At 58.2% G+C, this 83,918-nt stretch carries 77 protein-coding genes; 56 read left to right on the top strand and 21 right to left on the bottom strand.

The features are described from left to right. The 12 genes from Q0Z71_RS07820 to Q0Z71_RS07875 form a co-directional block, all read left to right on the top strand. The coding region (locus Q0Z71_RS07820) for a recombinase family protein (protein ID WP_298020505.1) at positions 1-1,284 on the top strand (1,284 nt) is incomplete at its 5' end. 524 nt (positions 1,285-1,808) lie between these two features. Continuing rightward, complete coding sequence (locus Q0Z71_RS07825; protein WP_298020508.1) at positions 1,809-3,221, top strand: S1C family serine protease; 1,413 nt, start codon at positions 1,809-1,811, stop codon at positions 3,219-3,221. A 530-nt stretch (positions 3,222-3,751) separates the two neighbouring features. After that, complete coding sequence (locus tag Q0Z71_RS07830) at positions 3,752-4,180, top strand: helix-turn-helix domain-containing protein (RefSeq protein WP_298020511.1); 429 nt, start codon at positions 3,752-3,754, stop codon at positions 4,178-4,180. 20 nt (positions 4,181-4,200) lie between these two features. Continuing rightward, a complete protein-coding gene (locus tag Q0Z71_RS07835; protein ID WP_298020514.1) occupies positions 4,201-4,608 on the top strand; it encodes a hypothetical protein in 408 nt (135 codons plus the stop codon). Between the two features lie 36 nt (positions 4,609-4,644). After that, entirely contained in the window at positions 4,645-5,490 is an 846-nt protein-coding gene (locus Q0Z71_RS07840; RefSeq protein WP_298020517.1) for a zinc dependent phospholipase C family protein, read from the top strand. A 718-nt stretch (positions 5,491-6,208) separates the two neighbouring features. Continuing rightward, positions 6,209-6,682: a helix-turn-helix domain-containing protein gene (locus tag Q0Z71_RS07845; protein ID WP_298020520.1), complete on the top strand. Its 474-nt coding sequence runs from the start codon at positions 6,209-6,211 to the stop codon at positions 6,680-6,682. 5 nt (positions 6,683-6,687) lie between these two features. Then, the gene (locus Q0Z71_RS07850; RefSeq protein WP_298020522.1) at positions 6,688-7,107 is read left to right on the top strand and encodes a hypothetical protein; all 420 of its coding nucleotides are present in this window, start codon (positions 6,688-6,690) and stop codon (positions 7,105-7,107) included. A 164-nt stretch (positions 7,108-7,271) separates the two neighbouring features. Next, positions 7,272-7,715, top strand: coding sequence for a hypothetical protein (locus tag Q0Z71_RS07855; RefSeq protein ID WP_298020525.1), 444 nt, complete (start codon positions 7,272-7,274; stop codon positions 7,713-7,715). A gap of 287 nt (positions 7,716-8,002) precedes the next feature. After that, on the top strand, positions 8,003-8,530 hold the full coding sequence (locus Q0Z71_RS07860) for a hypothetical protein (RefSeq protein ID WP_298020528.1): 528 nt from the start codon (positions 8,003-8,005) through the stop codon (positions 8,528-8,530). Between the two features lie 30 nt (positions 8,531-8,560). After that, positions 8,561-9,298: a hypothetical protein gene (locus tag Q0Z71_RS07865; RefSeq protein ID WP_298020530.1), complete on the top strand. Its 738-nt coding sequence runs from the start codon at positions 8,561-8,563 to the stop codon at positions 9,296-9,298. 328 nt (positions 9,299-9,626) lie between these two features. Continuing rightward, positions 9,627-10,736 (top strand): redox-regulated ATPase YchF, encoded by a 1,110-nt coding sequence (gene ychF / locus Q0Z71_RS07870; RefSeq protein WP_298020533.1) that lies wholly within the window; start codon positions 9,627-9,629, stop codon positions 10,734-10,736. 1 nt (position 10,737) lies between these two features. After that, positions 10,738-10,941 (top strand): hypothetical protein, encoded by a 204-nt coding sequence (locus Q0Z71_RS07875; RefSeq protein ID WP_298020536.1) that lies wholly within the window; start codon positions 10,738-10,740, stop codon positions 10,939-10,941. A gap of 32 nt (positions 10,942-10,973) precedes the next feature. Here the strand turns inward: Q0Z71_RS07875 and Q0Z71_RS07880 are convergent, their stop codons facing one another. Then, the gene (locus Q0Z71_RS07880; RefSeq protein WP_298020539.1) at positions 10,974-11,261 is read right to left on the bottom strand and encodes a DUF6809 family protein; all 288 of its coding nucleotides are present in this window, start codon (positions 11,259-11,261) and stop codon (positions 10,974-10,976) included. Between the two features lie 322 nt (positions 11,262-11,583). Beyond that, entirely contained in the window at positions 11,584-11,883 is a 300-nt protein-coding gene (locus Q0Z71_RS07885) for a hypothetical protein (RefSeq protein WP_298020542.1), read from the bottom strand. 1,056 nt (positions 11,884-12,939) lie between these two features. Here Q0Z71_RS07885 and Q0Z71_RS07890 point away from each other — a divergent pair. The 6 genes from Q0Z71_RS07890 to Q0Z71_RS07915 all read left to right on the top strand — a co-directional run bounded on the left by Q0Z71_RS07890 (position 12,940) and on the right by Q0Z71_RS07915 (position 17,013). Further along, on the top strand, positions 12,940-13,314 hold the full coding sequence (locus Q0Z71_RS07890; protein ID WP_298020545.1) for a BlaI/MecI/CopY family transcriptional regulator: 375 nt from the start codon (positions 12,940-12,942) through the stop codon (positions 13,312-13,314). Further along, complete coding sequence (locus Q0Z71_RS07895) at positions 13,311-15,365, top strand: M23/M56 family metallopeptidase (RefSeq protein WP_298020548.1); 2,055 nt, start codon at positions 13,311-13,313, stop codon at positions 15,363-15,365. The genes Q0Z71_RS07890 and Q0Z71_RS07895 overlap by 4 nt, the downstream gene beginning before the upstream one ends. Positions 15,366-15,482: 117 nt before the next feature. Next, on the top strand, positions 15,483-15,776 hold the full coding sequence (locus Q0Z71_RS07900; RefSeq protein ID WP_298020551.1) for a DUF2089 family protein: 294 nt from the start codon (positions 15,483-15,485) through the stop codon (positions 15,774-15,776). Position 15,777: 1 nt separating this feature from the next. Beyond that, on the top strand, positions 15,778-16,158 hold the full coding sequence (locus Q0Z71_RS07905; RefSeq protein ID WP_298020554.1) for a hypothetical protein: 381 nt from the start codon (positions 15,778-15,780) through the stop codon (positions 16,156-16,158). 24 nt (positions 16,159-16,182) lie between these two features. After that, positions 16,183-16,578, top strand: coding sequence for a hypothetical protein (locus tag Q0Z71_RS07910; protein WP_298020558.1), 396 nt, complete (start codon positions 16,183-16,185; stop codon positions 16,576-16,578). A gap of 105 nt (positions 16,579-16,683) precedes the next feature. After that, entirely contained in the window at positions 16,684-17,013 is a 330-nt protein-coding gene (locus Q0Z71_RS07915) for a hypothetical protein (RefSeq protein WP_298020560.1), read from the top strand. Positions 17,014-17,100: 87 nt separating this feature from the next. On the opposite strand, the gene Q0Z71_RS07920 is transcribed toward Q0Z71_RS07915, so the two are convergent. Both Q0Z71_RS07920 and Q0Z71_RS07925 read right to left on the bottom strand, forming a co-directional pair. After that, the gene (locus tag Q0Z71_RS07920) at positions 17,101-17,730 is read right to left on the bottom strand and encodes a trimeric intracellular cation channel family protein (RefSeq protein ID WP_298020564.1); all 630 of its coding nucleotides are present in this window, start codon (positions 17,728-17,730) and stop codon (positions 17,101-17,103) included. Between the two features lie 33 nt (positions 17,731-17,763). After that, on the bottom strand, positions 17,764-18,657 hold the full coding sequence (locus Q0Z71_RS07925) for a LysR family transcriptional regulator (RefSeq protein WP_298020567.1): 894 nt from the start codon (positions 18,655-18,657) through the stop codon (positions 17,764-17,766). A 435-nt stretch (positions 18,658-19,092) separates the two neighbouring features. Here Q0Z71_RS07925 and Q0Z71_RS07930 point away from each other — a divergent pair, with 435 nt between their 5' ends. From Q0Z71_RS07930 to Q0Z71_RS07940, 3 genes are all read left to right on the top strand, one after another. Next, positions 19,093-19,866, top strand: coding sequence for a TIGR00282 family metallophosphoesterase (locus Q0Z71_RS07930; protein ID WP_298020571.1), 774 nt, complete (start codon positions 19,093-19,095; stop codon positions 19,864-19,866). Between the two features lie 36 nt (positions 19,867-19,902). Then, positions 19,903-20,379, top strand: coding sequence for a YbaK/EbsC family protein (locus Q0Z71_RS07935; RefSeq protein ID WP_298020574.1), 477 nt, complete (start codon positions 19,903-19,905; stop codon positions 20,377-20,379). Positions 20,380-20,480: 101 nt separating this feature from the next. Then, positions 20,481-21,578 carry a metallophosphoesterase gene (locus Q0Z71_RS07940; RefSeq protein ID WP_298020578.1) on the top strand — a complete coding sequence of 366 codons (1,098 nt, stop codon included), beginning with the start codon at positions 20,481-20,483 and terminating at the stop codon, positions 21,576-21,578. Positions 21,579-21,616: 38 nt separating this feature from the next. Here Q0Z71_RS07940 and Q0Z71_RS07945 read toward each other — a convergent pair whose 3' ends face one another. Then, on the bottom strand, positions 21,617-21,940 hold the full coding sequence (locus Q0Z71_RS07945) for a helix-turn-helix domain-containing protein (RefSeq protein ID WP_298020581.1): 324 nt from the start codon (positions 21,938-21,940) through the stop codon (positions 21,617-21,619). A gap of 148 nt (positions 21,941-22,088) precedes the next feature. Here Q0Z71_RS07945 and Q0Z71_RS07950 point away from each other — a divergent pair, with 148 nt between their 5' ends. The 10 genes from Q0Z71_RS07950 to Q0Z71_RS07995 all read left to right on the top strand — a co-directional run bounded on the left by Q0Z71_RS07950 (position 22,089) and on the right by Q0Z71_RS07995 (position 39,326). Beyond that, a complete protein-coding gene (locus tag Q0Z71_RS07950; RefSeq protein WP_298020584.1) occupies positions 22,089-22,238 on the top strand; it encodes a hypothetical protein in 150 nt (49 codons plus the stop codon). Further along, entirely contained in the window at positions 22,235-22,702 is a 468-nt protein-coding gene (locus Q0Z71_RS07955; protein WP_298020587.1) for a hypothetical protein, read from the top strand. Before Q0Z71_RS07950 ends, Q0Z71_RS07955 begins: the two co-directional genes overlap by 4 nt. Positions 22,703-24,315: 1,613 nt before the next feature. Next, the gene (gene thrS / locus Q0Z71_RS07960) at positions 24,316-26,073 is read left to right on the top strand and encodes a threonine--tRNA ligase (protein ID WP_298020590.1); all 1,758 of its coding nucleotides are present in this window, start codon (positions 24,316-24,318) and stop codon (positions 26,071-26,073) included. A gap of 258 nt (positions 26,074-26,331) precedes the next feature. Continuing rightward, complete coding sequence (locus Q0Z71_RS07965; RefSeq protein WP_298020593.1) at positions 26,332-29,748, top strand: pyruvate carboxylase; 3,417 nt, start codon at positions 26,332-26,334, stop codon at positions 29,746-29,748. A 293-nt stretch (positions 29,749-30,041) separates the two neighbouring features. Further along, positions 30,042-31,067: a TAXI family TRAP transporter solute-binding subunit gene (locus Q0Z71_RS07970; RefSeq protein WP_298020596.1), complete on the top strand. Its 1,026-nt coding sequence runs from the start codon at positions 30,042-30,044 to the stop codon at positions 31,065-31,067. Between the two features lie 183 nt (positions 31,068-31,250). Next, complete coding sequence (locus tag Q0Z71_RS07975; protein WP_298020599.1) at positions 31,251-33,302, top strand: TRAP transporter permease; 2,052 nt, start codon at positions 31,251-31,253, stop codon at positions 33,300-33,302. A 207-nt stretch (positions 33,303-33,509) separates the two neighbouring features. Further along, positions 33,510-35,201 (top strand): HlyD family efflux transporter periplasmic adaptor subunit, encoded by a 1,692-nt coding sequence (locus Q0Z71_RS07980; protein ID WP_298020602.1) that lies wholly within the window; start codon positions 33,510-33,512, stop codon positions 35,199-35,201. Between the two features lie 4 nt (positions 35,202-35,205). After that, positions 35,206-35,907 (top strand): ABC transporter ATP-binding protein, encoded by a 702-nt coding sequence (locus Q0Z71_RS07985; RefSeq protein ID WP_298020605.1) that lies wholly within the window; start codon positions 35,206-35,208, stop codon positions 35,905-35,907. Further along, the gene (locus tag Q0Z71_RS07990; RefSeq protein ID WP_298020607.1) at positions 35,904-37,157 is read left to right on the top strand and encodes an ABC transporter permease; all 1,254 of its coding nucleotides are present in this window, start codon (positions 35,904-35,906) and stop codon (positions 37,155-37,157) included. Before Q0Z71_RS07985 ends, Q0Z71_RS07990 begins: the two co-directional genes overlap by 4 nt. 165 nt (positions 37,158-37,322) lie before the next feature. Next, positions 37,323-39,326, top strand: coding sequence for an S-layer homology domain-containing protein (locus tag Q0Z71_RS07995; RefSeq protein WP_298020609.1), 2,004 nt, complete (start codon positions 37,323-37,325; stop codon positions 39,324-39,326). A 127-nt stretch (positions 39,327-39,453) separates the two neighbouring features. Here Q0Z71_RS07995 and Q0Z71_RS08000 read toward each other — a convergent pair whose 3' ends face one another. Then, entirely contained in the window at positions 39,454-40,683 is a 1,230-nt protein-coding gene (locus tag Q0Z71_RS08000) for a class I SAM-dependent rRNA methyltransferase (RefSeq protein WP_298020727.1), read from the bottom strand. Positions 40,684-40,776: 93 nt separating this feature from the next. On the opposite strand from Q0Z71_RS08000, the gene Q0Z71_RS08005 reads away from it, so the two are divergent. Together Q0Z71_RS08005 and rny are read left to right on the top strand one after the other, a co-directional pair. Further along, entirely contained in the window at positions 40,777-41,517 is a 741-nt protein-coding gene (locus tag Q0Z71_RS08005; RefSeq protein ID WP_298020613.1) for an N-acetylmuramoyl-L-alanine amidase, read from the top strand. A gap of 737 nt (positions 41,518-42,254) precedes the next feature. Further along, a complete protein-coding gene (gene rny, locus Q0Z71_RS08010) occupies positions 42,255-43,802 on the top strand; it encodes a ribonuclease Y (protein WP_298020616.1) in 1,548 nt (515 codons plus the stop codon). A 175-nt stretch (positions 43,803-43,977) separates the two neighbouring features. On the opposite strand, the gene Q0Z71_RS08015 is transcribed toward rny, so the two are convergent. Both Q0Z71_RS08015 and Q0Z71_RS08020 read right to left on the bottom strand, forming a co-directional pair. Then, positions 43,978-44,904, bottom strand: a complete 927-nt coding sequence (locus tag Q0Z71_RS08015) for a SufD family Fe-S cluster assembly protein (RefSeq protein WP_363316693.1) — start codon at positions 44,902-44,904, stop codon at positions 43,978-43,980. After that, a complete protein-coding gene (locus Q0Z71_RS08020; protein WP_298020619.1) occupies positions 44,901-45,641 on the bottom strand; it encodes an ABC transporter ATP-binding protein in 741 nt (246 codons plus the stop codon). The genes Q0Z71_RS08015 and Q0Z71_RS08020 overlap by 4 nt, the downstream gene beginning before the upstream one ends. A 195-nt stretch (positions 45,642-45,836) precedes the next feature. On the opposite strand from Q0Z71_RS08020, the gene Q0Z71_RS08025 reads away from it, so the two are divergent. The 4 genes from Q0Z71_RS08025 (at position 45,837) to Q0Z71_RS08040 (ending at position 48,666) form a co-directional block, all read left to right on the top strand. After that, positions 45,837-46,484 (top strand): ferritin-like domain-containing protein, encoded by a 648-nt coding sequence (locus Q0Z71_RS08025; protein WP_298020622.1) that lies wholly within the window; start codon positions 45,837-45,839, stop codon positions 46,482-46,484. A 93-nt stretch (positions 46,485-46,577) separates the two neighbouring features. Beyond that, on the top strand, positions 46,578-47,189 hold the full coding sequence (locus tag Q0Z71_RS08030) for an AAA family ATPase (RefSeq protein WP_298020624.1): 612 nt from the start codon (positions 46,578-46,580) through the stop codon (positions 47,187-47,189). Between the two features lie 132 nt (positions 47,190-47,321). After that, entirely contained in the window at positions 47,322-48,011 is a 690-nt protein-coding gene (locus Q0Z71_RS08035; protein ID WP_298020627.1) for a DUF2461 domain-containing protein, read from the top strand. Positions 48,012-48,081: 70 nt separating this feature from the next. Further along, a complete protein-coding gene (locus Q0Z71_RS08040) occupies positions 48,082-48,666 on the top strand; it encodes a hydrolase (RefSeq protein ID WP_298020630.1) in 585 nt (194 codons plus the stop codon). Between the two features lie 38 nt (positions 48,667-48,704). Here Q0Z71_RS08040 and Q0Z71_RS08045 read toward each other — a convergent pair whose 3' ends face one another. From Q0Z71_RS08045 to Q0Z71_RS08060, 4 genes are all read right to left on the bottom strand, one after another. Further along, the gene (locus Q0Z71_RS08045; RefSeq protein ID WP_298020633.1) at positions 48,705-49,151 is read right to left on the bottom strand and encodes a hypothetical protein; all 447 of its coding nucleotides are present in this window, start codon (positions 49,149-49,151) and stop codon (positions 48,705-48,707) included. Between the two features lie 19 nt (positions 49,152-49,170). Then, entirely contained in the window at positions 49,171-49,608 is a 438-nt protein-coding gene (locus Q0Z71_RS08050; RefSeq protein WP_298020636.1) for a LytTR family DNA-binding domain-containing protein, read from the bottom strand. 147 nt (positions 49,609-49,755) lie between these two features. Further along, positions 49,756-51,450 (bottom strand): DAK2 domain-containing protein, encoded by a 1,695-nt coding sequence (locus tag Q0Z71_RS08055; protein WP_298020639.1) that lies wholly within the window; start codon positions 51,448-51,450, stop codon positions 49,756-49,758. A 16-nt stretch (positions 51,451-51,466) separates the two neighbouring features. Further along, a complete protein-coding gene (locus tag Q0Z71_RS08060; protein WP_298020642.1) occupies positions 51,467-51,817 on the bottom strand; it encodes an Asp23/Gls24 family envelope stress response protein in 351 nt (116 codons plus the stop codon). Between the two features lie 208 nt (positions 51,818-52,025). Here Q0Z71_RS08060 and rarD point away from each other — a divergent pair, with 208 nt between their 5' ends. From rarD to Q0Z71_RS08145, 17 genes are all read left to right on the top strand, one after another. After that, complete coding sequence (gene rarD / locus Q0Z71_RS08065) at positions 52,026-52,922, top strand: EamA family transporter RarD (RefSeq protein WP_298020645.1); 897 nt, start codon at positions 52,026-52,028, stop codon at positions 52,920-52,922. Next, positions 52,913-53,485, top strand: a complete 573-nt coding sequence (gene rsmD / locus Q0Z71_RS08070) for a 16S rRNA (guanine(966)-N(2))-methyltransferase RsmD (RefSeq protein ID WP_298020648.1) — start codon at positions 52,913-52,915, stop codon at positions 53,483-53,485. The genes rarD and rsmD overlap by 10 nt, the downstream gene beginning before the upstream one ends. Continuing rightward, the gene (gene coaD / locus Q0Z71_RS08075; protein ID WP_298020651.1) at positions 53,482-53,973 is read left to right on the top strand and encodes a pantetheine-phosphate adenylyltransferase; all 492 of its coding nucleotides are present in this window, start codon (positions 53,482-53,484) and stop codon (positions 53,971-53,973) included. Before rsmD ends, coaD begins: the two co-directional genes overlap by 4 nt. A 5-nt stretch (positions 53,974-53,978) precedes the next feature. Then, positions 53,979-54,506 carry a hypothetical protein gene (locus tag Q0Z71_RS08080; RefSeq protein ID WP_298020654.1) on the top strand — a complete coding sequence of 176 codons (528 nt, stop codon included), beginning with the start codon at positions 53,979-53,981 and terminating at the stop codon, positions 54,504-54,506. Between the two features lie 380 nt (positions 54,507-54,886). Further along, complete coding sequence (gene mraZ, locus Q0Z71_RS08085) at positions 54,887-55,330, top strand: division/cell wall cluster transcriptional repressor MraZ (protein ID WP_298020657.1); 444 nt, start codon at positions 54,887-54,889, stop codon at positions 55,328-55,330. 5 nt (positions 55,331-55,335) lie between these two features. After that, the gene (gene rsmH / locus Q0Z71_RS08090; RefSeq protein ID WP_298020661.1) at positions 55,336-56,283 is read left to right on the top strand and encodes a 16S rRNA (cytosine(1402)-N(4))-methyltransferase RsmH; all 948 of its coding nucleotides are present in this window, start codon (positions 55,336-55,338) and stop codon (positions 56,281-56,283) included. A 59-nt stretch (positions 56,284-56,342) separates the two neighbouring features. Next, positions 56,343-56,903, top strand: a complete 561-nt coding sequence (locus Q0Z71_RS08095) for a hypothetical protein (protein WP_298020664.1) — start codon at positions 56,343-56,345, stop codon at positions 56,901-56,903. A gap of 304 nt (positions 56,904-57,207) precedes the next feature. Next, positions 57,208-59,673, top strand: coding sequence for a penicillin-binding transpeptidase domain-containing protein (locus Q0Z71_RS08100; RefSeq protein ID WP_298020667.1), 2,466 nt, complete (start codon positions 57,208-57,210; stop codon positions 59,671-59,673). A 115-nt stretch (positions 59,674-59,788) separates the two neighbouring features. Then, positions 59,789-61,240, top strand: a complete 1,452-nt coding sequence (locus Q0Z71_RS08105; protein WP_298020670.1) for a UDP-N-acetylmuramoyl-L-alanyl-D-glutamate--2,6-diaminopimelate ligase — start codon at positions 59,789-59,791, stop codon at positions 61,238-61,240. Between the two features lie 237 nt (positions 61,241-61,477). After that, positions 61,478-62,461, top strand: coding sequence for a phospho-N-acetylmuramoyl-pentapeptide-transferase (gene mraY, locus Q0Z71_RS08110; RefSeq protein WP_298020673.1), 984 nt, complete (start codon positions 61,478-61,480; stop codon positions 62,459-62,461). Positions 62,462-62,547: 86 nt separating this feature from the next. Continuing rightward, complete coding sequence (gene ftsW / locus Q0Z71_RS08115) at positions 62,548-63,780, top strand: putative lipid II flippase FtsW (protein WP_298020676.1); 1,233 nt, start codon at positions 62,548-62,550, stop codon at positions 63,778-63,780. 111 nt (positions 63,781-63,891) lie between these two features. Continuing rightward, positions 63,892-65,028 (top strand): undecaprenyldiphospho-muramoylpentapeptide beta-N-acetylglucosaminyltransferase, encoded by a 1,137-nt coding sequence (murG, locus tag Q0Z71_RS08120; RefSeq protein WP_298020679.1) that lies wholly within the window; start codon positions 63,892-63,894, stop codon positions 65,026-65,028. A gap of 64 nt (positions 65,029-65,092) precedes the next feature. Further along, positions 65,093-66,355 (top strand): UDP-N-acetylglucosamine 1-carboxyvinyltransferase, encoded by a 1,263-nt coding sequence (gene murA, locus Q0Z71_RS08125; protein WP_298020682.1) that lies wholly within the window; start codon positions 65,093-65,095, stop codon positions 66,353-66,355. A gap of 12 nt (positions 66,356-66,367) precedes the next feature. Next, positions 66,368-67,135: a cell division protein FtsQ/DivIB gene (locus Q0Z71_RS08130; protein WP_298020687.1), complete on the top strand. Its 768-nt coding sequence runs from the start codon at positions 66,368-66,370 to the stop codon at positions 67,133-67,135. A 182-nt stretch (positions 67,136-67,317) separates the two neighbouring features. After that, on the top strand, positions 67,318-68,424 hold the full coding sequence (gene ftsZ / locus Q0Z71_RS08135) for a cell division protein FtsZ (RefSeq protein ID WP_298020690.1): 1,107 nt from the start codon (positions 67,318-67,320) through the stop codon (positions 68,422-68,424). A 195-nt stretch (positions 68,425-68,619) separates the two neighbouring features. After that, positions 68,620-69,663: a SpoIVB peptidase gene (gene spoIVB / locus Q0Z71_RS08140; protein ID WP_298020693.1), complete on the top strand. Its 1,044-nt coding sequence runs from the start codon at positions 68,620-68,622 to the stop codon at positions 69,661-69,663. Positions 69,664-70,184: 521 nt separating this feature from the next. Next, entirely contained in the window at positions 70,185-71,480 is a 1,296-nt protein-coding gene (locus tag Q0Z71_RS08145) for a cation:proton antiporter (RefSeq protein ID WP_298020696.1), read from the top strand. A 38-nt stretch (positions 71,481-71,518) separates the two neighbouring features. Here Q0Z71_RS08145 and Q0Z71_RS08150 read toward each other — a convergent pair whose 3' ends face one another. Continuing rightward, positions 71,519-72,079: an NUDIX hydrolase gene (locus tag Q0Z71_RS08150; RefSeq protein ID WP_298020698.1), complete on the bottom strand. Its 561-nt coding sequence runs from the start codon at positions 72,077-72,079 to the stop codon at positions 71,519-71,521. Positions 72,080-72,325: 246 nt separating this feature from the next. Between Q0Z71_RS08150 and spo0A the strand changes: the two genes are divergently transcribed. Then, a complete protein-coding gene (gene spo0A / locus Q0Z71_RS08155) occupies positions 72,326-73,093 on the top strand; it encodes a sporulation transcription factor Spo0A (RefSeq protein WP_298020701.1) in 768 nt (255 codons plus the stop codon). Positions 73,094-73,304: 211 nt separating this feature from the next. Here spo0A and Q0Z71_RS08160 read toward each other — a convergent pair whose 3' ends face one another. The 7 genes from Q0Z71_RS08160 to Q0Z71_RS08190 form a co-directional block, all read right to left on the bottom strand. Next, positions 73,305-74,504 (bottom strand): iron-containing alcohol dehydrogenase, encoded by a 1,200-nt coding sequence (locus Q0Z71_RS08160; RefSeq protein WP_298020703.1) that lies wholly within the window; start codon positions 74,502-74,504, stop codon positions 73,305-73,307. 53 nt (positions 74,505-74,557) lie between these two features. Next, the gene (locus Q0Z71_RS08165) at positions 74,558-74,743 is read right to left on the bottom strand and encodes a tautomerase family protein (RefSeq protein ID WP_298020706.1); all 186 of its coding nucleotides are present in this window, start codon (positions 74,741-74,743) and stop codon (positions 74,558-74,560) included. Positions 74,744-74,814: 71 nt separating this feature from the next. Next, on the bottom strand, positions 74,815-75,807 hold the full coding sequence (locus tag Q0Z71_RS08170; protein ID WP_363316694.1) for a TRAP transporter substrate-binding protein: 993 nt from the start codon (positions 75,805-75,807) through the stop codon (positions 74,815-74,817). Positions 75,808-75,884: 77 nt separating this feature from the next. After that, positions 75,885-76,814 carry a glycyl-radical enzyme activating protein gene (locus Q0Z71_RS08175; RefSeq protein ID WP_298020709.1) on the bottom strand — a complete coding sequence of 310 codons (930 nt, stop codon included), beginning with the start codon at positions 76,812-76,814 and terminating at the stop codon, positions 75,885-75,887. Positions 76,815-76,817: 3 nt separating this feature from the next. After that, positions 76,818-79,196 (bottom strand): glycyl radical protein, encoded by a 2,379-nt coding sequence (locus Q0Z71_RS08180; RefSeq protein ID WP_298020712.1) that lies wholly within the window; start codon positions 79,194-79,196, stop codon positions 76,818-76,820. Positions 79,197-79,244: 48 nt separating this feature from the next. Continuing rightward, positions 79,245-80,519 (bottom strand): TRAP transporter large permease, encoded by a 1,275-nt coding sequence (locus Q0Z71_RS08185; protein ID WP_298020715.1) that lies wholly within the window; start codon positions 80,517-80,519, stop codon positions 79,245-79,247. A 29-nt stretch (positions 80,520-80,548) separates the two neighbouring features. Next, positions 80,549-81,070 carry a TRAP transporter small permease gene (locus Q0Z71_RS08190; RefSeq protein ID WP_298020718.1) on the bottom strand — a complete coding sequence of 174 codons (522 nt, stop codon included), beginning with the start codon at positions 81,068-81,070 and terminating at the stop codon, positions 80,549-80,551. 775 nt (positions 81,071-81,845) lie between these two features. Between Q0Z71_RS08190 and Q0Z71_RS08195 the strand changes: the two genes are divergently transcribed. Further along, complete coding sequence (locus tag Q0Z71_RS08195; protein ID WP_298020721.1) at positions 81,846-82,892, top strand: LacI family DNA-binding transcriptional regulator; 1,047 nt, start codon at positions 81,846-81,848, stop codon at positions 82,890-82,892. Positions 82,893-83,150: 258 nt separating this feature from the next. Here Q0Z71_RS08195 and Q0Z71_RS08200 read toward each other — a convergent pair whose 3' ends face one another. Further along, complete coding sequence (locus Q0Z71_RS08200; protein WP_298020724.1) at positions 83,151-83,462, bottom strand: transposase; 312 nt, start codon at positions 83,460-83,462, stop codon at positions 83,151-83,153. Between the last annotated feature and the right edge of the window lie 456 nt (positions 83,463-83,918).

An 83,918-nucleotide genomic window follows, 5' to 3' on the forward strand; every position in this document is an offset into this window, starting at 1 on the left:
GTTCGGTACATCGCCGTCAACGACGGAGTGGACAGCGCACAGGGCGACAACGATCTGACTCCGCTGCGTAATTTATTCAACGAATGGATGGTGAGAGACACGAGCAAGAAGATCAAGGCGGTCTTCAAATCCAAGGGCATGAGCGGCAAGCCCATCACAAGTCAGCCGGTCTACGGCTATCTGAAGGGCGAGGATGGAGGCTTCATCGTGGACCCGGAAACCGCTCCGGTGGTCAAGCAGATATACAGTCTGTGCCTGGCTGGGAACGGTCCCACCAAGATAGCCCGGATGCTGACCGAGCAGAACATCCCCACGCCGGGCACGATGGAATACCGGAGGACGGGCAGCACCCGGCGCTACTACCCTGACTACGCCTGCCGGTGGTCCGCCAATACGGTGGGGCACATCCTGGAGCGCCGCGAATACTTGGGACATACGGTGAACTTCAAGACCGAAAAGGTGTCCTACAAGGTCAAGGCCAGCGTTATCAACCCGGAGGACAAGCTGGTGATCTTCGAGAACACCCATGAGCCGATCATCGACGAGGTGACTTGGGAGCGCGTCCAGGAACTTCGGAAACAGCGTAAGCGCCCCAACCGCTATGACGAGGTGGGCCTGTTCTCCGGCCTGCTGTTCTGCGCCGACTGCGGCAGCGTCATGTATCAGCAGAGATACCAGACGGACAAGCGGAAACAGGACTGCTATATCTGCGGCAGCTACAAGAAGCGCACCGCCGACTGTACGGCTCACTTCATCCGCACAGACCTGCTGACCGCCGGCGTGACCGCCAATCTGCGGAAGGTCACCGACTACGCCGCCAGACATGAGGCCCGGTTTATGAAGCTGCTGGTCGCGCAGAACGAGGACGGCGGCAAGCGAAAGAACGCCGCCAAGCGCCGGGAGCTGGACGCCGCCAGAAAGCGGATCACGGAGCTGTCCGCCATCTTCAAGCGGCTGTATGAGGACAGCGTGGCCGGACGCATCAGCGATGAACGCTTCATGGAGCTGTCGGCAGAGTACGAACGGGAGCAGGCCGGGCTGAAAGAGCGCGCCGGTCAGTTGGAGGCGGAGTTAGCCAAGGCGCGGGATGCTACGGTGAATGTGGAGCGGTTTATGAACGTGGTCCGCAAGTACACCAGCTTCGAGGAGCTGACCCCCACCCTGTTACGGGAGTTCATCGAGAAGATCGTGGTGCATGAGCCCTACAAGGACGAGAAGGGTATCCGCCGCCAGGATATTGAGATCTATTACAGCTTCGTGGGCAAGGTGGACCTGCCCGATTGACGCCAGACCCCTCCGGCGAACGCAGCCGCCGGGCGGGCTGGTGCCAGAGCCTAAAAAGGAAACCGTTTCCGTTTTAGTTTATCCTCGGAAAGAGCCTCGACGTGACCGAACTTGGTTCGCTCACGTTGCCGCCGATGGCACGGTTCTAAAACGGACACCGTGTCGCTTTTAGGACCGCGCACGAAAAGCCGCAATCTGCGGTTTTTTGGCGCACATATTTTTTTACACACAGTTTACTTCTTTATCAGTAATGAGCAGACAGGCCGGATTTGAAGCGGACTGGCCTGAAAATTGAGAAGCCATGCCCCGCCGGACCTTTTGCGTCCGGCGGGGCATTGTTCAAAATTTCTTCAAAACCCTTTCAGGCATTTTTAAGATACCGGGGCTATACTACGGGCAAAGGCTCGGGAAGGACCACAGAATTCAAAAAAGATGCAAACATTCTTCACACTTTCGACACAATCCCCCGGTATCATTTGTTCTAACAGATGAGAAAACGGGATACATAATAGGAGGAAACGATTATGTATAACGATGAGCAGAACCTGTACCACTACACCTACCGCAAGGACGGCAGCGAGCCCGGGGCGCGCTATGACGCCCAGCAGGCCGCCTCCGGCGCCCGTCCCACTGTGGACGAACAGCTCCACAGCTATCAGTCCGGGCAGGACCGGCGTCCGCCCGTGCAGGAGATGAAGCCCGTGAAAAAGAACCGGATCGGTCTGAAGATCACCGCGCTGGCCCTGTGCTGCGCCCTGGTGGGCGGCGCTGTGGGCGGCGGAACGGTGTGGGCCGTCAGCCGCGGCAGCGGAAATTCCACCAGCGTCAACGTGTCCAACCGCCCCGCCACCCAGGTGAGCATCAACACCGTGGACGGCAAGACGCCCATGACTGACGCGGAGGTCTACGCCGCCAACGTCAACAGCGTGGTATCCATCAACGTCACCGGCACCAGCGGCACCAACTTCTTCGGCCAGTCGGTGCAGACGGCCTCTGCCGGCAGCGGATTTGTCCTGACCAAGGACGGCTACATCGTCACCAACTACCATGTGGTGAAGGACGCCGACACCGTGAAGGTTACCATGTACAACGGCGATGCCTATGAGGCCAAATATATCGGCGGCGACGAGGACTATGATATCGCCGTCATCAAGGTGGAGGCCGCGGACCTCCCGGCCGTCACCCTGGGGGACAGTACGACACTGAATGTGGGCGACCACGTGCTGGCCATCGGCAACCCCCTGGGCGAGCTGACCTTCTCCATGAGCGGCGGCATGGTCTCCAGTGTGAACCGGGCCATCAATGTGGACGGCACCCCCTTCAACATGATCCAGACCGACACCTCCATCAACCCCGGCAACTCCGGCGGCCCCCTGCTGAACAGCTGCGGCGAGGTGGTGGGCATCGTCTCCGCCAAGTATTCCAGCTATTCCAATGAGGCCGTGGAGGGACTGGGCTTTGCCATCCCCATCAACGATGTGATCGCCATGATCCAGGACATCATGACCAACGGCTACGTGAGCAACAAGCCCTTCCTGGGTATCACCCCCATGTCCATGACGGAGCAGATGGCGGCCCAGTACCGCTATGACGTGACCACCGGCGTGTTCGTCTGCTCCACGGAGGACGGCAGCGCCGCCGAGAAGGCGGGACTGCAGATGGGCGACGTCATCACCAAGGTGGACGACACCGACATCAGGACCGTGGAGGACCTGAACGCTGCCAAGAAGAAGTACTCCGCCGGAGATACGGCCACGCTGACTGTCTACCGGGGCGGGGAGACCATCCAGGTGGAGATCACCTGGGGCTCCGTGCCTGTTGACCGGCAGGCGGAGGAGAGCCAACAGCAGACCCAGGACAACAGCCAGAATGGGAACAGCTATTACGGCAATCCCTACGACCTGTTCGACTATTTCTTCGGCAGCCGCTACCGTTGATGTTCCTCTCCGTGCCCGACGGCGGCTTCGCGGCAATCGCTGCGGCAAGGCAAAAGACCGCCATTGCGACGGGAGCGGGAGGCTCATATATGCATAAAAAGCGCACCGTGCCATGCACGGTGCGCTTTTCTGACATCCAGGGGAACCGGGCGACCATATAGCGGAGTTGTCCGCATATGGGAAGACAAAAATTGGAAAATATGACGAATAAATCAGATATTTACTCGCCATATTTTGTTAAAATTGTAGAAAACAGGAAGCGGTGATGGTATCATTTCATTACCAAGGATTTTAGAATTTGGCAAACTTAAGAGGGATGAGCAAAACACGGGCCAAATGAAATCGTGCAGAGCAGAGACGGGGGGAGGCCGGAAGGGCGTTGGCGAAAAGCGTACAAAAACCAAACGCAGCAGAGAGCTGAGCGATAAAAGCGCAGCCCAAAAATGCGGAAGGCAAGTAATACTTGCCTAAATGTAAACTGTGTGCGGTTTACATTTGACCGGATATTTCTTAAATTTGGAGGTGAAAGAATGGAGCTGTCTCAGAAACTAAAAGAATTGAGAAAGAAACAAGGACTGACGCAGATAGAACTGGCCGAAAAACTATTTGTGTCCAGGCAGGCTGTAACCGGATGGGAAGCGGGAACATCGAGGCCGTCGACAGGAAATTTGCAGAGCCTGGGCAAGTTCTTTAATGTACCACTGGACTATCTATTTAACGAAGGTGAAGACGAACCGCCGACTCCAATGGCCCCGGATGTGGAAAGGGGGGAGGTACAGAAAAAAGGAAGGCAGAGGATCAGGTGGCTTTTGATCGGCGCGGTAGTTTTTGTGCTGCTGGTATGTTTTCTTTCCTGGCATAGAAATAACCAGAAGAATGATATGGATGATTTACATACGCTCCAAAGAGAAGATACTACTTTGGGTGAAGTTCCGAAATTTGATTTGAATTGGGATTAAAAGGAAGGGAGGTGAAACCAGTGAGAATGAAAAAATATCTTTGTTTAATGTTCGCCTGTCTTGCAATAGTCAGTTGTTTTTCTGTTCCTGCGGCTGCAGCTGATATTGGAGAACGGGTAACAGAAATTACAGGACCAAAAGCAACAGGTAAATTTGATTTTGAGATTCCTGCAAAGACCCTGGCGGAAGCAAGTAGCAGCTTTCCGATGGATTATGGAGAAACCATTACCATCACGGCATCCTACGCTCCTGCCTCTGCGAGTATGGACTTCGGGCTGATTGACTCAGACGGGGTATTTTACTCCGTACCAGGAAGTAATGGGAGCATTAACAGGACGATCAGGATCAATCTCAGAGGGACCTATACATTTGCGGTAAAAAACAACTCCAACTACGAAGTGAGTGTGTCTGGATTTGTAAATTATTAACAAGTAGTCACTCATCGGGAAAGAAAGGAGAATTACATGAGAAAGACAAGAAAGATTCTGGCGGCGTTGGTTCTAGCTCTGGCAATGACCCTGAGTAACACTGCATTTGCACTAGATGGAGTAGTAATTGAACCGATTGAACCGGATTACAAAGAAATTGTTGAGGAGGTCTTTCCGGGATACTGGGATGTAGAAATATCTCCGCAGTGGTCAAGCGGAGACAAGGACGTTGCAAATCCCGGGACACATGGTTATATCACTCAGGTTGCATATGATCTCCTCCGTGATGAAAAAAATGCTGCGTATTCATTTTATAGTGGGCAACGGACGAATCTTATTAGGGGATCAGTTTTACCTGATAAAGATGAAACACAAGGAATTTTGTTTCTATGGCATTTCTATGGACCAGATGGAAAGAGCTGGGATGGAAGCAGCGTTACAGCATACACAAAATGTATTGAGCATTATAATGATGCGGTAGACCTATATTATGCTGGTTCTAAGGCCAGCGCTATGGAAGAACTTGGACGAGCACTTCATTATCTTCAGGACGTGAATGTTCCGCATCATGCAATGAATGTAACAGCCATACACATAGGAAATAACCATTCATCTTTTGAGAGCGAAGTTGAGGAAGATAAGGAGTCTTATGCGGTCACGGGATTTAATCAATCTGTTTATACTGATGCAGATTATTCTCTTGGAACGATTATTGATGACCGTGCGGAAATTGCGAGAGATTGGTATGATGATGCTTCTTCCAGCAACAGAAGTGACCGTAATAGAGCTGCAGGAGCTTGTGTACGAAACTCCCAAAGAGCTACTGCGACAGTCCTTTATAAATTTATGTATGATGTGGGCTATATTGTGGATGTGCGATAAATGCGTATACTGACGATATGATACAACTTTTCCTTTACAGTGGTGAAGAAGTCATACACTATGGGTTGCAGAATTTAGTTGTACGCATAATTCTAGCTGTGGAAGTTATTACAATTTTACTCGGAATTATGATTGGCCTGTTCATTCACATCAATGGGAAGCGTTATATTTTGTTGGTGCTTCCTGGTTTTGTTGGTTGCTTGCTATTCGTTTTTATAAATACTTTGGGGGGGCTAGTGTTAAGCAATGCGGATATATGGCCTCCATTATTGGCGGAGGATTTGCTGGTTTTTTCTGTAATTTCCTGTATGGTCTCGTATTTTAAGAAACGATGTAAATCGAGAGGTGTATGAAAAAAGTGAGTGGGACGGGTGTTGCAGAGGAGGCACCTGTTCCACTCACTGTATAACGGTTTACCCGTTCATGCCATTACAGAGCTTGAACGGGTAAACTGTTATACGGTTAGATTCCTGAATATGTTGCCCCCCTCCGTGCAGTATGGCAGGCAGCTTCATCAGCAGCTGGGCCGGCTGTCATCAAGGGGTGACGATGATTTTGCTGGTAATTCCTTTTTGAAAAGGACACGCAAATGCGCTCAGAAAGTATGAAACCATAAAAAAATAGCCGAAAAATGCGGAAGGCAAGTAATACTTGCCTAAATGTAAACCGCGTGCGGTTTACATTTGACTGGATATTTCTTAAATTTGGAGGTGAAAGAATGGAACTGTCTCAGAAACTAAAAGAATTAAGAAAGAAACAAGGGCTGACACAGATAGAACTGGCCGAAAAACTATTTGTGTCCAGGCAGGCTATAACTGGATGGGAAGCGGGAACATCGAGGCCGTCGACAGGAAATTTGCAGAGCCTGGGCAAGTTATTTAATGTCCCACTGGAAATGCTTCTGGATGACACGGCAGAGGTGGAGCATGCGCCGGAGAAGATTTCTGTTGTGGAACGGTTGGAGGAAGAGAACAGGGAGCAGGAAACAGAACAGGCTGGAAGACACAAAATCGTTATTCTTGTGATTGCATTCTTGCTGGTTTTGCTCACCGTAGCTGTACTGACGCATAGGGGAACAAATCAAGAAGATTCAGAAGATCTGGATTTCAGCATGATGAAAGACGAAGTCTGGGATACTGCTGAGGATGATATAGAATATGGAACACTTGGAAGATTTGATGAAGGGAGGTGAAGGAAATGCGCAGGTTTTCGTGTATGGTATTGACCGGGATGGCGATGATCGGATGCTTGTGTACCAGCGCCGGAGCAGTTGAAGGCTCAGATGCGATTTCAGGGGAATATGAACAGTCGGAAACGGCCATTGCACGGGCAACAGGCCCCCTCGACTGGACCATAAAGGCGAATAGCAGGAAAGTAATGGATACGGCTTTTTCCATGGCGGCAGGGGAAAGTGTACGAATTCGCGCAATCTACTCGCCGGAAGACGCCAGCCTGGACTTCGGATTGCTCGATTCGGACGGAGTATACCACTATATCAATGTGACAACAGGCAGCATTGACAAGACGATTGAGGTTCCGGAAAACGGAAGTTATACGCTGGCGATCAGGAACAATTCGAGCAACTCGGTCAAGGTGACTGGGATCGTGAGATATTGAGCTGAATTATGGTATCTAAAATTGGTTTTATAGGAACACTAATCTATATTTTTAGATTTGTGATCTTAATGACAATTGGTATGATTTTTGTCAAGTTAATAAAAAATAAGTCCCTTATCCGTGTAAGTGTTGTTGGCTAAATCAGTGAATAATCAGTTAATTTTGTGTATAAACATAGGAAGTGGTTTGATATAAAACAACTGATAACAATGCTTCTGTTGCTGACATTTGTGTTGGCAATGGCAGGGTGTGGCAGTGGCAATCAGAAGGGTGATCCTTGGGTATGGGTACAAGCATTGAAAGCGGATGATATAAGTTCAGTTGCCATATGGTACGACAATGAAGAACAAGTAGCGCTTTCGCCAGATGAAATTGCTAAACTAATCACTCTGCTTAACGACCTGAAACAAAGCGACTTTACCGAAAACGAAGAGTTGACTGGCGGGACACCTGCTTATGGTGTTCAGATTACAACCGCAGATGACACATACTACATCAATGAAGCTATTGCTCCATCTGGCACGTTGGAAATTAAATATGGCGAAAAAATGTGGTGGATTGATAACGAGGCATTGAGTAGTTTCATTAAAGGAAAAAATGAAGAATAACCATCGGCAGTCTTTCCGCTGAAACAACTATCCATTGAGGATATCTGCCCATTTTGTTAAGCGCTGCATAAATATGCATCATTTTAGATGGAAAGGCAGTATTATTTCCGAATTTAAAATTCGGAAATAATACAATTTGATTTCAGTCGTTTTGCGGTTGCCGCCGCTCTGCGGCGGCAACCGCAAAACATGACACCTATTACTTCCGACCTTTAAGTTCGGAAGTAATAGCAGCACAAGATTAATAAGGGATAAAAATAAACGGTGAAAAAGAAAGGAAAAACACTATGAAGAGGTTTAGACAATTTGCATCTATGTTGCTAGCACTGTCCCTGGCACTCTCTATTGTGGCGCTTCCTGCTGCGGCCGTGGAACCCGAGACGTCGGAGGATATGCTTGAAGCGGCAATTATGGAGTACGGAAACTATAACACATATGAGTTGAGCGATGGTACGACTGTGATTGTAGGAGTGCTGCCGATTGCTAGTACTTATGGTGGGTATGATATTGAAAAAGGGGTTGCGCGTCCTACGGCTTCTCACAATTACCAATGTACGGCTGCAGAAGGAAATTACTGTAGGAGTGCTGCGTACAATATCGATGAGAACGACACCAGTTTGACTGCAACACTTACGTACGATGCATCGGTTGATGCGGTGAGCGAAACAAAAAAGTTAGCACCCGGTGAGCGACTTGTTATGGTGGCAAAATCGACTACGAGCGGGGGCTTGACGGGAAAAATGTCTGCGGTGCTTACTGCGGTAAGGGCGGATTCTGTGACGTACAGTTATACGGTCGATCAATATTGGGCATAAGACCGATTACAATTATATGGGAAAAATTATATGGGAAAAAATAAAATGAAGCCGTTCCTTTGTGGGATGGTCGTTATGTCCTTGCTGATGGTTTTGTGCGGTGCTGCAATGGAGCCATCTGGAAACGTGTGCTTTAATACAGCAAGTTTATCTATTAATGGCAACCGAATTATACAAGAGGGAACGAATTTGAAAACGGCTTCTGGGGCGGATATCCCATCCATTATCCAATATACAGATTCGCAGGGGGCTATTACAAATTACATTCCGATACGATTTTTATTGGAATCAATGGGCATGGAGGTAACCTGGCAAGGATTCCGCAACAACATCGATGTGGAAGTAGAGGGCGATGCAGCATTGTATACCATGGAACTGGACAGCGCAGGAACAATTTATAATGGTGGCCAGTTCGAAGAGGTAAAACCGATAAGTCCAACCAAAGGGAAAGAAATATTGACAACGGAATACCTGGCGAAAGATGCTTTTGAGAAAACACTGGATTTGCACGAAGAAGATGGAGACTTTGTAAGTGTCACTGTAACCAACAATGGCAAGTATCCCTTACAATTCGGCCTGGGGCAAAGTATGGCGTCTGCCATAGTGACGAATCCGACAGGAGCACCTGCAGGACAGAGTGTGACCCGAACAATCAAAATAAATGATTGGGATTCCATGAAGAGTGGTATTTGCGTAAGTATCGGAAATGCTGATTATATTTCGCGGTATTTGAATATTACTGTTGATGTGATCCAGTTTGCGCAGTGATCAATTTTATGTAGGATAAGGGAGGGATGTGGAATATCTGCGTCCCTCCCTTATTAACGGTTTACCCGTTCATGCCCTTACAGGGCATGAACGGGTAAACCGTTATACGGTTAGATTCCTGAATATGTTGACCCCCTCCGTGCAGTATGGCAGGCAGCTTCATCAGCAGCTGGGCCGGCTGTCATCAAGAAGCCACAATACCCGATTTTCATGGGAACCTACCACGGGAGAAATTTTGTTTCGGCATTTGCGGGACGACAGCTTGCACTTTTCCGCCGGGGATGGTACAATACTATGTCGAAAAAATCAGCAAAGGAGATTTGCTTTTATGAAACTGGGCATCGTCGGACTTCCAAATGTTGGAAAATCAACCCTATTCAACGCCATCACCAACGCCGGCGCGGAGAGCGCCAACTACCCCTTCTGCACCATTGACCCCAACGTGGGCATGGTGGCCGTTCCCGACGAGCGGCTGGACAGGCTGGCGGAGATGTATGAGCCGGACAAAAAGACTCCGGCGGTCATCGAGTTCGTGGATATCGCGGGTCTGGTGAAGGGCGCCAGCCAGGGCGCGGGCCTGGGCAACAAGTTCCTGGCCAACATCCGGGAGACCGACGCCATCGTCCATGTGGTCCGCTGCTTTGACGATGAGAACATCATGCATGTGGTGGCCGACGCGGGCACCAATGTGCCGGTGGACCCCCTGGGGGATATTGAGACCATTGACCTGGAGCTGATTATGGCGGACCTGGAAATGGTGAACCGCCGCATCGAAAAGGCCGCCAAGGCCGCCAAGGGCGACAAGAAGTTCCTCCACGAGGTGGAGGTGTTCAAGGGCCTGGCGGAGCATCTGAACGCCGGCAAGTCCGCCCGCACCTACGATTGCAGTGAGGACGATATGGCCCTCATCGCCACCAGCGACCTTCTGAGCCTGAAACCCATCATCTACGCCGCCAACACCGACGAGGACGGCTTTACCAACCTGGCGGGCAACCAGTATTACCGGCAGGTGAAGGAGCTGGCGGAGCGGGAGGGCGCTCAGGTGCTGCCCATCTGCGCCAAGCTGGAGCAGGATATCGCCGAGCTGGAGGGCGAGGAGAAGCAGCTGTTCCTGGAGGAGCTGGGCGTGGAGGAGTCCGGCCTGGACCGCCTCATCAAGTGCTCCTACACGCTGCTGGGCCTGATCTCCTTCCTGACCTACGGCAAGGACGAGTGCCGCGCCTGGACCATCAAGAAGGGCACCAAAGCCCCCAAGGCCGCGGGCAAGATCCACACCGACATCGAGCGGGGCTTCATCCGGGCGGAGGTCATCGCCTACGAGGATATGATGAAGTGCGGCAGTGTCAACGCCGCCAAGGAAAAAGGCCTGCTCCGCAGCGAGGGCAAGGAGTATGTCGTCCAGGACGGCGACATGATCTACTTCCGGTTCAATGTGTGAGATGACGGAATTAGAGCGCCTGACGGCCTATGACCGGATGTATGAAGACCTGCTGAAAGAGCGGGACAAGGTGGCCGCCGATATGGACAGGCTCCGTGCCGCCGGAAAGAACCGGGGCGCCACCTACCAGCAGCTGCTGGCGCAGAAGCTGACGGTGCAGAATCTCATTGGAAGATTTGAGATCTACGGCATCAAAGAGAAATAAAGAGAGGCGGACGCAGATGCGTCCGCCTCTTTTCAATGGGAGAGAAGTGCGTCCCGGCCCTGGAGAATCTCCAAAGTCAGAGCGGCGCCAAGATGAAAGCCGTAGACGAATTTGCGGTAGCTGAAGTCATCTTCGGCATCGTCGGACAAGTCGTCATAGGCGTCCAGCAGGGCGGTCTGTTCCGGCGTCAGCATGGACCGCAGACTGTCCATCAGCTGGACACGGGCTTTTACATGTTCCAAGGCGGGAGAATCCGGCGCGCAGGGGCGGGCATTGTAGGCGATGGGGGCGTCGCACAGCCATTCCAGGATGCTTTCCATAAAAAGATTCCTTTCTGTTTTGTTTGACGCTTCCCTTGCAAAGTCTCGCCGCGCATGGTAACATATTTACGCGGGTCCGGCTCTGCCGGAAGCGTGGATCGGGAAGCGGTGCTGTCTGTGGAAGGGGAGCGCCGCTTCCTCTATTTTTGGGGATCGATCAGTTCGGCATAGATGCGGTCAATGCCTTCCCGAATGATCCGAGACCGGGACATTCCGGTTTTTTCACAGCAAAAGTCGAGCTTTTCCAGCTCTTGAACGGTCATCTTTGTTTCAACACGCATTTGCCGTGGATTATCAGAATGCGGTCTGCCTGTTCTCGGACTCAAATCATCACCTCACTTTTTATCCGTACTTTAATAATATATTTATACGGATAAAAAGTCAATAGAAATATTGCAATCTTGGGAAGAGAATTTGCCGATGGAATAGACGGGGAGCGTCCGGCCACAAGGCGGGGAGGTAGATTTCGCGCCGCGGGCGCGGGACGGGGTTTTTCCGCCTGCGGGCGGGGACGAGGGATGTGCCGCTTTGCGGCACGGGAATGAACCCCCATTTTCTTTTCGGTTGCGCCGAAAAGAAAACGGCCGTTCACGGTCAAAAGAAAAGGCGCTTTGGTGTCCACAGTCGGCCCCTAGGGCCAACTGTGGACAAGACGTGGGGTCCCAGAAAGAGACCGTTGGTGGTCGAGGCTGGATTTTGCGTTGGGCGCGGGCACGGCTTTGCTGAATCTTTTGGCTTTTAGCCACGCGAATGGGAATTGCGGGAACGGGCAAAGACTGAAAGGACCAGCGGTTCCTTTCGCTGCCGCTCTTTGATTCCTTGCGGAAGCGTCTGCGTGTGGGCCTTATACGGGACCATGCAGTGGCAGCGGGGCCAGCGGTGAAAACCTTTCGATGGACCCCCCGAATCTGCACCCAAGCCGCCAACCTGCGGGGGGCGAAATCCTACCTTCGTACCCAGTCCGGCGTCCCCGCCAGAGGCTAATGTAAGCGCCCAGGTAGTGTGTAGCGAAGCGGAACACACGGGGCCAGTGGTAAAAGTCTTTCATCGACCACCCCAAATCTACATCCAAACTTCCAAATGCGGCTTAGTATCCCTACCCTCGTACCCGGTATAGCGCACCCGGCAGAGGCCAATCTAACCGCCCAGGTAGTGTGTAGCGGAGCGGAACACACGGGGCTTGTTGCCGAAAGCCTTTCAATGAGCACCCCGGATTTGCGCCCAAGCCCCCAACTTGCGGCGGCGCAGCTCTAAATTCGTACCCAGTATAGCGCACCCGGCAGGATGCTTCCGGGCTTGGTGGCACATCTAACCACCAACTCCCGTCCGTCCACAGTTGGCCCGATGGGCCAATTGTGGACACAAAAGCGCCTTTTCTTTTGACCGTGAACGGCCGTTTTCTTTTCGGCGCAATCGAAAAGAAAATGGGGGTTCATTCCCGTGCCGCAAAGCGGCACACTCCCCCGTCCCCGCCCCGTGGGCGGAAAAACCTCCCGCACCCATGGCGCGCCCCCCCCGTCCCCGCCCGCAGGCGCCCCTGCGCCCAGATTCAAATTCCGATCCCTATAACAGGACATCCATAAAAAACACATGAAACTATCACAGTAGTATTGACAATCACAAACTACTGTGATAGTATAACACCGTAAACTATTGCAATAGTTTGGAGGATCAAACCATGTCTGTGAAGCTGTTCTACTCGGAATTGAAAGTGATGGACGTCCTCTGGAAGCTGGGGGACAGGACCGCCAAGCAGATCTCCGATATTTTGAAGGAGGAGATCGGCTGGAACATGAACACGACCTATACGGTCATCAAAAAGTGCATCGCAAAGGGAGCCATTCGGCGCAGTGAGCCAAACTTTTTGTGCCATGCCCTGCTCTCCAAGGGAGAGGTGCAGGCGGCGGAGACCGAGGAGCTGATCGGCAAGCTGTTCGACGGCTCTCCCGACCTGCTGTTCGCGTCCCTGCTGAACAGTCAGAAGCTCTCCGGAGAGCAGTTGGAACGGCTCCGGCAGATCATCGCCGACGCGGAGCAGGGAGCGCAGTCATGAGCCTGCTGGAACGGAGCCTGGCGGGAGCACTGCTGATCCTGGCGGCGGCAGCCCTTCGGATGCTGGTCCGGGACCGCCTGCCCAAGCGGACCTTTGTGGTTTTGTGGTGGGTGGCGGCGGCCCGGCTGCTGGTACCGGCGGAGCTGCCCTCCCGGTTCAGCGTGTACGCGCTGCTGGCCGCCCGTCGGCAGGCACCGGCACCCATTCCCAGGGGGACGGGCGCTCTGGTGCAGGTCATTCCGAGGGCTGGACTGCCGGAGACCGTCCCCGCCGTGCCGGAGACCATTCCCGCCGTGCCCGCCGCGTCCGTCTGGACCGCGCTGTGGCTTGCGGGGATGCTGTCCCTGGCGGCGTGGTTCGCCGTCTCCTACATCCGCTGCCAGCGGAGATTCCGCATGTCCCTGCCTGTGGAGACGGGGTATGCGGCGGCGTGGGCACGGAGGCACCCCCGCATCGCGGTCCGGGAATCGGACCAGATCGCCGCGCCTCTGACCTATGGATTTCTGCACCCGGTCATCCTCCTGCCAAAGGGCATGGACCGGGAGGATGAAACGGCCCTGAACCACATCCTCACCCATGAGCAGGTCCATATCCGGCGGCTGGACGGCGTGACCAAGCTGGTGCTGGCGGCAGCCCTGTGCGTCCACTGGTTCAATCCGGCGGTGTGGCTGCTGTATGTGCTGGCAAACCGGGATTTGGAGCTGGCCTGCGACGAGGCGGTGGTGCGCCGGCTGGGACAGCCGGCGGCCTATGCCAGAACGCTGCTGAAGATGGAGGAGCGGAAGGCGGAATGCCGCCCGCTGTACAGCCACTTCAGCCGAACTGCCATTGAAGAAAGGATCAAAGCCATTATGAAATTAAAGAAAACAACGGCGCTGGCGCTGGTGTGCGCCCTGCTGCTGGTGGCGGGCGTGACCACGGCCTTTGCCACCTCCGCGCCTGACGCCCCGCCGGAGGGCACGCCGCTGGAGCGGCTGGAGGACAGCATCGTCTGCGGGGACGGCGCAGTCTCCTTCACCATTCCCGAGGCGGACGTCTCCTGGTCTATCTGGATCGGCGGGCGGCTGGAGACACCGGATGGCGGCATGAGCGTCCACTATCTGGAGGAGGAGAGCGCCGCCGGAAGCTGGGAGCAGGGCAGGACCTACCGCTTTGAGTTGGCGGACGGCCCCTATGACAGCCTGACCCTGACCGCCGCCGCGGACGGCGCGGAAAAGGACATCGACCTGACGGCCTATCTGCCGGAAGAGAATGCCGGGATCTCGGAGAAGGTAGCGGCAGAATGGGAGGAGATATTGGCGGACTATGTCCCCTTCGGCCTGACTTACCGGTTCGACGACCCGGACCACGACGGAAACGGCCTGTCCATGTCCTATCAGGGCCGGGAGGTCCGGGGCATCCTGGACGGGGAGACCTGGATCACGGAGCACACGGGGAACGGCGCCTATGGCGAGGACGCGGTGGAGCTGTATGCCGTCTATGAAAACGGCAGATTGACCGGCCTGCGTGTTGCCGATGAGGAAGAACAGGCCCAGTGGGACCGGCAGCGGGAGGAAGCGGCGTCCGCCCAGAGCATGGTCTGGCCCACGGAGGGCGATTCGGTGCGGCTCACCGCCTCTTTTGGCGGAGAGCGGATGGTGCCGGACCTCAGCGGGGTGCAGGGGGATGTGGAGGACTCCGCCGAGCTGCCGCACCGCCTCTATACCCATACCGGCATCGATTTTGGAGGCATAGAGCGGGGGACCGCGATTCTGGCGGTCCTGGACGGGACCGTGGAGAAAGCGGACTTTGACGCGGAATATGGCAAGTACGTGCTGCTGGACCACGGCAATGGCCTGGAGACCCTCTACGCCCACTGCCAGAGCCTGTCCGTGGAAGCGGGGGACACTGTGGAGCAGGGAGACGTGATCGCCGCCGTGGGCAGCACGGGCAATTCCACCGGCCCCCACCTGCACTTCGAGGTCCGGCAGGACGGCGAACCCCAGGACCCGCTGGGCTATTACGCCGATGAGACCCTGGGGCGGATGGAGCCGCCCGCATCCCAAAAGTGACGATCCAAATAAAACCTCCGGGAGACCGGGGGTTTTATTTTGTTGATGATAAAAATTAATCTTGACTTTCATAAAATTAAAGTTTATATTTAATTTTATGAAAGGGGGGACGCGCATATGGAGACGATCCCAAGCTGGATGGCGGGCCTGGAGGACGAGGATATGGCCTTCATCAAAAAATTCGTGCTCTCCTCCGGTTCGCTGAAGGAGGTGGCGTCGCTGTACGGCGTCAGCTATCCCACGGTGCGGCTGCGGCTGGACCGGCTCATTCAAAAGATCCAGATCGCCGAGACAGCGGAGGCGGACCCCTATGTGTCCCTGGTCAAGCGGCTGGCGGTGGATGACAAGCTGGACTTTGACACCGCCAAGATCCTCATCAGCGAATACCGCCGGACAAAGGGGGAGAGCTGACGTGAAAAAGGGCTCTTACAGCATGGCCACAAAAATTCGGATCTTTATCGATTTTGACCGGCGGGAGTGGGTCCTGCCCATTGGGGCCGCTGTTCTGGCAGAGCTTTGGCTGGCCAGCCGGGAGAAGCGGTGGCCCGGCCTGCTCCTGCCGGGGGCGGCGTTTCTGTGGGGAACAGGAAAGACCATCCTGTTTTTCGCGGGGGCATGGGGCCGTTTTATGACGAGAGGAGTCCTGCTGGGGACCGCGATACAATATTTTGGCCTGTATCAGATCCCGGCGCTGCTCCTGCTGGCGGTCTATGCCGCCTGCCGGGAGTACCGGAGGCGGAAGCAGCGGCGGATGGAGGACCAGATAGACAGGATGAACATCGACGACCTGTGAGACCGGGGCCTGAGGAGGGACGCAGTGGATTACTTCAAATATTTTGACGTGGGCGTGTCGGTGGGCCTGGTCGGCGGCGGATTCAATACGGGGGACCCGGTGTTTCTGCTGGTATTCGGCCTTCTGGCCGTCCTGCTGGAGGTGTGGCTGTCCTGCCGGAAGAGCCGGCGGCCCGGCCTGCTTCTGCCGGCGGCGTCCTTCCTGTGGGCGCTGGGGAGCTTCCTGATGTGTTACGACGCCGCACTGGCCCAGCTTTTGGAGAGACTGGGGATCACTGCCGCCATGGTGCTTCTGGTATTTCTGCGGAACAACCTGCTCACCCTGCTCCTGCTGGCGGTCTATGCCGTCTGCCGCTGGATCCGCAGGCGGAGGCGCCGCCGGACGCGGGAGCTGGACAGGACGCGGGTGGAGGACCTGTGAGCGGGACCGCCTATGCCGCCTGCCGGGAATGCCGGAGACGAAACCGGCGGCAGGACCGGAAATTGGATAAAATGCGCATCGAGGATATTGGAGGAGGTACATGAAATGGCTTTTGGACTCAGGACGCTGATTGCGCTGCTCGTGCCGCTGCTTCTGCTGGCAGGCGTCGTCTGTTTGCAGATCTTTCTCTCCAGACGGGAGAGCAAATGGCCGGGACTGGTGCTGCCGCTGCTGGCGTTTTTATATGCCCTGGTGCTGGCGCTCAACGTGACGGCCTCCGGCGGCGGTTTTCCCTGGGGGCCGCTGCTGGCCGCCCTGATCCTGGGGAACGTCCCCACGGTGGTCCTGTTGGCCATTTACTGGGCCTGCCGGGAGAAACAGCGGATAAAGGCCCAGATGGACAAAATGCATCTGGACGATCTGAATGACCTGTGAGGCCCTGCGCCGCATGGGCGGAGCGCAGAGAAAAAGCAATGGGAGACCGCCAGCCGGCGGTCTCCCATATTTTCTCAACGCGGCGGGTCAGTCGTGGGCCCGGGGCAGGTTCCAGCGGAAGTGGGCGGACAGCCCCCGGATGACAAAGACCACGGCAGCGCCTGCCAGCATGGCGGGCATCTCGCCCGCGCGGCCCCACAGCAGGCCGCACACCAGAGCGCCTGCCAGAGAGGCTGAGGCGTAGACGTGCTTGACAAAGACGTAAGGCGTGTCCCCGGCCATCATGTCCCGCAGGATCCCGCCGCCCACGCCGGTGACAACGCCCACGAACACCAGCAGGAACAGCGTGGGCCGGGAGGCGCTGCCATAGGCGGCCCGGATGCCCGCCACGGTGAAGATGCCCAGGCCCAGGGTGTCCATCACCAGCATGACCAGGTCGTAGAGGGCCTGGTCCCGCATCAGCAGATGGCGCACCTGGGGCAGGAAGAGCACCAGGGAGGTGACCAGGGCCACGGCGGCATAGATGGGGTTTTGAAAGGTGGCAGGGGGTGTGCTGCCCAGGATCACATCCCGGATGACGCCCCCGCCCACGGCGGTGGTCAGGCCCAGGATGCACACGCCGAAGATATCCATGTTCTTCCGCAGCCCGGTGATGGCCCCGGAGGCGGCGAAGGCCATGGTGCCCACCAATTCGAGAATGAGAAGGAAGAGGTCCATGGGAATTCTCCTGCGACAAAAATGTAAGGTGTTTCAGGCCCCGGCGCCGCCCGCCCGCACCATCTCCATAAAGGCGGTGGCGGCGGCGGTGGGGGTCACGTCCCGCAGGGTGCACATGTCCACGCTGCGGGCGGGGATGTCGAAGTCGGTCTTCAGCAGGCGGATCTCCCCGGCGTCCAGCGCCCTCTGCACAAATTCCAGCGTCACGCCTGCCACGCCCAGGCCGATGCGGGCCAGGGAGACCAGCAGGCCCCGGGAGGACAGCTCGATCTCCGGCGTCAGCGTGACGCCGCTCTTCAAAAACTCCTGCTCCAGAAAGACGCGGCTGCTGGCCTTGCGCTCCAGCAGGATCAGGGGGAAGTCCGCGATCTCCTGCCGGGTGTACACGTGGTCGAAATCGCAGGCATAGCCGCTGCCCGCCACAAATGCGGAGTGGGTGGCAAAGCAGGGCCAGCCCTCCACGGAGCTGTCGGCGGGGGAGGAGGCGAAGGCGATGTCCACGGCGCCGGATTTCAGCATGCTCAGCACCTTGGCGCTGCGGCCGCTGACGATCTTCAGCCGGATGCCGGGGTGCTCCCGGTGGAAGGCGTCCAGGTACGGCGTCAAAAACCAGCTGGTCACGGTGTCGCTGGCGCCGATGACCAGGGAGCCCAGCAGCAGCTGCTGGGCCTGGGAGAGCTTGTCCTCTCCGGTGGCCAGAAGCCCCAGGGCGCTGCGGACATACTGGTACAGCATCTGCCCCTCGCTGGTCAGGGAAACGCCCCGGGGGCTGCGGGCGAACAGCCGGGCCTGCAGGGCCGTCTCCAGCTGCTTGATGGACTGGCTCACCGCCGACTGGGAGATGTACAGGTTTTTTGCCGCCACAGAGATGTTGCCGGTCTCGGCGACCTCCTTGAACACGCGGTATAATTCCAATTTGACTGCCATGGGGACTCCCTCCGAGTTCAGATGTTCTTATGATGACCACTGCTATTATAAGCGAAAGACGGCGGAGGACGCAATACCAAAAACCGCGCCTTTTCAACAAAATATAAAAAAAGCGCCCTGGCTCCGGCGAGCTGCGGAAAAAATTTCCGCGGGCCTTTGCAAAACCAGCCTTTTTTGGTATACTACTCAATCAGAGTGACCCGGCGATGAGACAGGAGGCTGCCCCATGTGCGGACCTTTTTGGCCCGGTTTCAGGCGGCGGGCGGACGGAACTTCATCTTCATCCACCGCGGCGGACCATCGGTCCGCCGGTTGAAAAGGAGCTTGTGCTCCGTTTCGGCTGCGTTGACGATATCAGATCCGGGACTTCACGGAGCTGGACGCCCCGGTGGGTCTGGCGGCGGAAAATTGACGAAAGACAGCGGAGGGACACACATGCTGTATCACATCCTGGCGGTGGGCGACGTGGTGGGCGAGCCGGGGCTGCGGCACCTGGAGCGCCATCTGCGCCCCCTGCAAACATTCAAACAGATCCACTTCACGGTGGTCAACGGTGAGAATGCCTCCAGCGTGGGGCTGACGCCGGACCAGGCGTGGCGCATCCGCGACGCCGGGGCCGACGCCGTGACCCTGGGCAACCACACCTTCGGCAAAATGCAGATCAAGGACTTTCTGGACGACACGCCCTGGCTCCTGCGGCCCGCCAACTACACCGGGCGGGCGCCGGGCCACGGCTGCGAGACCTTCGACCTGGGCGGCGTCCGGGTGCGGGTGATGAACCTGATCGGCCGCTGCGGCCTGGCCTGGGGCACGGAGAACCCCTTCACCACGGCGGACAGGCTGCTGGATCAGGGGGAGGCGGACTTCACCCTGGTGGACTTCCACGCGGAGGCCACCAGCGAAAAGCTGGCCCTGGGCTATCACCTGGACGGGCGGGTGTCCGCCCTGTGGGGCACCCACACCCATGTGCCCACCGCCGACGAGCGGGTGTATCCCAAGGGCACCGGCTACCTCACGGACCTGGGCATGACCGGCCCCGTCGAATCCGTGCTGGGCATCGAGCCGTGGCAGTCGGTGGAGGGCTTTTTGGGCGGCCTGCCGGGGCGGTACCGGGTGCCGGACGGCCCCTGCAAGATGCAGGGCGCCGTGTTCACCCTGGACAGCGCCACGGGACTCTGCACCGCCGTGGAGCGGGTGGATATCCGATAAGAGAGTTTTTACAAATCAAGATAGGAGAGATAAAACATGTCGATTCAAAAAGTACGGGCTTATTTCGAGGGCTTTGGCATCGCGGACCGCATCCGGGAATTTGAGGTCTCCTCAGCCACGGTGGAGCTGGCGGCTGTGGCTGTGGGCGTGGAGGGCGCCCGCATCGCCAAGAGCCTGAGCTTCAAGGTGGACGACCAGCCCATCATCATCGTGGTGGCCGGAGACGCCAAGGTGGACAACAGCGCCTACAAGCGCCAGTTCCACACCAAGGCCAAGATGCTGACCCGTGAGGAGGCCCACGAGTTCATCGGCCACGACGTGGGCGGCGTGTGCTCCTTCGCCCTGCCGGAGAACGTGAAGGTGTATCTGGACGTGTCCCTCCAGCGGTTCGAGACCGTATTCCCCGCCGCCGGCAGCGACAACAGCGCCATCGAGCTGACCTGCGAGGAATTGGAGAAGTACTCCTCCAACTTCCAGGAGTGGGTGGACGTGTGCAAGGGCTGGAGAGATTAAAGTTCAGATCCCCCGCCCCAGCGGCACTGCCGCGGCAAAAATGATTTTCTTGTTATGCGGTGACGAAAAACGACGGCTTTTCCTCTATGGGAGGTGTTGACATGTTCCAATTCATCCACGCGGCGGACTTCCATCTGGACAGTGCCTTCGGTGCGCTGACGGCCCGGCAGGCGGCGGCACGCCGCCGGGAGAGCCGGGAGACGGCCTTCCGGCTGGCAAACTATGTGAACGGACACGGCATCGGCCTGGTGCTGCTGGCGGGAGACTTGTTCGACAGCGGCAGCGCCTTCCGGGAGACCGGGGAGCAGCTGGCCCAGGCTCTGGGGCAGATGCAGGCCAAGGTGTTCATTGCCCCCGGGAACCACGACTGGATCGGCCCCGGCAGTCCCTGGCTGACGGTGAACTGGCCGGAGAACGTACAGATCTTCCGGGAGAACGCCATGACCGCCGTGGACCTGCCGGAATGGAACCTGACCATCCACGGCGCGGCCTTCACCGGCCCGGAGCAGGCGGCGGGGCTTCTGACCGGCTTTGCCGCCCCGGAGGACGGCAGGGTCCACATCGGCCTGCTCCACGGGGAGATCGACCCGGCGGAGGCCCGGTACGACCCCATCCGAAGGGAGGAGATCGCCGCCAGCGGCCTCCACTATCTGGCCCTGGGCCATATCCACAAACGCGCGGAGCCTGTGACGCTGGGAAAGACGCTGTGCGCCTGGCCCGGCTGTCCCGAGGGACGGGGCTTTGACGAGCTGGGGGAAAAGGGCTTTTACGAGGGCACCGTGGAGGACTCCGGCAGGGTGTCGCTGTCCTTTGTGCCCTTTGCCCGGCGGCGGTATGAGATCCTGGAGGTGGATGTGACGGGCCGGGACCCCCGCGCCGCCGTGGAGGCCGCCCTTCCGGCGGACACCGCCCAGCACCTGTACCGGATCGTCCTCACCGGCGAGACCGGAGAGGGCGGCCTGGACACAGGCGCGTTGGAGACGGCGCTGGCGGACCGCTTTTACGCCCTGGAGCTTCGGGACCGCACCCGCATGGCGGAGGACATCTGGGCGCGGGCGGAGGAGGACTCCCTGCGGGGACTGTTCCTCCGGGAGCTGCGGGCCAAGTGGAACGCCGCCCAGACGGAGGCGGAACGGGAGACCGTCACCCAGGCCGCCCGGTTTGGCCTGGCGGCGTTGGACCACCGGGACCTTGGATGATCAAAAGAAAAACCGCGCCGCTGACAGCGGCGCGGTTCTTATTTTTGCTCGGAGAGCCAGGCGAGAAAGCTCTCGGCCAGGTCCAGCTGTCTGTCGTCCATGATGCGGAGACGCTCCGCGATGCTCTTCCAGCGCTGGCCCTCGTGCCGGGCGGTGCCCACCAGAAATTCATCCGGTGTCGTGTCCAGGGCGATGGCGAGGCGCATGATGACCTCGGTGGAGGGAATAGAGATAGCGCGCTCAATACTGGACAAATACTTGTCTCCAATTTCCGCACGTTCCGAAACTTTTGCTTGTGTCAAGCCCAATGCCTTTCGACGGCGCGCAATACGGCGCCCGATTTCGGTATAATCCAATTCCATAGTCTATCCTCCTGCCTCTATGGTTATCATACCGAATAATTCCTATACGAAAACGCATTTAAAGGCGATAATCGTCTTGACAAGTTATAAATTCAACTTTATAGTATGAATTACATCTTAAAAGACGAATTTGGAGGAGCTGAGGAAAATGTATAAAGAGATGTATTACCGTCTGTTCAACACCATTACCGACGCGTTGGAACTGATGGACCGGGAGCGCTTCCAAGAGGCGCTGGATCTGCTGAAGAGCGCCCAGCAGGCCGCTGAAGAGCGTTACCTCGACGGAGACGAGACATGAAGCCGAAGCAGCCGGTCCCCGCATGGACGGGAGTGCTGTTTACGCTGCTCACCTTCGCCGGGATCAATCTGCCCATTTTTGTGGTGGATGGGCGTTCCGCTGTCATCACCCATTTCCTGTGGACGGGAGAGGTGAAACGCCTGGTGGTCTGTCTCATTGCCATGCACTTTGTGTCTGTGCTGGCGGCGGTCCAGGGCATGCGCTGGTGTGTTTTCTTCGTTGTGGGAATGGTGTTGTGGTTCCTGGTGCCTATGGTGATAGGGGCCTTGAGAGTCGTCAGCGTGAAGGTGATGTTTCAGCACATGAGCATTGGGACATGGTGCTGTTTCGCGGGGCTTATCGGACTGCTCCTGAGTCCCTTTTTCCGCCGCATAGACGATGCGATTCACAGGAAATTGATCTCCTGTTGGAAAAATAGGGGAAAAAATAAAGAGGATTTGCCGGAGAACCTGGAGGAGCGGTGAGAGTGGTTCCGCCTGCGGGCGGGACGGGGATTTCGCGCCGCGGGCGCAGGAGGAAGGTTTCCGCCCACGGGGCGGGGACGGGGAAGTGTGCCGCTTTGCGGCACGGGAATGAACCCCCATTTTCTTTTCGGTCTTGCCGAAAAGAAAACGGCCGTTCACGGTCAAAAGAAAAGGCGCTTGGTGTCCACAGTTGGCCCCTAGGGCCAAGTGTGGATAAGACGTGGGGTCCCAGAAAGAGACCGTTGGAAGTTGAGGCTGGATTCTGCGTTGGGCGCGGGCACGGCTTTGCTGAATCTTTCGGTTTTTAGCCACGCGAATCGGAATTGCGGGGGCGGGCAAAGATTGAAAGGACCAGCGTCCCTTTCCGCGCTCCTGTTGCAACATGGTCGTGCAGCGCGTGCGATGAATCGCCCACCCTGCACTCCCTGTTGCTGCCACTCCTCGCCCTCCCTTCCTCCGCCACTGGCGGCGGTCGGGCTCGTCCCCCCGCTTCGCTTAGCGCTGCCTGGGCAGTTGCAGTAGTGTGCTTTGGAATGCCCCATTCCACAGGCAGGGCCAGAATGAAAGCCTTTCAATGACCACTCCGAACTTGAACCCAAGCCGCTAACCTGCGGCGGCGGAGTTCTAAACCCGCACCCGGTATAGCGTCCCCGTCAGAGGCCAATGTAACCGCCCAGGTAGTGTGTAGTGAAGCGGAACACACGGGGCTTGTTGCTGAAAGCCTTTCGGCGACCGCCCAAAATTTGTACCTAAGCCTCCAAATGCGGGCACGCACTCCTACGCTCGTACCCTGTATAGCGCACCCGGCAGAGGCCGATTTAACCACCCGGGTAGTGTGTAGCGAAGCGGAACACACGGGGCTTGTTGCTAAAAGCCTTTCGATGACCACCCTGCATTTGCACCCAAGCCGCCAACCTGCGGCGGCGCAGCTCTAAACTCGTACCACGTCCGGCGCACCCGGCAGAAGATTTCCGGCCTTAGTGGCACATCTAACCACTAACTCCCGTCCGCCCACAGTTGGCCCGATGGGCCAACTGTGGACACAAAAGCGCCTTTTCTTTTGACCGTGAACGGCCGTTTTCTTTTTGGCGCAACCGAAAAGAAAATGGGGGTTCATTTCCGTGCCGCAAAGCGGCACACCCCCCGTCCCCGCCCGTGGGCGGAAACCTCCCGTCCCACGCCCGCGGCGTGAAATCCCCCGTCCCCGGCCTGTGGCCGGGCAAAAGCCCCGCCCGCAGGCGGCCTGACGCCCCTCCACCCGGAGCTGGGCACCAAGCCGCCCCCAGAGTTTTCCCCTTGACAAAGCCGGGCCAAAGTGTTATATTGAGCCTTAATCTGATAAAAAGGCTTTGAAAAGGACGCTGTTCGGGAAAGACCGCAGAGAGGGGCCGCCGCTGGCTGTAAGCGGCCCTGGCCGGAACCGGGGCCAGTCACCGCCTTGGAGCCGCCCACCGATACGTAGGCTGGGACGGGACCTCCCGTTACAGAGGACACGAGCGGCGCCCCCGCGGGCGCAAGCAGGGTGGAACCGTGGAATACGATCTCGTATCTCACCCCTGATTTCCGTCAGGGGTGGGATTTTTTTCACCCCTCACCAAAAGGAGGAACACAAGATGTCTGAAGAAAACCTGTATACCTTTGAAAACGAAGAATACCGCCGCACCTACTGGCACACCTGCTCCCACGTCCTGGCCCAGGCCATCAAGCGCCTGTGGCCGGAGGTGAAGCTGGCCATCGGCCCCTCCATCGACGAGGGCTTCTATTATGATCTGGACTCTCCCTTTGCCTTTACCCCGGAGCACATGGAGAAGATCGAGGCGGAGATGCGCAAGATCTGCAAGGAGAAGCTGAAGCTGGAGCGGTTTGAGCTGCCCCGGCCCGAGGCCCTGCAGTTCATGGAGGAGAAGGAGGAGCCCTACAAGGTGGAGCTGATCAACGATCTGCCCGCCGACGCCCACATCTCCTTCTATAAGCAGGGGGAGTTCACCGACCTGTGCGCCGGTCCCCATCTGGACTCCACCGGCCGCATCAAGGGCAACGGCATCAAGCTCACCGCCTGCAACGCCGCCTACTGGCGGGGCGACTCCAACCGGCAGACCCTGCAGCGCATCTATGGCATCGCCTTCCCCAAAAAGGAGGAGCTGGACGCCTATCTGGAGCGCATTGAGGAGGCCAAACGCCGGGACCACCGGAAACTGGGCAAGGAGCTGGGCCTCTTTATGATGGCCGACGAGGGTCCCGGCTTCCCCTTCTTCCTGCCCAAGGGCATGGTGCTGAAGAACACCCTGCTGGATTACTGGCGGCAGTGCCACAAGCGCTATGGCTATGTGGAGATTGCCACACCCATCATCCTCAACCAGGAACTCTGGCACCGCAGCGGCCACTGGGACCACTACAAGGACAACATGTACACCACCGTCATCGACGGGGAGGACTATGCCGTCAAACCCATGAACTGCCCCGGCGGCATGCTGGTGTATAAGAACGAGCCCCACTCCTACCGGGATCTGCCTCTGCGCATGGCGGAGCTGGGCCTGGTCCACCGCCACGAGATGTCCGGCGCCCTCCACGGCCTGTTCCGGGTCCGCTGCTTCACCCAGGACGACGCCCACATCTTCATGACCCCGGCCCAGATGAAGGACGAGATCAAGAACGTGGTGCAGCTCTTTGACGAGATCTACTCCACCTTCGGCCTGACCTATCAGATTGAGCTCTCCACCATGCCCGAGGACCACATGGGCGATGAGAAGGACTGGAAGTTCGCCGAGGACACCCTCCAGACCGCCATCGAGGAGATGGGCAAGAACTTTGTCATCAACGCCGGCGACGGCGCGTTCTACGGCCCCAAGCTGGACTTCCATCTGGCGGATTCCCTGGGCCGGACCTGGCAGTGCGGCACCATCCAGCTGGACTTCCAGATGCCGGAGCGGTTCGAGCTGGAGTATATCGGCGAGGACGGCCAGAAGCACCGTCCCGTCATGATCCACCGGGCGCTGCTGGGCTCTATCGAGCGATTCATCGGCGTCATCACCGAGCACTTCGCCGGCGCCTTCCCCGCCTGGCTCTCTCCTGTTCAGGTGAAGCTGCTGCCGGTCACCGACCGGGCGGCGGAATACGCCGATCAGACAGCCGCCAGGCTGGATGCCGCCGGCTACCGGGTGGAAGTGGATGGCCGCAATGAGAAGATCGGCAAGAAGATCCGGGAGGCCACCCTGGAAAAGATCCCCTATATGCTGGTCATCGGCGACAAGGAGGCTGAGGCGGGCACCGTCTCCGTCCGCCACCGCGCCGACGGCGACCTGGGCGTCATGAGCTTCGACGCGTTCGAGGCCCAGCTGAAAGAGGTCGTGGACTCCAAGGCCTGCAAATAATCAACCGTGTGATCCGCCGCATCTGTCCGGGTGCGGCGGATCTTTTGGGCTTGACCGCTGATGGCAGACATTAGTCCTGCTGAAATAGACAAAATGCCGCGGAGCATCCCAACAAAAATCTGGAGCCTTCTCCGAAATTGCGGGAAATCCGCCCGGCCCCCATTGCAACGGAGGAAGCGTAAGGAGTATACTGTACAGTAATTTTGGATCATCTGCCCTGCCCCGGACGGGGGAGGGAACGGAAGAGGAGGAGACCACATGAGCAGAACGTTCAAGAAGGTGCTGGTCGCCAACCGGGGCGAGATCGCCATGCGTATTTTCCGCGCGTGCCACGACCTGGGTTTGCAGACTATCGCCATCTATTCCAATGAGGACACATACAGCGTTTTCCGCACCGCCGCCGACGAGTCCTACCTGATCGGTGAAAACGAGAGCCCCCTGGGGGCCTATCTGAACATCCCCCGCATCATCCATCTGGCCAAGAAGCACGGCGCCGACGCCATCCATCCCGGCTACGGCTTCCTGTCCGAGAACGGCGACTTCGCCCGGGCCTGCGAGGAGGCGGGCATCCAGTTCATCGGCCCCAGCTCCAAGATCCTGGACATGATGGGCGACAAGCTCTCCGCCAAGCAGATGGCCGTGGATTGCGGCGTGCCCATCACCCCCGGCACCACCGAGCCGCTGAAGAGCCGGGAGGAGGCCCAGAAGCTGGCCATGGAGTTCGGCTTCCCCGTCATCCTGAAAGCCGCCGCGGGCGGCGGCGGCCGCGGCATGCGCCGCTGCGACACCGTGGAGGAAGTGGGCGTCAACTTCGACCTGGTGAAGGCGGAGGCCAAGAAGGCCTTCGGCAACGACGATATCTTCATGGAAAAATTCCTGGTGGAGCCGAAGCACATCGAGGTCCAGATTCTGGGAGATGAGTTCGGCAATGTGGTCCACCTGTACGAACGTGACTGCTCCCTCCAGCGGCGCTACCAGAAGGTGGTGGAGTTCACCCCCGCCTTCTCTGTGGATGAAAACGTCCGAAAGGCCCTGTACGAGGACGCCGTGAAGATCGCCAAGCACGTGGGCTACGTCAACGCGGGCACCCTGGAATTCCTGGTGGACAGGGAGGGACACCACTATTTCATCGAGATGAACCCCCGCATCCAGGTGGAGCACACCGTCACGGAGATGGTGACGGGCATCGACCTGGTGCGCTCCCAGATCCTGATCGCCGAGGGCCGTCCTCTCGATGACCCGGAGATCGGCATTGCCAGTCAGGAGGCCATCCGGCATGACGGCTATGCCATCCAGTGCCGCGTCACCACCGAGGACCCGGCCAACAACTTCGCCCCCGACACCGGCAAGATCACGGCTTACCGCTCTGCCGGCGGTTTCGGCATCCGGCTGGACGGCGGCAACGCCTATACCGGCGCCGTCATCTCCCCCTACTATGACTCCCTGCTGGTGAAGATCACCACCTGGGACAATACCTTTGCCGGGGTGTGCCGCAAGGCCGCCCGCGCCATCAACGAGATCCATGTCCGGGGCGTCAAGACCAACATCGCGTTCATCACCAACATTCTGAAGAACCCCACCTTCATGGCGGGCAAGTGCCACACGAAGTTCATCGACGAGACCCCGGAGCTGTTCCAGATCGACGAGAGCCAGGACCGGGCCACCAAGATGCTGAAATACATCGGCAACATCGTGGTAAAGGAGCAGGAGGGGCACAAGTTCTACGACGCGCCCCGGTTCCCGCCGGTCACCGGAGATCGGCCCGACGGTTTGAAGCAGCTGCTGGACGCCAAGGGCCCCAAGGCCGTGGCGGACTGGGTGCTGGATCAGAAGAAGCTGCTGATCTGCGACACCACCTGCCGGGACGCCCACCAGTCCCTGTTGGCCACCCGTGTCCGCACCCGGGATATCGTCAAGGGCATGGAGGGCACCAGCGAGATCCTGGCGGACGCCTTCTCCCTGGAGTGCTGGGGCGGCGCCACCTTCGACGTGGCCTACCGCTTCCTCCATGAGTCCCCCTGGGAGCGCCTGGATCTGATCCGCCAGAAGGCCCCCAACCTGCTGCTGCAGATGCTGCTGCGGGGCGCCAACGCCGTGGGCTACACCAACTATCCCGACAACGTGATCCGGGAGTTCATCAAGGAGGCCGCCCGGTCCGGCATCGATGTGTTCCGGGTGTTTGACTCCCTGAACTGGCTGCCCGGCATGGAAGTTGCCATGGACGAGGTGCTGAACCAGGATAAGATCTGCCAGGCCACCATCTGCTACACCGGCGATATCCTGGATCCCAAGCGGGACAAATATCCCCTGGATTACTATGTGAAGCTGGCCAAGGAGCTGGAGCACCGGGGCGCCCATATGCTGTGCATCAAGGATATGTCCGGCATTTTGAAGCCCTACGCCGCCAAGAAGCTGGTGTCCACGCTGAAGCAGGAGATCGGCATCCCCGTTCAGCTCCACACCCACGACACCTCCGGCAACCAGGTGGCCGCCTATCTGCTGGCGGCGGAGGCCGGCGTGGACGTGGTGGACTGCGCCATCAGCTCCATGGCGTCCCTCACCAGCCAGCCCTCTCTGAACGCCGTGGTGGCGGCCCTGCAGGGCACGGAGCGGGACACCGGCATGGATCTGGACCGCCTGCAGTACCTCACCGATTACTGGGAGGATGTGCGCAAGCGCTACGACTCCTTTGAGGCGGGCATCACCAGTCCCGCTACCGATATCTACCGCTACGAGATCCCCGGCGGCCAGTACACCAACCTGAAGCCCCAGGTGGAATCCCTGGGCCTGGGCGGCCGCTTCCTGGAGGTCAAGGAGAACTACCGGGTGGTCAACGAGATGCTGGGCGACATCGTGAAGGTGACGCCCTCCAGCAAGATGGTGGGCGACCTGGCCATCTTCATGACCCAGAACGGCCTGACGCCGGAGACCATCGTGGAGAAGGGCGAGGGCCTGGCCTTCCCGGACAGCGCCGTCAGCTATTTTTCCGGCATGATGGGCCAGCCCGCAGGCGGCTTCCCCAAGGATCTCCAGAAGGTGGTGCTGAAGGGCAAGGAGCCCATCACCTGCCGCCCCGGCGAGCTGCTGCCGCCGGTGGACTTTGAGGCGAAAAAGCGGGAGATGATGGCCTTCGACCCCGACCCCTCCTGGCGGGCGGTGCTCAGCTACTGCCTGTATCCCAAGGTGGTGGAGGAGTATGTGAAGAGCCGGAAGGAGTACGGCTATATCATGCGCCTGGGCAGCCATGTGTTCTTCCACGGCCTGGCCGTGGGCGAGACCAACAAGGTCAATATCGCTGACGGCAAGACCCTGGTCATCAAGTATCTGGGCCTGGGTGAGATCGACAAGGAGGGCATGCGCACCGTCAGCTTTGAGCTGAACGGCATCCGCCGGGATGTGCAGGTGCCTGACGAGGCGGCTCAGAAGAACATCGTCAAGGTGCCCATGGCGGACCCGGAGGACAAGAGCCAGGTGGGCGCCTCCATCCCCGGCGCGGTCAGCAAGATCAGCGTCAAGGTTGGCGACCGCGTGGAGAAGAACCAGACCCTGGTCACCATCGAGGCCATGAAGATGGAGACCGCCATCACCGCCCGCATGGGCGGCGTGGTCGGCAGCATCGAGGTCCGGGAGGGAGACACCGTCAAGGGCGGCCAGCTCCTGCTGACGATCAAGTGAATTGTGTATTCTCACAAACAGGACCCGCCCATCGGCGGGTCCTGCTTTTTCCAAGGGAAAAATCACCTAGAATTCCGCGCACTGCGGACAGATGTTTGTGCACAATGACGTGGCATGGGGAGCTTTTGAACCCCAAATACAGAGAAAACGAAAAATAATGCAGGGTAAAGAATATTAACTTGCAAAAAAGCACCAAAAAGCGAAAAATATACTTGAAAAATGAAAGGGGATACGGTATGATATGCAAGTAGCTGCAAGATACCCCGATCAAACTAGGAAAAGAGGATGTTAAGATGAAGAAGATTCTGTCTTTGCTGATGGCCGTCATGATGATGGCTGCTGTTCTGGCCGGCTGCGGCGGTGACAAGCCCGCCGATACCACTGATGAGAACAAGGAACCCACCCAGGAGAGCACCCCCGCTCCCGCCGCCACCGGCAGCGAGCTGACGTTCACCACCGGCGGTTCCTCCGGCACTTATTATGCCTTTGGTTCCGTTCTGGCCGGTCAGGTCAGCAGCGCCACCGGCAGCAAGATCACCGCTGTGGAGGGCAAGGGCTCCCAGGGCAACATCGAGCTGATGGACATGGATGGCGCCCAGCTGGGCTTCGTCCAGTCCGACGTCATGAGCTACGCCTATGAGGGCACCAACCTGTTCGCCGACTTCGGCAAGGTGGACTGCTTCTCCACCGTGGCCGCCCTGTACATGGAGCAGGTCCAGATCGTCACCTGCGATCCCAGCATCAAGACCGTGGCCGACCTGAAGGGCAAGAACGTCTCCATCGGCGACTCCGGCTCCGGTGTGTACTACAACGCCATCGACGTGCTGGGCGCCTACGGCCTGACCGAGCAGGACATCAAGCCCACCTACCAGGGCTTCGGTGACAGCGCCGAGGCGCTGAAGGACGGCGCCATCGACGCGGCCTTCGTGGTCGCCGGCGCGCCCACCACCGCCATCACCGAGCTGTCCAGCGCCAAGGACACCTATCTGGTGAGCCTGGACCAGGAGCACATTGACGCGCTGATCGCCAAGTCCCCCTATTACAGCGCCTACACCATCTCCGCCGATACCTACGGCATGGACACCGACACCACCACCGTGGCTGTGGGCGCCGTGGTCATCGCCCGTGACGATGTGTCCGAGGACGACGTGTACAACTTTGTGTCCGGCGTGTTTGACAACATCGACGCTATCACCGCCGTGCACGCCAAGGGTGCTGAGCTGAGCCTGGACTTCGCTGCCAGCGTCACCTCCGTCCCCTATCACGCCGGCGCCGCAAAGTACTTCGCTGAGAAGGGCTACACCGTTCCCACCAAGTAAGAGGCCGTTCAAACACTGTTAAGGAATCGATAAAGATCCCCGGATATCCCTGAGAGGCTGCGGCGGGCGGTGCCCGCCGCAGTCCCTTGTCGATTTTACGGGGCGGATGAGTTTCCGTCCGGAACGGCGGAAAGTCATGTGTTCCGCAAAGAAATTCTGATATGGAGGAAGCGAGGAGACCCCATGAGCTTTTGGAAAAAGGAAACCAAGCCCCCTGTGCATACCGCTCCGGCGGATGACAGCGGCGTAGGCACTGCCGCCGATGTGGACGAGGTCATGAAAAAGTATGACCGGGAGTCCAACACCCGCGTCTGGGAGGGCACCCCCAAAATTTTGGTCAAGGGTCTGATGATCCTGTTCTCGGTGTACAGCATCCTGGTGACCCTGGTTTTCAGCACCTGGCTGCCGGAGGTGAAGCTGACCACCTTCCTGGCCTGGGTCCTGGTGATCGGATACCTGAATTTCCCCGCCCGCAAGGGCAGCGTGAAGGTCAACCACATGCCCTGGTATGACATCGTCATCATGGTCCTGGGCGCGGGTTCCTTCCTCTATTACACCTTCCACGCCCAGGAGATCATCAAGCTGTCCCTGCGGACGGCCAAGAACAACTTCCTGCTGGCCATCGCCGTCATCGGCGTTCTGGCGCTGATCGAGCTGTGCCGCCGCAGTGTGGGCCTTCCCATTCTGTGCGTGGTGGGTGCCCTGCTGGTCTATACCTTCAGCCAGGTCCAGTGGCGCATCGCCATCTATAACCTGTTCTACACCACCACCGGCGTCATGAATACCCCCATCAACGTCTGCTCCAAGTATATCGTGGTGTTCATCATCTTCGGCGCCTTCCTGGAGCGGACGGGTATCGCCCAATTCTTCATCAACCTGGCCAACGCCGTGGCGGGCTCCTCCGCCGGCGGTCCGGCCAAGGTGGCCGTCATCTCCTCCGCCCTGTGCGGCATGGTGTCCGGCTCCTCTGTGGGCAACACCGTCACCACCGGCTCCGTCACCATTCCCATGATGAAAAAGACCGGCTATCAGGGCGAGTTTGCCGGCGCGGTGGAGGCCGCAGCGTCCACCGGCGGCCAGATCATGCCGCCCATCATGGGCGCGGCCGCCTTCCTGATGGCGGAGTACCTGGGCGTGCCCTACGGCACCGTGGCCCTCACCGCCATCCTGCCTGCTGTGCTGTATTTCACCGGCATTTACATCGCCGTTCACCTGGAGGCCCGGAAGCTGGGCCTGAAGGGCATCCCCAAGGACGAACTGCCCAAGCTGAGCGTCCTGATGAAGAAGATCTACCTGCTGGCGCCCCTGGTGGTGCTGGTGGCGCTGGTCTCCATGAACCTCAAGACCATGCAGTTCTCCGCCGCCGTTGCCATTCTGGTGACGATCATCGTGGGCTTCATCGGCAATCTCACCAGCGCCGTGGCCGCCAGCCGTGCCGGCGGCAGCTTCGGCGGGACCCTGGGCCATTCCCTGATCAGCCATGAGAGCGACGCGGAGAGCATCTCCATCTTCAAGATCCTGGATGCGCTGGAAGCCGGCGGCAAGGGCACCATCACCGTGGCCGTGGCCTGCGCCATGGCCGGCATCGTGGCGGGCTGCATCACCGTCACCGGCCTTGCCTCCAAGCTCATCACCGCCATCGTCTCCGTCTCCGCCGGCCATATGATGATCGCCCTGGTGCTGACCATGCTGTGCTGCATCGTGCTGGGCATGGGTGTGCCCACCACCGCCAACTACTGCATCATGGCCGCCACCTGCGCCCCCATTCTGATGAACCCCGCCATCGGCGTGGTCCCCATGGCCGCCCACTTCTTCGTGTTCTACTTCGGCATCGTGGCGGACATCACGCCGCCCGTGGCCCTGGCGGCCTACGCCGGCAGCGCCATCGCCAAGGCGCCGCCCATGAAAACGGCCATCAACGCCACCAAGCTGGCCATCGCCGCCTTCATCGTGCCCTATATCTTCGCCATGAACCCCGCCATGCTTCTGGTGAACGTCGACAACCCCCTCCAGGTGGTGCAGATCGTGGTCACCGCGCTCATCGGCCTGTTCGGCGTGGCGGCGGCCCTCAACGGCTTCCTGTATAAGAAGATCAACCTCCTGTTCCGCCTGGGCCTGATCGCGGGCGGCCTGTGCATGATGGTCCCCGGCGACCTGACCGATGTGATCGGCCTGGTGGTCGTCTGCGGCATCGTGTTCTTCCAGCGTGCCGCCGCAAAGCGGGTCTCCGCGTAATTTCCAGATCAGACCGCTCCCGTGAGGGAGCGGTCTTTTTCAAAAAATCCTGGATTTGGGGAAACCATTTGGGCGGATGCGCCGTCTATTAAATGAGAGAAGTTGGAACAGACCGGAAACTGTAACCGTTTTGTTGTTGTATTATGAGAAAAACTGTACTAGCATTAATGATACAGTTTTCGATGAATCAATGAAGGAGAAGAAGCCATGTCGGAAGTTATGGAGAGAACAGATCTGCCGCAGGCCCAGCAGGAGACGGCTCCTGCCGTTCAGGAGCAGGAGGCGGCACCTCAAAAGCCCTCCCTGAAAGAGAAATGGAAGGGTATGCCCCGGAAGAAGCGGCGGCGGATCGTCCGCTGGACCGTGATCTTGCTGATCCTGCTTGCCATCGCTCTGGCGGCCTGGAAATTCCTGGGCGGAAAGGATGGCAGCGGTGAGTCCCAGATGGTCACGGATGTGGTGCAGTACGGCTCCATCACCTCCACCGTGGAGGGCAGCGGCCTGACCCGGGCCAAGAGCAGCGAGACCATCACCCTGACCACCGCGGGCACGGTGTTGGACGTGCTGGTGTCGGAGGGCGACGTTGTCACCGCCGGAACGCCGCTGTTCACCATCGACAGCCCCGCGGCGGAGACTGCGGTGCAGAAGGCCCGCAGCAACGTGGAGGGCTATGAAAAGCAGCTGTCCACGGCGGAAAAGGATATCGCGGGCCTGAACCTGTCCGCTGGATATCCCGGCAAGCTGATGGAGACCGTGACCCTGAACCCCGGGGACACCATCAGCAAGGGACAGAAGGTGGCGGTCCTGGCGGACGACACCCGTATGCGGCTCATGCAGTATTACAGCTACGCCTATGCCGGAGACCTGTATGTGGGGCAGACGGTGGAGGTATCCATCCCGTCCCTGATGGCGTCCGTGTCCGGCACCGTGGCGGCGGTCAACATGGTCAGCCGCATCACCCCGGAGGGGTCCAAGCTCTTCTCCGCGGAGATCATTTTACAGAACGAGGGCGCCCTTTCCGCGGAGATGGCGGCCTCCGCCACAGTCACTGTGAACGGCGAGACGGTATATCCCTATGAGCCGGGCAAGCTGGAATACTACCGTGTGGGCGACCTGTGCTCCACCGTCAGCGGCACCGTGATCTCCAGCGGCCTGGTGGATTACCTCCAGGTATCCGCCGGACAGGTGCTGGTCCGCATCGACGGCGAGGAGAGCGAGAGCGAGCTGTTCACCATTCAGCAGGATCTGGAGGCCGCCCGGGAGGAGCTGGAGACGGCGCAGAAGAACCTGGCGAATTGCAGCGCCGTGGCGCCCATCGACGGCATGGTCATCGGCCTGGCCATTCAGCCCGGCGACGAGATCGCGGCCAACACCGCCGTGGTCACCATCTCCGATACGTCCACCATCACCGTCAGTGCAAATGTGGACGAGCGGAACATCAGCTACATCAAGCCCGGCATGATGGTGAATCTGGACCAGTGGGGCACCCCCGGCTTCGGCACGGTGGAGACCGTCAGCCTGTCCTCCTCCGTCAACAACGGCGTGGCGACCTATCCCATCACCATCTCCGCCGACAACACGGAGGGCACCATCCAGGTCAACAGCTACATCAACTACTCCCTGGTGGCCAGCGAGAACGACAACTGCCTGGTGCTGCCCATCCAGTGCGTGCGGACCGTGAGCACGGAGGAGGGAGAGACCCTGACGGTGGTCTTTGTCTCCGGCGACCGGCCGGACAACGCCATCGAGATGCCCATGGTGGACGAGGAGATCCCCGAGGGCTTCTGGCCGGTGCCCGTGGAGATCGGCATCAGCGACAACTACAACGTGGAGATCCGGTCCGGCGTGGAGGAAGGCACAGAGGTCTTCACCCAGATCCAGGCCATCAACGCATGGTGACGCCATGGCACATTTAGTAGAATTGCGGGACATCTATAAGATCTACGGCGAGGGCCTGGAGAGCGAGGTCCGCGCGCTGGACGGCGTGTCCCTGACCATCGACAAGGGGGAGTTCGTGGCCGTGGTGGGCCAGTCCGGCTCCGGCAAGTCCACCATGATGAACGTGCTGGGCTGCCTGGACATCCCCACCAGGGGAGACTACCTCCTGGACGGCACCGACGTCCGGGAGCTGACGGACAGGGAGCTCTCCCATATCCGCAACAAGCAGATCGGATTTATTTTTCAGCAGTACAACCTCATTCAGAGCTTGACGGTGCTGGAAAATGTGGAGCTGCCCCTGATCTACCAGGGCATCAACGCCGACGACCGCCGGGACCTGGCTATGGAGGCCCTGGAGCGGGTGGGCCTGGCGGGCCGCGTGAAGCACAGGCCCACGGAGATGTCCGGCGGCCAGCAGCAGCGGGTGGCCATCGCGCGGGCCATCGCCACCAAGCCCCCCATCATCATGGCCGACGAGCCCACCGGCGCGCTGGACTCCCGCACGGGACGGGAGGTGCTGGAATTTCTCCAGCAGCTGAACCGGGAGGGCAGCACCGTGATCCTCATCACCCATGACAACGGCATCGCCGCCACCGCCCGCCGCTGCGTGCGTCTGGCGGACGGAAAGATGATAGAGGACAAACAGCAGGAGGTGGATTGGTTTTGAATATCCGACAGGCCTTGAAAATGGCGTGGCGGTCCATTTGGGGCAAGAAAGGCCGGTCCGTCCTCACCATGCTGGGCATCATCATCGGCATCGCCGCCGTCATGACCATCGTGTCCGCCATGAACGGCTACACGGAAAAGACTATGGAGCAGTACGCCGCCATGGGCAGCAACAAGCTGGAGGTCTACATCTGGAACTACCTCTATGATGAGGACGGCAACAGCCTGGGCAAGGATTACTTTCCGGACCTGTACGACTACTGCAACAGTCTGAAGGAGCTGGTGGCCGGCGTGACGCCGGAGGCATACTGCAACGCCACGGCGGTCTACGGCACGAAAAGCTCCGCCAATATGGAGTGGGAGTACGACGACAACGGCAACCTCCTCAGCTCACGGCCCCAGCTCTATTACGGCAGCGACCAGTACAGCGCCTGCAACAATCTGACGCTGGCCAAGGGCCGGGACCTGACGCCGATGGATATGGAGCGCTATAACCAGGTCTGCGTTTTGGGCTCCGAGGCCGCCAAGGCCTTCTTCGGCACCGCCGACCCGGTGGGGAAGGCCATGCAGTTCAACGGGCAGAACTTCTTCGTGGTGGGGGTTTACGCGCCCCGCCTTACCGGCGAGGCCGCCAAAAACAACTCCATGGACAACATCATCGTCCTGCCCTATACCGCCCGGCGGGTCCTGGGCGGCGAGGCGCCGGAGCAGTTCGTGGTCAAGGTCAAAAACGCGGAGTCCCTGGCCGAGGCGGCCTCCCGCATCCGGGGCTTTTTAAAGGGCCTGGTGAATCCAAACGCCGGAGATACCCAGGTCTACTCCAATGACGAGTGGCAGCAGAGCATGAATGAGCAGATGGGCATGATCTCTCTGGTGCTGGGCGGCATCGCCGCCATCAGCCTGCTGGTGGGCGGCATCGGCATCATGAACATCATGCTGGTCACGGTGACGGAGCGGACCCGGGAGATCGGTATCCGCCGGGCCATCGGCGCCCAGCGCAGCAGCATCATCACCCAGTTCCTGATGGAGGCGGCCATGCTCTGCGGCATCGGCGGCATCATCGGCATCGGCCTAGGCACCGTGGGCAGTTATGTCGCGGGCAGGCTGATGTTCCAGATGACCATCTATCCGGCGACCTGGATCACCGCCTGCGCGTTTTCGCTGTCGGTGGCCCTGGGCATCATCTTCGGCATCTACCCGGCGGTGAAGGCCGCCAATCTCCAGCCTGTGGAAGCGCTGCGGGCGGAGTGATGCCGGTCGAAGGCTTTATGCCGCGGCTTTCCGCGGCTGGTTCAGAGATCAGTATTTCACAGCCGTTCCTCCGCATTTTATGCGGAGCCTGTGGATCTTTGATTTGCGGGCGTGAGAGCAGCGACCGTGCTTTCATGGGAAACTAGTATGAGGAGGAAGAGCAATATGAAAAAACGGCTTTTGAGCCTTTTGTTGGCGGTGTGCACCACCGTGTCCCTGTTGGTGCTCCCCGCGGAGGCGGCCACCGTCAAATTTTCCGATGTGCAGGACCAGACCACCACCACGGCGGTGGAGGTCCTGCGGCTCATGGGCGTGCTGGACGGCTACGGCGACGGGTCCTTCCGGCCCAACGCCCAGCTCACCCGGGCGCAGTTCTGCAAAATGGCGGTCTACGCCATCAATGGCAGCAGCGAGCTGGGGATGCACCGCACCGTGACGGTGTTTCCGGACGTGAAGCCCTCCCATTGGGCGGCGGGGTACATCAACATGGCCGCCAAGGGGAAGCAGATCATTTCCGGCTATCCCGACGGCAGGTTCTACCCGGAGCGGAAGGTCACGGTGGGCCAGGCGGCCACCATCCTGCTGCGGGTCCTGGGCTATAAGGACGAGAACGTGGGCGGCGTGTGGCCGGACAGCTACATGGCCATGGCCGAGACCATCGGCCTCACCGAGGGCATCCGGGCCGGCGGCAACGACGTGCTGACCCGCGCCCAGGCGGCCCGGCTCTTCCTGAACCTGCTGACGGTGAACAAGGCCGAGGGCGGCAAGCTGTACACCCTGAGCGAGGAGACGGACTTCATCTCCGTGGACGGCGGCAGCGGCACCATCAAGACCAGCGATGAGACCTATACCATGGTCCATCCCACCGATTCCAGCTCCCTGGCAGGCACCCGGGGCCGGGTGGTCCTGGCGGGCGAAAAGGCGCTGACCTTCCTGCCCTCCTCCACCGGCAGCAGCGGCGTGGCCAGTACGGCGGTCATCATCTATGCCGATGGCTCCAGCGCCGGTCTGGACGCGCTGGCCGGAAACCGGGACTACACCATCTATAAGAACGGCACCCGCGCCACGACCGCTGACCTGCGGAAGAACGACGTGGCCACCTATTACGCGGCCACCAACTCCATTCTGGTCTGCGACACCCGGGTCAGCGTGTACTACGAGGACTGCGCGCCCAATCCCAGCGCACCCACCCGGATCACGGCCATGGGCCATGAGTTCCCCGTGCTGCCCGTTGCGCAGGAGAGCCTGTCCAAGTTCAAGCCTGGCCAGCAGATGATCATCCTTCTGACCACGGACGGCCAGGTGGCCGCGGCGGTGGACGTGGACAGCGGCGTTCGCGGCAATGCCGTGGGCGTGGTCCAGAGCGGCTCTGTGCAGATGTTCTGCGGCACCACCATGCTGCCCCTCAAGGGCCAGGAACTGGACGATGTGGAGAGCCGGGTGGTCCGCCTCTCCTCCAGCAAGAAGGGCGAGCTGAACCTGAACCGCGTCAGCGGGACCGTGTACGGCGACCTGAAGGTCACGGAGCGGAAGCTGGGCAGCAAGCACCTGACGGAGAACGTGGTCATTTACCGGGACGGCAAGCTCATCACGCTGAACCAGCTGGCAAACGCCGTGGTGCCCAGAGCACAGATCCTCTACGCCCGGACCAACTGGGCCGGCGAGGTGGACCTGCTGGTCCTGAAGGGGGCCCTGGACGACGCCACCATCTATGGCCGCGCCTACTGGATCTACGATCAGGATACGGTGGAAGTCACGGATAAGAATGGCCGTGAGCCTGGCGAAGATGGCTATGTGTCCACCACCAAGACCGTTGACCGGAGCAAGATGGGCGTGGAATACGGCGACGGAAAGAGAACCGAGGCATATAACTGCGGCTACAACGTCAAGAGCGGCGAGTTCGTCGGCATCACCCTGAACGCAGGCAAGACGGCCATCGTGGGTCTGGAGCGCCTGTCCAAGCTGGGCGGTGTCTCCAACAGCGCCTGGATCGGCGACACAGCGGTGACCTTCGGCGGCAAGACCTATACCGTGGATCCCGACACCCTGCTGTGCTACAACGGGGACAGCCGGAACTGGATCACCCTGGACCGCGCCAGAGAGTACGCGGACAAAGCGGACCTCTATGCGAGAGACGGCATGATCATTGCCATGGAAGTGAAGTCCTGACGGCATCCAATTAAAAAACAGCCGGGAGCCAATTGGCTCCCGGCTGTTTTTATCATATCGCCGAGGAAACAGCAGAATAGCTTCCGCCTTAGAATCGGGGAGAACGAGGGACCATTATAAGAGACGCTTATACGACCTGAAAGAGATAGAATTTGAGATAATTGGTCTCGTCCACGCCCCAGAGGATGGGGTGGTCGCAGCTCTGCTGCCGGGCCTCGATCTGCCGAAGCTGGACGCCGGCGTCTTTTGCCGCGTCGTGGAGCATGGCGACGAATTTTTCCTCCGTGGCAAAGTGGGAGCAGGAGCAGGTGGCGAGATATCCGCCCCTCGGCAAAAGGCGCATGGCCCGGTAGTTGATCTCCTTGTACCCGGTGATGGCATTGGCCACGGTCTTTCGAGACTTGGTGAAGGCCGGTGGGTCCAGGATGATGAAGTCATACTTCACGGGCGCTTTTTCCAGCTGGGGCAGAAGGTCGAACACATTGGCGGCCACGCAGTCCACAACTTCGGAAAGCCCGTTTCTGGCGGCGTTGGCCCGGGCCATCTCCACGGCGGATTCCGACACATCCACGGCAGTGACATGCTTTGCGCCGCCTGCCGCCGCGTTCAGGGCAAAGGAGCCGGTGTGGGTAAAGCAGTCCAGCACGGTCTTGCCCCGGGCCAGGCGGGCCACAGCCTGGCGGTTGTACTTCTGGTCCAGAAAGAAGCCGGTCTTCTGCCCGTTCTCCACATCCACCAGATAGCGGATGCCGTTTTCCGTGATCTCTGTGACGGGGCTTTCCGGCGGTTCCTCGCCGGGCAGGGGAAACCAGGCCTTATACTGGGAGAGGCCCTCCTTTTCCCGCAGGGCCGCGTCGTTGCGCTCGTAAACGCCCCGGATGGCCTGCCCGTCCTCCCGGAGGATGCGGACCAGCATGGGGAGGAGCAGCGCCTTGACGCCCTCCATGCCCACGGACAGCACCTGGACACTGAGCAGGTCGTGGAACTTGTCCACCGTCAGTCCGGGGAACGCGTCCGCCTCGCCGAAGATGACGCGGCAGCAGTCCAGGTCCTCCGGGGCCATCACGCTCTTCCGGTATTCCCAGGCCCAGCGGAGCTTCCGCTCCCAAAAGGCAGCGTCGAAGCGGTCATTGGCGTTTCGGGAGATCAGACGGATGCGGATCTTGGACTGTTCCGACAGGAAGCCAGTGCCAAGATATCGGCCCTTTTTGCCCAATATATCCACCAATTCGCCGTTTTTGGGCGTTCCATCCACCGCCAGGACCTCCGCGTCGTAGACCCAGGGATGTCCCCGGAGGATGGCCGCTTCCGCCTTGGGGGTGACGGTAAATCTGGGGTAGATGCGCGCTGTTTTCATCATCAGGTCCCTCCTGCGCAGTTCGTTTCCGAAACAGTGTATCACACTTTTCTGGAAATTGCCATAGAATCAAATGAGAAGGAGGGACCTATCATGCCTATCATCTATCTGAGCCCATCCACGCAGGAGTGGAACCAATATGTCACGGGAAACGGCTCTGAGGAGTATCACATGAACCTGCTGGCAGACGCCCTGGTGCCCTACCTGGTGTCTAACGGCATTCAGTATAAGCGCAACAGGCCGGAGATGACCGCCGGCTCCTCCATCCGGGAGGCCAACAGCAGCTACTACGACTTCTATCTGGCCCTGCACTCCAATGCCGCCCCGGAGGGCCATTACGGGGAGCAGCGGGGCATCATTGCCTTTTATTATCCCGGCAGCACCCAGGGGCAGCGGGCGGCGGAGCTGATCGCGGAGGAGCTGCGGAAGATCTACCCCCTGCCTGACCGCGTTATCACCCGGGCCACCACCACGCTGGGAGAGGTGCGCCAGTCCAACGCCCCGGCGGTTCTGGTGGAGATCGGCTACCACGACAACTACTCCGACGCTGTCTGGCTGGAGGGCCACTGGGACGCCATCGCCCAGCAGCTGGCCCGGGCGCTGACCCGCTTCTTCGGCCTGCCCTTCATCTACCCCATGGACCCTGTCCAGGGCACGGTGGCGGTAAACTACGGTACGCTGAACCTGCGCAGCTACCCGTCCTCCACCGGGACCATCCTGGCCAACATGCCCAACGGCGCCGCCGTCACCATCTACGGCGAATGGCAGGGGTGGTATGTGGTCCATTATGGGGATTATGTGGGGTACGCAGCAGCGGCCTACATCGACACCTGACCCATGAGCCGTCCGGCCAGAGGCCGGGCGCCGCGGCAGCGGCGTCAAGTATTTTGGCGGCGCCAAAATCTTGAATCGGGCGGGCTTAGCCTGCCCGGTTTGTTTTGATCCGGGGTCCCCAAAGGGCCTGCCCTTTGGGGATGAATGGCAGGGGTGGTACGTGGTCCATTATGGGGATTACGTGGGGTACGCGGCAGCGGCTTACATCGACACCTGACCCGTGAGCCGTCCGGCCAGAGGCCGGGCGCCGCGGCAGCGGCGTCAAGTATTTTGGCGGCGCCAAAATCTTGAACCGGGCGGGCTTAGCCTGCCCGGTTTGTTTTGATCCGAGGTCCCCAAAGGGCCTGCCCTTTGGGGATGAATGGCAGGGATGGTACGTGGTCCATTATGGGGATTATGTGGGGTACGCAGCGGCGGCTTACATCGACACCTGACCCATGAGCCGTCCGGCCAGCCTGGACACTTGACCGGATCGAAGGGAAGGGGCGGCCCGGTAAGCGGGGCGTAAGTGGGGACGGGAGTGCCGGAACGCCGCAAAAAACCACATGTAGTGGAAAAACTTTTGCATAAACCACATATTTATGCGGTTTGTCCTTGACAGTGGTCCGGCAAACGATTAAACTAGAAAAGGATAATCATCGGAGGGCAGCAGGGGTGCCATTCGATCGTTTTCTAACCATGGAATCTTGATAGATACAGCGAACCAATACCGAATTTGAATGGAGGAAACACGACTTATGATGGATGCCATCATCGCCGGCCTGGTCGGGCTGGTCGTTGGCGGCGTGGTCTGCTTCCCGCTCGGTATTCGCTATCGGAAAAATGTCTCCGAGAAGGAAATCTCAAGCGCAGAAGAGGAAGGAAAGCGCATCATCAATGAGGCCATCAAGAGTGCCGAGACTAAGAAAAAGGAAGCCCTTTTGGAAGCCAAAGAAGAGATTTTGAAAAGCCGCAGCGAGTACGAGAAGGAAGAAAAATCACGCAGAGCCGATCTGCAGCGGCAGGAAAACCGCCTGCAGCAGAAGGAGGAGAACCTCGACCGAAAGACCGAGGCCATCGAGAAAAAGGAGGAGTCCCTGGCCCAGAAGCACGCGGCCATCGACAAGGAAAACGAAGAGATCAAGGTCATCAAGCGCAGCCAGACCGAAATGCTGGAACGCATCTCCGGCTTCACCGCCGAGGAGGCAAAGCAGTATCTCATCGATCAGGTGGAGTCTGAGGTGACCCACGAGACCGCCCTCAAGATCAAAGAGGTGGAGTCCCGGATGAAGGAAGAGTGCGAGGCCCGCGCCCGCGAAGTGGTGGCCCAGGCCATCCAGCGCTGCGCCGCCGACCAGGTGGCCGAGATGACCGTCAGTGTGGTTCCCCTGCCCAATGACGAGATGAAGGGCCGCATCATTGGCCGTGAGGGCCGCAACATCCGCACCATCGAGACCTTGACCGGCGTGGACCTGATCATTGACGACACCCCGGAGGCCATCACGGTCTCCTGCTTCGAGCCCGTGCGGCGGGAGATCGCCCGCCTGGCTCTGGAAAAGCTGATCGCCGACGGCCGCATCCACCCCACCCATATCGAGGAGATGGTGGAGAAGGCCCGCCGGGAGGTGGAGGCCACCATCAAGGCCGAGGGCGAGCGCGTCACCTTTGAGTGCGGTGTCCGCAACCTGCACCCCGAGCTGGTGAAGATGCTGGGCCGCCTGCACTACCGCACCAGCTACGGTCAGAATGTTTTGCAGCACTCCGTGGAGGTGTCCCACATCGCCGGCATGATGGCCGCCGAGCTGGGCGCCGATGTTCAGGCCGCCAAGCGCGCCGGACTGCTCCACGACCTGGGCAAGTCCGTTGACCACGAGCTGGAGGGCACCCATGTGGCCCTGGGCGTGGAGTTCGCCCGGAAGTACAAGGAGCGGGAGGACATCCTCCACGCCATCGAGGCCCACCACAACGATGTGGAGCCCCGCACCATCGTCGCCTGCCTGGTGCAGGCCGCGGATGCCATTTCCGCCGCCCGTCCCGGTGCGCGCCGCGAGAATCTGGAGAATTACATCAAGCGCCTGGAACAGCTGGAGACCATCACCGGCTCCCATCCCGGCGTCGATAAGGCGTATGCCATCCAGGCCGGCCGCGAGGTCCGCGTCATGGTGAAGCCCGAGCAGGTCAGCGAGGACCAGATGGTCATCCTGGCCCGGGACCTGGCGAAGAAGATCGAGGAAGAGATGGAATATCCCGGTCAGATCAAGGTCCATGTCCTGCGGGAGACCAAGGTCGTTGAATACGCGAAGTAAAAAGAGCATGAGAAAATCCTCCGGGGTGTTCCCCGGAGGATTTTTTATGGAAAAAAGCAGGTGCGGAACGGGGGCTGCCGCCCCGGCTCTCCGTCCCTCCCGCGTGAGAGATATGCCTTGCAGATGTCAAAAAGCCGGACAGCGGTCTGCTGTCCGGCTTGGTAAGATCCGGCCGTTACGCCAAAAATCCCTTCAGGATGCAGTCCTCGGCCTCTTCCTCGGTCAGGCCCAGGGTCTCCAGCTTCAAAAGCTGGTCGCCGGCGATCTTGCCGATGGCTGCCTCGTGGACCAGCTGCGCCTCGGTGCAGTTGGCGGTGATGGCGGGGATGGACTTGATCTTCGCGTCGCCCATGATGATGGAGTCGCACTGCACATGGCCGAAGCACTGGGCGTTGCCCACCATCCGGGGATAGAACACCTGGCTGGAGGTGTCCTGGGCCACGGAACGGGAGATGACCCGACCCTTGGAGTCCTCGCCGTCCAGCACGATCTCCATGTCGCTCTCCGCCACCTGTTCCCCATGGGTCAGCAGGCGCTCGGTGATGACGGCCTCGGCGCCCTTGCCGCAGACGATCTTGGTGTACCGCTTGGTGGAGTCGATGCCCCGGATCTGGACGCTCTCCATCTGGATGGAGGCGCCCTCCTCCAGATAGACCACGGTCTGGGGATTCATGATCCTGCCGCCCTTGCCGTCGCCCTCGCCGTAGTGCTTCTCCGTGTACTTCACATGGGAGTGTTTGCCCACGTAGAAGGTGTGGACGCCGTCGTGGCGGGAGGTCTGGTCGCCGCAGTTGTGGATGCCGCAGCCGGCCACGATGTCCACGTCGCAGTTCTCACCAATGTAGAAGTCGTTGTAGACCATCTCCTGGATGCCGGGCTTGGTGATGATGACGGGGATGTGGCAGGTCTCGCCCACGGTGCCGTCCTTGATGCGGATGTCGATGCCGCTTTTTCCATCGGTCTTGCTGGTGATCTTGATGTGCTCGGTGCTCTGGCGGCCGTCGCAGCCGCTGTCCTTCCGGATGTTGAAGGCGCCCACGGGCTTGCCCAGCATGTCCGCGATCTTTTCCAGAAGCTCGCGGTCGATCTCATTTTCCATCATTGCGCCTTCACCTCCTTTGTCAAAACAGGGCAGCCGCCCAGGGTGTCCGCCAGGATCTGGGGCAGAATATCCGCCGCGGAACCGCGGTGCCGGATGGTGCCGTCGCCCACCACGATGACCTCGTCCGCCAGGGAGATGATGCGCTCCTGATGGGAGATGATGATCATGGTGGCGCTGCCCTGGGTGTGGATCTGCTCAAAGGTCTCCGTCAGCCGGGCGAAGGACCACAGGTCGATGCCGGCTTCCGGCTCGTCGAAGATCATCAGATCGGCATTGCGGGCCAGGATGGATGCGATCTCAATGCGCTTGACCTCGCCGCCGGAGAGGGATACATCCACCTCCCGGTCCAGATAGTCGTTGGCACACAGGCCCACTTTTGTCAGGTATTGGCAGCACCTGTCCTTGGACAGCTTCTGGTCCCCGGAGGCCAGGGTCAGCAGGTCCCGGACCGTCAGGCCCTTGAAGCGGGGCGGCTGCTGAAAGCCGTAGCTGATGCCCAGGCGTGCCCGCTCCGTGATGCCCAGCTCCGTGATATCCTGGCCGTTCCAGAGGATCTGGCCGGAGGTGGGCGTCACCAGGCCCATGACGACCTTCGCCAGAGTGGTCTTGCCGCCGCCGTTAGGGCCCGTAAAGACCACCAGCTTGTGGTCGTCGATGGTGAGGGAGATATCGTTCAAGATTCCCAGCTCTTCGTCGCCCTCCCGGACGGCGTAGCTGATGTGTTTCAGTTCCAGCATGGAAAGGAACCTCCTTTGATGGCAGAAATGCTCACAGTTTCTCTATTTTAGCAGATAGAACAGGAAAAAGCAACGGAATGTATCCCTCTTTCAAGGGTATTTTAACCAAAAAATCGACTTTATGCCTGTTGCTCCTGCAACAAGAACAAAAAATGGGATTTCCGCATAAACTACAAAGAAAGGGAGGGACCTCATATGGAACAACATTTGCATAGCCCCGAGGTGTATGACTACCGGCAGTATGACCGCATCTGGCAGAGGGTAGCGCCCAATCTGGAGCCCTACCCGGAGGTGCGGCAGGGGGAGACGGCGGTGCCGGCGGTCCAGACAGGCGCGCTGCCCGCCGGCACGGACGCGCTGACGCCGGCCCAAGTCCGGCAGGAATCCCAGCTTCCAGGCGCGGAGGCTGATCCCTGCTGCATGGGCAGCGCAGCGGCGGAGATGCTGGAGGTGCTGACAGGCTTCATTGAGGAGGAGCTGTCGGACCGCCGGTATCTTCTGGCCATGGTCCGGCAGGCACCGTCCTGGGCGCGGCAGCGGCTGCGGGACCTGGCCGCCGCGGAGGGGGCGCAGGCCAAACAGCTGATGGCGGTGTATTATCTCATCACAGGGGAGTGCTACCGCCCCAGCGTCAGCTGCGAGCGCGTCTATGTGGGGCGGTGGTGTCCGGCGCTGCGGGAGCGGTATCACGCCGCCGCCTGCAACGCGCTGAACTATGCCCGGGCGGCAGACGGCACCACGGACCCGTGCCTTGCGAAGCTGCTCAATGAGCTGAGCGCAGGGGAGTACCGCCACGCCGATGAACTGCTGCGGATGCTGGAACGGTCCCTGCAAGGCCTGTGACCATGGAAGTTTTCATTGTGCCCCGCGGGGAAATATGATATACTGTCCCCAAAGACGTTCCGCGTCCGCGGTGCGACAACAGGGGGAAGTAGCATGAACAAGATCATCACCATCAGCCGTGAATACGGCGCAGGCGGCCACACCATCGGCCAGGCCGTGGCAAAGACATTGGGCATCCCGTTCTATGACCGGGACATCGTGCGGGAGACCGCCAAGGCCAGCGGATTTGACACCGAGCTGATCGAGACCGAGGGCGAGGACATCTCCAAAGCCGATTCCATTTTGAAGAGCATCTGCTCGGTCTCCAGCACCTATTATCACGATACCCAGGAGGCCATCCACGATGTGCAGAAGGCCATCATCCTGCGCTTTGCTCAGGAGGGGCCCTGCGTGATCCTGGGCCGCTGCGCCGACGAGATCCTGCGGGAGGCCGGGATCGAGAGCATCAATGTGTTCATCCACGCCGATGACGTTCACCGGGCGGTGCGCGTCAGCGAGCTGATCGGCAGCACCAACGCCACGGAGATCCAGAAGGTCATGACGAAAAAGGACAGCAGCCGCCATACGTATTACAGCCGCTATACCGGCAAGAAGTGGGGCGACAGCAAGAACTACCATCTGACGCTGGACAGCGGCATCCTGGGCTATGACCTGTGCGTGAAGCTCATTGCCGAGGCCGCCCAGGCGGAGGAGCGCGCCCAATAAAATCTATCAGCGCGGCACACGGTCCGGAGCTGTCCGGACCGTGTTTTTTCATCTTTTTTCCCATGTCCGCCGTTGCCCTGCCGGGGACTTTGTGGTATACTGGCCTTGATTTTGGACAGATGGAGGCCAAGCATGTTTACCGGATTTACCGACGAGACAGTGGACTTCATGTGGGGCATCCGCTTCAACAACGAGCGGGCCTGGTTTGAAGCCCACAAGGAGATATACCTGACCCAGTTCTACCAGCCCATGAGGGAGCTGGGAGACGAGCTCTACGACTTTTTGCGGGAAAAGCGGCCGGACCACGGCCTGATCCGCAAGGTGACCCGCATTTACCGGGACGCCCGCCGGCTCCACGGACGGGGACCGTACAAGGAGAGCCTGTGGTTTTCCGTGGAACAGCCGTCGGAGCAGTGGACGGCGCACCCCACCTTCTGGTTTGAGCTGATGCCGGAGGGGTGGTGCTACGGCATGGGCTATTACATGCCCAAGGCCCTGACCATGGCAAAGCTCCGGGCCCGTATCGACCGGGACCCCGCCGCCATGGAGGCGCTGACACGGAAGCTGGGCCGCCAGCAGGAGTTCGTGCTGGAGACGCAGGATTATAAAAAGCCCCGGAGCCAGGCCCCCTCCCAGCTGCTGAAGCCCTGGTATCAGATGAAGTCCTTTTCCATCATCCACCAGGACAAGCTGACGGACGAGCTGTTCAGCCGGGAGATCGTGGACCGGCTGAAGCGGGGCTATGAGTTCCTGCTGCCCTATTACGACTATTTTGTCACGCTGGATGGAGACCCGGACCCAAGAGAGCCCGGCGCGGAATAGTGAATGAGGCACGTGAACACGGATATTGATTGATAAGATTTGATACATTTGATACAAAGGAGAGATTTTTATGAAAGCATGTCCTGACAGAGCGGCAGCCCTGGCGCTGCTGCGGAAATACAACGGGGAGCCGTTTCATATCCAGCACGCCCTGACGGTGGAGGGCACCATGCGCTGGTATGCCAATGAGCTGGGCCACGGCGAGGACGCCGATTTCTGGGCCGCGGTGGGCCTGCTCCACGACGTGGACTTTGAGAAATGGCCGGAGGAGCACTGCAAAAAGGCACCGGAGCTGCTGGCGGAGATCGGGTGCAGCGAGGAGTTCATCCATGCCGTGTGCAGCCATGGCTATGGCATCTGCTGCGATGTGGAGCCCACCCAGGAGATGGAGAAGGTGCTCTTCGCGGCGGACGAGCTGACGGGACTCATCGGCGCGGCGGCCCGGATGCGGCCCAGCAAGTCCGTGTCCGACATGGAGGTCAGCTCCCTGAAGAAGAAATTCAAGGACAAGAAATTCGCCGCCGGATGCTCCCGGGACATCATCAAGGAGGGCGCGGAGCGCCTGGGATGGACGCTGGAGGAGCTGATGGAAAAGACCATTTTGGCGATGCGGTCCTGTGAGGAGCGCATCAACGCCGAGATGGCGGCGCTGTAACTGCAAAAAGAGTGTCCGGGAGGTCCCGGACACTCTTTTTACGTCTCCTGCTGAAAGTGCTGGAGATTTTGATTGAGCAGCCTGGTGTCCCGCCGGTTTTCCAGCCAGAGGGCATACCACAGAGCCGCCAGCCCCAACTCCAGAACCGCGATCATGACGGCCGCCCACCAGGCCGGAACGCCGGGGAACCAGTCAAAGACCAGGGCGCCGCCGATATAGACGACATTGGCCAGCACGGCCAACAGGGCGGCGCGCCGCCCCATGGCCGCCTCCCCCCAGCTCTTTCCCCTGGGAAAGATCACGGTCTCCGCAAAAGCAAAGAGAAAACTGACCAGAAGCATTTCCAGCATTGTCCACGAATCCACGGAGAACTCTCCCAGCAGAGCGCTGACCACCGCTTTGTAAAAGACCGCCGCAGTGGTGTACAGTCCCATGCGGTATTTCACATCCCTGCCCCACAGATAGGTGCGATTGAATTCCTGCATCATCAAGCTCCTTTCTTAATTACATGCCAAGCCGCTCCCGCAGAAGCGGCGCGTAGTGCCGGGAGATCAGAACGCGCTCCCCGTTGCGCATGGTGGCCTCGATGCGGTTGCCCGCGCAGCTCTTCAGCCGCCGGATGCCGTGGAGATTTGCCACCATGGACCGGCTGATGCGGCAGAACCCCAGCGCTTCATACCGGGCCTCCAGCTCAGAAAGCGTCAAGGCCGTGGCCCAGACGGCGCTTTCGCAATACAGCCAGGTCCGCTCCTCCACGGATTCGGCGTACAGCACCTCCCCCGGCCGAAGCAGCACCAGCTGCCGGTCCTCCGTCCAGGCGCAGAGGGTTTGAAGCCCGGATTTGAGAAGAGAGAGGATATGGAGCATCTCTTCGTCCAGTTCCCGGCAGCGGAGAATGACCTCGTTTTCCAATACGTCGCCGTGTTCCACTGTGATTTTCATGATTCCCTCCTTCGTCAGCTGACACCTTGAGCATATCCTGCGGAAGGGGAAAAAGCAAGGGATGTGCCACTGGGATGCGTTTTCACGGGGGTGAGATGCAAAAAAGGGGCGTCCGGCCGATGACCGGGCGCCCCTTTTTGATCAGGGTCATTCCATGGAGATGATATAGTAGTAGACAGGCTGGCCGCCGGAGAGGATCGCCACCTCCGCGTCGGGACAGGCGCTTTCAAAGACCTGACCGGCCCTCTGGGCGTCCTCCTCGGACACATCCTCGCCGAAATACAGGGAGATGAAGGAGGCCTCCTTTTCCACGGCGTCCTCCGCCAGCTTGGTCAGCAGGGCCTCCAAAGAGCTGTCGGTGCCGAAGAGCCTGCCCTCCTCCAGGGCCAGATAGTCGCCCTCCTTGATGGCAAAGCCGTCAAAGTCGGAATCCCGGGCGGCGTAGGTGATCTGCGCGGTGGTGACGGTGGACAGGGACTCCGTCATGGCGTCGGTGATGGACTGGGCGTCCGGGGCCTCGAAATCCACATTCATCATGGCGGTGATGCCCTGGGGGACGGTCTTGGTGGGGATGACCACCACGTTTTTCTCCGTCAGCACGCCGCACTGCTGGGCGGCCATGATGATATTGCCGTTGTTGGGAAGGATAAACACGGTCTCGGCGGGGATCTTGTCCACGCCCGCCAGAATGCTCTCTGTGGAGGGGTTCATGGTCTGCCCGCCGGACACCACGCCGTCGGCGCCCAGGTCCTTGAATACGGTGGCGAGACCGTCGCCAGCGCAGACCGCCAGGAAGCCGTACTTCTTTTCCGGCGCGGCGACAACGTGGCCGGAGGCTTCCGGCGCCCCGGCGTGCTCCAGCTCCTCCTCCACGGCGTCCAGATCGTCGGTGCTCTGGGCCTCCCGGCCCGCGGCCAGGTCCTCCGCTTGGGTGCGCATGTTCTCGATCTTGGCCAGCTCCAAGGTGCCGTACTTCTGGGCCTCGGTCAGGGCGGCGCCGGGGATGTCGGTATGGACATGGACCTTGAAGGCCTCGTCGTCCTCGCCGATGACCAGGCTGTCGCCGATGCTGCTCAAATAGGCGCGGAAGGACTCCAGCGGCTTGTTCACGGTTTTGCGCACGATGAAGACGGTGTCGAAGGTGAAGGTGATCTCCTCGGCGGAGAGGGCGGCGAAGTCGGCCTTCTCCTGGACCGCGGTGTCCTCGGTGGTCTCGGGAAGGGGCTCGCCCCGCATCTCGGCCAGCATTCCCTCCAGGATCAGGAGGTAGCCCTTGCCGCCGGCGTCCACCACGCCGGCCTTTTTCAGAACGGGGTTCATATCCGTGGTCTGCGCCAAGGCGTCATAGCCCTCGCGGATAGCCTCCTCCAGGATCTTTTCCAGATCGGTCTCGCCCTGGCCGGCCACATCCACGGCCCGCTTGGCGGCAAGGCGGGAGACCGTCAGGACCGTGCCCTCGGCGGGCTTCATCACGGCCTTGTAGGCGGCGGAGACACCCTCCTGCATGGCGGCGGCAAAGGTGGCCGCGTCGGCGGTCTCCCGGCCCTTCAGTCCCTTGGACAGGCCCCGGAACAGCAGGGAGAGGATGACGCCGGAGTTTCCCCGGGCGCCCCGCAGCAGGGCGGAGGCGGTGACGGAGGCGGCCTGCTCCACCGTGGCGGGGGCTGCCTTGCGCAGCTCCGCGACGGCGGTGCCGATGGTCATGGACATGTTGGTGCCCGTGTCGCCGTCGGGGACGGGGAACACGTTCAGGTCATTGATGGCCTGCTTCTGGGCGGTGATGGCGGCGGCGCCGTGCAGGACCATCTGCTTGAACAGGGCGCCTGTGATTTGTTCGTTCATTCGTTCTGTTCCTCCCTTACAGGGTCATGGAATCGACGCATACGTCCACGGCTTTGACAGGCACGCCGGTGTTTTTGGCCACCACATAGCGCACCTCGTTCATGATGGAGCGGCACACCGCGGGGAGGTTGACGCCGTTCTCCACAATGATATGGAGCTCGATGGAGATGGAGTTGTCGTCGTGATACGTGATGCTGACGCCTTTGCTCATGGCCTCCCGGCGCAGCAGGTGGACCAGACCGTCGGTCATGGAGCGGTAGGCCATGCCCTTGACGCCGAAGCAGTTGGTGGCGGCCATGCCCGTGATGTTGGAGAACACGGCGCTGCTGACGGAGATCTCACCTTGTTCAGACTTGAATTGGATCATGAGAACGTCCTTTCTTTCCTGGTATTGACAGAAGGCGGCAAAGCCGCGCTTCCTGGTATCCGTACTTTTAGAGCTTTATTATATACGATTCTTCTGTAAAGTACAAGTCCCAAAAAGAAGTTCATTCCCTGCGGGAGACTATTGAAAAACGGAAGGATTTGCCGTAAAATAGACGAAAACCGTGTGGAAGAGGGGAGAGATGCGCGTCATGGCAAAACGGGGGCCGCTGCTGGTGCTGGCCTGCTATATCATGTGGGGCCTTCTGCCTGCCTTTTGGCGGCTGCTGGGGGACGTGGACTCCTTCTGCGTGCTGGCGTACCGGATCGTCTGGTCGGTGGGCTTCTCCGCCATGGTGCTGGCGCTCCGGGGAGGCTTTTCCGGCGTCCGGGCGGTCCTCCGGGACCGGGGAGAGCTGGGGCGGCTGGCCCTGGCGGGCGTTTTTATCTGCATCAACTGGGGCGTATATATCTGGGCGGTGAACAGCGGCCATATGCTGGACGCCAGCCTGGCATACTATATGAATCCCATTTTGAGCATCCTGCTGGGGACCGTGTTTTTTCGGGAGCGGCTGACCCGCCTGCAATGGCTGGCGGTGGGCATCGCGCTGACCGGCCTGGTCATCACGGTGGTCCGCTACCGGCAGTTTCCCTGGATGGCGCTGATCATCGGCGGCAGCTTTGCCGTATACGGGGCTGTCAAAAAGACGGTGAAAGCGGACGCGCTGACCGCGTCCCTGACCGAGACGGCGGTTTTGGCGCTGCCGGCCCTGCTGGTGCTCCTCTGGAAGGAGGGGGCGGGCGCCGGCGCGGCGGGGGCGCTCCACGGTTGGCAGTGGCTGCTGCTGCCCGCCGCCGGCGTTGTGACCACGGTGCCGCTGCTGCTCTTTTCCACCGGCATCAAGCGCACGCCCATGACGCTGAACGGCATCTTGATGTATGTGAACCCCACCCTCCAGCTGTTGCTCTCCGTCTTGTATGGGGAGGCGTTCACCGCCACCCACGCCATCCTGTTCGGCTTCGTCTGGACGGGACTGGCGCTGTATCTGGCCTCCGGCTTTTTGCGGAGCAAATCACAGAGAGAAAAGGAGAGACCGCCATGCGCGTGATCACAGGCTCCGCCCGGGGCCGGCGGCTGGGGGAGCTGGAGGGGATGGAGACCCGTCCCACCACCGACCGGGTGAAGGAGGGCATGTTCAACATCCTCCAATTCGATCTGGAGGGCCGCAGGGTCCTGGACCTGTTCGCCGGAACGGGGCAGCTGGGCATCGAGTGTTTGAGCCGGGGCGCCGCCTCCGCCGTGTTCGTGGACCGGCGGGCCGACGCGGTGAAGCTCATTAAGCAGAATCTGAAGGCCACGGACCTTCAGGACCGGGCCCGCGTGGTGGCCGGGGACTCCATGGAATACCTGAAAAGTCTGGGGGAGAAGTTCGATATCATCCTGCTGGACCCGCCCTACGCGGCGGGACTGCTGGAACCTGCAATTGCGCACATCGCAAGGTTTGACATTCTGGCAACCCATGGTATAATTGTTGCGGAGCATCCGGCGGGGAGAACGCTGCCGGCTCTGGAACCGCCCTACCGGCTCCACCGCACCTACCGCTATGGCAAGATCGGCCTGACCGTCTACCGCCGGAGCGGAAATGAAGAAATTGAGGAATCGATCTCATGAGAACAGCAATTTGTTCCGGCAGCTTTGACCCCATCACCCTGGGGCATCTGGACATCATCCGGCGCGCCGCCGCCTGCTTTGACCGGGTGTGCGTGTGTGTCAGTCCCAATGCCGAGAAAAAGAACCAAATGTTTACACCGGAGCAGAAGCTCCAGCTGGTGCGGGCGGCCGTCGAGGACCTGCCCAATGTGGAGGCGGAGCTGTGGCCGGGCCTGCTGGCGGATTTCGCCGCGGCCCACAACGCCAGCGCCATCGTCCGCGGCGTGCGCAATGTGACCGATTTTGACGTAGAATACCAGATGGCGCGGATCAACAGCGGCATCCATCCGGGATTGGAGACCATGCTGCTGCCCGCCAGCGCGGAATACCAGCATTTCAGCTCCTCCATGGCCCGGGAGATGATCCGGTATCACCAGCCTCTGGAAAAATACCTGCCGATGTCCATTATCCCTCTGGTGCGGGACATGACAGAGAAAAAGGAAGGATAACGACTATGGCCAATGACATCAACCGTCTGATCGATATGCTGTATGAACAGATCGAGGACGCAAAGTCCCCCGCGCTGAAGCCCAATATGAGTATCGTGGACCGGGATGGGATGCTGGACCTGCTGGACGAGCTGCGGGCGCAGCTGCCGGTGGAGGTCAAGCGGGCCCAGGAGCTGCTGGCCGCCCGGGACAAGTTTGTGGAGGAGGCCAAGCGGGACGTGGAGCGCATGATGCGCCAGGCGGAGCTGGACGCCAAGACCAAGGTCTCCGACAGCGAGGTGCTGTACGCCGCCAAGGAGAAGGCCCGCCAGATCGTGGCCCAGGCGGAGGAACGCTCCCGCAAGCTCTACCAGGTGGCCAATGAGTACGCCGAGGACGCCCTGGCCCGGACCGAGGAGGCTGTCCAGGCCGCCCTGGATGAGGTGAAGCAGTCCCGGGTCCGTTTCCGCACCGCGTCCGCCGCGAAAATGCAGGAGCAGCGGGACAAGCTGGACGGCAAAAATGACCCCGCCGGCCGCAAGGATGAGGATTGAGCAAAGCGGTAGACCATAATCCTGAAAAATTTGTAAAAAACGCCGAAAAAGTTTTTGAAATTTTTCCAAAGAAAACAATATTTAGAACCTTGAATGAAACGAAGGCACCTGCCAACACAATATCTTGTGTTGGCAGGTGCCTTTTGTTTTACGTCAACTTCGCCCTCTGGAATCGAACACCTGTTTTAAATGGCGCTTTTTGCGCTGTTTTTGTGGATTTTAGCCGTGTTTTTCCAGTTTCGTGTCGGAAAAAAATCCTTGCAATTGCAGAAATATTTGCGTATACTCAAATCAATGGTGGGAGAAAGTGGGGAATATGGGCGCTCAAGTGCCACAGAAACCCATCAAATCCCAAAAAGAGGGGAAAGGGGGAGGCGCCTGTGGCGAGACTGCTGGGAAAATCCAATAACAGCATCGACTCCAAGGGCCGTCTGGTCATTCCCTCCGCCATGCGGGAGGCGCTGGGCGACACCTTTTATATCACCATCGGCGCCCAGAACTGCCTGACCATCTATCCCCAGGCCAAGTGGGAGCAGATGTCCGAAGAGATGGACGAGCTCCCCTATACGGAGGCCCGGGCCCTGACGCTGCTGTATGCCAACGCCGTCCAGTGCGAGCCGGACGGACAGGGCCGCGTGCTGATCCCCGCCGGCCTGCGCAATTACGCGGGCCTGAAGAAGACCGTGACCATCGTGGGACTGAATACCTTCGCGGAGATCTGGGACGAAAAGACCTGGACCGAGCGGGAGCGCCAGATGCTGGAGAGCGACGATATGGCCGCCGCCATGGACGCCCTGGCACGCGCCCGCCGCAACCGTGGGTGAGCGGCATGGAATACACCCATAAGCCCGTTCTGCTGAACGAGTGCATCGAAGCGTTGAACATCCGCCCCGACGGGGTGTATGTGGATGGTACATTGGGCCGCGCAGGGCACTCCGGAGAGATCGCCCAGAGGCTTACCACCGGCCGGCTCATCTGTATCGACCGCGACATGGCGGCCATTGACGCGGCGCGGGAGCGCCTGGCCCCATGGATGGACCGGGTGACGCTGGTCCACAGCAATTTTTCGGAGCTGGACGGCGTCCTGCCCCAGGCGGGCGCCGCCGGCGCCGACGGGATGCTCTTCGACCTGGGCGTTTCCTCGCCCCAGCTGGACGACGCATCCCGGGGATTTTCCTACATGCAGGACGCTCCGCTGGACATGCGGATGGACGCGTCGGCGCCGCTGACGGCCCGCGGGGTGGTCAACGAATGGCCCTATGAGGAGCTGCGCCGCATCCTGTTTGAGTACGGCGAGGAGCGGTACGCCCCCGCCATTGCGAAAGCCATTGTCCGGGCGCGGGAGACCGCGCCTGTTGAGACCACCCTGGAATTGGTGGATATCATCAAGGGGGCCATGCCCCCGGCGGCCCTGCGGGAGAAGCAGCACCCCGCCAAGCGGAGCTTTCAGGCCATCCGCATCGCCGTCAACGGCGAGCTGGACGCCCTGCCGCCCATGCTGAAGGCGGCGGTGGACCACCTGAACCCCGGCGGGCGGCTGGCGGTCATCACCTTCCACTCGCTGGAGGACCGCATCGTCAAGCGCGCCATGCAGGACATGGCCCGCGGCTGCACCTGCCCGCCGGAATTTCCGGTGTGCGTGTGCGGTAAAAAGCCGAAGATCAGGCTCCTGACCCGCAAGCCCATCATCCCGGGCGCGGCGGAGCTGGAGGAGAACCCGCGGGCCCGCAGCGCAAAGCTCCGGGTGGCGGAGAAATGCGAAAACTTTGATATTTAGCGGAGAAGGGACAAGCTCCCTTCTCCTGTGTGTGAGAACCGGGAAGGGAGGAGTCCTCTGTGGCATCGACAGCGCGGGAACTGCGCTATACAGGCAGTCACGCCGTGAACGGCAGTCTGGCGTATGATCTGGATTATGAGGTGCGGGAGCGGGAGCTGCGCCACGCGGGAGAGCTTCCCCGCCGCCGGGAGACGGTGCGGGAGGAACCCAAGGTCCGCAGCGTATCCAAGGTACAGGTCCGGGAGCGGCAGCATGTTTCCGTGTTTTCCATCGTGGGCTTCGCGGCCGTGATCGGCATGGCGGTCCTGGTCCTCATGAGCTATGTGCAGCTGACCGTACTGTCCGCCGACACGGTGGCGCTGCAAAGCCAGCTGGCGGCCCTGGAAACGGAAAACGTCCGGCTGACCACGGAATATGAGCAGATGTTCGATATGGCCGCGGTAAAAGAGGCCGCTGCGGCGGCCGGCATGAGCAAGCCCAGCGGAAGTCAGGTGAGTTATATCGATCTGTCTGAAGGGGACAGCGCCGAGGTGTATCAGAAGGAGGACCCCAGCCTGTTCAGCCGCCTGCTGACATCCCTGAACCACGGGATCTACGCGGTGGTGGAATATTTTGACTGACCACCGCACTATAATGCTGTATCCAAAGACAGCTCCAGCCGTCTGACAGGAAAGCGCCCCAGGCGTCTTTGCGCCGGGAGCGGGGAGACGGATGCGGCGTTTGCACAGAATATCCATTTGGCGCGGAGTGTGTCAGGAGGCGGGCGGGACCGCCCGCCGGTCCGCCGGGAGCGGAGCTGGACCGTTTGTTATACTGGATTGGACGCAGGGAGTAAGAAGAGATCTTCTTGCTCCCTTGTTTGCAGAGAAGCGGAATACCGGCACGGCTGCGGAACGGCCCCGCAGCCAAGAGAGGAGACAGACCATGGCAAGCAATCCCCGAAGAAAAAGCGACGCCGCCCGCCGGGCGAATCAGGTCATTCGGAAACGAACGGTCCTGGTGATGTTCCTGCTGGGCATCGTGACATTTATTCTGCTGTTTTTTAAGCTGTACGACCTGCAGATCCGCCAGCATGAAGCGCTGCAGGAAAAGGCGGTGGACCAGCAGACCCTCAGCACCGTCGTGACCGCCTCCCGGGGCACGATCTATGACAAAAACCATCATCCGCTGGCCATCTCGGCCACGGCGGAGCAGGTGAACATGTCCCCCAAGGAGATCGCGGAGTTCGTGGAGAGCCAGAAGAAGGCCCAGGAGGAGGCCGCGGAAAAGGCGGCGAAAAACGGCGAGGCCTATACGCCCACGCCCATCCGGGACCAGGCATACATCGCCAGGGGGCTCAGCCGTATCCTGGAAGTGGATGAAGGCACGATCCTGGAGAAGATGGAGAAGACCAATCTCCAATATATCATCCTGAAGAAGAAGGCCGAACAGGATATGTGCGATGAGGTCCGCCGGTTCATCAACGGCGAGATCGACGAGGAGGGCAACCAGCTGACCTTTGTCAATGACGACGGAAAGACCCGGCTGATATCCGACCCCACCAAAAGCCCCACCAAGCTCCGGGGCATCTTCATGGAGCCGGACTCCAAGCGCTACTATCCCCAGCATACCCTGGCGTCCAGCGTCATCGGCTTTGTGGACGGCGACAACAACGGCGGCGTGGGCCTGGAGGCCAAGTACAACAGTGTTCTGGACGGCACCGCCGGCATGACGATCAGCGCCAAGAACAACCTGAACCAGCCCATCCTGTTCCAGTATGAGCAGTATTACGACGCCCAAAACGGCAACGACCTGGTGCTGACGCTGGACATGGACGTTCAGTACTATCTGGAAAAGGGCATGGAGAGCATGCTCAAAAAGTACGATGCCAAAAACGGCGGCACCGGCATCGTGATGGAAGTGAACTCCGGCGCCATCGTGGCCATGGCCTCGTTCCCCAATTATGACCTCAATGATTATGGCACGATCTATGATGAAAAATTGCAGGCCAATCTGGAGAAGACGCTGGCCGACCTGGAGACCCAAAAGAGCACCTATGAGAGCGAGGAGGCCTATCAGGAGGCGGTGACCACGGCGAAGAACACCACCAGGAATACCCAGTGGCGCAACAAGTGTATCGACTCCACCTATGAGCCCGGCTCCACCTTCAAGCCCATCACCCTGGCGGCGGCGCTGGAAGAGGGCCTGGTGAACATGAACAGCACCTTCAACTGCACCGGCTCCGTCATGGTCCCGGGGTGGAACAAGCCGATCAGATGCTCGAACAAGTCCGGCCATGGAATGCAGACCCTGGAGGAGGCGGTGGGACACTCCTGCAACCCCGCGTTCATCTCCATGGGCCTAAAGGTGGGCACCAAGACGTACTATCAATATTTGCAGGCGTTCGGCCTGATGGAAAAGACCGGCGTGGACATGATCGGCGAGGTGCAGGGCATCTTTGCCAACGAGTCCAGCTTCAATTCCAACGTGGTCTCCCTGGCGTCCTACTCCTTCGGCCAGACCTTCAACGTCACGCCCCTGGAGCTGATCCGAGCCCAGGCGGCCTGCATCAACGGCGGATACCTGTACACTCCCTATGTGGTGGAGCAGGTCCTGGACGGCGACGGCAATGTGCTGGAGCAGCATGACTCCACGCCGGTCCGCCAGGTCATCAGCGAGGAGACCTCCGCCAAGGTCCGCCAGTGCCTGGAATACGTCGTCGCAAAGGGCAGCGGCAAGAACGGTCAGGTGGCGGGCTACCGCATCGGCGGCAAGACCGGTACCGCGGATAAGACCGGCACCGGCGACGTGGTGGTGTCCTTCATGTGCTTTGCCCCAGCGGATGATCCCCAGTACATCATGCTGCTGACCATGGACACCCCCAGCCGCTCCACCGGCACGGCCGTTTTCGGCGGCACCATGGTGGCGCCGGTGGCCAGTCAGATCATGGCGGATATCCTGCCCGCCCTGGGCGTGGAGCCGGACTATTCCTCCGAGGATCTGGCGGGTGCGGACGCGGCTGTCCCTAACACCGTGGGTCTCACTGCGGCCGCGGCCAAGGAAAAGCTCACCGGCGTCGGCTTCACCTGCCGTACCATCGGCACAGGAGACACCGTGACCGACCAGACGCCCGCAGGCGGCGCCATCGTGCCCAACAACGCCAATATCATTCTGTACCTGGGGCAGGAGAAGCCGGATACGCCCAGCGTCGTGCCAAATGTGCTCGGCAAGACCGCGGCGGAGGCCAACAAGGCCCTGACCAACGCGGGGCTTATCATGCGGGTGACCGGTGCCACCAGTTCCGGCTCCGGCAACGTCCGCGCCATCACCCAGTCCCAGCCGGAGGGCACGGAACTGAAGGCCGGCGATGTGGTGACGGTCCAGTTCGGAGACAGCTCTGTTTTGGACTGATGACAGATTTTGCAAGATTTTTGACACCATTCTCCGTGTACTTTGCGCTTTGCCCTGTCTATAATAACCTTGGCAGCTTCTGCGGTGTCAAAATCAGATGAAAGGGCGCGCGTTTATGAAATTGAGAGAACTTTTAAAGGGGATCGAGATCCTCTCCGCCACGGCGGACCTGGATATAGAGATCGCCCATGTCAGCTATGATTCCCGGGCCGCACAGCCCGGAGACCTGTTCGTGGCCATGACGGGCTTTGCCGTGGACGGACACACCTTTATCGGCAAGGCCATGGCCGCGGGCGCGGCGGCGGTGCTGTGTGAAAAGCTGCCGGAGGAGGCCGGGGTCCCCTATGTCCAGACGGCGGATTCCCGCAGGGCGCTGGCCGTGGTGGGCGCCAACTTCTTCGGCCATCCGGCGGACAGCATGACCATGGTGGGCGTCACCGGCACCAACGGCAAGACCACCACCACCTATCTGCTCAAATCCATCCTGGAACAGGCGCTGGGGGCCAAGGTGGGCCTCATCGGCACCAACCAGAACATGATCGGAGACGAGGTGATTCCCACGGAGCGGACCACGCCGGAGTCCTTTGAGCTCCAGCACCTCTTCGCCCGGATGCGGGACGCGGGCTGCACCCATGTGGTGATGGAGGTCTCCTCCCACGCCCTGGTGCTGGACCGGGTGTACGGCGTCCGGTATGCCGTGGGCATCTTCACCAACCTGACCCAGGACCATCTGGATTTCCACAAGACCATGGAGGCCTACTGCGACGCCAAGGCCATCCTGTTCCAAAACTGCGGCGCGGGCGTCTGCAACGCCGACGACCCCTGGACGGCCCGGCTACTGAAGGACGCTGCCTGCCAAAAGTTCTTCTACGCAGAAAAGGCGGACGCGGACCTGCGGGCGGAAAATATCCGTCTGGACGCGGACGCGGTGGCCTTTGACGCGGTGACAAAAGAAAAACGGGTGCCGGTGGAGGTGCATATTCCCGGCGGCTTTATGGTATATAATACCCTGGATGTTTTGGGCGCGGCGCTGATGCTGGGCGTCCCCCTGGAGAAGAGCGCCGCCGTGCTGGCCCGGGTCCCCCATGTGAAGGGCCGGGTGGAGGTGGTGCCTACGCCGGGGAAGGACTACACGGTGCTGATCGATTACGCCCACAGCCCGGACGGCATGGAGAACGTGCTCTCCTCCGTGAAGGGCTTCGCAAAGGGCCGCACCATCGCCCTGTTCGGCTGCGGCGGAGACCGGGATAAGACCAAGCGCCCCAAGATGGGGAGGGTTGCCGCGGAGATCGCGGACTTCGCGGTGGTCACCACCGACAATCCCCGGACCGAGCGCCCTGGAGACATCATCGCAGACATTCTGCCCGGACTGGAGGGTACTGACACGCCCTATGTGGTGGTGGAGGACCGGGTGGAGGCCATCCATTGGGCGATGGACCACGCGGAGCCGGGGGACGTCATCGTCCTCTGCGGCAAGGGCCATGAGACCTACCAGGAAGTGAACCATGTGAAGCACCACATGGATGAGCGGGAGATCGTGGCGGACTATCTGAAGGCCGGAAAATGATCGCCGGAGGTCCGGCGTCCAAGCGTTTTGGCGGGAGCCAAAACCTTGAAATGTCCGGAATTCACTTCCGGACATTTGAGTGAAATGCGGGGTCCCCGCAAAATCGAAGATTTTGTGGGGCAGTGAACCATGTGAAGCACCACATGGATGAGCGGGAGATCGTGGCAGACTACCTGAAAACCGCTCAATAAAACACAGAAGCACCGGAAAGACCGGGAAAAAAGGGAGAGGGAACCAATGGATATTTCATTATTGCTCGCGGCGGCTGTCAGCTTTGCGGCGACGCTGGTCATCGGGAAATTTGTGCTTGCGGAGCTGCGGAAGCTGAAGGCCGGACAGGAGATCCGGGAGGACGGCCCCAAGTGGCACGCCGGAAAGGCCGGCACGCCCACCATGGGCGGCATCATGTTCATCATCGGCGCAGGAGTCATCACCTTCGTGATGGGCTGGAAGCAGATGCTGGGCGGGGAGTTCGCCCACCTGTATGTCTATCTCTTCGCCCTGATCTTCGGCCTGATCGGCTTTGTGGACGATTACCGCAAGGTCCGCCAGCATCAGAACGAGGGCCTCACCGCCAAGCAGAAGTTTATCCTGCAGCTGGCGGCGGCGGTGGTGTTCCTGGTCCTCATGCGGTATGAGGGCCTGCTGACCAACGAGCTGTATATCCCCTTCGTAAATGTGACCGTCACCCTGAACTGGATCGTGTATCTGGTCTTTGCGGCGTTCGTCATCGTGGGCTGCGTCAACGCCGTGAACCTGACCGACGGCATCGACGGCCTGGCGTGCAGCGTCACCTTTGTGGTCATGGTGTTCTTCACCGCGGCCGCCGCCATGTGGCAGGCCACGCTGGCCCTGTTCCCGGCGGCCCTGGCAGGCGGCCTGGCGGCGTTTTTCGTCTACAACCATCACCCCGCCAAGGTCTTTATGGGCGACACGGGGAGCCTCTTCCTGGGCGGCGCCGTGGCGGCGCTGGGCTTTGCCCTGGATATGCCCCTGATCCTGATCCCGGTGGGCATCATCTACATCGCGGAGACCCTTTCGGACATCATCCAGGTGGCGTATTTCAAAGCCACCCACGGCAAGCGCTTTTTCAAAATGGCCCCGCTGCACCACCACCTGGAGCTGTCCGGCTGGAGCGAGGCGAAGCTGGTGGCCGTGTTTGCCGGCATCACGCTGGTGTGCTGCGTGCTGGCGTATCTGGGCATCCAGAACAGATATTGAGATAAGCTCCGCCGGAGCGGGACAGCGCTGCGAGGCGTCCTGCTGACGGCGGGATCCCATGATTTTTGGGAAAGGAGGGGAACACCATGGCGGCACAGCGGAGACCGGCGCAGCAGCGCCGCAGGCCTATGACCAGGGCGGAGGCCCAGGCCGTCCAGGAGCGGCGGCAGCGTCAAAAGGAAAAGGAGCAGGAGAGCCGGGAACTGGCCCGTGGCCCCATCGACCTGCCGTTCTGCCTGCTGGTGCTGCTGCTGACGGCCATCGGATTGGTGATGCTGCTGTCGGCCAGCTTCCCCTCCGCCTACTATGAGAATGATGATCCCACCGCCTATTTCGTGCGGCAGGGCGTCTTTGCCATCATGGGCGTAGCGGCCATGTTCTTCATCAGCAAGATCAATTACCAGCGGTTCCGGGGCGTGGCAAAACCACTTTTGTATGTGGCGGTGGTCCTGCTGGTCCTGGTGGCGATCCCCGGCATCGGCCTGGTGCGGAACCACGCCCGGCGCTGGCTGGGCATCCCCGGCACCGCCCTGCAGTTTCAGCCCTCGGAGATCGCCAAGCTGGCGGTGATCCTGTATTTTTCCGACAGCATTTCCAAGAAAAAAGACAAGATGCACACCACCCGCTACGGCGTCGTGCCCTATCTGGTGATCCTGGGCGTGCTCTCGGTCCTGATGCTGCTGGAGCCCCACCTGTCCGGCACGGTGCTGATCTTCGGCACCGGTGCGGTGCTGATGCTGGTGGGCGGCATCAACCTGGCGTGGGTCGGCGCGGCATTCGCCGGCGTGGGCGGCGTGGCATTTTTGATGGTGACAGGCGTCATCACATACGGACAGTCCCGCATCGCCATGTGGAAGAATCCCTTTATCGACGCCCGGGGCGACGGCTACCAGCTGTCCCAGAGCCTGATCACCATCGGCTCCGGCGGACTGTGGGGCGTGGGCCTGGGCAGGAGCCGCCAGAAGCAGCTGTATTTGCCGGAGGAGCATAACGACTTTATCTTCGCCATCGTCTGCGAGGAGCTGGGCCTTATCGGCGCCACCGTCATCATGCTGCTGTTCGCGGCGCTGATCCTGCGGGGCTATTGGATCGCCCTCCACGCCAGGGACCGGTTCGGAAGCCTCTTGGTGGTGGGCGTCACCACCCTGATCGCCATGCAGACCTTCCTGAATATCGGCGTGGTGACGGGCCTGCTGCCCACCACAGGCATCTCCCTGCCCTTTTTCAGCTACGGCGGCACGGCCCTGTCCATTCAATTGGCGGAGATGGGGATCGTTTTGTCGGTGTCCAGGCAGATGAAGCCCACAAAGGCGGGATAGGCTCCGCCCAGGGCGTTTGAGACCGGAAAATTTTCGCCCCGGGCAGCAACACGATTTTTCCCGGCCCTTTTCTGGGGCACTTAGGAGAGCGCAGAGACGGAGATGAGAGATATGGAGAAAAAACTGGACCGGGTGATCTTCACGTGCGGCGGCACGGCGGGCCATGTGAATCCCGCCATCGCCCTGGCGCAGCTCCTGCACGAGAAGGACCCGGATACGGAATTTCTGTTTGTCGGCGCGGAGCGGGGCCTGGAAAAGGACCTGGTCCCCAAGGCGGGCTACGATTTCCGCACCGTGCATATTTCCAGCTTCCACCGCTCGTTCAGGCCCAGGGAGATCAAGCACAATCTCGTCTCCGTCTGCAATCTGATGCGGGCGCCCCGGGAGGCCCGGGCCATTTTGCGGGAGTTCCGGCCGGATGTGGTCATCGGCACCGGCGGCTACGCCAGCTTCCCCATGGTGAAGGCCGCCGCCAAGGCGGGCATTCCCACGGCGGTCCATGAGTCCAACATGGTGCCCGGATTGACCACGGAGATGCTGGAGCCCTTCGCGGACCGGATCATGGTGGGCTTCGAGTCCTGCCGCCGGCATTACAGGCACCCGGATAAGGTGATGGTCACCGGCACGCCGGTGCGGGGCGACTTCTTTGCGCTGACGAAGGAGGAGGCCAAGCGGAAGCTGGGCCTGGACGACGGCAGGCCGCTGATCGTCTCCTTCTGGGGCTCCCTGGGCGCCTCCGGCATGAACCGGCAGATGGCGGATTTCCTGGCCCTGGAGGCGGCAAAGGAGCCCTTCCACCACATCCATGGCGCGGGCAAGGCCGGCTATGCCATGGTGGGACAATTACTGAAGGAGAGGGGCGTGGATCTGGCGGCCCATCCGGCCCTCCAGCTGCGGGAGTACATCTACGACATGGCGCCGGTCATGCGGGCGGCGGATCTGGTGATCTGCCGCGCCGGGGCGTCCACCATCAGCGAGCTGACGGCCCTGGGCGTTCCGGCGCTGATCGTGCCGTCCCCCTATGTGACCAACAACCACCAGGAGAAAAACGCCCGGGCGCTGGAAGAGGCCGGCGGTGCGGCGGTGCTTCTGGAGAAGGACAGCTCAGGCCAGGCCATGTTCCAGGCCGCCTGCGGCATCCTGCACGATGCACAAAGGCGAATGGAGATGGAAACAGCCATGGCGTCTCTGGGAATTCGGGACGCCACGGAGCGGATCTGCCGGACTATTTTGGAGATCTGCCGGTAACCACAGCGCCTCCGTGCCCATAGGATGGACTGTTAGACCATTCTTGCAAGCGGAGGGAACGTATATGAGCCAGCTTTTGATACGAGGCGGCAGCCGGTTGGCGGGCGAGGTAAAGATTCAGGGGGCGAAGAACAGCGTGCTGCCCATCCTGGCGGCGACCCTGCTGACAGGCGGCCAGGTGGAGCTGCGGGGATGCCCCAGGCTGCGGGACGTGGACGCGTCCATCCGCATCCTGCGGGCGCTGGGCTGCGGCGTCCGGTGGGAGGGAGACAGCCTGCTGGTAGATACCACCGGCTTGAACGGCTGCACGATCTCTGATATACTGATGCGGGAGATGCGGTCCTCCGCCATTTTCCTGGGGGCGATCCTGGCCCGGTGCGGGCAGGCGGAACTGAGCTATCCCGGGGGATGCGAGCTGGGGCCGCGGCCCATCGACCTGCACCTGGCGGGCCTGCGGGACCTGGGGGCGGAGATCGACGACGCAGGCGGCACCTTGCACTGCAAGGCCCCCAGGCTGCGGGGCCGGGAGCTGGTGCTGAGCCTGCCGTCCGTGGGTGCCACGGAGAACCTGATGCTGGCGGCCTGCGGGGCCGAGGGCACCACGGTGATCTCCAACGCCGCCAGGGAGCCGGAGATCGTGGACCTTCAGAATTTTTTGAACGCCTGCGGGGCCAGGGTATCCGGCGCGGGCAGCACCGTGGTGATGGTGGAGGGCAAGAGACCGCTCCACGGATGTACGTATCAGGTCATGCCGGACCGCATTGCGGCGGCTACTTACCTCTGCGCCGCCGCGTCCGCCGGCGGCAGCATCTTCCTGCGGGACGCCCGGGAGCAGCATCTGGCGACCGTCACCGCCGTTCTGCGGGAGGCGGGCTGCACCATCACGGCGGACAGCGCGGGCATCGCCTGCGCCTGCCGGGACCGCCTGCGGGCGGTGCGCCCGGTGCGGACGGCGCCCTATCCGGGCTTCCCCACCGACGCCCAGGCGGTTTTGATGGCGGCTCTGCTGCGGAGCCGGGGAGCCACGGTATTTGAGGAGAATATTTTTGAAAACCGCTACCGCCATGTGGATGAGCTGACCCGCATGGGCGGCTCGATCCGGGTATCCGGCCGGGTGGCGGTGGTCACAGGGGTGGACCAACTCTATGGCGCGGCCGTGCGGTGCACGGACCTGCGGGGCGGCGCGGCCCTGTGCGTGGCGGCCCTGGCAGCGGAGGGAGAGACCCGCGTCTCCGAGATCGGCCATATCGACCGGGGCTACGAGGATATCGCCCGGGACCTGCGGACCCTGGGCGCGGATATGATCCGGACAGAGACAGAGATTTAGGAGCAGATCACGATGGCAAGACGCAGACATTCCAACCGGCGGCGCAGAGGAAGCTTTGGCTTCCTCTATAAGCTGCTGTCCACATTGGTCATCTGCGGGGTGATCGTCGCGGCGCTGACACTGTTTTTCCGGGTGGACGCCATCATCGTCACCGGAGAGGAGAAGTACACCGCGGAGGAGATCATCGCGGCGACCGGCGTGGAACAGGGCGACAACCTCTTTTTGCTGAACAAATGGAATGTGGACAACAACATCAAGAAGGCGCTGCCCTATGTGGAGGACACCCGCATCAACAAAAAGCTGCCGGACGTCCTGCTGGTGGAGATCGTCAAGGAGTGCAGAACGCCGCTGGCGGTGGTGCAGGATGGAAGCGCGTGGATGGTCAGCGCCAGGGGGATGATCGTGGAGCAGCTTCCGGCGGCGAGGGCCTCCGCCTATGGCGTGATCGACAGCTGCAAGCTGCTGTCGCCCTCTGTGGGCACGCCCATCGCCCTGGCGACGGAATACGCCACCCAGCAATCCAGCCTGCTGGCGCTGCTGGCGGCCCTGGACGAGGCGGGGATGCTGGACCAGGTGGACGGCATCCATCTGGACAGCCTCTCGGTCCTCTCCATGGACTATGCGGAGCGGTTCCGCGTGGAGATGCCCTATGGCGCGGATTATGCCCTGAAGCTGAAGGCGCTGCGGCTGTCCTTGGAGGACGGTAAGATCCAGGAGAATATGACGGGGACCTTTGACTTGATGCAGGACGAGACATATTTCAGACCCAATATGGGCTGAAAAGGGAAGAGCGGCCCTCCGCTCTTCCTCTTTTTTTGGAAAAAAAGGTCGAAAACCAAATGGGGTACTTGACCGGAGCGGGAAAGTGTCATACAATAAACTAAATATCTGAGGACACAGGATATAGCGTGAGTACAGGGAAATTGATTCCTTTTCTACAAATGATAGCAGGAGGCACCACTATGGCATTTGGATTGGAAACCGGCCCCGATACCGTGGTCAATATCAAGGTCATCGGCGTTGGCGGAGGCGGCAACAACGTAGTGAACCGTATGGTCCGCTCTGGCACCAAGGGCGTGGACTTTGTGGCGGTGAATACCGACAAGCAGGCACTGAATGTTTCCAGTGCTACTTATAAGATTCAGATCGGCGAGAAGCTGACCCACGGCCAGGGCGCCGGTTCGGACCCCGAGGTGGGCCGCAAGTCCGCCGAGGAGAGCCGCAACCAGATCGCCAAGGCGCTGGAGGACACCGACATGGTGTTTATCACCGCCGGCATGGGCGGCGGCACCGGCACCGGCGGCGCGCCCATCGTGGCGGAGATCGCCAAGGAGATGGATATCCTGACGGTGGCCGTGGTGACCAAGCCCTTTGGCTTTGAGGGCCGCCGCCGGATGCAGCAGGCCGAGGCGGGCATCGCCGAGCTGGAGGGAAAGGTGGACTCCCTGGTCATCATCCCCAACGAGCGGCTGAAGCACGCCACGGATCAGAAGATCACCTTTGCCAATGCCTTTGAAATTGCCGACGATGTGCTGCGCCAGGCGGTGCAGTCCATCTCCGACCTCATCCGGGACACCGGCTTCATCAACCTGGACTTTGCCGACGTGACCGCCATCATGAAGAACGCGGGCATGGCCCACATGGGCGTAGGCCGGGCCGCCGGCAAGGGCAAGGCCGAGGAGGCCGCCAAGATGGCCATTTCCAGCCCCCTGCTGGAGACCTCTATCGAGGGCGCCAAGGGCGTGCTCATCAACGTCACCGGCTCCATGGACATCGGCCTGGAGGAGGTGGAGCAGGCCGCCAGCTTGGTGCAGGCCGCCGTCCACCCCGACGCGCTCACCATCTTCGGCGCCACCTTCGACGAGACTCTGGACGACGAGATCCGCGTGACCGTGATCGCCACCGGCTTTGACAAGGCGCCCGGCCAGCTGCCGAAAATGGCCGCCGCCCAGGACGGACAGTCCGCCGCCGCTCCGGAGCCCGTTCCCCTGAAGGAAGAGGACGTGCCCAAGCCCGAGGAAGACGATCCCTTTGAGGATATTTTCAAGATTTTCAATAAGCGCGATTAAAACGTATTTTTTGGAAGGACCCGCAGGCTTTTGCCTGCGGGTCCTTTTTGCATTGCCCAAATTGCAGGGCAGGCAGATGGTCCCATGGTGCCGCTGCCGCATTTTGCTTGGCGTGGTTTTGGGAGAACGGCAGATGATAACGGTGCCGGTGGACGAACGCGCCTCCGGCAGATTTTCAAAAAAGGGGTGATTTGATTGTATGGACCATCACAGATCGCAAGACGAGTCCTGCAAGGGGGAACGGCGTTCCTTCTGGCGCTTTTCCTTTGCTCCCCGGCTTTGGCCATGGCCGCCGGTGTGACGGCGGAGAGCGGGACACAGGATGTCCGGATGCTGGTCCCTGTGGGGCACACGGTGGGCATCAAGCTGTTTGCCCGGGGCGTGGTGGTAGTCAAGCTCTCCGACGGCGGCACACCGGCGAAGGAATGCGGCCTTCAGACCGGCGACGTCATCGTCAAATGCGGCGGCGTCTCCGTGACGTCCACGGAGCAGTTCCAGGCGCTTCTGCAAAAAAACGGAGACGCTTCCACAGACCTCCAGGTCCGCCGGGACGGGGACAGCATGACGCTGGCCGTGGAGCCGGAACAGAATGACCAAGGCGTCTACTGCATCGGCGCCTGGATCCGGGACAGCATGGCGGGTATCGGCACCATGACCTATTACGACCCGGCCACCGGCGTGTTCGGCGCGCTGGGCCATGGGATCACGGATGTGGACACGGCGCTGCTGATGCCCTTCTCCAACGGCTCCATCCTGCCCTCTACCGTCAAGGCGGTGAAAAAGGGAGAGGCCGGTTCCGCCGGGGAGCTGCGGGGGGATTTTGACCTGTCCCGCGACCTGGGCGACCTGTACGCCAACACCGACTGCGGCATTTTCGGCACGCTGGAAACGGCAGATTACGGACTGGGGGAGGCCGTGCCCATCGGGGAGGCCAAGCCCGGCGCCGCGGTGATCCGCTCCAATGTGGAGGGGGATTCCGTGGAGGAATATACGGTGGAGATCTTAAAGGTCGTCTCCAACGCCGCGGACGGACGGGACCTGGTGTTGTCCGTGACGGACCCGGACCTCATCGCCGCCACCGGCGGCATCGTCCAGGGCATGTCGGGAAGCCCGATCATCCAGAATGGAAAGCTGGTGGGCGCTGTGACCCATGTGCTTCTGAACTCCCCGGAAAAGGGCTATGGGATCTCGATCCAAAGGATGCTGGAGGCGGCGGAGACCACGCAGGATCGTCCATGAACTTGAAAGATCGCATGGTATTTTTCAAGCGGGCGATGCCCGCTGTGCGTAAAGCGCACAGTGATGGACTATGAAATGCAAATCAAGGCCGCGGTCCGCGGCCTGCCACAGCGCACATGCGCTGTGACACTTGAAAAGTGAATGTATCACGTTTCAAGTGATTTGATGATAAACTGTCGAAAAGCCTAAGATCCATGCAAAAAGCAAAGAGACCGCCGCTCGCATTCCGAGACGGTACTAGGATGTGAGATCTTGCTGCAAAATATGCTGAACACCGCGAAATGACGCGGCAGAAGCGCTGGACAGCCGCAGCCGCCCAGCGCTTCTGCCAGCAACGCAATCATTATCGTAAATTTAATAAGTAAAATTATGTAAAAATAAAAAATTTTTAATTATTATACAAAGAAGAATGTGTAAAATGCATGTAAAAATTATGTAAAAAGCGCAAACGTTTACCTTGATTTTTGAAAAGGAGTGCAGTATACTGGGAAGGCATAATTCAGAAGGAGGAAGTTGATACAATGTCTACCCTGCTGTCTGTCTCCATCGCCACCCTGGCGGGGCTTCTGATGACGCGCGCCGCCGGCCGTTTCAAACTGCCTGACGTCACCGCCTATCTGGTGGCCGGCGTCCTGATCGGCCCATATTGCTTGGGTGCCATGCAGATCGAGGGCCTCGGCTTTGTCTCTGCTGAAGCAGTGAGCAGCCTCGCCCTGATCTCGGAGGTCGCCCTGGGCTTTATCGCGTTTTCCATCGGCAATGAATTTCGTTTGAAAGATTTGAAAGCCACGGGACGGCAGGCCGCCGTCATCGGTGTGTGCCAGGCGCTTACCGCCACGCTGCTGGTGGATGTGGCGCTGCTGGCGGTCCATGTCATCCTGCCGGAAAAGCTGTCCGCGGCGCAAGCCATCACCCTGGGCGCCATTGCAACAGCCACCGCTCCCGCGGCTACGCTGATGGTGGTGCGGCAGTACAAGGCCAAAGGCCCGCTGACCAGCCTGCTGCTGCCTATCGTGGCATTGGATGACGCCGTGGGCCTGGTGGCCTTTGCAGTGTCCTTCGGCATCGCAAAGACGCTGGTCAGCGGCGCCGTGGATCTGGTGTCCATCCTGGTGAACCCCCTTGTGGAGATCGCCGCTTCGCTGCTGCTGGGCGCGGTGATGGGATGGCTGCTGACCCAGCTGGAAAAGCTGTTCCACTCCAATACCAACCGTTTGAATCTGACCATCGCCTTTGTGTTTCTCACGGCCTCTCTTGCCATGCTGGAATTTAAAATCGGCCCTGTGACGGTGGGATTCTCCTCGCTGCTGGTCTGCATGATGCTGGGCACGGTGTTCTGCAACCTCTGCCCACTGTCCCATGATCTGATGGGGGCGGCGGACAAGTGGACCTCGCCGCTGTTCGCCCTGTTCTTTGTCATCAGCGGCGCGGAGCTGGAACTCGGCGTATTCACGGATATCGCCATCGTCTGTATCGGTGTGGTCTATATCCTGTTCCGCTCCGCAGGCAAGTATATCGGCGCGTTCGTCAGCGCCAGGTGGACCCATTGCGCGCCTCAGATCTGCAAATACCTGGGCATTACCCTGCTGCCCCAGGCGGGCGTGGCCCTGGGCATGTGCACCACCGCCATGCAGCTGGGGGAGGAGGGGCGGTTGATTCGCAATATCACGTTGTTCTCCGTCCTGATCTATGAGCTGATCGGACCGGTCCTCACCAGGTGGGCGCTGACCAGAGCGGGGGATATCCAGCCCATGCCGCCGGAGGTCCGCAACCGCCGCCAGACCAAGCTGGAGGCCGCCAAAAAGAATGAGCGATAAACCAGCGCCCGTGCATGGCTTTCATGCACGGGCGTTGTTCAAAAGCCGGACAGCTTTGCGTTCAGCTTCTTATAGATCCGTTCCCGGAACCAGGGCTCGGAGGAGGCGGCCACCGCGTCCTCCAGAGCAAACCAGCCGATGCGGCTGTTTTCGTCCGGCTTGCACCGCACCGCGTCCGCCGGGTCCGCCTCCAGCAGGTAGGTGATGTTGAGATGCAGGTGGGAGGAGATGTATTCGTCGCGCTTCTCATGTCCGTCCACAGATAAGATCTCCAGAGAGTAGATGTGCTCCGACAGGGGCCGCACGCGGGTCAGGCCGCTCTCCTCCCGGATCTCCCGCAGGGCGACGCTCAGCAGGTCATGGTCCCCATCGGCGTGTCCGCCCAGCCAGGACCAGGAGCCGTACAGATTGTGGTAGGCCATCAGCACCTGCTTTCGGTCGGGACTGACCACCCAGGCAGAGGCGGTCAGATGGGCGGAGGCATTGTCACGGCTGTACAGATCCTCGCCGCTCTGCAGGCGGCGCAGCAGCTCTGCGCAGTCCCGTTCCTCCTGCCGGTTCCAGGGATGGTAATGGGTCAGTTCAGTCAAAATGTCCATGAAAGCCGTTCCTCCTTTGCTGCTTATCATCATATCACAACAGCGCGGAAAAAGGAAGTGTGGGTCTGAAAGCCTGATGGCGCAAGGAATTGGGAAGTCTCGAAAAAAACGTCGAATGATTTATGGAATAATTTTACAGATACAACTTGAAAATCCTGTAAATTTATGATAGTTTATAGAAAACGTGATTTGAAGACTCACGAATCCGTCGCAAATCGCAAATTCAGGGAAAAGGACAAGGGTAACATGGACAACAGAAGAACTGTATTGCTGGCAGATGCGAATGAAGAATTCCGCGGGATGCTGCGGGAGGCCATGGAAAAGACAGAGGAATTTACAGTGGTGAATTCTACCGGGGATGGGGCGGAAGCTTTACAGTTGATCATGCAGCGCCAGCCGGAGCTGGTGGTGATGGATGTGGCCCTGCCGGGGCTGGACGGACTGGCGGTCCTTCAGCAGCTCCGGGAAAGCGGAGAGAGGATGCCGAAGGTCATCATGGTCTCCGCTTTCTGCACCGACGAGGTGCTGATCCAGGCCAGGGACCTTGGGGTGAGCTATTTCCTGCCCAAGCCCTTTGAGGTGAGCGCCCTGCTGGACCGGATGCACAGCCTGTTTGGACAGGAGGCCGCGCCGGAGCAGCACGCCGCCCAGCTGAAAAACCAGGTGACCGCCGTCATCCACGAGATCGGAGTTCCCGCCCATATCAAGGGCTACCAGTATCTGCGGGAGGCCATTATGATCGCTGTGGACGATATGGAGGTCATCAACGCCGTTACCAAAGTGCTGTATCCCGCCGTCGCCAAGCGGTTTGGCACTACGCCCTCCCGGGTGGAGCGGGCCATCCGCCACGCCATCGAGGTGGCCTGGGACCGGGGCGACCTGGAGACCCTGCAAAAGTACTTCGGCTACACGGTGAGTAATGCCAAGGGCAAGCCCACGAATTCCGAATTCATTGCCATGATCGCAGACCGGCTGGTGCTGGAGCGGAAAAACGGCAAGGGCTTGACAGTTTGAGAAATTCCAAGGCTTTCAGGGGTGGGGTGCTGTTTAGGCACCCCACCGGGCGGTCTCGGGATTTGCACCCGTTAGAATGTGCGCTCGCCGGGTGCACCAGCTACAAGGAGGAAATCCCCACCAGGGGATTTCCTCCTCGCATAAACAGGTACAAACAGATAAACCACCAAGCTATTTATTGTAACTAACACAGCTAAAGTCGTTAAAATGCTTAGGCAGTTGCAACATTTGCCATATTGTAAATTTTGGAAACATCATCTTTATCCAAAACCATAAAGGTTCCAATTTTACGTCTTCCAAAATGTACGCAGCTACTGGAAAGCTGCTCAATTTCTTCTGCTGTTACCTGTCTGCCAAGCAGCTCAGGAATATTCGTCGGCATCCCTAAGGTCTTGAAATATTGTTCCGTCAAGCTGATTCCCTGAAGAGCCGTCTCCTCAAGGTCCTCATAGTTAATAGGAACATTCCACACTTGATTCGCAAATTCAACAAACCGCATCATGTCAGCTTTGTAAACATATCTTGCCCAGGAGCCCCAAACAGCTGCCAGGCCCGCGCCGTGGGCGACATTGAACATTCCGCCCAGTTCGTGTTCGATTTGGTGTGTTGCCCAGTCATCTGCCCGACCAAGGCCAGTCAAATCATTGTGTGAAAGATTGCTTGCCCACAAGATCTCAGAACGGACTTGATAATCCTGCGGCTTCTTCAGAACAAGTCTTCCGTTATCGATAACGTTTTTTAAAACTGCCACCGCAAGCATGTCACTCATATGGTTATGAGATCTCGGCGCAAAATAGCGTTCAAACGTATGCATCATAATGTCTACCACGCCACATACGGTCTGATATTGAGGAAGTGTATACGTTAACTCCGGGTTCATAATTGCAAACTTCGGGCGGCTAAGCTCAGACTTATACCCGCGCTTCAAAAGTGTCTTTTCATCAGTCAAAACACTGGAACTGCTGGTTTCACTGCCAGCCGCCGCAATGGTAACAATGCTTCCCACAGGAAGGGCTGCTTCGACAGGATATTGTGCGCGTCGGTCATAGATTTCCCATACATCGCCTTGATATTTTACACCGTAAGCAATTGCTTTGGCGGAGTCTATCACACTGCCGCCGCCAACAGCGAGAATAAAATCTACACCTTCTTCTTTGCAGAGTGTGATGCCTTCGCGCACTTTACCAATATGAGGATTCGGAACAACTCCGCCAAGTGATACATATTCCAAGCCGGCAGATTTCAAGGACTGCTCAACCCGATCCAAGAGGCCGCTTCTTCTTGCGCTCTCAGAGCCGTAATGGACCAGCACTTTTGTCCCGCCCCACGATTTGATTTCTTCGCCTACATCATTTTCGGTTCCTCGGCCGAAAATAACCCGTGTAGACGAATTAAAAACGAAATTTTCCACATTAATCCCTTCTTGCGTTTATATCTCGTTCATCACAATGTTTATGCTCGAACTCAAACTTTATCGTAAGTAATCCCATTTCTGGCCACGTTATGCTTGGGGTATTCATTGAAAAAAACGCTTACTTTTTCCGGTTGAGCATCAACAGTCTCTACTGCAGCCTCGGTAATTTTTTTCACAAATGCTTCTTTCTGTTCCTGAGTCTTTCCCTCAAGGATATTTACAAAAATAGTAGGCATATTTTATTCTGTCTTCTTTCTTAATTAATATCGTAACCTAAATTGACATTTGCAGCGTCTGGTATCCCCAATTAGTATTTTTCGCCAATGGCCTGAATTTGGGAAACCAGATCCATAACGCCCATTTCCGTGCCGTATTTCTCAATGATGGGAGCGGCGGCAACACGGAAGGACTCCGTATCAATCTGGTCGTTAGTCAGCAGTTCAACCCCCAGATCAGGCAGTTCTTTGATTGCGCGGGCCTCCAGGTCGGAAACAAACTGCCGCTCATAAGCGCAAGCTTCCTTGGCGGCCTCCTTGCAGATGTTCTGCTGCTCTTCGGTTAGCTTGTTCCACAGAGACTCGCTCATCATCATCAGCATGGGAGCATAGACGTGGTTGGTCATGGACATGTATTTCTGAACCTCATAAACCTTCTGCGTGTAGATGGTCTGCACAGGGTTCTCCTGGCCGTCCACAGTACCCTGCTGCAGAGCGGTATAGACCTCGGTCCATGCCATAGGGGTAGGATCAGCACCCAGAGACTTCCAGTAATCCAGGTGGCAGGAGATTTCCATGGTGCGGATCTTCAGGCCCTGCATATCTGCGGCGCAAGTAACGGGATGGATGGAGTTGGTCTCCTGGCGCCAACCATTCTCGCCCCAGGCAAGGCCAATGATGCCGCTCTGCTCATAGAACATATCAATCAGTTCCTGACCAATTTCGCCATCCAGAACCTCATAAACATGTTCGGAATTTTTGAACAGATAGGGCAGAGAAAACAACTGCAACTCAGGGCAGAAACCGGTGACCGTGGAACTGTCGCAGACAGCGGCATCCACCGTACCCATCTGCAGGCCTTCTGCCAGCTCGCGATCATTGCCCAGCAGAGCGCTGGGATACACCTCGACCTGCAGGCTGCCGCCGGACTTTTCAGACACAAGCTCGGCAAACTTCAAGGATGCTGCGTGGAAGGGACTTTCTTCATTCAGAACATGACCAATTTTAATGGTAATTACCTCGCTTGCCTCTGTGTTGTCAGAAGCAGGGGGGGGTATCTGCGGTGGAACTGGATCCGCAACCAGCCAGCAGGGACATCGTCATAACTACGGTCAGGCACAGGCAAATCAACTTTTTCATTTTGGGGTCCTCTCTTTCCTTTTTAAATTTTTACTTTCACACCGCATCCAACCAAAATTTTCCTTGCGTTTTCCATTTCTTCCGTACTCGGAACGTGGGAATGGAACTTATACGCTCTGCCGACAGTTGGATACTTTGATGCGCCATAGGAATGGTACGGTAAAAGCTGAATCTCTGGAATATCAATTTTTTTGAGATACATTCCCGTTGCAACTAGATTCTCTTTTGAGTCATTAACTCCCGGAATGAAGGGCATTCGAACAAGTACACGGCTTCCGGTTCTTTGCAGATATGCCAAATTGCTTAGGATGCGTTCATTAGAAACGGATGTGAATTTTTTGTGCATCTCGCTGTCCATGAGTTTTATATCAAAATAGAACGTATCCACATATGATTGAACACTTTCAAGAATTTCTTTTGATGCAAATCCGCAAGTTTCCAAAACAGTTGAAATATTGGCTTCATGAAATCTTCTTAGAGCATTTTTCAAAAAGTGCGGCTGCATCAGCGGTTCGCCGCCCGAAAACGTGACTCCTCCATTTGAGGCGTCAAAAAAAGGCCTGTCAGAAATCACTTGATGAAAAACTTCTTCAACTGTCATCTCCTGCCCCATCAGAGACATTGCGCCGGTATTGCAGGCTTGCTCGCAGTTACCACAAACTGTACAAAGCTCCCGAGCAATGGTTGGCTTTCCGTCCAAAAAACGTATTGCCTGGTGAGGACAATGCACTTCACAGCTTCTGCATCCAATACAGTGTATCGTTTTCAGTGAAACCTCAATGTTCGCAGCTTGTGACTCCGGATTTGCACACCATGCGCAGCGCAGTGGACAGCCTTTCATAAATACAATCGTTCGGATTCCATCCCCATCATGAAGGGAATACCTCTGGATATTAAACACGATACCACGATCACAGTTAGAAATTGAGCTGTTCACCATTTTCACCACCATTGTTTAGAAATCTTGCTCTGTGCGATTAATAATATCATCCTGCATTTTCCGATCCAGATCCACAAAGTTAGCACTGTAGCCAGCCACACGAACAATCAGATCTCTATGATTTTGCGGATCATTTTGCGCTGCCAGCAACTCTTCACGGGATACCACGTTGAATTGAATATGCATCAATCCCAATTTCATGAAAGAGTGAATGAAAGATACGAGCTTTCGCATATCTTCTTCCGTGCGCAGCGACGTAGGATGCAATTTCATGTTCAATAGCGTTCCATTTGTGGCATTTGCATGATTAATACGGGAAACAGAAAGCAGCACGCTTGTGGGACCGTTAATATCACAACCACTCACCGGGGAAATTCCATCGTTCAGGGGGGTTCCAGACAGCCTTCCGCTCGGAAGCGCACCAACCACTGTCCCCAAAGGCACATGAGATGCCACCGGGAACAGGCCCGGGCGATATTTGCCGCCGCGAACGCATGCATATTGGCTGACTTCTTCACAGTACGAATCCGCGACTCTTTTTGCGAGTTCATCTACCTCCTGAATGTTGTTTCCATATTTTTCAACCTTGTTGACCAGGCCGGCCCGCAGATACTCATTGTTCTCAAAATTGCTGTCAAGAGCTTCGACCAGTTCCGAAAGCGTCATCTTCTTTTCTTCAAAAACGACTTTCTTAAGAACCATCAACGAATCAACTACATTAGACAAGCCAACGCCTTGAACACCAACGTAATTGAACTGTGCACCGCCTCGAGCAACATCAACGCCTTTCTCGAGACAGCCGTCAATCATAGCGGACATGAACGGGATCGGTATCAGCTCACCGTGCATCTGGTCCCATGTATTGAGCATAATGACCATCTGCTTAACAAAATATTTAATCTGGTAATTGTATGCTCTCTCAACCGCGTCATAAGATGTCAACTCCTCAGCCGTTCCGGTTTTGGGGCCAAGCTGAACTCCAGAAAATGGATCAACACCATTATGCAGGGCCAATTCCAAGCACTTTGCCATATTAAGCATGGCAGCATTCGTCCATCCGTTAGTTCCGTTGGATACTACCGGTTCAACGCAACCAACGATTCCATAATTTCGGGCCTGCTGCAAGGTTACAGAAGGCTCTTTCATCAAAGAAGGTATCATCACCTCATCATTGAAAATAGCTGGCTTTCCGCCGCCGCTTTTGATATCAGAAATTGCTTGCATTAAGAACTCATCGCGCACGCCATCATGAACTCGAATGGAGAGGTTTGGCTGATCCATATGCACGTTCTCATCACCGCGCAGGAAGAGCGTGCTGACAACGTTGTACCCATCATTGCCATCAGGTGTTTGGCCTCCCAAAATCAAGTTTTGCGTCATGTTGACGCCGCCAAAATAACTCGTCTTGGGCGGGACATCCGCAATTCGGGTAATTTCGTTGCACTTTAGGCAAAAGCAATCCACCAGTTCCTGGGCCGCATCATTTGTTAAGCCATTCTCTTCCACATCTCGGATGTAGGCATCGTAGAGATACTGATCTGCTCTTCCGAAAGAAAATGCAAAGCCATCCCCTTCGATTTGCACAGTCAGGTGGATGAACCACAAACTCTGCAACGCCTCCTGGAAATTTCGTGCGCTATAATAAGGGACACGGCGGCAGGTCTCCGCAATCTTACGCAGTTCTTCCCTGCGGGAATCAGAAACATCTGCCTGTTCCGCCAATCTGCATGCTTCTGCGGCATAGCGTTCAGAAAAAGTTTTAATTGCCTGACATACAATCAAAATGCTCTGATAGAAATTACTACGGTCTAAGCTATCCGGCTGTGCATAATCTATTGCAGCCAACTGTTTTTTCGCGTCATTTTCAACACTTTGAAAACCATTTCGGACAATACGACCATAGTTAGGGACAAAATGTCCCACATGCCCCCGCAGATTCAAGCTCGGGGAAATGACAGGGTATTTGAATCCATATTGAAACTTAGTCTCTGCATTTAGCCGCTGCATCGATTGATATAAAACCGTTTGATGCTCCCAATAAGGCAGCAGCTGTCTAAGTTCATTTTTTGATTCTTCTGAGATTTCGAACTTACGCATTTCGCGAGTTGCAAACGTATCTAATTCGTCCAAAACCCAGTTGGCGCCGGTTTCCGGAAAAACAGACGCAGCCGCCGGTTTGCTTGCCTGGCTACCTACGATGAGCTCACCATCGCGAATATAAATTGTTTTGTTTTCCAGAATATGCTGCAGCGCTTTTGCTCTGCGAATATAGGGGTGCTCGCCTTCTGTTTGGCGATAGCTTTCTGTGATCAACCGGGCGCGTTCCACGCAAATTGATTTGGGGTACTGCAAGTACTCCCGTTTCAATTTCTCAACTCTCACTGTTAGTGCCATATAACCCACAACCTCCTTCAAATAACTTTTTTCTTCCAGCCGAAAGAATCAAACCAAGTTTAGCAACCTCGGCAAAAACAGCGCCAGCGGCTCACAGAAGGTGACCAATAGGACAACGGCTACACAAGCGCCCAGCAACGGAATCAGCCACCGCACGGTATCTTCAATCTTCAGCTTCATTAATCCGCAGGCAACATAGAGGTTGACACCCAAGGGCGGAGTTACCAATCCCAGACACAGGTTAGCGACCATGAAACAACCAAAATGAATTGGATTAACACCGATAGACTCCATAATAGGCAAAAGCATGGGAGCAAAAATGACAATTGATGCATTCAGCTCGATGAAACAGCCACTAATCAGCAGCATACCGTTCAACAACAGCAGCAACAGCACTTTATTGCTGGTGATAGCCAGCACACCCGCCGCAATCGCATTGGTCACGCGGAAACTGGACATAACCCAACTGAAACTCTGTGCGCAGGCAATAACAAACATAACCATGGCGCTGGTTAGCGCAGAATCCACGAAAATTTTCGGCAGGTCCTTAATCTTCAGTTCTTTATATACGACAAATCCCAAGAACAAGCCGTAAACCGCCGCAACAATGGCCGCTTCCGTCGGAGTAAAGACACCACCGTAGATGCCCCCCAAAACGATCAAAGGCATAAAAATGACCCAAATGGCTTCCTTTGTCGCGACTAAAACATTTTTTGCAGAAAACTTTACATCAGTTCCAACAAATCCCCGCTTTTTAGAAATAAAATAAACCATAATGCAGAGCACTAATGCAATCATAATGCCGGGGATAACACCGCTCATAAAGAGCGCGCCGATAGAAACGCCGGTCGCCACTCCAAATGTGACGAATAAAACGCTGGGAGGAATCAGGGGTCCAAGTGCGCCAGCAGTCGCTGTCAAAGAAGTTGCGAACTTCTTATCATAATTGTTCGCTTCCATTGCGGGTATCATAATTCCGCCAACCGCAGCCGTTGTTGCCGGCCCAGATCCAGAGATCGCAGCAAAAAACATACTGGTAACAACTGTCACAAGGCCTAACCCGCCGGTCATTTGCCCAACGAAAGAAGACGCGAAATTAATCAACCGCTTTGACAAGCCGCCGTGCTCCATGATGGAACCCGCAACAATAAAAAAGGGAATTGCCATCATAGGAAATGAGTCCGTAGCAGAATACATTCGCTGTGCAATAACCGCTAAAGAAACGTCTCCGCTTACTGCCAATGTAATAATTGCCGATAACCCCACACAAATCGCAATTGGAACGCCCAAAATCAAAAGTAACGCGAAAATACCAAAAAGCATGCCTCCAACCACTTCTGTTCACCCACCTTTTATAAATTTACTTCAATGTCCTTTTTGTTAAATGCTTCTTCAATTGACGCAAGGAGCCTTGCAATGCATTGAACCACCATTATTCCGAAAGAGCATGTCAAGCCAAGATAAGGAATATACATAGGAATATGCATTGCCGGAGAAATCTGGTTTTTGGAAATTTGTAATGTTATAATCTCAAGGCTGAACCAAAATACAATTCCGCAGAACACCAATGTTGCGACTTCACGGAAGATGTTCAACGCTTTCTGTACCGGCACAGGGAGTCGATCCACCACAACGCGCACATCTGTATGTGTTCCTCGCATAATTCCCATGCTTGCTGCAATGTAAGTCAGCCAGACAAAGCTGAACCGCAAAAGCTCCTCAGACCATGGAAGCGAAGCTTTTAGTATAAAGCGGCATACAACCTGCATAAAACCGACAATAATTGTTTCAGCAAAAATAACTGTTATTATCCATCTTTCGATTTTATCTATGCCGTTAGTAAGAATACTTAGTACATCTCTGCATTTTTTCATAATTATGACCCTTTCCTCCAAAATCAACATATTTTATAGCCGATAATTGTGATAAACTGATCTCATGGATTCTTGCTCTGTCGGTGCAGGCATAAGGTTTGTTTTACAAATGTTTATCCTCAGCTGCAAGGATATCTGCCGGAGTAAAGCCGGCGTTTACAGTTCAGCAGCTATGGCCTTGGCGGCAGTCAAGGCCCGGTCAGAGCTGTCCGCCACACAGCCGCCACAGATAGCCTGCCGCTTATCGCCGTTTTCTCTCAGTCAATAATAGTCAGCCGTCTTCAAAGCTGTCAATCGTCAAATATCTGTCACACCAGGAAGCATCTCCCTTATAAATCTCAAAATCGCTCCAAAAGAGTTTGTTCCAAACATGGTACAAGCTATATAATACCTAATACCATAAATCTTACTTTTGAATATGCGCCTCCAATCCCACTATCAGTTTTTCTGCTTTCCAGGAAAACGCAAAGCACAGAGGTGTAACATTTCTTCAACAGGTGAGACTGTCTCATTCGTGGTACCGTTTTCATAAAAATATAATACCAGCTTATTTCTTCTTATTCAATACAACATTTTTTAAGAAAAACTACACTTAATTTTGGATGAAATGTCATAAGAAAAAATGAGATGAGAAAAATAAGAGAAAAAACAAGAGAATTTTGTACAATATATACCAATGATTTTGCAACCGGTTTCTATTTTAATTTTATTGATAATGCGTTGATTTTCGACTATTTTAGATATAAAATAAGAAAAAATATTTAGGGGTATGCATATGGAAAAGAAAATTACCATTCGTGACGTTGCAAAAGCGGCTCACGTTTCTGTAACCACAGTCTCCCGCGTTTTAAATAATAATGTTCATGTAAACAGTGAAACGAAAAAGCGTGTAACAGATTCGATCGAAAAGCTTGGTTTTATTCCAAGTTCAAATGCACAAAGCTTAAAAACCAGCACCACACATACCATCGGGTTCCTTGCCTCTGATATATCAAATGTTTTTCACAGCACAATCGCCCGCGGCATCGAGGATATCGTCAACGAAGAAAATTATGCGATCCTACTGTGCAGCACAGGTGAAAATCCGAGTCGGGAACTTTCATACCTTAAAATGCTTGTAAGCAAGAACATCGATGCTTTAATTATCAATCCAACAGGAAGCAACGCCCAATTTCTTTATGAATTAAGCAGGAAAATCCCGACCATTCTGTTGAACCGGCGAGTTTCCTATTCGAATTTTGATTATGATTTTTTTGACACAAATGGGTATAAAGGCTCATATCTTTTGACCAAGCAACTTTTAACATTGAATCACCGCCGTATTTTTGTTATATCCGGGCCAAATCATCTGAGTAATGCAATATCCAGATTTCAGGGGTTTACTGACGCCATGAAAGAAGCAGGCATCACAGTCGATGAAAGCTATCCATATGTTTTCGACGGCCAATTTTCTTTTGAGGGCGGAGTCCACGCCATCGATTACCTCTGCTCCCTCCCTGAATACCCCACAGCAATTCTTTCACAAAACAACCTTTCTACCCAGGGGGCACTTTACGCACTTAAACAGCGAAACATTTCTATCCCCGAAGATATTTCAATCGTCTCTCATGACGAGTTGAGCAACTGGGATTTCATGTCTATCCGCCCTACTCATGTTATCTTCAATACGCCCTATATTGCAGAGCAGATAGGTCATCGTATTTTAGCGCGCATGAAAACCCCGTCCCTACCTTCCCAAGAGTTTATTTACGAGCCCATAATTATACCTGGAAATTCCGTAACGATTCCAACGGATCATCTGGCTCGACGCGGACATTTTTGAAATCAAGGAGAAATGCTCGCATGTTGGCCAAGTGTTTGACCAGTCAAGCACGTATAGTCAGATCTCAGCCCTCCCGTAACCAAGAGCGACTTCGCCGGTAATTATCGGGCGGGAGAAATCTCTTGAAAATATGAATACCCAAAAGAGCCCATTCGTTGAAATCGTCAAGAAGTGGGACGTTATAAAGCATGCTCTACAAAAGCAGGAAGACGGGTTAGCCCAAAAGGATTGACCTCTCTCCCTGCTTTTTTCTGTATTTTAAAGTCTACACCCTTTTTTCTGGGATAAGGCACAATAAAGGACCTGCTGACAAAAAGGAAAACTGGGCTGAGGAAACACCGCCTCAGCCCAGATAAGTTGGATTTTCAGCTTATAGAAGATGACCCTAACCATCCGTTTCAGGTTTGAGGCCGTGGCAGTCAGGAAGCATTCCTCGGTTGCTGTTGCAATGCCTCTCTTACGGATCTTTGAAATGCAGTGTTCCTGTTTTAGAACAGCGAAGGTGCCCTCTGTAAAATGCTGGATAACAGCTGCTGGCCAGGATTCTGCGCCGAATGCCGGACTTGTCAAAACGAGTCGGTCGGTTGGGACAATGCACGCAATATTGCCTCTGTTTGGTAACAGCGTAAATACTTGCCGGTGGATTTATTGCAATTCAATCTGTGGTAAGTAAGAGGCATTTCTTTCAGACGAATAAACGCATCTCGCTCTGGAACAAAGGTAAAGCCGTGCTTCTCAGGCGGATTGGAGAACTGAATGGCGGGGATAAAGCCAGTAATATCCAATTATTTTGAGATACCCATTCCGAGTTATCTCTGCGCTAAGAGTCAGGCTTCGTCCAGTTGCCCTCCGTATCGCACCGTAGGCGCAGCTTTCATAACGCTCTCTTTCCAGCGCGCAAGGCTTTTGAGGGTACCAACAGGCTCATATATCACGCGGCTTTAATTACTTGATGCCGGCGATATCCTTGGCAAACTGCTTCTTGCCCTGGATGTTGCCCTGGCGGGCGATCATGATGCGCTGGGC

Source organism: uncultured Dysosmobacter sp., assembly GCF_947631635.1.
GTDB lineage: Bacteria > Bacillota > Clostridia > Oscillospirales > Oscillospiraceae > Oscillibacter.

Excerpts from the sequence above, each read along its gene's own strand:
- Q0Z71_RS07860 (WP_298020528.1), top strand. The coding sequence starts at position 8,003 with ATGAAGAGGTTTAGACAATTTGCATCTATGTTGCTAGCACTGTCCCTG.
- spo0A (WP_298020701.1), top strand. The coding sequence starts at position 72,326 with ATGGACAACAGAAGAACTGTATTGCTGGCAGATGCGAATGAAGAATTC.
- Q0Z71_RS07920 (WP_298020564.1), bottom strand. The coding sequence starts at position 17,730 with ATGGACCTCTTCCTTCTCATTCTCGAATTGGTGGGCACCATGGCCTTC.
- rny (WP_298020616.1), top strand. The coding sequence starts at position 42,255 with ATGATGGATGCCATCATCGCCGGCCTGGTCGGGCTGGTCGTTGGCGGC.
- Q0Z71_RS08000 (WP_298020727.1), bottom strand. The coding sequence starts at position 40,683 with ATGAAAACAGCGCGCATCTACCCCAGATTTACCGTCACCCCCAAGGCG.
- Q0Z71_RS07845 (WP_298020520.1), top strand. The coding sequence starts at position 6,209 with ATGGAACTGTCTCAGAAACTAAAAGAATTAAGAAAGAAACAAGGGCTG.
- coaD (WP_298020651.1), top strand. The coding sequence starts at position 53,482 with ATGAGAACAGCAATTTGTTCCGGCAGCTTTGACCCCATCACCCTGGGG.
- Q0Z71_RS07945 (WP_298020581.1), bottom strand. The coding sequence starts at position 21,940 with ATGGAATTGGATTATACCGAAATCGGGCGCCGTATTGCGCGCCGTCGA.
- Q0Z71_RS08195 (WP_298020721.1), top strand. The coding sequence starts at position 81,846 with ATGGAAAAGAAAATTACCATTCGTGACGTTGCAAAAGCGGCTCACGTT.
- rsmD (WP_298020648.1), top strand. The coding sequence starts at position 52,913 with ATGCGCGTGATCACAGGCTCCGCCCGGGGCCGGCGGCTGGGGGAGCTG.
- rarD (WP_298020645.1), top strand. The coding sequence starts at position 52,026 with ATGGCAAAACGGGGGCCGCTGCTGGTGCTGGCCTGCTATATCATGTGG.
- Q0Z71_RS07865 (WP_298020530.1), top strand. The coding sequence starts at position 8,561 with ATGGGAAAAAATAAAATGAAGCCGTTCCTTTGTGGGATGGTCGTTATG.
- Q0Z71_RS08105 (WP_298020670.1), top strand. The coding sequence starts at position 59,789 with ATGAAATTGAGAGAACTTTTAAAGGGGATCGAGATCCTCTCCGCCACG.
- Q0Z71_RS08165 (WP_298020706.1), bottom strand. The coding sequence starts at position 74,743 with ATGCCTACTATTTTTGTAAATATCCTTGAGGGAAAGACTCAGGAACAG.
- Q0Z71_RS07915 (WP_298020560.1), top strand. The coding sequence starts at position 16,684 with ATGGCTTTTGGACTCAGGACGCTGATTGCGCTGCTCGTGCCGCTGCTT.
- Q0Z71_RS07825 (WP_298020508.1), top strand. The coding sequence starts at position 1,809 with ATGTATAACGATGAGCAGAACCTGTACCACTACACCTACCGCAAGGAC.
- Q0Z71_RS08060 (WP_298020642.1), bottom strand. The coding sequence starts at position 51,817 with ATGATCCAATTCAAGTCTGAACAAGGTGAGATCTCCGTCAGCAGCGCC.
- murA (WP_298020682.1), top strand. The coding sequence starts at position 65,093 with ATGAGCCAGCTTTTGATACGAGGCGGCAGCCGGTTGGCGGGCGAGGTA.
- Q0Z71_RS08130 (WP_298020687.1), top strand. The coding sequence starts at position 66,368 with ATGGCAAGACGCAGACATTCCAACCGGCGGCGCAGAGGAAGCTTTGGC.
- Q0Z71_RS08015 (WP_363316693.1), bottom strand. The coding sequence starts at position 44,904 with ATGATGGAAAATGAGATCGACCGCGAGCTTCTGGAAAAGATCGCGGAC.
- Q0Z71_RS07935 (WP_298020574.1), top strand. The coding sequence starts at position 19,903 with ATGTCGATTCAAAAAGTACGGGCTTATTTCGAGGGCTTTGGCATCGCG.
- murG (WP_298020679.1), top strand. The coding sequence starts at position 63,892 with ATGGAGAAAAAACTGGACCGGGTGATCTTCACGTGCGGCGGCACGGCG.
- Q0Z71_RS07975 (WP_298020599.1), top strand. The coding sequence starts at position 31,251 with ATGAGCTTTTGGAAAAAGGAAACCAAGCCCCCTGTGCATACCGCTCCG.
- Q0Z71_RS07890 (WP_298020545.1), top strand. The coding sequence starts at position 12,940 with ATGTCTGTGAAGCTGTTCTACTCGGAATTGAAAGTGATGGACGTCCTC.
- Q0Z71_RS08100 (WP_298020667.1), top strand. The coding sequence starts at position 57,208 with ATGGCAAGCAATCCCCGAAGAAAAAGCGACGCCGCCCGCCGGGCGAAT.
- Q0Z71_RS08025 (WP_298020622.1), top strand. The coding sequence starts at position 45,837 with ATGGAACAACATTTGCATAGCCCCGAGGTGTATGACTACCGGCAGTAT.
- Q0Z71_RS08190 (WP_298020718.1), bottom strand. The coding sequence starts at position 81,070 with ATGAAAAAATGCAGAGATGTACTAAGTATTCTTACTAACGGCATAGAT.
- Q0Z71_RS07830 (WP_298020511.1), top strand. The coding sequence starts at position 3,752 with ATGGAGCTGTCTCAGAAACTAAAAGAATTGAGAAAGAAACAAGGACTG.
- Q0Z71_RS07900 (WP_298020551.1), top strand. The coding sequence starts at position 15,483 with ATGGAGACGATCCCAAGCTGGATGGCGGGCCTGGAGGACGAGGATATG.
- Q0Z71_RS07995 (WP_298020609.1), top strand. The coding sequence starts at position 37,323 with ATGAAAAAACGGCTTTTGAGCCTTTTGTTGGCGGTGTGCACCACCGTG.
- Q0Z71_RS08150 (WP_298020698.1), bottom strand. The coding sequence starts at position 72,079 with ATGGACATTTTGACTGAACTGACCCATTACCATCCCTGGAACCGGCAG.
- Q0Z71_RS07880 (WP_298020539.1), bottom strand. The coding sequence starts at position 11,261 with ATGGAAAGCATCCTGGAATGGCTGTGCGACGCCCCCATCGCCTACAAT.
- Q0Z71_RS08180 (WP_298020712.1), bottom strand. The coding sequence starts at position 79,196 with ATGGCACTAACAGTGAGAGTTGAGAAATTGAAACGGGAGTACTTGCAG.
- Q0Z71_RS08080 (WP_298020654.1), top strand. The coding sequence starts at position 53,979 with ATGGCCAATGACATCAACCGTCTGATCGATATGCTGTATGAACAGATC.
- Q0Z71_RS08050 (WP_298020636.1), bottom strand. The coding sequence starts at position 49,608 with ATGAAAATCACAGTGGAACACGGCGACGTATTGGAAAACGAGGTCATT.
- Q0Z71_RS08030 (WP_298020624.1), top strand. The coding sequence starts at position 46,578 with ATGAACAAGATCATCACCATCAGCCGTGAATACGGCGCAGGCGGCCAC.
- Q0Z71_RS07955 (WP_298020587.1), top strand. The coding sequence starts at position 22,235 with ATGAAGCCGAAGCAGCCGGTCCCCGCATGGACGGGAGTGCTGTTTACG.
- Q0Z71_RS08145 (WP_298020696.1), top strand. The coding sequence starts at position 70,185 with ATGTCTACCCTGCTGTCTGTCTCCATCGCCACCCTGGCGGGGCTTCTG.
- Q0Z71_RS08045 (WP_298020633.1), bottom strand. The coding sequence starts at position 49,151 with ATGCAGGAATTCAATCGCACCTATCTGTGGGGCAGGGATGTGAAATAC.
- thrS (WP_298020590.1), top strand. The coding sequence starts at position 24,316 with ATGTCTGAAGAAAACCTGTATACCTTTGAAAACGAAGAATACCGCCGC.
- Q0Z71_RS07940 (WP_298020578.1), top strand. The coding sequence starts at position 20,481 with ATGTTCCAATTCATCCACGCGGCGGACTTCCATCTGGACAGTGCCTTC.
- Q0Z71_RS07970 (WP_298020596.1), top strand. The coding sequence starts at position 30,042 with ATGAAGAAGATTCTGTCTTTGCTGATGGCCGTCATGATGATGGCTGCT.
- Q0Z71_RS07850 (WP_298020522.1), top strand. The coding sequence starts at position 6,688 with ATGCGCAGGTTTTCGTGTATGGTATTGACCGGGATGGCGATGATCGGA.
- Q0Z71_RS07925 (WP_298020567.1), bottom strand. The coding sequence starts at position 18,657 with ATGGCAGTCAAATTGGAATTATACCGCGTGTTCAAGGAGGTCGCCGAG.
- Q0Z71_RS07875 (WP_298020536.1), top strand. The coding sequence starts at position 10,738 with ATGACGGAATTAGAGCGCCTGACGGCCTATGACCGGATGTATGAAGAC.
- Q0Z71_RS08020 (WP_298020619.1), bottom strand. The coding sequence starts at position 45,641 with ATGCTGGAACTGAAACACATCAGCTACGCCGTCCGGGAGGGCGACGAA.
- mraY (WP_298020673.1), top strand. The coding sequence starts at position 61,478 with ATGGATATTTCATTATTGCTCGCGGCGGCTGTCAGCTTTGCGGCGACG.
- Q0Z71_RS07930 (WP_298020571.1), top strand. The coding sequence starts at position 19,093 with ATGCTGTATCACATCCTGGCGGTGGGCGACGTGGTGGGCGAGCCGGGG.
- Q0Z71_RS07985 (WP_298020605.1), top strand. The coding sequence starts at position 35,206 with ATGGCACATTTAGTAGAATTGCGGGACATCTATAAGATCTACGGCGAG.
- Q0Z71_RS07895 (WP_298020548.1), top strand. The coding sequence starts at position 13,311 with ATGAGCCTGCTGGAACGGAGCCTGGCGGGAGCACTGCTGATCCTGGCG.
- Q0Z71_RS08055 (WP_298020639.1), bottom strand. The coding sequence starts at position 51,450 with ATGAACGAACAAATCACAGGCGCCCTGTTCAAGCAGATGGTCCTGCAC.
- Q0Z71_RS07965 (WP_298020593.1), top strand. The coding sequence starts at position 26,332 with ATGAGCAGAACGTTCAAGAAGGTGCTGGTCGCCAACCGGGGCGAGATC.
- ychF (WP_298020533.1), top strand. The coding sequence starts at position 9,627 with ATGAAACTGGGCATCGTCGGACTTCCAAATGTTGGAAAATCAACCCTA.
- ftsZ (WP_298020690.1), top strand. The coding sequence starts at position 67,318 with ATGGCATTTGGATTGGAAACCGGCCCCGATACCGTGGTCAATATCAAG.
- rsmH (WP_298020661.1), top strand. The coding sequence starts at position 55,336 with ATGGAATACACCCATAAGCCCGTTCTGCTGAACGAGTGCATCGAAGCG.
- Q0Z71_RS08175 (WP_298020709.1), bottom strand. The coding sequence starts at position 76,814 with ATGGTGGTGAAAATGGTGAACAGCTCAATTTCTAACTGTGATCGTGGT.
- Q0Z71_RS07980 (WP_298020602.1), top strand. The coding sequence starts at position 33,510 with ATGTCGGAAGTTATGGAGAGAACAGATCTGCCGCAGGCCCAGCAGGAG.
- Q0Z71_RS08040 (WP_298020630.1), top strand. The coding sequence starts at position 48,082 with ATGAAAGCATGTCCTGACAGAGCGGCAGCCCTGGCGCTGCTGCGGAAA.
- Q0Z71_RS08185 (WP_298020715.1), bottom strand. The coding sequence starts at position 80,519 with ATGCTTTTTGGTATTTTCGCGTTACTTTTGATTTTGGGCGTTCCAATT.
- ftsW (WP_298020676.1), top strand. The coding sequence starts at position 62,548 with ATGGCGGCACAGCGGAGACCGGCGCAGCAGCGCCGCAGGCCTATGACC.
- Q0Z71_RS08035 (WP_298020627.1), top strand. The coding sequence starts at position 47,322 with ATGTTTACCGGATTTACCGACGAGACAGTGGACTTCATGTGGGGCATC.
- Q0Z71_RS08005 (WP_298020613.1), top strand. The coding sequence starts at position 40,777 with ATGCCTATCATCTATCTGAGCCCATCCACGCAGGAGTGGAACCAATAT.
- Q0Z71_RS07950 (WP_298020584.1), top strand. The coding sequence starts at position 22,089 with ATGTATAAAGAGATGTATTACCGTCTGTTCAACACCATTACCGACGCG.
- Q0Z71_RS07840 (WP_298020517.1), top strand. The coding sequence starts at position 4,645 with ATGAGAAAGACAAGAAAGATTCTGGCGGCGTTGGTTCTAGCTCTGGCA.